At 65.5% G+C, this 112,227-nt stretch carries 121 protein-coding genes and 5 pseudogenes (1 of these 126 only partly in view); 85 read left to right on the top strand and 41 right to left on the bottom strand.

The annotated features are described in order from the left end of the window. On the bottom strand, positions 1-315 hold the 5' portion of the coding sequence (locus BST14_RS04060; RefSeq protein ID WP_083063296.1) for a nuclear transport factor 2 family protein. 195 nt of this gene lie to the left of the window's left edge; 315 of the gene's 510 nt are visible here — the first part of the coding sequence; the start codon lies at positions 313-315; the stop codon falls past the left edge of the window. Between the two features lie 152 nt (positions 316-467). On the opposite strand from BST14_RS04060, the gene BST14_RS04055 reads away from it, so the two are divergent. The 5 genes from BST14_RS04055 to BST14_RS04035 are packed head-to-tail and all read left to right on the top strand — an operon-like array spanning position 468 to position 4,486. Beyond that, positions 468-1,493, top strand: a complete 1,026-nt coding sequence (locus BST14_RS04055; RefSeq protein WP_083063295.1) for a DUF7064 domain-containing protein — start codon at positions 468-470, stop codon at positions 1,491-1,493. Positions 1,494-1,507: 14 nt separating this feature from the next. After that, positions 1,508-2,302 carry an SDR family oxidoreductase gene (locus tag BST14_RS04050; protein WP_083063294.1) on the top strand — a complete coding sequence of 265 codons (795 nt, stop codon included), beginning with the start codon at positions 1,508-1,510 and terminating at the stop codon, positions 2,300-2,302. Positions 2,303-2,313: 11 nt separating this feature from the next. Next, entirely contained in the window at positions 2,314-2,871 is a 558-nt protein-coding gene (locus BST14_RS04045; RefSeq protein ID WP_083063293.1) for a VOC family protein, read from the top strand. Then, positions 2,868-3,866: a zinc-dependent alcohol dehydrogenase family protein gene (locus BST14_RS04040; protein WP_083063292.1), complete on the top strand. Its 999-nt coding sequence runs from the start codon at positions 2,868-2,870 to the stop codon at positions 3,864-3,866. Before BST14_RS04045 ends, BST14_RS04040 begins: the two co-directional genes overlap by 4 nt. 17 nt (positions 3,867-3,883) lie before the next feature. Next, entirely contained in the window at positions 3,884-4,486 is a 603-nt protein-coding gene (locus BST14_RS04035; RefSeq protein WP_083063291.1) for a TetR/AcrR family transcriptional regulator, read from the top strand. 89 nt (positions 4,487-4,575) lie between these two features. Here BST14_RS04035 and BST14_RS04030 read toward each other — a convergent pair whose 3' ends face one another. Continuing rightward, positions 4,576-5,247, bottom strand: a complete 672-nt coding sequence (locus BST14_RS04030; protein WP_083063290.1) for a TetR/AcrR family transcriptional regulator — start codon at positions 5,245-5,247, stop codon at positions 4,576-4,578. A 170-nt stretch (positions 5,248-5,417) separates the two neighbouring features. Here BST14_RS04030 and BST14_RS04025 point away from each other — a divergent pair, with 170 nt between their 5' ends. Beyond that, on the top strand, positions 5,418-6,644 hold the full coding sequence (locus BST14_RS04025; protein WP_245845287.1) for a cytochrome P450: 1,227 nt from the start codon (positions 5,418-5,420) through the stop codon (positions 6,642-6,644). Further along, complete coding sequence (locus tag BST14_RS04020) at positions 6,641-6,844, top strand: ferredoxin (RefSeq protein WP_306460712.1); 204 nt, start codon at positions 6,641-6,643, stop codon at positions 6,842-6,844. Before BST14_RS04025 ends, BST14_RS04020 begins: the two co-directional genes overlap by 4 nt. Positions 6,845-6,879: 35 nt before the next feature. Here the strand turns inward: BST14_RS04020 and BST14_RS04015 are convergent, their stop codons facing one another. Both BST14_RS04015 and BST14_RS04010 read right to left on the bottom strand, forming a co-directional pair. After that, complete coding sequence (locus tag BST14_RS04015; protein ID WP_083063288.1) at positions 6,880-7,392, bottom strand: FAS1-like dehydratase domain-containing protein; 513 nt, start codon at positions 7,390-7,392, stop codon at positions 6,880-6,882. A 339-nt stretch (positions 7,393-7,731) separates the two neighbouring features. After that, positions 7,732-8,922, bottom strand: a complete 1,191-nt coding sequence (locus tag BST14_RS04010; RefSeq protein ID WP_083063287.1) for an amidohydrolase family protein — start codon at positions 8,920-8,922, stop codon at positions 7,732-7,734. Positions 8,923-9,015: 93 nt separating this feature from the next. On the opposite strand from BST14_RS04010, the gene BST14_RS04005 reads away from it, so the two are divergent. Both BST14_RS04005 and BST14_RS04000 read left to right on the top strand, forming a co-directional pair. Beyond that, positions 9,016-9,324: an acyl-CoA synthetase gene (locus BST14_RS04005; RefSeq protein WP_083063286.1), complete on the top strand. Its 309-nt coding sequence runs from the start codon at positions 9,016-9,018 to the stop codon at positions 9,322-9,324. 19 nt (positions 9,325-9,343) lie between these two features. Then, positions 9,344-10,690: a TetR/AcrR family transcriptional regulator gene (locus BST14_RS04000; RefSeq protein ID WP_142279250.1), complete on the top strand. Its 1,347-nt coding sequence runs from the start codon at positions 9,344-9,346 to the stop codon at positions 10,688-10,690. A 76-nt stretch (positions 10,691-10,766) separates the two neighbouring features. On the opposite strand, the gene BST14_RS03995 is transcribed toward BST14_RS04000, so the two are convergent. Then, positions 10,767-12,917: an acyl-CoA dehydrogenase family protein gene (locus BST14_RS03995; RefSeq protein ID WP_142279260.1), complete on the bottom strand. Its 2,151-nt coding sequence runs from the start codon at positions 12,915-12,917 to the stop codon at positions 10,767-10,769. Between BST14_RS03995 and BST14_RS30275 the strand changes: the two genes are divergently transcribed. Beyond that, entirely contained in the window at positions 12,891-13,052 is a 162-nt protein-coding gene (locus BST14_RS30275) for a hypothetical protein (protein WP_169926044.1), read from the top strand. The two genes, BST14_RS03995 and BST14_RS30275, sit on opposite strands and share 27 nt — an antisense overlap. On the opposite strand, the gene BST14_RS30020 is transcribed toward BST14_RS30275, so the two are convergent. Further along, positions 12,992-13,141 carry a hypothetical protein gene (locus BST14_RS30020; protein WP_158085850.1) on the bottom strand — a complete coding sequence of 50 codons (150 nt, stop codon included), beginning with the start codon at positions 13,139-13,141 and terminating at the stop codon, positions 12,992-12,994. The genes BST14_RS30275 and BST14_RS30020 overlap by 61 nt on opposite strands. Before the next feature lie 251 nt (positions 13,142-13,392). Between BST14_RS30020 and BST14_RS03990 the strand changes: the two genes are divergently transcribed. Then, positions 13,393-14,202 (top strand): SDR family NAD(P)-dependent oxidoreductase, encoded by an 810-nt coding sequence (locus BST14_RS03990; RefSeq protein WP_083063343.1) that lies wholly within the window; start codon positions 13,393-13,395, stop codon positions 14,200-14,202. Beyond that, positions 14,199-15,119: a TIGR03619 family F420-dependent LLM class oxidoreductase gene (locus tag BST14_RS03985; protein ID WP_245845286.1), complete on the top strand. Its 921-nt coding sequence runs from the start codon at positions 14,199-14,201 to the stop codon at positions 15,117-15,119. The genes BST14_RS03990 and BST14_RS03985 overlap by 4 nt, the downstream gene beginning before the upstream one ends. A gap of 18 nt (positions 15,120-15,137) precedes the next feature. Here the strand turns inward: BST14_RS03985 and BST14_RS03980 are convergent, their stop codons facing one another. The 4 genes from BST14_RS03980 to BST14_RS03965 all read right to left on the bottom strand — a co-directional run bounded on the left by BST14_RS03980 (position 15,138) and on the right by BST14_RS03965 (position 19,972). Then, positions 15,138-16,274, bottom strand: a complete 1,137-nt coding sequence (locus tag BST14_RS03980) for an acyl-CoA dehydrogenase family protein (protein ID WP_083063284.1) — start codon at positions 16,272-16,274, stop codon at positions 15,138-15,140. Then, entirely contained in the window at positions 16,271-17,764 is a 1,494-nt protein-coding gene (locus tag BST14_RS03975) for a class I adenylate-forming enzyme family protein (RefSeq protein WP_211280647.1), read from the bottom strand. Before BST14_RS03975 ends, BST14_RS03980 begins: the two co-directional genes overlap by 4 nt. Before the next feature lie 43 nt (positions 17,765-17,807). Next, positions 17,808-18,653 (bottom strand): alpha/beta fold hydrolase, encoded by an 846-nt coding sequence (locus BST14_RS03970; protein ID WP_083063282.1) that lies wholly within the window; start codon positions 18,651-18,653, stop codon positions 17,808-17,810. Positions 18,654-18,817: 164 nt separating this feature from the next. After that, positions 18,818-19,972, bottom strand: coding sequence for a thiolase family protein (locus BST14_RS03965; RefSeq protein ID WP_083063281.1), 1,155 nt, complete (start codon positions 19,970-19,972; stop codon positions 18,818-18,820). A gap of 83 nt (positions 19,973-20,055) precedes the next feature. On the opposite strand from BST14_RS03965, the gene BST14_RS03960 reads away from it, so the two are divergent. Together BST14_RS03960 and BST14_RS03955 are read left to right on the top strand one after the other, a co-directional pair. Then, on the top strand, positions 20,056-21,555 hold the full coding sequence (locus BST14_RS03960; protein ID WP_211280652.1) for a class I adenylate-forming enzyme family protein: 1,500 nt from the start codon (positions 20,056-20,058) through the stop codon (positions 21,553-21,555). Between the two features lie 27 nt (positions 21,556-21,582). Next, positions 21,583-21,885, top strand: a complete 303-nt coding sequence (locus BST14_RS03955) for a hypothetical protein (protein ID WP_083063280.1) — start codon at positions 21,583-21,585, stop codon at positions 21,883-21,885. 142 nt (positions 21,886-22,027) lie between these two features. Here the strand turns inward: BST14_RS03955 and BST14_RS03950 are convergent, their stop codons facing one another. Beyond that, positions 22,028-23,263 carry an amidohydrolase family protein gene (locus tag BST14_RS03950; RefSeq protein WP_083063279.1) on the bottom strand — a complete coding sequence of 412 codons (1,236 nt, stop codon included), beginning with the start codon at positions 23,261-23,263 and terminating at the stop codon, positions 22,028-22,030. Between the two features lie 147 nt (positions 23,264-23,410). Here BST14_RS03950 and BST14_RS03945 point away from each other — a divergent pair, with 147 nt between their 5' ends. Then, positions 23,411-24,031 (top strand): TetR/AcrR family transcriptional regulator, encoded by a 621-nt coding sequence (locus BST14_RS03945; protein ID WP_083063278.1) that lies wholly within the window; start codon positions 23,411-23,413, stop codon positions 24,029-24,031. Here the strand turns inward: BST14_RS03945 and BST14_RS03940 are convergent. Next, the gene (locus tag BST14_RS03940) at positions 24,006-24,431 is read right to left on the bottom strand and encodes a Zn-ribbon domain-containing OB-fold protein (protein WP_083063277.1); all 426 of its coding nucleotides are present in this window, start codon (positions 24,429-24,431) and stop codon (positions 24,006-24,008) included. The two genes, BST14_RS03945 and BST14_RS03940, sit on opposite strands and share 26 nt — an antisense overlap. Before the next feature lies 1 nt (position 24,432). Further along, entirely contained in the window at positions 24,433-25,623 is a 1,191-nt protein-coding gene (locus tag BST14_RS03935) for a thiolase family protein (RefSeq protein ID WP_083063276.1), read from the bottom strand. A 108-nt stretch (positions 25,624-25,731) separates the two neighbouring features. Between BST14_RS03935 and BST14_RS03930 the strand changes: the two genes are divergently transcribed. The 14 genes from BST14_RS03930 to BST14_RS03870 all read left to right on the top strand — a co-directional run bounded on the left by BST14_RS03930 (position 25,732) and on the right by BST14_RS03870 (position 39,481). Next, positions 25,732-26,193, top strand: coding sequence for a MaoC family dehydratase (locus tag BST14_RS03930; protein WP_083063275.1), 462 nt, complete (start codon positions 25,732-25,734; stop codon positions 26,191-26,193). Further along, a complete protein-coding gene (locus BST14_RS03925; RefSeq protein WP_083063274.1) occupies positions 26,190-27,383 on the top strand; it encodes a thiolase family protein in 1,194 nt (397 codons plus the stop codon). The genes BST14_RS03930 and BST14_RS03925 overlap by 4 nt, the downstream gene beginning before the upstream one ends. Positions 27,384-27,387: 4 nt before the next feature. Further along, a complete protein-coding gene (locus BST14_RS03920) occupies positions 27,388-28,956 on the top strand; it encodes a class I adenylate-forming enzyme family protein (RefSeq protein ID WP_438502124.1) in 1,569 nt (522 codons plus the stop codon). After that, on the top strand, positions 28,953-29,147 hold the full coding sequence (gene fdxE, locus BST14_RS03915; protein WP_083063273.1) for a ferredoxin FdxE: 195 nt from the start codon (positions 28,953-28,955) through the stop codon (positions 29,145-29,147). The genes BST14_RS03920 and fdxE overlap by 4 nt, the downstream gene beginning before the upstream one ends. 13 nt (positions 29,148-29,160) lie before the next feature. Further along, positions 29,161-29,328, top strand: a complete 168-nt coding sequence (locus tag BST14_RS30015; RefSeq protein WP_158085849.1) for a hypothetical protein — start codon at positions 29,161-29,163, stop codon at positions 29,326-29,328. A gap of 153 nt (positions 29,329-29,481) precedes the next feature. Continuing rightward, positions 29,482-30,477 (top strand): LLM class flavin-dependent oxidoreductase, encoded by a 996-nt coding sequence (locus BST14_RS03910; protein WP_083063272.1) that lies wholly within the window; start codon positions 29,482-29,484, stop codon positions 30,475-30,477. Between the two features lie 73 nt (positions 30,478-30,550). Beyond that, a complete protein-coding gene (locus tag BST14_RS03905) occupies positions 30,551-31,342 on the top strand; it encodes a FadR/GntR family transcriptional regulator (RefSeq protein WP_083063271.1) in 792 nt (263 codons plus the stop codon). Between the two features lie 111 nt (positions 31,343-31,453). Then, positions 31,454-32,686: a CaiB/BaiF CoA transferase family protein gene (locus BST14_RS03900; protein ID WP_083063270.1), complete on the top strand. Its 1,233-nt coding sequence runs from the start codon at positions 31,454-31,456 to the stop codon at positions 32,684-32,686. Continuing rightward, on the top strand, positions 32,683-33,408 hold the full coding sequence (locus tag BST14_RS03895) for a TetR/AcrR family transcriptional regulator (protein ID WP_245845285.1): 726 nt from the start codon (positions 32,683-32,685) through the stop codon (positions 33,406-33,408). The genes BST14_RS03900 and BST14_RS03895 overlap by 4 nt, the downstream gene beginning before the upstream one ends. Before the next feature lie 47 nt (positions 33,409-33,455). Then, positions 33,456-34,613, top strand: a complete 1,158-nt coding sequence (locus BST14_RS03890) for a cytochrome P450 (RefSeq protein WP_083063339.1) — start codon at positions 33,456-33,458, stop codon at positions 34,611-34,613. 19 nt (positions 34,614-34,632) lie between these two features. Then, on the top strand, positions 34,633-35,547 hold the full coding sequence (locus BST14_RS03885) for a spirocyclase AveC family protein (protein ID WP_142279248.1): 915 nt from the start codon (positions 34,633-34,635) through the stop codon (positions 35,545-35,547). 16 nt (positions 35,548-35,563) lie between these two features. Continuing rightward, entirely contained in the window at positions 35,564-35,740 is a 177-nt protein-coding gene (locus tag BST14_RS30270) for a DUF7156 family protein (protein ID WP_169926047.1), read from the top strand. Positions 35,741-36,032: 292 nt separating this feature from the next. Beyond that, the gene (locus BST14_RS03875) at positions 36,033-38,312 is read left to right on the top strand and encodes an acyl-CoA dehydrogenase family protein (protein ID WP_083063268.1); all 2,280 of its coding nucleotides are present in this window, start codon (positions 36,033-36,035) and stop codon (positions 38,310-38,312) included. Next, positions 38,309-39,481 carry an acyl-CoA dehydrogenase family protein gene (locus BST14_RS03870; RefSeq protein WP_083063267.1) on the top strand — a complete coding sequence of 391 codons (1,173 nt, stop codon included), beginning with the start codon at positions 38,309-38,311 and terminating at the stop codon, positions 39,479-39,481. Before BST14_RS03875 ends, BST14_RS03870 begins: the two co-directional genes overlap by 4 nt. Here the strand turns inward: BST14_RS03870 and BST14_RS03865 are convergent, their stop codons facing one another. Beyond that, the gene (locus BST14_RS03865) at positions 39,482-40,456 is read right to left on the bottom strand and encodes an acyl-CoA dehydrogenase family protein (protein ID WP_083063266.1); all 975 of its coding nucleotides are present in this window, start codon (positions 40,454-40,456) and stop codon (positions 39,482-39,484) included. An 89-nt stretch (positions 40,457-40,545) separates the two neighbouring features. On the opposite strand from BST14_RS03865, the gene BST14_RS03860 reads away from it, so the two are divergent. The 6 genes and pseudogenes from BST14_RS03860 to BST14_RS03835 all read left to right on the top strand — a co-directional run bounded on the left by BST14_RS03860 (position 40,546) and on the right by BST14_RS03835 (position 46,710). After that, on the top strand, positions 40,546-42,045 hold the full coding sequence (locus BST14_RS03860; protein WP_083063265.1) for a class I adenylate-forming enzyme family protein: 1,500 nt from the start codon (positions 40,546-40,548) through the stop codon (positions 42,043-42,045). Positions 42,046-42,062: 17 nt separating this feature from the next. Then, entirely contained in the window at positions 42,063-42,914 is an 852-nt protein-coding gene (locus tag BST14_RS03855; RefSeq protein WP_083063264.1) for a mycofactocin-coupled SDR family oxidoreductase, read from the top strand. A 7-nt stretch (positions 42,915-42,921) separates the two neighbouring features. Then, positions 42,922-44,211 (top strand): FAS1-like dehydratase domain-containing protein, encoded by a 1,290-nt coding sequence (locus tag BST14_RS03850; RefSeq protein ID WP_083063263.1) that lies wholly within the window; start codon positions 42,922-42,924, stop codon positions 44,209-44,211. A 6-nt stretch (positions 44,212-44,217) separates the two neighbouring features. Beyond that, positions 44,218-44,620: pseudogene (locus BST14_RS03845) on the top strand (acyl-CoA dehydrogenase); the annotation flags it as partial. An 89-nt stretch (positions 44,621-44,709) separates the two neighbouring features. Then, positions 44,710-45,465 (top strand): enoyl-CoA hydratase-related protein, encoded by a 756-nt coding sequence (locus tag BST14_RS03840; RefSeq protein ID WP_083063337.1) that lies wholly within the window; start codon positions 44,710-44,712, stop codon positions 45,463-45,465. 15 nt (positions 45,466-45,480) lie between these two features. Further along, entirely contained in the window at positions 45,481-46,710 is a 1,230-nt protein-coding gene (locus tag BST14_RS03835; RefSeq protein WP_083063262.1) for a CaiB/BaiF CoA transferase family protein, read from the top strand. On the opposite strand, the gene BST14_RS03830 is transcribed toward BST14_RS03835, so the two are convergent. The 5 genes from BST14_RS03830 to BST14_RS03810 all read right to left on the bottom strand — a co-directional run bounded on the left by BST14_RS03830 (position 46,703) and on the right by BST14_RS03810 (position 50,221). After that, a complete protein-coding gene (locus BST14_RS03830; protein ID WP_083063261.1) occupies positions 46,703-47,452 on the bottom strand; it encodes an alpha/beta fold hydrolase in 750 nt (249 codons plus the stop codon). The genes BST14_RS03835 and BST14_RS03830 overlap by 8 nt on opposite strands. 9 nt (positions 47,453-47,461) lie before the next feature. Continuing rightward, the gene (locus BST14_RS03825) at positions 47,462-48,265 is read right to left on the bottom strand and encodes an enoyl-CoA hydratase/isomerase family protein (protein WP_245845282.1); all 804 of its coding nucleotides are present in this window, start codon (positions 48,263-48,265) and stop codon (positions 47,462-47,464) included. Further along, entirely contained in the window at positions 48,262-49,083 is an 822-nt protein-coding gene (locus tag BST14_RS03820) for an NAD(P)-dependent oxidoreductase (protein ID WP_142279247.1), read from the bottom strand. Before BST14_RS03820 ends, BST14_RS03825 begins: the two co-directional genes overlap by 4 nt. A gap of 149 nt (positions 49,084-49,232) precedes the next feature. Further along, complete coding sequence (locus BST14_RS03815; RefSeq protein ID WP_083063258.1) at positions 49,233-49,691, bottom strand: Zn-ribbon domain-containing OB-fold protein; 459 nt, start codon at positions 49,689-49,691, stop codon at positions 49,233-49,235. 158 nt (positions 49,692-49,849) lie between these two features. Beyond that, on the bottom strand, positions 49,850-50,221 hold the full coding sequence (locus tag BST14_RS03810; protein ID WP_142279246.1) for a hypothetical protein: 372 nt from the start codon (positions 50,219-50,221) through the stop codon (positions 49,850-49,852). 106 nt (positions 50,222-50,327) lie between these two features. Here BST14_RS03810 and BST14_RS03805 point away from each other — a divergent pair, with 106 nt between their 5' ends. The 6 genes from BST14_RS03805 to BST14_RS03785 all read left to right on the top strand — a co-directional run bounded on the left by BST14_RS03805 (position 50,328) and on the right by BST14_RS03785 (position 54,624). Then, positions 50,328-50,801, top strand: coding sequence for a GtrA family protein (locus BST14_RS03805; protein WP_083063256.1), 474 nt, complete (start codon positions 50,328-50,330; stop codon positions 50,799-50,801). A gap of 83 nt (positions 50,802-50,884) precedes the next feature. Next, a complete protein-coding gene (locus BST14_RS03800) occupies positions 50,885-51,169 on the top strand; it encodes a hypothetical protein (protein ID WP_083063255.1) in 285 nt (94 codons plus the stop codon). Between the two features lie 53 nt (positions 51,170-51,222). Further along, positions 51,223-51,963 (top strand): SDR family NAD(P)-dependent oxidoreductase, encoded by a 741-nt coding sequence (locus tag BST14_RS03795; RefSeq protein WP_083063254.1) that lies wholly within the window; start codon positions 51,223-51,225, stop codon positions 51,961-51,963. Positions 51,964-52,061: 98 nt separating this feature from the next. Then, positions 52,062-53,495, top strand: a complete 1,434-nt coding sequence (locus tag BST14_RS03790; protein ID WP_083063253.1) for an FAD-binding oxidoreductase — start codon at positions 52,062-52,064, stop codon at positions 53,493-53,495. A gap of 146 nt (positions 53,496-53,641) precedes the next feature. After that, the gene (locus BST14_RS31365; protein WP_281252794.1) at positions 53,642-53,773 is read left to right on the top strand and encodes a hypothetical protein; all 132 of its coding nucleotides are present in this window, start codon (positions 53,642-53,644) and stop codon (positions 53,771-53,773) included. Positions 53,774-53,946: 173 nt separating this feature from the next. Beyond that, positions 53,947-54,624 (top strand): Crp/Fnr family transcriptional regulator, encoded by a 678-nt coding sequence (locus BST14_RS03785; RefSeq protein ID WP_083063252.1) that lies wholly within the window; start codon positions 53,947-53,949, stop codon positions 54,622-54,624. A gap of 25 nt (positions 54,625-54,649) precedes the next feature. Here BST14_RS03785 and BST14_RS03780 read toward each other — a convergent pair whose 3' ends face one another. Together BST14_RS03780 and BST14_RS03775 are read right to left on the bottom strand one after the other, a co-directional pair. Continuing rightward, the gene (locus BST14_RS03780) at positions 54,650-55,525 is read right to left on the bottom strand and encodes an alpha/beta fold hydrolase (RefSeq protein WP_083063251.1); all 876 of its coding nucleotides are present in this window, start codon (positions 55,523-55,525) and stop codon (positions 54,650-54,652) included. Positions 55,526-55,637: 112 nt separating this feature from the next. Then, positions 55,638-56,006 carry a nitroreductase/quinone reductase family protein gene (locus BST14_RS03775; RefSeq protein ID WP_083063250.1) on the bottom strand — a complete coding sequence of 123 codons (369 nt, stop codon included), beginning with the start codon at positions 56,004-56,006 and terminating at the stop codon, positions 55,638-55,640. A gap of 132 nt (positions 56,007-56,138) precedes the next feature. Between BST14_RS03775 and BST14_RS03770 the strand changes: the two genes are divergently transcribed. Further along, positions 56,139-56,492: a UBP-type zinc finger domain-containing protein gene (locus BST14_RS03770; RefSeq protein WP_083063249.1), complete on the top strand. Its 354-nt coding sequence runs from the start codon at positions 56,139-56,141 to the stop codon at positions 56,490-56,492. Between the two features lie 98 nt (positions 56,493-56,590). Here the strand turns inward: BST14_RS03770 and BST14_RS03765 are convergent, their stop codons facing one another. Further along, positions 56,591-57,442 (bottom strand): LysR family transcriptional regulator, encoded by an 852-nt coding sequence (locus BST14_RS03765; RefSeq protein WP_083063248.1) that lies wholly within the window; start codon positions 57,440-57,442, stop codon positions 56,591-56,593. Between the two features lie 171 nt (positions 57,443-57,613). On the opposite strand from BST14_RS03765, the gene BST14_RS03760 reads away from it, so the two are divergent. Both BST14_RS03760 and BST14_RS03755 read left to right on the top strand, forming a co-directional pair. Then, positions 57,614-58,537, top strand: coding sequence for a DMT family transporter (locus BST14_RS03760; protein ID WP_083063336.1), 924 nt, complete (start codon positions 57,614-57,616; stop codon positions 58,535-58,537). Positions 58,538-58,648: 111 nt separating this feature from the next. Further along, positions 58,649-59,374: an esterase gene (locus BST14_RS03755; protein WP_083063247.1), complete on the top strand. Its 726-nt coding sequence runs from the start codon at positions 58,649-58,651 to the stop codon at positions 59,372-59,374. A gap of 268 nt (positions 59,375-59,642) precedes the next feature. On the opposite strand, the gene BST14_RS30265 is transcribed toward BST14_RS03755, so the two are convergent. The 3 genes from BST14_RS30265 to BST14_RS03745 all read right to left on the bottom strand — a co-directional run bounded on the left by BST14_RS30265 (position 59,643) and on the right by BST14_RS03745 (position 61,083). Further along, positions 59,643-59,810, bottom strand: coding sequence for a hypothetical protein (locus BST14_RS30265; RefSeq protein ID WP_169926046.1), 168 nt, complete (start codon positions 59,808-59,810; stop codon positions 59,643-59,645). Positions 59,811-59,899: 89 nt separating this feature from the next. Then, entirely contained in the window at positions 59,900-60,688 is a 789-nt protein-coding gene (locus tag BST14_RS03750; protein WP_083063246.1) for a hypothetical protein, read from the bottom strand. Further along, positions 60,685-61,083 (bottom strand): hypothetical protein, encoded by a 399-nt coding sequence (locus tag BST14_RS03745; RefSeq protein ID WP_211280651.1) that lies wholly within the window; start codon positions 61,081-61,083, stop codon positions 60,685-60,687. Before BST14_RS03745 ends, BST14_RS03750 begins: the two co-directional genes overlap by 4 nt. A gap of 98 nt (positions 61,084-61,181) precedes the next feature. On the opposite strand from BST14_RS03745, the pseudogene BST14_RS31360 reads away from it, so the two are divergent. The 3 genes and pseudogenes from BST14_RS31360 to BST14_RS03735 all read left to right on the top strand — a co-directional run. Continuing rightward, positions 61,182-61,598 (top strand): annotated as a pseudogene (locus tag BST14_RS31360) (hypothetical protein); the annotation flags it as partial. After that, positions 61,598-61,696: pseudogene (locus BST14_RS32585) on the top strand (PPE domain-containing protein); the annotation flags it as partial. The pseudogenes BST14_RS31360 and BST14_RS32585, both read left to right, overlap by 1 nt. A gap of 180 nt (positions 61,697-61,876) precedes the next feature. Then, on the top strand, positions 61,877-62,830 hold the full coding sequence (locus tag BST14_RS03735; protein ID WP_245845280.1) for a PPW family C-terminal domain-containing PPE protein: 954 nt from the start codon (positions 61,877-61,879) through the stop codon (positions 62,828-62,830). Positions 62,831-62,849: 19 nt separating this feature from the next. Here the strand turns inward: BST14_RS03735 and BST14_RS03730 are convergent, their stop codons facing one another. Together BST14_RS03730 and BST14_RS03725 are read right to left on the bottom strand one after the other, a co-directional pair. Continuing rightward, positions 62,850-63,539: a class I SAM-dependent methyltransferase gene (locus tag BST14_RS03730; RefSeq protein ID WP_083063244.1), complete on the bottom strand. Its 690-nt coding sequence runs from the start codon at positions 63,537-63,539 to the stop codon at positions 62,850-62,852. A gap of 105 nt (positions 63,540-63,644) precedes the next feature. Then, positions 63,645-64,130, bottom strand: coding sequence for an SAM-dependent methyltransferase (locus tag BST14_RS03725; protein ID WP_245845279.1), 486 nt, complete (start codon positions 64,128-64,130; stop codon positions 63,645-63,647). Between the two features lie 118 nt (positions 64,131-64,248). On the opposite strand from BST14_RS03725, the gene BST14_RS03720 reads away from it, so the two are divergent. Together BST14_RS03720 and BST14_RS03715 are read left to right on the top strand one after the other, a co-directional pair. After that, positions 64,249-64,671, top strand: a complete 423-nt coding sequence (locus BST14_RS03720) for a nitroreductase family deazaflavin-dependent oxidoreductase (protein ID WP_083063243.1) — start codon at positions 64,249-64,251, stop codon at positions 64,669-64,671. Between the two features lie 322 nt (positions 64,672-64,993). Then, a complete protein-coding gene (locus tag BST14_RS03715; protein ID WP_083063242.1) occupies positions 64,994-66,502 on the top strand; it encodes a SulP family inorganic anion transporter in 1,509 nt (502 codons plus the stop codon). A gap of 10 nt (positions 66,503-66,512) precedes the next feature. Here the strand turns inward: BST14_RS03715 and BST14_RS03710 are convergent, their stop codons facing one another. Then, a complete protein-coding gene (locus tag BST14_RS03710) occupies positions 66,513-67,370 on the bottom strand; it encodes an LLM class F420-dependent oxidoreductase (protein WP_083063241.1) in 858 nt (285 codons plus the stop codon). Positions 67,371-67,534: 164 nt separating this feature from the next. Between BST14_RS03710 and BST14_RS03705 the strand changes: the two genes are divergently transcribed. Then, entirely contained in the window at positions 67,535-68,458 is a 924-nt protein-coding gene (locus tag BST14_RS03705) for a 2-hydroxyacid dehydrogenase (RefSeq protein WP_438502126.1), read from the top strand. 151 nt (positions 68,459-68,609) lie between these two features. Then, the gene (locus BST14_RS03700) at positions 68,610-69,014 is read left to right on the top strand and encodes an ATP-binding protein (RefSeq protein ID WP_142279245.1); all 405 of its coding nucleotides are present in this window, start codon (positions 68,610-68,612) and stop codon (positions 69,012-69,014) included. Here the strand turns inward: BST14_RS03700 and BST14_RS03695 are convergent. Further along, entirely contained in the window at positions 68,998-70,209 is a 1,212-nt protein-coding gene (locus BST14_RS03695) for a cytochrome P450 (RefSeq protein ID WP_083063239.1), read from the bottom strand. The genes BST14_RS03700 and BST14_RS03695 overlap by 17 nt on opposite strands. Before the next feature lie 217 nt (positions 70,210-70,426). On the opposite strand from BST14_RS03695, the gene BST14_RS03690 reads away from it, so the two are divergent. Continuing rightward, on the top strand, positions 70,427-71,248 hold the full coding sequence (locus tag BST14_RS03690; RefSeq protein ID WP_083063238.1) for a formate/nitrite transporter family protein: 822 nt from the start codon (positions 70,427-70,429) through the stop codon (positions 71,246-71,248). Positions 71,249-71,283: 35 nt separating this feature from the next. On the opposite strand, the gene BST14_RS03685 is transcribed toward BST14_RS03690, so the two are convergent. Continuing rightward, entirely contained in the window at positions 71,284-72,642 is a 1,359-nt protein-coding gene (locus BST14_RS03685) for a WS/DGAT/MGAT family O-acyltransferase (RefSeq protein ID WP_083063237.1), read from the bottom strand. 160 nt (positions 72,643-72,802) lie between these two features. Between BST14_RS03685 and BST14_RS03680 the strand changes: the two genes are divergently transcribed. Next, positions 72,803-73,783 carry a methylenetetrahydrofolate reductase gene (locus BST14_RS03680; RefSeq protein ID WP_083063236.1) on the top strand — a complete coding sequence of 327 codons (981 nt, stop codon included), beginning with the start codon at positions 72,803-72,805 and terminating at the stop codon, positions 73,781-73,783. 49 nt (positions 73,784-73,832) lie between these two features. Next, positions 73,833-74,588, top strand: coding sequence for a class I SAM-dependent methyltransferase (locus BST14_RS03675; RefSeq protein WP_169926045.1), 756 nt, complete (start codon positions 73,833-73,835; stop codon positions 74,586-74,588). 160 nt (positions 74,589-74,748) lie between these two features. On the opposite strand, the gene BST14_RS03670 is transcribed toward BST14_RS03675, so the two are convergent. After that, positions 74,749-76,083 (bottom strand): MFS transporter, encoded by a 1,335-nt coding sequence (locus tag BST14_RS03670; RefSeq protein WP_083063235.1) that lies wholly within the window; start codon positions 76,081-76,083, stop codon positions 74,749-74,751. A gap of 288 nt (positions 76,084-76,371) precedes the next feature. Further along, positions 76,372-76,947: a hemerythrin domain-containing protein gene (locus BST14_RS03665; protein ID WP_083063234.1), complete on the bottom strand. Its 576-nt coding sequence runs from the start codon at positions 76,945-76,947 to the stop codon at positions 76,372-76,374. 300 nt (positions 76,948-77,247) lie between these two features. Between BST14_RS03665 and BST14_RS03660 the strand changes: the two genes are divergently transcribed. Beyond that, positions 77,248-78,132: a cyclopropane mycolic acid synthase family methyltransferase gene (locus BST14_RS03660; protein ID WP_083063233.1), complete on the top strand. Its 885-nt coding sequence runs from the start codon at positions 77,248-77,250 to the stop codon at positions 78,130-78,132. A 15-nt stretch (positions 78,133-78,147) separates the two neighbouring features. Here BST14_RS03660 and BST14_RS03655 read toward each other — a convergent pair whose 3' ends face one another. Then, entirely contained in the window at positions 78,148-79,578 is a 1,431-nt protein-coding gene (locus tag BST14_RS03655) for an MFS transporter (protein ID WP_245845290.1), read from the bottom strand. Between the two features lie 171 nt (positions 79,579-79,749). Between BST14_RS03655 and BST14_RS03650 the strand changes: the two genes are divergently transcribed. The 5 genes from BST14_RS03650 to BST14_RS03630 all read left to right on the top strand — a co-directional run bounded on the left by BST14_RS03650 (position 79,750) and on the right by BST14_RS03630 (position 83,369). After that, a complete protein-coding gene (locus tag BST14_RS03650; protein WP_083063231.1) occupies positions 79,750-80,514 on the top strand; it encodes a GntR family transcriptional regulator in 765 nt (254 codons plus the stop codon). Continuing rightward, complete coding sequence (locus BST14_RS03645; protein ID WP_083063230.1) at positions 80,511-81,218, top strand: phosphonatase-like hydrolase; 708 nt, start codon at positions 80,511-80,513, stop codon at positions 81,216-81,218. The genes BST14_RS03650 and BST14_RS03645 overlap by 4 nt, the downstream gene beginning before the upstream one ends. 8 nt (positions 81,219-81,226) lie before the next feature. Then, a complete protein-coding gene (locus tag BST14_RS03640) occupies positions 81,227-82,297 on the top strand; it encodes a zinc-binding dehydrogenase (protein WP_083063333.1) in 1,071 nt (356 codons plus the stop codon). Between the two features lie 118 nt (positions 82,298-82,415). Next, the gene (locus BST14_RS03635; protein WP_245845278.1) at positions 82,416-82,931 is read left to right on the top strand and encodes a hypothetical protein; all 516 of its coding nucleotides are present in this window, start codon (positions 82,416-82,418) and stop codon (positions 82,929-82,931) included. Positions 82,932-83,015: 84 nt separating this feature from the next. After that, entirely contained in the window at positions 83,016-83,369 is a 354-nt protein-coding gene (locus tag BST14_RS03630; RefSeq protein ID WP_083063228.1) for a VOC family protein, read from the top strand. A 31-nt stretch (positions 83,370-83,400) separates the two neighbouring features. Here the strand turns inward: BST14_RS03630 and BST14_RS03625 are convergent, their stop codons facing one another. Together BST14_RS03625 and BST14_RS03620 are read right to left on the bottom strand one after the other, a co-directional pair. After that, a complete protein-coding gene (locus BST14_RS03625) occupies positions 83,401-83,667 on the bottom strand; it encodes a YdeI/OmpD-associated family protein (protein ID WP_083063227.1) in 267 nt (88 codons plus the stop codon). Continuing rightward, entirely contained in the window at positions 83,664-84,557 is an 894-nt protein-coding gene (locus tag BST14_RS03620; protein ID WP_083063226.1) for an SCO6745 family protein, read from the bottom strand. Before BST14_RS03620 ends, BST14_RS03625 begins: the two co-directional genes overlap by 4 nt. Positions 84,558-84,639: 82 nt before the next feature. On the opposite strand from BST14_RS03620, the gene BST14_RS03615 reads away from it, so the two are divergent. Beyond that, positions 84,640-85,359: an NUDIX hydrolase gene (locus BST14_RS03615; protein ID WP_083063225.1), complete on the top strand. Its 720-nt coding sequence runs from the start codon at positions 84,640-84,642 to the stop codon at positions 85,357-85,359. A gap of 15 nt (positions 85,360-85,374) precedes the next feature. Here BST14_RS03615 and BST14_RS03610 read toward each other — a convergent pair whose 3' ends face one another. After that, complete coding sequence (locus BST14_RS03610; protein ID WP_083063224.1) at positions 85,375-86,130, bottom strand: haloacid dehalogenase type II; 756 nt, start codon at positions 86,128-86,130, stop codon at positions 85,375-85,377. A 64-nt stretch (positions 86,131-86,194) separates the two neighbouring features. On the opposite strand from BST14_RS03610, the gene BST14_RS03605 reads away from it, so the two are divergent. Continuing rightward, a complete protein-coding gene (locus BST14_RS03605; RefSeq protein WP_245845277.1) occupies positions 86,195-87,268 on the top strand; it encodes a ketopantoate reductase family protein in 1,074 nt (357 codons plus the stop codon). A gap of 127 nt (positions 87,269-87,395) precedes the next feature. Then, positions 87,396-87,806 (top strand): annotated as a pseudogene (locus BST14_RS03600) (SAM-dependent methyltransferase); the annotation flags it as partial. Positions 87,807-88,080: 274 nt separating this feature from the next. Here BST14_RS03600 and BST14_RS03595 read toward each other — a convergent pair. Further along, complete coding sequence (locus BST14_RS03595; protein WP_083063223.1) at positions 88,081-88,689, bottom strand: PadR family transcriptional regulator; 609 nt, start codon at positions 88,687-88,689, stop codon at positions 88,081-88,083. Positions 88,690-88,810: 121 nt separating this feature from the next. Between BST14_RS03595 and BST14_RS03590 the strand changes: the two genes are divergently transcribed. Together BST14_RS03590 and BST14_RS03585 are read left to right on the top strand one after the other, a co-directional pair. Further along, entirely contained in the window at positions 88,811-89,233 is a 423-nt protein-coding gene (locus tag BST14_RS03590) for a nuclear transport factor 2 family protein (RefSeq protein ID WP_083063222.1), read from the top strand. Between the two features lie 11 nt (positions 89,234-89,244). Continuing rightward, positions 89,245-90,282 (top strand): LLM class F420-dependent oxidoreductase, encoded by a 1,038-nt coding sequence (locus tag BST14_RS03585; RefSeq protein ID WP_083063331.1) that lies wholly within the window; start codon positions 89,245-89,247, stop codon positions 90,280-90,282. 23 nt (positions 90,283-90,305) lie between these two features. Here BST14_RS03585 and BST14_RS03580 read toward each other — a convergent pair whose 3' ends face one another. After that, on the bottom strand, positions 90,306-91,532 hold the full coding sequence (locus tag BST14_RS03580; RefSeq protein WP_083063221.1) for an MFS transporter: 1,227 nt from the start codon (positions 91,530-91,532) through the stop codon (positions 90,306-90,308). 233 nt (positions 91,533-91,765) lie between these two features. Here BST14_RS03580 and BST14_RS03575 point away from each other — a divergent pair, with 233 nt between their 5' ends. From BST14_RS03575 to BST14_RS03530, 10 genes are all read left to right on the top strand, one after another. Then, on the top strand, positions 91,766-92,047 hold the full coding sequence (locus BST14_RS03575) for a hypothetical protein (RefSeq protein WP_083063220.1): 282 nt from the start codon (positions 91,766-91,768) through the stop codon (positions 92,045-92,047). A gap of 356 nt (positions 92,048-92,403) precedes the next feature. After that, positions 92,404-93,165: an ABC transporter permease gene (locus BST14_RS03570; protein WP_211280646.1), complete on the top strand. Its 762-nt coding sequence runs from the start codon at positions 92,404-92,406 to the stop codon at positions 93,163-93,165. Further along, a complete protein-coding gene (locus tag BST14_RS03565; RefSeq protein ID WP_083063219.1) occupies positions 93,162-93,989 on the top strand; it encodes an ABC transporter ATP-binding protein in 828 nt (275 codons plus the stop codon). Before BST14_RS03570 ends, BST14_RS03565 begins: the two co-directional genes overlap by 4 nt. After that, a complete protein-coding gene (locus BST14_RS03560; RefSeq protein ID WP_083063218.1) occupies positions 93,986-94,810 on the top strand; it encodes an ABC transporter permease in 825 nt (274 codons plus the stop codon). The genes BST14_RS03565 and BST14_RS03560 overlap by 4 nt, the downstream gene beginning before the upstream one ends. After that, entirely contained in the window at positions 94,807-95,595 is a 789-nt protein-coding gene (locus BST14_RS03555) for an ABC transporter ATP-binding protein (RefSeq protein WP_245845276.1), read from the top strand. The genes BST14_RS03560 and BST14_RS03555 overlap by 4 nt, the downstream gene beginning before the upstream one ends. A gap of 17 nt (positions 95,596-95,612) precedes the next feature. Next, a complete protein-coding gene (locus BST14_RS03550; RefSeq protein WP_083063216.1) occupies positions 95,613-96,728 on the top strand; it encodes an ABC transporter substrate-binding protein in 1,116 nt (371 codons plus the stop codon). A 93-nt stretch (positions 96,729-96,821) separates the two neighbouring features. Then, a complete protein-coding gene (locus BST14_RS03545; protein WP_211280648.1) occupies positions 96,822-97,607 on the top strand; it encodes an ABC transporter ATP-binding protein in 786 nt (261 codons plus the stop codon). Between the two features lie 20 nt (positions 97,608-97,627). Next, positions 97,628-98,572 carry an aliphatic sulfonate ABC transporter substrate-binding protein gene (locus tag BST14_RS03540; protein ID WP_438502125.1) on the top strand — a complete coding sequence of 315 codons (945 nt, stop codon included), beginning with the start codon at positions 97,628-97,630 and terminating at the stop codon, positions 98,570-98,572. A 71-nt stretch (positions 98,573-98,643) separates the two neighbouring features. Further along, a complete protein-coding gene (locus tag BST14_RS03535; protein WP_083063329.1) occupies positions 98,644-99,345 on the top strand; it encodes an ABC transporter permease in 702 nt (233 codons plus the stop codon). Between the two features lie 94 nt (positions 99,346-99,439). Beyond that, the gene (locus tag BST14_RS03530) at positions 99,440-100,408 is read left to right on the top strand and encodes an alpha/beta fold hydrolase (protein WP_083063213.1); all 969 of its coding nucleotides are present in this window, start codon (positions 99,440-99,442) and stop codon (positions 100,406-100,408) included. Here the strand turns inward: BST14_RS03530 and BST14_RS03525 are convergent. From BST14_RS03525 to BST14_RS03515, 3 genes are all read right to left on the bottom strand, one after another. Next, positions 100,405-101,622, bottom strand: coding sequence for a GNAT family N-acetyltransferase (locus BST14_RS03525; protein WP_083063212.1), 1,218 nt, complete (start codon positions 101,620-101,622; stop codon positions 100,405-100,407). The two genes, BST14_RS03530 and BST14_RS03525, sit on opposite strands and share 4 nt — an antisense overlap. Positions 101,623-101,734: 112 nt before the next feature. Beyond that, positions 101,735-102,946, bottom strand: a complete 1,212-nt coding sequence (locus tag BST14_RS03520; protein WP_083063211.1) for an acyl-CoA dehydrogenase family protein — start codon at positions 102,944-102,946, stop codon at positions 101,735-101,737. Beyond that, positions 102,943-103,584, bottom strand: a complete 642-nt coding sequence (locus BST14_RS03515; protein ID WP_083063210.1) for a TetR/AcrR family transcriptional regulator — start codon at positions 103,582-103,584, stop codon at positions 102,943-102,945. Before BST14_RS03515 ends, BST14_RS03520 begins: the two co-directional genes overlap by 4 nt. Positions 103,585-103,762: 178 nt before the next feature. Here BST14_RS03515 and BST14_RS03510 point away from each other — a divergent pair, with 178 nt between their 5' ends. The 10 genes and pseudogenes from BST14_RS03510 to BST14_RS03465 form a co-directional block, all read left to right on the top strand. Further along, on the top strand, positions 103,763-105,091 hold the full coding sequence (locus BST14_RS03510; protein ID WP_083063209.1) for a sensor histidine kinase: 1,329 nt from the start codon (positions 103,763-103,765) through the stop codon (positions 105,089-105,091). A 106-nt stretch (positions 105,092-105,197) separates the two neighbouring features. Beyond that, complete coding sequence (locus BST14_RS03505) at positions 105,198-105,596, top strand: VOC family protein (protein ID WP_083063208.1); 399 nt, start codon at positions 105,198-105,200, stop codon at positions 105,594-105,596. 233 nt (positions 105,597-105,829) lie between these two features. After that, positions 105,830-106,138, top strand: coding sequence for a PE domain-containing protein (locus BST14_RS03500; RefSeq protein WP_083063207.1), 309 nt, complete (start codon positions 105,830-105,832; stop codon positions 106,136-106,138). A 31-nt stretch (positions 106,139-106,169) separates the two neighbouring features. Continuing rightward, positions 106,170-107,351 (top strand): PPE family protein, encoded by a 1,182-nt coding sequence (locus BST14_RS03495; RefSeq protein ID WP_083063206.1) that lies wholly within the window; start codon positions 106,170-106,172, stop codon positions 107,349-107,351. 101 nt (positions 107,352-107,452) lie between these two features. Beyond that, positions 107,453-107,767 carry a WXG100 family type VII secretion target gene (locus BST14_RS03490; RefSeq protein ID WP_040630553.1) on the top strand — a complete coding sequence of 105 codons (315 nt, stop codon included), beginning with the start codon at positions 107,453-107,455 and terminating at the stop codon, positions 107,765-107,767. 50 nt (positions 107,768-107,817) lie between these two features. Next, positions 107,818-108,105 (top strand): WXG100 family type VII secretion target, encoded by a 288-nt coding sequence (locus BST14_RS03485; protein ID WP_083063205.1) that lies wholly within the window; start codon positions 107,818-107,820, stop codon positions 108,103-108,105. A gap of 117 nt (positions 108,106-108,222) precedes the next feature. Then, on the top strand, positions 108,223-109,053 hold the full coding sequence (locus tag BST14_RS03480; RefSeq protein WP_083063204.1) for an ESX secretion-associated protein EspG: 831 nt from the start codon (positions 108,223-108,225) through the stop codon (positions 109,051-109,053). A 127-nt stretch (positions 109,054-109,180) separates the two neighbouring features. Beyond that, positions 109,181-110,206, top strand: a complete 1,026-nt coding sequence (locus BST14_RS03475; RefSeq protein WP_142279244.1) for a MinD/ParA family ATP-binding protein — start codon at positions 109,181-109,183, stop codon at positions 110,204-110,206. Then, a complete protein-coding gene (gene eccD, locus BST14_RS03470) occupies positions 110,203-111,732 on the top strand; it encodes a type VII secretion integral membrane protein EccD (protein ID WP_083063202.1) in 1,530 nt (509 codons plus the stop codon). The genes BST14_RS03475 and eccD overlap by 4 nt, the downstream gene beginning before the upstream one ends. A 32-nt stretch (positions 111,733-111,764) precedes the next feature. Beyond that, a pseudogene (locus BST14_RS03465) lies at positions 111,765-112,227 on the top strand (type VII secretion-associated serine protease); the annotation flags it as partial.

The following is a 112,227-nucleotide window of genomic DNA, read 5'->3' as shown; positions in this document are numbered from 1 at the left end:
GGCCGGGCGCAGTGGGTCGCGGTCTTCGCTGGTCCGGGTCCAGTGCCAGGCCGTGACGTAGCACCGCGACCGCGCGGTGTCCCCGTCGATCACGGCGGTGTGGTTGCTCAGGGTATGAACGGTCGCCTCCATGGCCGCGCCGGCGCCGGTGAACATCTCACGCAAGGCCTCGCGGCCCCGGATCGCGCCAAACCCGTGCTCGTCGACTGCGTCCGCGGTGAATATCGCGTCCGGAACCTTCGAGAACTGGGCGGTGTCGACCAGATAGCAGTAGTGGACGAGTACGTCCCAGATCATCTCGGTGTCCGACTTCACGTCCTCTCCCTCGTGTGTTCGAGCTCGCCCGCCACATCGTGCGTCCGGGAGGCTCCGCCTCAATGTATCCGTACTAATTCCAATACAGATACATTGACATGTGTGACCGCCGATGGCAAGGTCGACTTCGTGCTCGGAACAAGCAATGCCGATTGGGCGGACCGATGATCACCGCCGCCGACGACGCCATGCACATCCCCGTCACCGACGACTTTTGGTGGTCAGAGACCTATTACTTCAACTTCGACGCGCCTGAAGCGGGGCTGTCCTGCATCGTGTATCCGTGGCTGCGGGCGAACCTGGGCGTGGCAACGTGCGGGGTCGCGGTGTGGGACGGCTTCGCCACGTCTCCCTTCCAGATGCGGCTCTACGACTGGCAGCAGCAGCTGCCGATGCCCGAGGGCGGCCTGCCCGACGTGAGCTTCGCCAACGGCGTGAGCATCCAGTGCATCGAGCCGCTGATGAAGTACCGCCTCCGCTACAGCTCGGCTACCTCGATCAGTCAAAAGACGTCTTTCGACGTCACCTGGGAAGGCATCGCACCGCCGCATGAGGTACTCACGCAGGATCTCCGGTTCCTCGGCAAGGGACATTACGACCAACTCGGACACGCCCGCGGCTGGCTGCAGATCGACGACGAACGCTACGTCATCGATTCCTACGTCGGCCGGGACCGATCCTGGGGCCCGCGCCACGATCTGGGCGACGGTATGGGCTATGCGACAACGACTTTGGGGGTGGCGTCGCCCGAGTTGGGGTGGCACTTGATGTGTGCGGGTTCCTCCGAAGTCGACTACAACTGCGTCGGCGGGGTGCTTTACGTCGATGGCGAGATGCGGCGTCTGCAGACGGCCACGCGCGAGGTGTTGCGGCGGCACGCCAGCGGTCGCCCCGAAGTCGTGCGCGTCAGCGGCGTGGACCAAAAAGGGCGACGCCTGCACGTCACTGGTGAGGCCGTCAACGGCGCACCGTTTCACGCGAGGCCAAACCTGTTCTCCTGGGTGACGGCCATGCGCTGGGAGGGTGGCGGCGATGACCGCGGCGTCACCTTCTATGGCCAGGATCAGGACGCCTGGTCCTTCAACCTCTACCGCGACCGGGTCCGCGAGGGACGTTTCGAGATGGGCGCGGTCGAGTCCACCACGTCGCTGCCAGCCGGCAACGCCTCGACAAAGTAACGGAGACAACAACGATGGATTTGGGAATCGCAGGCAAAGTGGCCCTCGTTTCCGGTGGCAGTCGCGGTGTCGGCCGGAAGGCGGCAGAGCTGTTCGCGGCTGACGGCTGCAAGGTCGCCGTGGTCGCGCGCGGTAAAGAAGCGCTCGACGAGGCGGTGGCCGCGATCCGCGCGAATGGCGGGGAGGCTATCGGCGTGGCGGCAGACCTGACCGTGGAGGCCGATGTCCTTCGTGCGGTCGCCGAGACCACCGAGGCATTCGGGCCGCCCGACATCGTGGTGTCGAACGTCCACGGTCCGGGTCCGGCCAGCTTCGACGACCTGACGGACGAAAACCTCGTCGACGCCTTCCGGCGCATGACGATCAGCCTGGTCTACATCGCTCGGGCATGCCTGCCCCACATGAAGGAACAGGGCTGGGGCCGACTGGTCAACGTTGGTTCGGGCGCGGCGAAGGAACCACCCGCCGGGCTGCGCCACATGCTGGCCAACTGCACACGCGCGGCGGCGGTGGCCTTGAACAAGTCAATGGCCAACGAACTCGGCAAGTTCGGTATCACGGTGAACACCGTCGCCACCGGTTGGATCGGCACCGAACGGATGCACGAATACGTGAACAAGGTTGCGGCGGAGCGCAGTATCGCACCCGAGCAGGTCCTGGGCACCGTGACCGCCGACATCCCCGCGGGTCGGGTGGGCCGGCCAGAGGAGGAAGCCAGCCTGGTGGTGTACCTGGCCTCCGATCTCGGCGGGTATATCAACGGCGAATTCATCAACGTCGACGGCGGGTCCCACCGCAGCGCCTTTTGAGGAGCCTGGAGATGTTGCAGCCCGTCGGATCGGTCATCGAGATTGCTCACGTCGTTCGCGACATCGACGAAGCGATCGCGCAGTTCGTCGAATTCTGGGGCGCCGGGCCGTTTTACACCGCGAAGATGAGTTTCCCGAGCGGTCACCTGTACCGCGGCAAAGAGACGCCGATGGCGATCGACGTCGGTTTCGGCCTGTCCGGCGGCCTGCTGATCGAGTTGATCCAGCCGCTCGACGGCGACCAGTCGGTGTTCAGCGAAGCGTTGGACACCAACGGCCCCGGCTTCCATCACATCGTGCGCCGCGAAACCTACGAAGAAGGCGCCGCCCGTTATGAAAAAGCCGGCTTCGAACGAGCGCTTGAGACCACAACGCCGTACGGCGAACGCACGATCGTCTACGACACCACCGCGCTCAACGGCGGATTCATCGAGGTGACCGATCTGAATGTGACCTTCCCGGCGCTGCTCGATGCGCTGGCGGAAGCGCACGACGGATGGAACGGCGAAGAGCCGCGACGATCGCTGCTCCCTCTGTTCAACTACGGCAAAGAGGGCGGTGAAACGTGAAGGCACAAGCAGTGACCTTCCGCGAGCACGGCGGTCCCGACGTGCTGAAGGTCGAAGCAGTCGACGTGCCCGATCCTGGTGAAGGCGAGGTCACCGTCGCGGTGGAGGCCTTCGCATTGAATCGCGCCGACACCTTTTTCCGAGAAGGCTGGCATCCGATCAAGCCGGAATTCCCGTCCCGTTTCGGCTATGAGGCGTCGGGTCGAGTAATCGCTGTCGGCGACGGCGTGTCCGACTATTCCGTCGGCGACAGGGTGTCGACTCTTCCGGTGATGGAGATGCAGCGATACGGCGCTTACGGCGAGGCCATGACGCTCCCGGCCCGGCTGCTGGTGCCGACCCCGGACAACCTCGGCTCCGCCGAGGCGGCGGCGGTATGGGCGAGTTACATGACGGCCTACGGTGCGCTGGCCGACCTGGTAACGGTCAAACCCGGAGACTGGGTGCTGTGTACGGCAGCGTCGTCGAGCGTTGCCAACGCCGCCAGCCAGATCAGTCTCGCTCTCGGCGCCAAACCCATTGGCGTGACTCGGAGCAAGGCCAAAGCGGACGCAGTGCGCGAGGCGGGCGCATGCGAGGTCATCGTCAGCGACGACGAAGACCTTGTCGCCCGAGTCATGGAAATCACCGACGGTCACGGCGCCGATTTTGTCTTCGACCCGATCGCCGGGGCGACCTTCGGCCAGCTTGCGGAGGCCGTGGCGCCCCACGGCACCGTCATCCTCTACGGCGCTACCTCGCCGGAACCGACCGAGCTACCCGTCATCACCGCGGTGGCCAAGAATTTGACGTTCCGGTGCTACGCCATGCTGCTCGAAGAGCAACCGGATCGCGATGAACGGGCGAAGAAGTTCATTCGCGATGGCATCAGTGCGGGTCGGCTGCGCCCGCGGGTCGGGCACGAATTGCCATTCAGCCAAGTGCTTGACGCCGTCAAGTTGCTCGACTCCATGAACCACAACGGCAAGATAGTCGTGCGTACCAGCACCGGCTGATAACCCCGGCGAGGACCATGGCGAACCCCAATATCGACGAAAGTGACCTGACCGCTAAGGCACGGGTGCGTGCCGCCTTGTTGGATCTGGTCGGTGAGCGGGGACTAGACGCTACGACCATCCGCCAGGTCGCCGCGCACGCCGGCGTCTCGGTCGGTGTGGTCCAGCATCACTACAAGACCAAGGCCGACCTGGCCGACGACGTGCGCGCATGGGTGTTAGCGCGCCTGGTGGAGGCCGCCGGCGGCGGACGCGTTCGGCAGGATGGGGCCAGACCCGAGCTCGCGGGCTTTGACGACCTGATGACGGGCAACCCCAAACTCGCCGCGTACATCCGGCGCATCCTCATCGAAGCGACACCGAACGCAAGGCGGTGGTTCACCGAAGCCGTGGATCAAACCGTCGATCACCTTCGCGAACAGCAACCGGAGGGGCTGCCTGACGATCCGCAGGCGCTGCGAACCGTCGCAGCGATGCTACTGGTCCTCACCTTCGGCCCGGTGCTCCTCGGTTCGGCGCTGACCGATCTGCTCGACTGTTCTGCGGAGGTCGCCCAGTACCGCTGGCGTCAGGTCGAGGACTGTATGCCGCTCACGGCCGCACTGCCCAGGCCGCTCTGACCGTCATGGCAGCTTCGGCGCACGACTCGCCGGCCGGCACGTCGAACTGGTCGATCGGCCCAGGGGGGCCAAGCATCGGCAACGACCAGCTAGCGCAATCGGGTAGTGCGATTCGGGCGGCGAGCCTGTGGTGCGATCGCGCCCGGAAGGAACGCGCGCAGCAGGCCCTCGTCGCCGCCGACGTCGTCGCCACCCGGATCCTCGATGAGGCTGAACGCGATCCGAACTACCCAGCGAGCCATTTGATACGGCGAGATGTCGGCGCGCACCTCACCGGGTGCGGCGCTGGCGAAGCGGGCGGCCAAACCGTCGACGATTCCAGTGCGCCATGCCCCGGATCTCTCCGCCGCACGATGTGTTCGGGCCAAATCATGGGGCGCTGTCATCGACAGCATGGTCGGGTTGCTACGTGCCGCGCGAAGCCCGGCCAGCACTGCGTTGATCAGCCGGTCGATGAACGGACGGTCCTCGGCGAAGTAAGGATCAGCGGCCTCGACGACCAAGTTAGTCGCCTTGACGAAGCATGCCGCGAGGATGGCGTCCATGTTCGGGAAGTAGGAATAGACGGTGGTGCGGTGGACGCCCGCCTTCGCGGCCACATGCGTCAGCTTGGTTCGACTCGGTCCACGCTCGGCGAAACACGCTTCGGCGGCTTCGATGAGCCGGTCTCGCGCTTCGTCTTCCGTGAGCGGGAGGTCAGCTCCCCACGCCGGGGCCCGATGCCTGCGGCGTGTCCCGTCCGCCGACTCGAGCGTGTTCATCTCGCTTCCAACGCTTTCGCTGTTTTGTTGACCGTAGGCTACATCACTTAGTAATGTGCGGTTTGAACTACACAAAGTCAATAACTGTAGTTGCTGCCGAACTGCGGGCCGGGTTCGCTTGTTGCGCCAACCACAGCGAGGCCGCAGTACTCACCGGGGAGGATTCACTAGTGTCGACGCCAACGGAGACTTCGGTTGCCGAGAATTTCGACCACCACTCGCCGGAATTTCGGGAATCGGCGCACGAGATGCTCGCCGCGATGCGATCGCGCTGTCCCGTGGCGCATTCGGGGCAACACGGTGGATTCTGGGCATTGCTGGACTACGGGTCGGTGTTTGACGCCGCGCGTGACGATGATCTCTTCAACTCGTATCCGTCGGTGGGCGTGCCGGCGAGCGGGGCGCCCTTTCCGATCCTCCCGATCGAGTCGGATCCGCCGCAGACGCAAAAGCTGCGTCAGGTCACGATCAAGGCGTTCTCGCCGGCCCAGGTCGAGGCGTTGCGCCCGCGCGCTCGCCGGATGGCCCGGCAGATGGTCAACGTGTTCATCGAGCGCGGACACTGCGACATCGTCGGCGAACTGACGACGCCCATGCCGGCCAAGTTGATTCTGGTGATGCTGGGCTTCGACGAATCCAAGTATTTGCAGTGGGTGCACTGGGTGCATTCGATGGTGCACGACCGCACACACGACGAGGAGAAGGCCGGCGCTGCGGTGATGGAGATGTTCGGTGAAATCTACAAGAACATGACCGAGCGTCGGGAGAGCGGCGACCTCGGCGACGACATCTTCGGCCGGATCCTGGGCGGACAGGTCGATGGCGTGCCGCTCGATGACACACAGATTCTGATGTACACAGTGCTGATGATGTTGGGCGGTATGGACACCACCAGCGGGCTGACGGGCAACGTGCTGTTCGAACTCGCCGAACGTCCGGAACTGAGACAGCAACTGATCGACCACCCAGACCTGATCAAGACCGCGACGGACGAGTTCTTGCGGCACTGCACTCCCACCTTGGGTTTGGCGCGCACGGTGTCGCGCGACGCCGAGTTCCACGGCAGCCAACTGCGGGCGGGGGACCGTGCAATCCTCATGTGGGGCGCCGCCAACCGTGACCCGGCCGTCTTCGAAGACCCCGACGCGATCCGACTGGATCGCGAAAATAGCCAGAAGCACATGGCTTTCGGTGTCGGGATACATCGCTGCCTCGGGTCTCACCTGGCGCGTGTCATGTTCCAGGAGATGCTCGGCGAAGTCGTCGAACGCCTGCCGGATTACCGCCTCGACGGCACACCTAAGCGTTTCGAAGATGCCGGTGAGGTCTGGGCCGTGCGCGAGTTGCCGATCGCGTTCACTCCCGGCCCTCGGGTTGAGGTGGTTGGCGAGCAGTGACCATCCGCATCGAATTCGACGCCGAACATTGCGTTGGTCACGCGTTGTGTGCGGCCGCAGGACCCGACGTCTACCACCTCGACGATGCCGGCTATTGCATCCCGCCCAGCCGGGAGGTGGTGGCCCCCGAGCTCGTCGATCAGGCGTACCGAGGAGCCGAGGCCTGCCCGGAGCGGGCCATCACCGTCGTCGACGACTGATCCGAAATCCGGCGGGTCGGCGCCCGGCCCCGGCGTCAGAACTTGCCGTCCGCGACTTCGGGCGCTCTGCCCCGAACCAACCGGGTGGGCGTGTATTCGAGGACTTCCTCGTCGTGCTGGTTGCGGACACTGACGGTACTTGCCACCATGCCGCGGTCCGGCGTCTTCGTCGCGCGGGATTCGGTGATGGTGACTACAGCGTGCAGCGTGTCGCCGACGTACACGGGCCGCCGCGCCGTCAAGGTCATACTCAGGAAAGCGATCCCGGTTCCAGCGAACGCCAGGGTCTGTATCACCAATCCCTCGGCAACGGCATAGGTCAGGGCAGCCGGCACGAGTCGACCGCCGTTGCGCGCCAAGACATCTGACGCGTCCATGAACAGTGGTTCGGTGAACCCGGCCCAGGTGACGAATTGGACGAAGTCGCTTTCGGTGATCGTGCGGCCGCCGGTGCGAAAGGCCATACCCACTGGAAGCTCATCCCAGGTGCGTCCGCGGTGCAGGTGGGGTGCCTGGCCGGCCGGCGAAGCGGGAATGGGATCGTTCATCGTTTCTTCTCTTGTTCAGTGGTCTCGCGGCGGACGCGCTGTCGCTCCGCGCTACCTGCCGCGATAGGCGCGTCGAGAACGCCGTGAAGCCCCGTGTTGACGAGATGCTCAGTCTCACTGATCGTTTGGGAAACATCGACTCTAGGGCGGCCGCCATCGCAAACCGCCGCCACCGCCCATTCGACCGACAGGCTCAGCAGCCCGGCGCCTTCCAGTGTCTTGAAAACCCGTTCGGGGACGCGGCATCACGAAAGGGGTTCGGCGGCTTCGCGGTGGGCGGGAAGGGTCGTCGCCGACCGAGAGCGAGCGGATCCCGCGGGCGGGCGCGCAAACCTGAACTCACAGTGCCGCTTCGCCCGCCGACACGCGAGGAAAGTTCAGCATGCGTCGCGCGTTTTCCTCGACGATCAGCGCGCATTCGTCGTCGGGCACCTCGGCGAGAACCTCGGCCGCGCGCTTGCGCGAATTCGGCCAGTTCGAATCCGAATGGGGGAAGTCGATCTCTAATGTGATGCGGTCGATACCGATCTGGTAGCGGTTGGTCAGCCCGTGCTCATCGTCAATGAAGCAGCCCCAAAAGTGTTTTCGGAACAAGTCCGACGGCCGGGTGTCGAAGTCGATCGCCTGGTAGTAGCGGTGGCGCTCCCACACGTAGTCGCAGCGTTCGAGGATGTAGGGCACCCAGCCGATCCCGCCTTCAGCCAACGAGAACTGCAGGTCGGGAAACTTCTGCAGCTTGCCGGAGAACAATAGGTCGACCGTCGTCCACATCAGGTTCGTGGAGAACAGCGCCGTCGCGACCGCGAACGGAGCGTCAGGGACCACGAGTTGTCCGGGGATCGGCTTGATCGCCGAGAACGAGAAGCCGGGTACGAATGATCCCGAACCGAAGTGCAGCGACACGGGCATACGCGTCTCGCTGCACACCTGCCACAACCGATCCCAATGGTTCGAGTGAAAGGACGGCAGTCCTAGTGGCACCGGGCTGTCCGGGAAGGAGACCGTACGGGCGCCCTTGGCCGCGACACGTTCCGCTTCGGCAACGCAGGCATCGATGTCCCACGTGGGGAGGATGGCCAGCGGCACGTACCTGTCCGGTGCCGTCGCGCACCATTCGTCGATATAAAAATCGTTCCACGCCTTGACGCACAGCAGCGCCAATTCTTTGTCCTGGCCTCGTTGGAAGGTGCCGCCGGCGAAACCGGGAAACGACGGGAAGCACAGAGCCGCCTGCACGCCGTCGAGATCCATGTCGGCGATGCGGGCCTCCGGGTCGTAACAGCCGGGAATCATGTCCTCGTAACGGACTGGATCAAGGCCCCACTGCTCGGGCGGCTTGCCCGCGACGGCATTCAAACCGATGGTCGGAAAGATCTGCCCTTCATAGCTCCACAGATGCATGCCGTCCTGTTCGACTATCCGCGGACCGGCATCACGGAACTTCTCGGGCAATCGGTCCTGCCACACCCGCGGATGCTCGACCAGATGATCGTCTACGGAAACGATTTGGTGCTCATCACGTAGCGGCACGGGTTGCCCTTTCTGACGACCTGTCTTGATTTCTGACGCTTTGTCTCACAATATATGACCGCGGCCACATTCGTAAAGCGAAGGGAGACATCGATGGCAGAACCCGCACCGTCACATTCGGCGCGCGGGAAGCTCGACGAGGACGACCACGATCTACTGACGTTCGGCGAGGCGGGTGAGCGCCTGCGTATCGAGATCGCCGCCGCCGAACGCCGGGTTGCCGAACTGACTGAGCACGGACTGGCTGGCGACCTGGACAACGCCCGGCGCCGGCTCGATGCGCTCCGCGCCGCGGCTCAACGCAATTCCGCCCACCCGATCAACGACGCCAACTTCGAACGGTTCTTCGGATATCACGGCAAGGCCAAGCGCAACCTGCCGGTCTCGGAATCCGGAGGCTAACGGCGCATTCGATGTTGCGATGGGTCATCATGTGAGCGTCATGGTCGAGCCGGATAAGGTCCGTCGCGCGGGTTACGCGCCCACGAACGTCGGGTTGGGACGCCGTGGCCTGCACACCCGACAGGCCATCCTGGGAGCCGCCGCCCGCCTTTTTTTGGACCGCGGGTTTCATGGCACGTCCATCGACGCAATCGCTAAGGCGGCGGGTGGCTCGCGGGCCACGATCTACCAGTACTTCGAAGACAGGGACGACATCTACCGGGAGCTCGCCGCGCAATGCGTTCCGGCGATGCTCGACCATGCGGCCCGCCTCGGGCCGCTGGGACCCGACGTGGAGGGAATGCGGAACCTGTTCGGTTGGCTCGACCAATGGAGCGATCTCTACGACGAGCACGCGGTGGTACTGCTGGGATTGCCCGGCTCACGACCCGCAAACGGCATGTCGGGGGATCCTGATCCGGTTTCAGATCAGTACGTGTCGGTAGTGGCCGACCGCACGCGCGCGGCGCCCTTGGAAGCCATCACGGCCGAGGATGCCGCCGCCGCGGCAATTCGGATCGCCCACATGGTCAATCTGTACCGCTATCGCGGCATGTGGGAGTTACCGGACGCGCGCACCGTGACGGCGTCCTTGGCGGTGGCATTGCAATTGCTGTTGTTTCCCGACACGCCCCGCGCGGTGCTCGATGCCGTGGCGTCGCAGGCTGATTCGACGCCGATCACGACGCCCGAGACGACGACGGCGGCGCGGTCCGCCCGCGCAGTCATCGCCCAAGCGGGGCCGCTGTCGCCCACCCGTTCGGACATTGTGGCAGCGGCCTCGGCGCTGTTCGCGGAGCGCGGGTATTACGCGGTCGCGATGGATGACATCGCTTCGGCCGCCGATGTTAGTCGGGCCACCTTGTACCGACATTTTCGGACCAAGGTCGCAATTTTGTCGGAGCTCACGGAACGGGCAGTCGTGGCGGGTGCCGGTCTCGCCGCTGATCTGCTCGATCTCGCGGACCACGGATTTACTCGAGATTCATTGCACGCCTGGCTCGCCCGATACGCAGGCTTTCACCGTGCGTACGTCAGCGTCATCCAAACCTGGTACGACGGCGGCCTGAACAGGCAGTTGACCGACGCGGTAAGTGCGGGTCTCGGGCCGTTCCAAGAGGCCGCGACTGCGCTGCTGGCCCGTGCGGGGTTGCCCGAGGGTATAGACCTTCGCGTGGGAGCGGCGATATTTCTTGCCGTGCTTGGCCGGCTGACCGAAATGACCATGGCCCGGCGGCCTGCCGGCACCGACGACGACAGCGCGGATCTGATGTTGATGGTGCTGAGCCGTGCGCTCAGCTTGTCGTCCTCCATCGACATGAGCTGATCGCACCGGGGCCACCGAGGAGGTTGCCCTGCTCGAATCGACGACTGCGTTGTCCGCCAGCGCTCAGCGCTCAGATCTACTTTGGTGCCGGCTCGCGGGGCAGGCCTAGGATACGTTCGGCAACAAGGTTTCTGATGATTTCCGACGTCCCCCCGGCGATGGTCAAGCACCGGCTGAACAGGTAATCATGTGTGACCTCGGGCGCGCCGCCGGTGAGCAGGGCAGGCCGGGCGATGCTCAGTGCCAGCTCGGCCACGCGCTGGGCGTGTTCGGCGCCAACAATTTTGACGATGTTGCCCTCAACGCCCGGGCCCGATTCGAACACTGCGCGGGCAGCCTGGCGCATGTTGAGAGCCGCGATGCCGTAGGCCTCGACGAGCAAGGCGCCGACTTCGCGGGCAAGTCCACGATCCCCTCCGCCGTGACGTCTCATCAGCTCGAGCAAGGAATCGGCCTCCATCGTGACCGAACCGCCTCCGATGGAAACCCGCTCGTTGCCGAGCGTCGCCATGGCGACCGCCCACCCGGCGTTGACAGCTCCGACGACGTCGCGGTCGGCGACAAGAACTTCGTCGAAGAACACCTCGTTGAACAGTGTCTCGCCGGTGATCTCGGTGAGTGGGCGAATCGTCACCCCGGGAGCAGCAAGGTCGATGATCATCGCCGTGATGCCTTTGTGTTTGGCGGCGTTGGGATCAGTCCGGACCGTGGCCAAACCGCGCTGACAGTTCATCGCGTCGCTGGTCCACACCTTCTGCCCGGTGACCAACCAGCCGCCGTCGACACGCTTGGCGCGTGTGGACACCGCTGCGGCGTCTGATCCCGCACCGGGCTCACTGAACAGCTGGCACCATCGCAAATCGCCTTCAAGGCTCGGCCATATCAACCGTTCAATTTGGTCGGGGGTGCCGTGCTGCAGCAAGGTCGGCACCACCCATTCGCCCAGGCCCAGGCTCGGCTTGTCCAGCCCGGCGAGCACCTCTTCGATCACCAACTGTTCGGCGGAGTCGGCAGCGCGACCGTACGGCTTCGGCCAGTGCGGCTGCAGATACCCGCTGCGCGCCCAGACCTTTTGACGTTCTTGATCGGTCGTCATGGCGAGCTCGGCTCGAAACTGTTCTGCTGACTGCCGGTATTGCGCGGCCTCGGGGGGCAGGTCGACGGAATTGCGTCGACGTAACCCACGTTGTTGCATGTCGTACACCGCGTCACGAAGCGTGTATAGGTCCCCAAAGAACGTATGCAGCACCGTCGCTCGTCGAACGTACAAGTGGGCATCGTGCTCCCAGGTGTAGCCGATGCCACCAAGTATCTGAACGGTCTTCAATGACACCCGTTGGTATGCCGGCAACGCATGCCCCGCGGCCATGGCCGCCGCCAGCTCGGCCTCCAGGCCGGTGGCACGCGCCGCGTCCCAGACGACGCCGGTTGCCAGTTCGGTGTCGAAGAGCATGTTCGCGCAGTGGTGCTTAACAGCCTGGAATGACCCGATCGGCCGCCCGAACTGCTCGCGGATAGCGGCGTAGTCCGTGGCCATTTCGGTGCACGCCGCGAGGCCGCCGGTGGCCTCCGCGGCCGCGAGCAAACGCAACACCTTCATAGCCGGCGACGCTGCTCCGACGAGCCTATCGGCGATCGGTGCAGCCGACATAGCCAGCGCGGCAATCGGTCTCATCAGCTGGTCGACGCTGTCGGTGCGCCGCGCCTCGACGGCGTCACCCGCGGGGACGATCAGCACATCATTTCCGGCCCACACCAGATACAGGTCGGCTCCAAGTTCCGCGAGCGCCGGGACGGCGTCGACCGATATGCGTGACCCGGTCACGACTGCATCGCTCGCAAAGGTGACGCCGGCAACGACGTCGCCGGACACCAATGTCGGCAACCATCGTTCGCGCTGTTCCTCGCTGCCGAACTGAGCAATCACCGATGACGCAGCGACCGTCGGCAGGAAAGGGCCGCCGAGCGCGGCACGGCCAAGCTGTTCGACCACGATGGTGAGCTCGGGCAGGCCATAGCCCTGGCCACCGTACTCCTCCTCGAGGTGAATCCCGAGCCACCCATTCGTCACGATCTCTTTCCAGAGGGGATCGGTCGACCACCAACGATCGGGGACATTCGGGTCGAGCAAAATCCGGCGCGCGGCCGCGATACCTCCGCGGACGGACACCATGGCACCAGCCACCTCAGCGAGGTCGCGATGGTCTTCTGTTATCGCCAGCGGCACAAGCAACGCTCCATTCTGGTAATCGACGCCGACGGGTTGGCGCTCACCTTCCTCAACCCCGCGCTAAGTCAGGCCTACGGCTGGACGTCGACTTGGCCGCTCCACTCGATGATCTTCGGACTCGTCGCCAAATGACTCTGGGGGCGAAGGTGACTCCGCACCTTCGGATGCTCGATCAGGTGATCGTCTGCGGAGATCAGCTGCATCCATGGCTGCAACGGCACGGCGACTCCTCGGTGGATAAACAGAAAAATATTTAGTTATTTTACGGGGCAGTGTAGTGGCCTGCCAGAGGGCGCGGCAAGCGGTTTTGGCCAGCGTGTTCCCCTACCGAGGGCCGGGCCCGACGCGAGGCGGGCGCACAACGCAGAAAGAGTTAAATAGTCAGTGGATTACACTATGGTTCACTCATCACCGGACGTGGCAGTGACGTCGTCGTTTCGCCACGGCCAAAACTGTGATCGGAGGCGTCGTCGTGAACTTCGACCTGGAGGGCAAGCGGGCCCTCGTCACTGGCAGCAGCTCGGGGATCGGCGCGGGCATCGCAACGGCGCTCGCCGCCGAGGGGGCGTCCGTGGTCATCCATGGCCGTAATGCAGAGCGAGTGAAATTGACTGCCAATGAAATTCGAGAAGCCGGCGGACAGGCTGCCACGGTGGTCGGCGACCTGATCACCGAGGACGGCGCCGCGAACGTTGCGAAATCGGCGGCCGCGGCTTTCGGCGGAATCGATATTCTAGTCAACAACGCCGGAGGCGCGTCGGAAACGGGAGTGCAGTCGTGGTTCGCCCTGCCCGTCTCGGAGTGGGGAGTCACTTATCAGCGCAACGTGTTGTCGGCCGGCTATTTGGTTCACGCGCTGGCGCCGGCGATGAAGGAGAACGGCTGGGGCAGGATCATCCAAATCGCGTCCGCGGCAGGCATCATCCCCACATCCGGTCAGCCGGATTACGGGCCGTCCAAAGCGGCGATGATCAACATGTCCATGGGGCTGTCAAAAGCTTTGGCGGGCACCGGCGTAACCGTCAACACGGTAATGCCGGGCATGATCATGACCAGCGGCCTGCGGGACTTTCTGCGCAATTTCGCCGAACGTCGCGGCTGGGGTGACGATCTGGAGCGCGCTGCGGACTATGTGCTGAAAGGTACGGGACAGACCGTCCATCGAATCGGCCAAGTCAGCGACGTCGCCTATGCGGTCACGATGCTGGCCAGCCCGAAAGCCGGATTCTTCAACGGGATGAACCTCCATATCGACGGCGGAGCGACGGGATCGATCTATTGACCGTCAAATTCACCCTCGAATATCCGAGCGACGTTCCGACCGCTAGTCCTGAGTTCCGTGAGCCCACGGTCATGCGCGCGATCGCCGGTCAGGCGCAAGCGCTCGGCTTCGACGCCATTGCGCTGGCCGACCATCCGGCACCGTCGGCGAAATGGCGACGGGCCGGGGGCCATAACACCTTCGAGCCCGTAATCGCATTGGCCTTTTTCGCGGCCGTCACCGCCACGATACGGTTGATGACGCACCTATATGTCTTGCCGTATCGCAACCCGTACCTGGCTGCGAAAAGCCTCACGTCATTGGACATCGTGTCCGGTGGACGGTTGATCGCCGGCGTGGGAGCCGGTTATCTTCGCTCCGAGTTTGCCGCGTTGGGGGTCGACTTCGACGCCCGCGTCAGGCTTTTCGACGAAGCACTTACTGCCCTGCGGCGAATCTGGACCCATCCTGAAGAGCCGATTTCGGGGTCCAATTTCGCCGCTACCGGAGAAGTAAATCTCGATGTTCCCATCCAAAAACCCCATCCACCGCTGTGGATCGGTGGCAACAGCGTCGCGACGCTGCGACGCGTCGTGGAGCACGGCAGCGGCTGGAGCGCGGTAATCGCCCCGGCCTCCATGGCGTCGTCGGTCCGCACGGCCGCGATCGAAGGGGTGGCAGATTTTTCGCGAGCGGTCGACAGACTGCGAGAGATGCTCGCCGCATCCGGTCGCGACCCGAACAGCGTGGACATTCAGGTCGCCGCGCCCTCGGTCGATTTCGACGATGTGACCGCGGTGTCAGGACTCGACGAATACGTGTCCGCCATGACCCGCGCCGGCGCGACGCACATTCTCGCCCACGTCGACGCCTCCTCGACAACGGCGGCCGAAACGTACCTCATCCGCTTCGCCGAGCACTTCGGCGTGATCGCGTAGGCAGGCACCCTCTCGGCCTCACAAAATCTTCGCTTCGACGGCCAGTCGGTCCCAGTGGTCGGCGGGCCGACCGAACAGCACCTCATCGGTGCAGGCTCGGCGGACATACAGGTGTGCGGAATCCTCCCAGGTGAAGCCGATGCCGCCATGAATCTGCACGTTGGCGTTCGCCACACGGCGCAGCGCCTCCGAACACACCGCTTTCGCCATGCTCGCACGCCAACCCAGCTCACCCGGCACGTCACCGTCCGCGGCTTGCAACGCCGCTTGAGAAGCCGAGCGGGCCCACTCGAGGTCGATGAGCATGTCCGCGCATTTATGTTTGATTGCCTGGAAACTGCCGATCGGCCGGTTGAATTGCTCACGCGTCCGCGCGTATTCCGTCGAGATCTCGAGCACGCGCTCGCACGCACCTACCTGCTCGGCGCTCAGCACCGCGATGGCGAGATCGACCGCGCGTCTGAGCACATCGTCGACGGATTCACTGCCGGACAGTCGCACCGCCGGTGCGCCGGCGAACGCCAGCGTTGCCATCGGACGAGTGCCGTCGAGCACATGCTCACCTTCGGCGCTGACTCCAGCGGCGGCAGCGTCGACGACGAACAACGCTGCTTGCCCGTCAGCGATCGCCGCGACCACCAAATCATCTGCGGCGTGGCCGTTCAGCACGTGCCGCGCCACGCCGCGGATGCTCCAGCCGTCGGCGGCGGACTCGGCATGGAGAGTGACAGCGCCACGCCGCCACAACCCGCCGTCGCCGGTGAGGACAGCTGCAGCGGTGCGGTTACCCTGAACCAGCTCCGCCAGGCGATCCTCTGAGCTCGGATCCTCGTCTCGTAGTTCGATCAACAGTCCGGTGGCAAGCACCGCCGACGCAAGGAACGGCACTGGCGCCAGCGTCCGGCCCAACTCATGGGCGACCACTCCCAACGCCGTAGCGCCGAAGCCGGCCCCGCCGAGGTGATCTGGCAACGCGATCGCGGTGACACCCACCTGATTGCACAGCACCTTCCATAATTCGGTGTCGATGCCGCGCTCGTTGCTTGCACCGTCGTATGCCACCGCGCGTACCCGGGCTTCGGGTGCCAGTCGCTCACAGGCGGCGCGAACGGAATACGCGAGCTGTTGACGTTCGTCGACGTCTAACGCCGTCATCGACTTCCTCCTGCAATCTGTTGAGCCAGCTCGGATTTCGCGATCTTGCCCAGGCCGGTGAGTGGAAACTCGTCGACGATGACCAGGCGCTCGGGCCACTTCTGTTTCATCAGGCCGCGTTGGTCTAGGAAGGCACACAGCTCGTCGAGGGTGAGGTCGCGCCGGCCGGGCGAGCGCCGGACGACCGCGCAGACCGCTTCCCCGCGCAAGTCGTCGGGCTCACCCACCACCGCGACCGCGTCAATCAGCGGGTGTGCGAGCAATTCGTTCTCGATCTCGTCGGGGGAGATGTTCTCGCCCTTGCGGATGATCAGTTCCTTGATCCGGCCGGTGATCACGATGCGCCCGTCGGTGCGCAGGTGGCCGCGGTCGCCGGTGCGAAACCAGCCGTCCGGCGTGACCGCGCGTGACCACTGTTCGGCGTCCACATAGCCCGGTGTGACGATGGCGCCGCACAGCTCGATCTCACCGGTCGCGCCGATCCGGGTTTCAACCCCCGGAATCGGCCGACCGCAAGTGTTGGACCGCTGCTCCTCGGTGTCGGCAACCTCACTGACGCATATCATCGGCGCTTCGGTCATGCCGTAGGCATGCAAGATCGGTACCCCCATGTGCCGGCGCACCTTGCGGTGCAGTTCGGGCGGACAGGGCGCCCCGCCGCCGATCAACATCCGCAGCGAGGGAATCAGCGGCTCGTCGCTGCCGGATGCGAGCTGTGCCGACAGCAGAGTTTGGTAGAAGGCGGGGCTGGAGCCCGACACTGTGACGCCGTGGGCCGCCAGCAGACCGGGGAGCCGGGCGGTGTCGACCTTGGGCACCATCAGCGCCGGGAACGCCCCGATCAAACCACTTGTCAGATAAAGGATGCCGCCGATGTGGGCTATCGGAAACGCGATCGCCCCGATTTCATTTTCGTGGTCGCCGAGGCCGAGGTGTGCGGCAAAGCCGCGGGCTGCCGCCAATAGCGTGGCGTCCGTGTGCTTGACGCCCTTCGGACGGCCGGCCGAGCCGGACGTGAAGTAGATCCACTTCGCATCGTCGGCCGAGCGCTCACCGGCAAGCCGGGAATCGAGACCCTCGGGCAGGTCGCGCAGCACATCGAAGAAGTCGTGCGGCAGCGTGATCACGGGCACATCGGGTGGGGCGTGCGCCGCGGTGGATTCGTCGACGATCAAGATGTCGGCACCGGCGACGCCCACCGCGGCGCGAACCTCGCGCTCCCGATACAGATGGAGGACGGGCGCCTGGGTCACCTGCGTTCGGGCGAGGGCCAACATCAGCACCGCCGCGCGGCTGTGCGACGGCAATTGCCACGCTACGGTCATGCCGGGGCGAACGCCGGCGTCGGCCAGCCAGTGTGGGCAGGCGGCCGACAGTCGCGCGACGTCGGAAACCGTAAGGGTGTCGCCCGCCGTGTCGAGCAGCATCGGCTGGGTCGGACGCGCGGTTGCCGAGTCATCGAGCAACCGGGCGATGGTGCCAACCATCACGGCGAGAAGCCTCCTCCGCTCTTGAAGTTCAAAACCTGATCGATCAGAGGGCTCGGTTGTCGATGAACGCCCGGATCGCCTCCGCGGTCGGTCCCGGTCGGTCGAGCATCACGTACGTGGAACTGCCCTCGATCTCGCGCAGCGTCGCGTTGGTGAACCCATCCGCCAGGCGCCGGGCGTGCGCTATAGGGAAGAGCTTGTCCTTCGTCCCCCAGGCGATGAGGACCGGGTTCGCCCAGCTCGAGATCGCCTCCGTCGCGGCCACGGTGTAGCGCGGATGCAGACCCGCGGTGAACCGCGCGGCCTCGCGGCGCACAACCGCGGAGTCGAGGAAACCACCGAAGATCGCCCGCTGTCGGGATGCGTCGATACCGTCGCGGGTGACTGAGTGGGCGAAGAGCGCCCGCCCCGGCGGGGTCGTCAAGATCCATAGTGCCGCCGCACCCACCGCGCGGCTCAGCCGGCACAATCGCACCAGTGGCGCGAAACCTTTCGGTGGGAAGTGCTCGTAGCTGTCACAGTTGGTGAGCACCAGCCGTGACACACGACCCCAGTCAAGCGTCGTGTCCCCGAGTGCGGCGATCACGATGCCTCCGCCCGTGTCGTTGGCCACCAGCGTGACGTCGTGCAGATCGAGTTCTGCGAGCAGATTGGCGATGCGTCTACCCGCCGCGACCACACCGAGATCGACGTCTTCGCCGACAGGTCGGCGCTGAGCCCCAAAGGGGAAGGTCGGTGCGACACACCGATGAGCGTCCGCCAACCTGGCGATGACATCGGCCCACAGCGCATGGGTGACGTAGGCGCCATGGACGAACACGATCGGTGACCCCGAGCCGACGTCGATGTAGTCGACCGGGGCGTCCTCGACGCTTACCACCTTTGTCATGAAATGCCCGGCCCTTCGAGGAAGGGGGGTGAAGCGCATCGGCAGCTCGCGCTTGGCGGGCCACTTATAACCCCATCTGCAGCGGCCTCGTGAGTCTTGAGGAGTGGTGGTTGAAATCCCGCACGAGAGGACGAGTCTGCCTGAGCCACAGTATTCCTTGGCAATTATCTCGACAGGATGGCAACCGCCGCAGTGCCCGGCGATCCGTAGAGCTGCGCGAGCGCGACGCGCGGATCGTTGGGCACTTGACGATCACCGGCAGTTCCGCGCAACTGATGGACGAGTTCGTAAACCTGCCGCAGCCCCGATGCCCCTACCGGCTCACCGTTGGCCAGTAGGCCGCCGTCGGTGTTGATCGGCAAGCGGCCGCCGATCTCCGTGGCACCGTCGTGCAGGAGCGCCTCCTGCTCGCCGTCCTTACAGAGCCCGGATTCGGCCATGTGGATGATCTCGGAGCCCGAGTCGGTGTCCTGCAGTTGCGCGATGTCGATGTCCTCCGGGCCGATGCCGGCCTCTTCGTAGGCCGCCTTTGCCGCTTCCGCGGTGGTGCCCGGCACGAGAGGAAGTTCAATCGAGGTACGCAGCAGTTCGTAGGCGCCTTCGCGACGGCTCCGAAGCGCCGTGGAGCGTAGATAAACGGGAGTGTCGGTGTAACGCTTGGCGACGTCGGCGCGACAGACCACAACGGCCGCCGCGCCCTCATTGGGATTGCAGTACATGTATTGGCGCAGAGGAGCGTTGACGACCGGCGACGCCAGGATCGCTTCGACGCCCATGGCTTTCCGGCGCCAGGCATGAGGCGCAAGCGCGCCGTTCGCCAAGTTCTTTGCGGAGACGCGTGCCAGAGTTTGTTCACTGATGCCGTGGTCATGCATGTAGCGCATGATCTTCGTGCCGAAGTAGTGGGTGGTCAGGAACATGCCTTGATCGCCGTACCACTGCGGCAGCCCGGCGACGGCGGGGTCGGCGCCGAAGGCGCCACGCGGATGTTTGTCGAGACCGACACCGACGGCGATCTCGGCTTCGCCCAGTTGGACGTCGCGCGCGGCGAGCGTGAGCAGGGAGTTGCCCGTGGCGCAGCCGCTGAGGGTCGCGCGCGCAGGCACCCCGGTCATCCCGACCAGTCCGGTGACCGCCTCGGGATTGGCGACTTCTAAGCTGCCCGCGTACAGGCTGCCGACATCCGACCATTCGACACCCGCATCGCGAAGCGCGCGGCCGATCGCAACAGCGCCCATCTCCAGCGCTGACCTGTCCTCGTAGCGACCGAATGGATGGAGCCCGACGCCGATGATCGCGATCTCTGGCGCGCTGTCCATGGTGCTCCTTCGAGGGGTCGCTGGTTGGATTCTGCGGTCACTAAGTCTATAACTATATATCTGATTCAAGAAGGGCCGAGGTGTTGAGTATTACACTGCTGCTGGAGATGGCCGTCTCCGGCGATCCGGATCGTGTAGTCGTGGTCGACCGTGGCACACGGCTGACCACGTTGGAATTGAGCCAGCTCTCGAGCGGTGGAGCCGGCGTCGTCTGGGCCGCCGGCGTTCAACACGTGGCCTATGTCGGCACCGGTGGAGTCCTGCTGCCGCTGCTGATCTTCTCGTCGGCGCGGGCCGCAATTCCGTTCACGCCGTTGAATTACCGTCTGAGCGCGGAGGGTTTGCAGCAGTTGATCGCGCGGCTGCCGGCACCGCTGGTGGTCGCGGACCCTGAGTACGCGGAACTGGTTGCCGGCGCCGGTAAGTGCGTGATGACGTCGGAGGAGTTCACCAAAGCTGCTCGCGTCGGCGAACGGGTCGACGAGTCCGCCGATCCTGATGATGTGGCGATCGTCTTGTTCACGTCAGGTACCACTTCGCAGCCGAAGGCCGTGGAGCTGACGCACCACAATTTGACCGGATACGTCACGGGCACGGTCGAATTCGGTTCCGCGGGCGCCAATGATGCGGCGCTGGTGTGCGTGCCGCCGTATCACATCGCCGGCATCGGCGCGGCGCTGTCGAACCTCTATGCAGGCCGACGGATCGTCTACCTGTGCAAGTTCGATCCGCGGGAGTGGGCGCAGTTGGTGCGCGACGAGCGGGTGACCACCGCGACGGTGGTGCCCACGATGCTCGACCGCATCATCGCCGAGTTGGAGGCCAGCCCTACGGATCTCCCGACACTGCGCACGCTCGCCTACGGCGGCTCGAAAGTGGGCCTGCCGCTTGTCCGCAGGACCATGGCGTTGCTTCCTCATGTGGGACTCGTCAACGCGTACGGACTCACCGAAACGAGTTCTACCATTGCCGTTCTCACGCCGGAGGACCATCGCACGGCGCACTGCGCAACCGAGGAAGCCGTGGCGCGCCGGCTGGGCTCAGTCGGCAGGCCGGTGCCCGGGATCGAGGTCCAGGTCCGTGATGTAGACGGCGCAGTACTTCCGCCCGGTCAGATGGGGGAACTATTCGTGCGCGGAGCGCAGGTATCGGGCCGATACACCGGACTCGGTTCCGTGCTCGATGCACAAGGTTGGTTTCCCACGAGGGACACCGCGATGCTCGACGACGACGGCTATCTGTTCATCGGTGGCCGATCCGACGACACGATCATTCGCGGCGGCGAAAACATCGCTCCGGCGGAGGTGGAGGACGTCCTCGTCGAGCATCCCGACGTCCACGAGGTGGTGGTGGTCGGCGTCGACGACCCGCAGTGGGGACAGATCATCGTCGCGATCGTGGTACCCGAACCGGGCGCCGAACCGGACGCCGAAGAACTGCGCGAATTCGTTCGCAAAACACTACGGGGGTCGCGCACCCCCGACCGCGTAATGTTCCTCGATCATTTGCCAACGACCGCGACCGGCAAGGTGCTCCGCCGCGAAATCGTTGAAACTCTGCGGACTACAGCCGGAATGCCTTAGCAAGCAACTAAAATCAAGGAGCCGAACATGATCAAAAACGGAGTCCGGCTGCAGAGCCAGGTGTGCGACACGCAAGTCATCGTCGTACGGTCCGCCGACAGTCTGGATGATTTGCGGTGCGGGGGCGAGCCGATGGTGCCACTCGACGCTGAGAAGTCACCCCACGCCGACCTGGACCCGGCTTTCGCCGGTGGCAGCACAATGGGCAAGCGCTACGTCGATGGCGCGGGCGCCGAAGTGCTGGTGACCAAGGCTGGAGTCGGGTCATTGAGTGTCGGTAACGCTCCGCTGGTACTCAAAGAGGCAAAACCGCTGCCGGCCAGCGATTAACCAATTGCGTTCGTGTTTCCCGATGTTGCCGGCTCCTCGCGACCGCGGTGCTCATCGGCCGCGTGCCGGTCGTGAATGCGTCGGTGTCGCACGTCGTTTCACGCGCGAATGAATTGCCCCGGCGCACGACGCGGCGTTGTGGTTAAGCGCCCGCGGTCTCCAACACCGGCGGCTTAACGGCGTCGGGATCGGGGTTAGCAATCGGAAGCCCCATGAACCGGCGGGCGTTGTCGCCCATGAAGTCGTACGTGCGTCGCTGGTCCATGCCCTCGGCGTACTTGAAATAGCCGCGCGGCGTCTCCAGGCCTTCGGGGTGCGGCCAGTCCGAACCGAACAACACCTTGTCCCACCCCACTGTCTGAACCACGTCCGCGACCGAGCCCTCCCAGAACGGGCTGACCCAGATGTTGCGGCGGAACACGTCGTGGGGGTGTTCGGGGAAGTTTTGCGGCATCTTGCTATAGGTGGACTGCAAATCATCGAAAAGCGGCTTGATCCACGAACTTCCGTTCTCGACGCTAGCGATGCGCAGCTTCGGGAAGCGCGAAAGCGTGCCGTGGCAGATCAAGCTGGTCAGCATGTCGGCGATCTCACGATGGCCGAGCGCGGTCCACTTGAACGCGGACATCTCGAACGCGTTACTGGTGTCGGCCGGCTCCCACTTTTCGATGTACTCCTGCAAGGGCGGCTGGCTTGCATGCAGGACTATGGGAAGGCCTGCGGACTCGACATCGCGCCAGAACGGATCGAACTCCGGCAGCGCAGGGGAGCGCCAACCCTTGTAACCCTTGACCGGTGCCGGTTTGATCAGAGCGACTTTCGCGCCTTTGTTCAGAATGAATTCGAGCTCACGTCGCCCTTCGTCGACGAGGCCGAGGTTGATCACCGGCGTGGAGTAGATGCGGCCGGCATGGGTGAAGCCCCAGTGTTCGAACATCCACTGGTTCAAGGCGTGGATGATGGCCACGGTCAAGTCGGGATCTTCAGCTGAGGAATGCTCGACCAGGTTGGCCAGTGTGGGGTAATTCAGGCACGCGTCGACGCCTTGGCGGTCGAGTTCGGCGATCCGGTCCTCCGGGTTGCGTGCAGCGGGCGGGCAGTCGATGCCTCGCCCCGACATCTCCCGCATCGTCAGGCCCTCGGGATTCTGGCCGGAGTAAAACTTTTCGTGTGCCCCGGGAGCGGCGACCCGCTCAAACGTCGGGTTGGGCATGTAGTCCGTGATCTTGTTCAGGATCGCGATCCGCGTGTGCCTGCCGATCTGGACGAACTGCACCTTCGACTTGTACTTCTCCGGCAGGTACCTGAGCAGTGCGTCGGGCGTCTCGTACATGTGCTGATCGGCATCGAAGATCGGTGCATCGGTGAACTGCGTCATCAGGCCGCGCCTCCATTTCTCGTAGGGCTCGCACTGAGCCTGCCACTGAGCTGACAGTAGCGTCAAGTTGATAGCGGCACGTCGCTCGTCGTAGCAGCTCAAAAGACTGGACTGGTGTTCGACATATCTGTCATGTAAGTTGCGGGCATGGCCTTGCCTCAAGCTGCCCAGGCCGCGGACTTACTCGACATGAGCCGTGGCGAACGCACACGTTCGGCGATCCTCGACGCCAGCAGACGGTTGTTCCTCGAGCGTGGATTCCGGGGCACGCCGATCAACGCGATCACCGAAGCGTGTGGCATCTCGCGCGCGGGTTTCTACACCTATTTCAAAGACAAGCGCGAGATATTCAACGTGCTTGGCAAGACGGCCTATCATGACGTGCTCGCGGTCATCGCACACTGTGCCGCGGCGATGCGGTCAACGGATCCTGATGCCGTGTGCCGTTGGGTCGGTAAGTATTTCGATTACATGGACCGTCACGGCGCATTCGTCACTGCCGCGGCACACACCGCTCCCGACGACGAGGAGTTCCGCCGTTCGCGTAACCACATGATGACTCGGGCAGCGTGGAAACTGGGGCAAGCGATCTGCGCTGAGGGAAAGCATTCCCCAGAAGTCATCGGCATCGCAGCGATGGGCCTGCTCGACCGCTCGTGGTATGCCGTGCAGACTCAGTCCGTCCCGGTCGACCGCGCCGAGATGATCGACATGGTTGCCGAGACTATCGCGGCCATGGCCGCTACGCCGGGCGAAACGCGTACGTGAGCAACGATTCGCCCGCTTCCGTCTCCACGAAAGTCGTCGAGATCACCATCTGCTGACCGATGCGCAGTTCCGACGCATCCGCACCGGTGATCAGCGACTCGACCAGCACGCGGTCGCCGAGCTGGACGAACCCGACGATGTACGGCCGGAAGGCTCCGGGCAATCGGTGGCCCTTGTACGGCAGCGGTGGGGCGAACTCTTGCGTTGTGAAGGTGAAAAGCGTTCCGTCCGTGGGCAATTCAACCGGCTCGATGTCCGCCTGAAGGTCGGGATTGGCGTCGAAGAGCTCTGGCCGCTCCGCCGGAAATTTCACCACGCCGGTCGACCGCCGTCGCGACGCCTGCAGCACGGCACGTTCGCCGTCGACCCGGAAAAGGTTGTCTGCGATGAGTTGAGTCATGTCATGCCACCTCGATAACCATTGCTGCTCCCATTCCGCCGCCCGCGCACATCGACAGCACGCCGACGCCGCCACCGCGGCGGCGTAGCTCGTAGATGGCCGACGTCACCATGCGCGCGCCGGTCGCGGCGATCGGATGGCCCAGGCTGATACCGGATCCGTAGACGTTGACGATTTCCTCGTTGAGGCTCAGTTCGCGCGCGCACGCCACCGCCTGAGCGGCGAACGCCTCATTGATCTCGAACAGCGCCACGTCCTCGATGGTGCGGCCCGCTAACTCCAGCGCTTTCGGGATGGCCGAGATCGGTCCGCTCCCAGTCTGGTTCGGCGGCACGCCAACCGAACTCCACGACAGCACGTGGGCCAATACGTCCTTGCCGGCGTCCGGCCTGGTCAGTGCGATCGCCGCCGCGGCGTCGTTGATCCCCGACGAATTTCCTGCAGTCACCGTGAACCCCTCGATCTCGGGATGCAGCACCTTCAATCCGGCCAGCGTTTGGAGGGTGGTGTCGCGGCGCGGGTGTTCGTCCTCGTCAAAGGTGATCGCCGACCCGTCGGCCTGCGGAACCTGCAACGGCACGATCTCGTCGACAAACGAACCGGCGTCGATGGCTTTCACCGCGCGTTGGTGGCTGCGCATCGCCCACTCGTCTTGGTCCTGTCGCGAGAGGCCGTACTGGACGGCGCAGTTGTGCGCCACCGTGATCGACATGTCGAGGGCCGGCGCGTCGGCTGTCGGCGGGTGTGACAGCGGGAACCAGGGGTCCTCGTAGTCCTCCGGCGACTTACCTGTGGTGAACGGCTTGCGCTTGCGCAGCAGCGGTGTTGTCGAACACGACTCCGTCCCGCCGGCCAGGATCGCTCGACTCATTCCCGCCGCAACTTGGCCCGCGGCCACCGCGACCGCCGAAAGGCTTGAGGCACATTGCCGGTTGACCGCCATCCCGGGGATGCCGGTCAGACCCAGGTCGACGGCGATGTAGCGGGCGCTGTCCCCGCCGCCCTGCAGGCTCTCGGCCAGTACGAGGTCGTCGAACTCGGCTGGATCAAAACCTGATCGTTGGATGGCCGCGGCGACGACCGGTTTGGCCAACTCAGTGGCGTTCATGTTGGCCAGCGTTCCTTTGCGAGCGGTGCCGATGGGGGTGCGCGCGGCGGCCACGATGGCGGCGCGCGACGTCGTTGACGTCATGAGTCTCCCGAAAGGTTGTCGGAAAGGCACCCTGAGTGGGCGTCCTGGTTCGCGCCCAGAGTATACCGTTAAATAGATATCTGTATTGGCGGTCTGACGGGAGCGAGAATGAAGACGATCGGATCGGCAGAACAGGCGATCGCGGCAATCGGCGCCGAACTCGGGGTCAGCCGGTGGTTCGAGGTGGATCAGTCGCGTATCGACCAGTTCGCCGACGTGACCGTGGACCACCAGTGGATCCACGTCGATGTGGAGCGCGCGAAAACCGAAAGTCCCTACGGCACGACCATTGCTCATGGTTTTTTGACCCTGTCGCTCATTCCAGGCCTGAGCAAGGACAACTACCGCGTGCAGAACGCCAAGATGGGCATCAACTATGGACTCAACAAGGTCCGATTCCTGGCCCCGGTGACGGCGGGTAGTCGGGTGCGGGTGCGCTCGGAACTCGCCGACGCGGTGAGAGACGGTGACGACACCGTCAACCTCACCGTCCGGCACACCGTCGAGGTCGACGGGTCGCAGAAGCCCGCCGCCGTGGCCGAGTTGATCGCCAGGTACGTGTTTCGATGAGCGGCGGCCCATTCGACGGCAAGGCGGTCCTGACCGGTGCGGGCAAGTCGCAGGTCGGCCGCAGGTTGGGCCGGACCGGGCTGGACCTGACGCTGGAGGCGGTGCTGCGTGCGATCGCCGATGCCGGGCTGGACGTTGACGACATCGACGGTATCGCCAGCTATCCCGGCCCCGGCGTGCCCGATCCGGGGTTTTCGGGTGCCGGTATTCAAGATGTGCGCAATGCGCTTGGGCTGCGGTCTCGTTGGTACATGTCCAGTTTCGAGACCGCCGGACAGATCGGCCCGGCGATCGAGGCATGCATGGCGGTCACCCTCGGGTTGGCGAACCACGTCGTGGTGTTCAGGTCGGTGTGGGAATCCACCGCGGCCCAACAGGGGGGTGGTGGCAGGGCGTCGGTGTTGTTCGGGGGCGGCAAGCTGCCTCCCCACCTCGAGTGGGTCGCACCGTTCGGCGCGTTGTCCGCAGCGAACTGGCTCGCCATGCCCACGCAGCGGTACATGCACGACTACGGGATGACCCGAGAACAACTGGGGGCGATCGCGATCAACGCCCGCCGCAACGCCGGACTGAACCCCGACGCCATCTACCGCGAGCCGATGACGATGGACGACTACCTCGGCGCACGAATGATCTCCGAACCACTGTGCCTCTACGACTGCGATATTCCCTGCGACGGAGCCACGGCCGTCATCGTCTCGCGCCGGGACGCCGCGAACGGACTGCCCCGCCATCCGTTGACGGTGGAGTCCGTCGGGCCCGGCATGTTCGAGCGTGCGACCTGGGATCAGCGTTCGGACCTCACCACAATGGCTGCCCACGATTCGTGCGAAACGCTCTGGAAGAACACAACGTTGACGCCTGGCGACGTTGACATGGCCCAGGTCTATGACGGCTTCTCGTTCCTGACCGTCATGTGGCTGGAAGCTCTAGGCCTCTGCGAGAAGGGCAAGGCGGGCAATTTCATCGAAGGCGGCGAGCGCATCGCGCTCGAGGGAGAACTACCCATCAACACCAGCGGTGGGCAGTTGTCGGGTGGCAGACTGCACGGCATGGGATTTCTACACGAGGCCTGCGTGCAGATGTGGGGCGAGGCCGGCCAACGGCAGGCACCCAGGACACCCGAAGTGGTCGCCGTGGGGGTGGGCGGCGGACCCGTCGCCGGTTCGATGCTGCTCAGCAGCCGGTAACGCCGTGTCCGAACTTGGCGAGGCGTCGATGACGTTGGGTGACATCGTCACCGACAATGCCCGACGCTTCCCCGATGTGATCGCATACCGCATAAATGATCGCGAGATCACCCATGCGGGACTCCGGCAGCGCGCGGCGCAACTGATCTCCGCGATGGCGTCTGCCGGTGTGCGACGTCAGGACCGCATCGCGATAATGAGCCGCAACAGCATCGAGTTCGGCGAGGTGATGGCGGCCTGCCAGCTCAGCGGAATCATCATGGCGACGATCAACTTTCGGCTCGTGCGCGACGAGGTGCACGCTGCGTTGGCGCGGGTGCGGCCATCGGTGGTGTTCGTTGCGGACGAGTTCGCGCCCATGGTTTCTGACATCGCGCACGAACTGCCGTTTCGGCCACTTCCGGTGTGCATCGGCGGACCCGGCGACGGCGGAATGGTGAGTTTCGAAGACTTTGCCGCGAGCGGCGCCCGCGGTGAACCGGTGCTGCGCGCACACCCCGACGACATCGCCTACCTGATCTTCACCAGCGGCACCACCGGTGCAGCCAAATGTTGCATCCTCGGCCAACGAGAGCAGCGACGCGTCGCGTTCACCATGAACGCCGAGATGTGCACGGGCTCGGACGATCGCGGATTGATCAACATGCCGATGTTCCACGTCGGCGCCATGGCGATCATCGCCGGATTGCATGCCCGTGGGGGCACGGTGGTGTTGCAGCAGAAGTTCGATCCGATCGACGCGGTTCGTCTCGTGTGCGAGGAGCGCATCACCCTCCTGCACCTGGCGCCGGTGATGCTGGGAGCGCTGCTGAGCGCGGTGACCGACGCCGGGCAGGTCGCGTCGCTGAAGACGATCGTCTACTCCGCCGCGCCGATGCCCCTGGGCGTCCTCGAGCGGGCGTTGGCGACGATTCCATCCGCCGGGTTTTTGAACCTGTACGGGCAGACCGAGGCGATCGTCTCCGGACTGCCCCGCGAACTGCACAGGGTCGACTCCTCGGACGTCTTGCGGTCCGTCGGGTTCCCGTTTCCGGGCTTTCGGGTCCGAATCGTCGGGGAGGACGGCGCTGACCTGCCGGTCGGTGAGCCGGGCGAGATTGCCGTGCAATCGAACTCGTGTTTCCGTGGCTACTGGGCCGATCACGCGGCGACGCTGGCGACGTTGCGTGACGGTTGGTTCCACACCGGCGACATCGGCAGGTTCGACGAGCGTGGGCTGCTCTATCTGGTTGATCGGAAGAAGGACGTGATCGTCACCGGCGGCGAAAACGTTTACTCGCCCGAGGTCGAGGATGCGGTAGGTCGGGTCGAGGGCGTCGCAGCTTGCGCGGTCATCGGAACGCCCCATGTCACGTGGGGCGAAACCGTATGTGCCGTCATCACTGTGCAGCCCGGCGCATCCGTCACGCTGGAAACGGTGCAAAACTGCGTCCGCGCACGGCTGGCCGGATACAAGATCCCACGACGGCTGGTGATCGTGGACGAATTGCCGACCCTGGCGAGCGGAAAGATCGACAAGAAGCGGCTCAGGATCGACGTCGCACATCGCCACGGAAGTGAGGAACCAGCATGAAGATCCGTCTCGAGCAGTCCAGGTGTGTTGGGCATGCGCAGTGCTATGCCGTCGATTCCCACCTGTTTCCGATCGACGATTCCGGTTACAGCATTGTGGAGGAGCACCAGGTCAAGCCCGAAGACGAGCGCAAGACGCGCGACGGTGTCGCGGCCTGTCCCGAAATGGCACTCGTGCTCGAAGAGGAATAACGGCCTTCCGCTGATGTCCGCGGGAGCCCTGGGCGACAACATGAGCGGGCTCACCATCGCGGGTGCGGATGGCGGCGGCACTAGTTTCCTCCTCGTGGTGGCAGTGTGCGTGATGCAGTTCGACGTCAACCTGGCCACGCTGCAGCCCTGCCTGCCGCCGAAGGTGCGCGGTCAAGCGTGATCGCCAATCTTCCATTTCACGTACCAAGTTAACCTGGTTATTCATGTTGGGGTAGTCTTGCTTGCCTGGGTCGCCTTCGCAGGTACCGCACGGCCGTGGTGCCTAAGTCGCCCAGATGACTAGGTCACTTTTGTCTTGGAGGGCTCTCGACGCATGCAGTGGGGATTGCCATGGCCAGGCGAGGAGACGGCGGCGAAGGCGGAGGCCGCTGGAGCAGTCGCTTTCTGCGCCGGCGAGTTCGCCGACCTGAGCGCCTACGTAACCGCCGCAGAAATGGCGCGCTCGACGTCGACCGCGATGGTCGGGCCCGGCATCGCCTACGCATTCGCCCGGTCGCCATTCATCCACGCTGCGTCCGTCCGCCATTTGGCAAAGCGGGCGGGGGACCGCGTTTTTCTGGGACTGGGCGCGGGGACCGCCCGGATGAACCGAGATTGGTTTGGTGTCACCGCGGACCACCCGGCACCCCGCATGGCCGAACTGATCGACGTCGTCGGGAAATTCCTGCGGGCTGAGAACGGCGAGTCGATCGAGTATCACGGCGACTTCTATAGCATTGATGCCGACATTCGCGCACCGGTACTTGGCGCACTTGACGTGCCGATCGTTGTCGGGGCATTCAACAGGGTGATGATTCGCACCGCGGGACAGGTCGCTGACGGCATTTTGGGGCATGGGCTGTTCACCGACCGCTGGTGGGAGGAGGCGGTCGAGCCCGAACTGGCCGCGGGTGCGAACACCGGAGGACGCCCGGTGGGCACTCTTAAAAAATGGGGGTGGCTCATCACCGCGGTCGATGACACCGACCCGCAACGAGCGATCAACGATGCCCGTCTGCAAATAGCTTTCTATTTGACCGTGCGGACCTACGACTCACTCGTACAAATGCACGGCTGGGAAGACCAGGTGAGCGCAATCCGGGCTGCATTCCTCAGAGGTCAGCCGGCAGCGATGGCAGAACACGTCACCGACGACATGCTCTGGGCGGTAGCGGTGTGCGGCGACACCGCCCAGGCGCGCGACATGTTGTCGAGTCGGAAACGGCTGCCGGAGACTAGTTTCCTGGCTGCGCCGAGTTTTCTGGTCAGCGCCCACAGACGGTCCAGGTACGACGACGCAGCCATACGGCTGATGTGCGAGCGGGATTGAACACAGAATCGGCACTGGAAAACGGGACCTACATGGTTTACTGAGTGAAATACCTGACGCAGCGAGGAGTCCCTTGTCCCGGCCCGAGTCCCTTGCACCGATGATCTCAGCAGAAGCCGCGCCTGGCGCAGTACGCGCGCCCAAGACAGCTGAGTTGGTAGCACGCACCTTGCGGCGAATGGTCGTGGACGGACAGCTCAAAGACGGCGACTTCCTGCCCCGGGAAGTGGACTTGATCGCACACTTTCAGATCAGCAGGCCGACTTTGCGGGAGGCAGTGCGAGTTTTGGAATCCGAGCGCCTCGTTGAGGTGCGCCGCGGTTCGCGCACTGGCGCCCGGGTCCGGGTACCTGGACCAGAGATCGTCGCCAGACCGGCAGGGCTGCTATTGGCGTTATCGGGCGCGACGCTTGCGGACGTCATGACGGCGCGCACCGCCATCGAGCCACCGGCCGCCAAGTTGCTGGCCGACGACGGCACCAGGAAGGCCCATCAAGAACTCCGACGATTGATAGACGACGTGCCCCGCGCGTGGGAGACGGGAACTTTGGCCCAGGCCTCGGCGCAGCTGCATCGGCGCATGGTCGAACTTTCGGGGAACGCGACCCTCGGAATCATTGCGGGCATGCTTCACGAAATCGGTGAACGCCACACGGCCACAGCGATATCGGGCGCGAGCCCCACCAACTCCGTACCGGCGGCAGAGTACAGCAAGTTGCTCAAGTCCTACACGCGTCTCGCGGACCTGGTCGAAGCGCGCAAGGGCGACGCAGCCGAAGCGCATTGGCGCCGGCACATGCAGGCGGCGGGCGCCGCGATGTTGAAGGGCTACGAGAAGACCAAAGTCCGCGACATCATCGATTAAAGCCTCAAATTCGTGACCAAGGCCTCCCCATAAGCCCGCCTGAGTGATACGGTCGCCTGGTATTGGCTCAATTTTGAGACGCACGACGATCATGGTCGCAGGAGGTTCGGTGTGACGCCGGGTCCGCTCGATGGGGTTCGCGTACTGGAGGTCGCCCAATTCACCTTTGTTCCGTCCGCGGGTGCTGTGCTGGCCGACTGGGGCGCCGATGTGATCAAGGTCGAGCATCCGGTCACCGGGGACGCTCAACGTGGACTGGTGCGCGTGCTCGGCGCCGCGGCGACAGTTCCGGGATCATCGTTCGCGCCGATCATGGAAGCACCTAATCGAGGCAAGCGCAGCGTTGGTTTGGCACTTGACAATCCCGACGCACGCCCGTTGCTCGAGGAGCTGATCCGGCGTAGCGACGTGTTCCTCACCAACTACATGCCTTCTGTACGGAACAAACTGGGCATCGATATTCCCGACGTGCGCAACGTCAACCCCGACATCATCTACGTCACGGGTAGCGGGTTCGGCGCGGAGGGCCCCGACCGGAATACGGGCGGTTATGACGCGACGGCATTTTGGGCACGCGGTGGTAGTGCCGATGGCGTCATGGCTTCCGATGCCGAGCAACCACCATTTATGCCCGCCGGAGCCTACGGCGACAACGTCGGCGGCATGTCGATCGCCGGAGGAGTCGCTGTGGCCCTATACCGCCGACAGGTTACGGGTAGCCCGTCGGTGCTCGACGTGTCGTTGCTTGCCGTGGGCGCTTGGGCCACCCAATTCAGCGTCAACATGGCGATGCTGTCCGGCGGTCCACTGCCGAAAGCCGAACGCAGAACCCAGGCGCCGGGGAACCCGCTCACGGGTTGCTACCGGACGTCCGACGGCAGGTTCGTCCAGCTGTCGATGCTTCAGCCGACGAAGTACTGGCCCGAGTTTTGCGGCCTCATGGGCCTCGACGACTACGCGCACGATCCGCGCTTCGCCACGCTGGAATCCATGTTGGACAACCATGAAGCGGCCTACGAGCTCGTCCGTGATGCGATCGCCGGCGAGACTTTCGCCGATTGCCGACAACGCCTCAGCCGCGGTGCGGGGCAGTGGGCACCGGTGCAGGATGCGTGGGAGCTCGCCAATGACGAGTCGTTGCTAGCCAATGGACTTATCGCCGAATTCGTTGATGCAGAGGGTAATCCACAGAAACTAGTCGCAAGCCCAGTGAAGTTCGGCGACATCCCGACGGTGCTGACGCGGGCGCCTCAGTTCGCGGAACACACCGATGAGGTCGTTCGGGAACTCGGCATCGACGACGACCGCCTGATCGAGCTGAAGATCGCCGGAGCCATCACATGATGGCGGTGGAGGTTGTGCCGTCGGATGACGGCACCGTCCGCGATCGTTTGATTCGGGCAGCTGACGCCGAGATCGCAGAGCGCGGAATCAACGCCGTGCAAATGGAAGTCGTTGCCACGCGAGCGGGCGTGTCCAGGGCTACAGCGTTTCGCCAACTCGGCAGCGTCTCAGAGATGTTGGTGCAGGTTGCATTGCTTCGGGCCCGTCGCCACGTAGCGGCCGTGGAAGCGTTGATGGCGAAAAAAGTCGGTGTCCTGGCAAAGGTCGAAGCCGCCCTGGTGTACACCACACGTGAGCTGCCAACGGATCCGGCGATCTCGGCGCTCATCGCCCAGGGTTCCGCTTCCGTCCACCACCCACACGTGCACCAGGTGGCCGTCGATGCAGTGGCTCCGACCCTACTCGAGGGCCAGCGCAATGGTGAGGTACGCACCGACCTGGAGATCGACGAGCTCATCGATTTCCTGGTCGAGCAGACCTATCTCGCCGCTCAAGAACTCGACCGCTCGGATGCGGCTGTCCGCAGGCGGTTTCGCGTCTTTATCGTTCCTGCGATCGCGCCGGCCAGCGGCGAGCGACTCGGGTTGACCCGGGAGGCCCAGCAGTCCGTGGCAGTGGCGATTGAGGCGCTCACCGATCTCGCCGCGCATCTGACGCGTGGCATTCCATCGACCATCGACCCAGCACCACGCATCCGTACAGTTCACGAGAGGAAGCCATGACCGACAACGACACAGTCACTTCATGCCCTGTCAGGAACGTGGAGCTGATGGCAGGACGATCGGCGCCGGCGCTCTCCCACTTCCAGCTTCTCGACGCGATTCAGGACGACGTCAGACCCGCCCTGCGCAGCACCGAAGCCGACGGCTACTGGATGTTCACCGACTACGCGACAATCCTGGACGGTCTGCAGCACCCCGAACTGTGGTCGAGTAGCGTCATCGTTCCCACCGAGCCGGATCCGCCCTACAAGTGGATCCCGGTGATGATTGATCCTCCCGACCACGCGAAGTGGCGCAAGGTGCTGGCCGACTACTTCTCGCCCGGCCGCGTCAAAGGCATGAAGGACGACCAGCACCGACTGGTCGGCGAGCTGATCGACACGCTGAAGCCCGCGGGCGGTTGTGAATTCGTCACCGAGCTGGCGCGCGTCTTCCCGTCCATCGTGTTTCTCAACCTCATGGGGATGCCGATCGACCATCTCGATGACTTCCTCACTTGGGAAGACATGATCCTGCACCAAGAAGGGGTGGGCGAGGAGGTCAACGCGCGTCGACTCGAGGGAATGACACATGTCATGGGCTTCTTCCAGGGGCTCATCGAACGACGACGCGCCGAGCGCCGCCCCGACGCCCAGGACATTGTCAGCACTGCGATCGACTGGGAGATCGATGGGGAGCCGATCAATGATCTGGAGTTGTTGAACTGCCTATTGCTGCTGTTCATGGCCGGGCTCGACACCGTGGCCAGCCAAACGTCCTACGCGATGCTCCATTTGGCCACGCATCCCGGTGACCGCGAGCGGATTATCAACGAGCCCAGCATCATTCCGCACGCGGTCGAAGAGTTGCTGCGCGCCTACCCGATTGTGCAGACCGCCCGGAAAGCGACTCAGGACATGGATTTCCATGGCTGTCCGGTGAAGGCCGGTGACATGGCGGCCTTCCCGATGGCGCTGGCGAATCGCGATGACCGCATGTTCCCCGGCGGACGTCGCGTCGACCTGGACCGCGGGATCAGCCGGCACATCGCTTTCGGAGGCGGCCCGCACCGATGCCTCGGATCTCACCTTGCTCGACAGGAGATGGCGGTTCTGCTTCAGGAGTGGCACCGCCGAATCCCCGAATACACACTCGCGGCCGAACCCGTCGAGCATGGCGGTCAGGTGTTCGGGCTGAACTCACTCGAACTGCGCTGGCAGGCTTGAGCCACCAAGAGACGTTCCAATGATCTGCGCAATCGGACACTTCTGCCCACCGGTAACTGTAAACCCGACCGGGGTCTGGTTTTTCAATTGGGTAATTCCGATCGCCGGGACCGGGTTTATCGTGCTAGCGGTGGCCGATGTCGTTCGACGACGCCGCCTCACCTGGGGATTCCTCTTCCTGTTCAACAGCATGGCCGTGTACTGGATGGAAACGGTGGGGGACTGGGGTCAGATGTTGTTCTACAGCCCGGCGTTCGCTCAGCACCACCTGCTGGACTGGCTTCCGCTGAAAACCCCCCATGACCCATTGTTCATGCCTTTCGCCTATGCGGTCTATTGGGGCGTGCACGCGCTGCTTGTGCTCTGGCTGAGCCAGTGGCTTTCGTCTCGGCTTGGCTGGAGCATGCTGAAATCCATGCTCGTGCTTGCTGTTCCGGTCAACTATGTCTGGGACTTCATCGTCGAAGGTCTGGCCACGGCAATGGGTTGGTGGACCTACGATCCCGGGATAGGCCCCGTTCTGGTGTGGAACAGCGGCGGACGGATCACACTGTTGTGGACCATCGGGCTGATGTGCACTTGGCCGAACCTGATCGCCTATTGGGCCGGTAAACCGCCTATCCGCGGCTTGAATCATTTGGAACGACTCTGCGGCCTGGACCGTTACACGACGGCCAAAGACCCGTCGCGCGAACCGGTTCCGGCGCCGGTGTCCGGCGCCTTGGGGCTGGCGACGAGGCCGCAAAGGATAGCAAAGACAGCGGAATTCGACGGGTTCCTCGACTATCAGGTCACGATTCGGAGATGGCGGTTCGAGCTAATGCGTTTGGGCGCTTGGTTCGTCGGATTCCAAGCGTCGTTCTTCCTGTTTCTTGTCGGACCTCTGTTGGTTCTACGCGTCATTCTCGGTGCGCAGAGCCCATATGTTCCCTAGCCAAGGAAGGCGCAAGTTGGTTGAGCCCAAGCGTCGCGACATGAAGGATATGCCCGCGGAGTTCTTCTTGCCTCCTGCCACCAAGGCGGGAATGTGGCGGGAAACAATTGCGTTGGTCGCCGGTTGCTACCTGTTCATTCTCACTATCGCGGTTGCCGTCATGCTGACTCAGGGAATAGTGATCCGCATTTGATTGCGAGTCATGGCTCGGCTCGAAGCATCGGTGAAGTACATTCAGCGCTCCGGTTTCCGTGACTTCGGAGGCGCTGCGAGGGCCAGCCTGTCTTGTTGGTATTTCCGCTCGCCGAGGTCGGCCGTTCGTCCACGATGACCAACCTTTGACTCGCAGAATCAAGCGCGCGGATAGACGGCTTTCCGGTCCAATACGACAATCAGGTTCGTCGCGGGCTGTCGCGAGATTTCACTTGTGCTCGCAGATGAATCGACGGGTTGACGGACATAACTAACCAAGTTAGCTTTGTAGTGTGACCACGGTTGGTGGTTGGCGTGCGCGCCTTCAGGAGCTACTGGATGATTATCGGCGCGAACAGGCGGCTGGTTCCGGCCCACAACTTGATCGCATCGATGCCGCCCGGGCCTGGCAATCCCGTCTGGTCGATGAAATGCTGGCCGCTCCAGGGTGGCCGAAGTCGGTCGGCGGAATGGGGTTATCCCTCGAAGAGCAACTCGAGTACTACCGGATCACCGCTGCCGCCGGAGCTCCGGCACATCCCTGCCCGCTGTCGTTCATCGTCGCCCCAACGCTGATCGCTCATGGCACCGAGGAACAGAAGGCCAGGTTCCTCGAACCACTCCTGCGCGCCGATGAGTTTTGGTGCCAGGGGTTTTCCGAGCCCGGGGCGGGCAGTGATCTGGCTTCGGTGTCGACACGGGCGGTGCGGGATCATGGCGTGTACCGGGTCAGCGGCCAGAAGGTGTGGACGTCGATGGCCGACCGGGCCGACTGGATGTTCGCGTTGGTCAGGACGGGCCCGGCCGGACGGGGCACCGACGGCATCACCTATCTGCTGATCCCGATGGACAGCCCGGGCGTCGAGGTGCGGCCTCTACGCGACATCAGCGGCGCGGCGCACTTCGCTGAGGTGTTCCTCGACGATGTCGAGGTCGCGATCAACCTCCGGGTCGGCGACGAGGGGTGCGGGTGGACCATCATGCGGACGTCGCTCGGCCATGAGCGCGCCACCGCGTTTCTGGCCGACGAGTTCAAATACCGCACGACAACCGACAGGGTCATCGCGCTGGTGCGCGCGCAACAGTTGGATGCCGACCCGATCGTTCGCCAGGCTGTCGCGCGGTTGGAGCTCGGTGTCCGCACGATCGTCGCGAACAGCGCCCGCGCTTTGGACGCGGTGCTGCGCGGCGAGGACCCCGGCGGCGTGGCGTCGGTAAACCGGTTGGTCAAGTCCGAGTTCGAGCAGGATCTGCACGCGCTGGCGTTGCGGGCGACCGGGCCGCACGGCGCATTGGGCAGTCGCGCGTCCGGAGCGATTGACAAGGGTCGCTGGACTTTTGGCTACCTGATGAGCCGAGCGACAACCATCGGTGCGGGAACCGCCGAAATACAGCGCAATACGATCGCCGAGTCGGTTCTCGGCCTGCCATCGCATCGCGGTGAAGGCCGTAGACCGGCTGCGGTCGACCCGGGCTCGCCGCTCGCGGTGTCGGATCCTAACGAACGGCAGCTGCGCGACGCTCTCGCAGAATCCCTGCGCGCCCACGCGGATGTCGCCCCGATTTTGGACCAGACACGCCTAATCGACGCCACCGACCACCAGCTGTGGTCGGCGCTGGTCGATTTCGGGTTACCCGGCTTAGCTATCGACGAGGCATTGGGTGGCGCGGGCACGAGCAGGCGACTGTTGTACGCCGCCATCGAGGAGGTGGGCAAGGCGATTGCGCCCGTTCCTCTGGTTCCCACCGTTACCGCGCTCGATGTCGCCGTCGCCGCCAGGGCCAAAGCAGCCGCAAAGCGCATCGTGGGTGGGGCGACGGCAGCGTTTGCGGTGCCGCTGCACGACACCGGCTGGCTGACGACCGGGCCCTCGCTTCCCGAATGGGACGGGCAGCGGTTGAGCGGGATGATTCCTGTCGTTGCGGGCGCGCCGGCGGCCGAAGTGCTGCTGGTGCTTGCCCGTACGCAACATCGGGAAGTCCTCGTCGTGGTCGATCCGAAGGAGGACGGGATCGACATCGACGCCCAACAGGCGCTCGACCTCAGCGCGACGATCGGTGCGCTCACCCTATCCGGGGCCCGCGGCGAAATCGTGGGCGAAGGACCGGATCTGCAGCGTGCCCTCGCGATCGCCCGACGCCACAGTCTGCTCGCGGTGGCGGCCGACTCCGTCGGGGTGGCGGCGCGGGCTCTGGCGATGTCGGTGCACTGGGCGTGTGAGCGTGAGCAGTTCGGCCGTCCAATCGGCAGCTTTCAAGCCGTTTCTCACCGATGCGCGGACATGCTCGTAGCGTTGGAAAGTGCCCGGGGGCTCGTGCTGTCCGCCGCCAACCTCGAGGTCGGCGAAAAGGATTGTTCCGCAGAGCTTGCCGCGGCTGCCGCATTCGATGCCGCGGTGGCGATCACCGAGGGCGCGGTGCAGGTCCACGGCGGAATCGGCTTCACCTGGGAACATCCCGCCCATCTGCTGTTGCGTCGAGCCAGGGCCAACGCGGTGCTAGTCGGACGCTCCGACGCTCTGCGCGACCGCGCTGCCCAAACCCTGCTCAGCCAACAGGAGGTCGGATCATGATTCCGGGGTTGGACGCCTTCCGCATCGAAGTGAGAGCTTTCATCGCCGAACACGCCCCGTCGATTCCCTATCGCGCGGGCGTGCGGAGCGCCGAGGATGAGGCCGAGTTTGCAGCCTTGCGGCGGTGGACCGCGCGGTTGTACGAAGCCGGCTACCTTGGCATGGATTGGCCCACCGAGTTCGGGGGGCGTGATGACCGTTCAGCCGAACATGCGATCGTCGTGGCCGAGGAACTGGCTCGCGCGCAGGCGCCCGGGGCGCAGAGCGGCAGCGTGTTGGCGTCGCGCGCACTGATTGAGTTCGGCAACGACCATCAGCGTCGCCGCTATCTGCCGCAAATACGTGCAGCTGAAGAGTTTTGGTGTCAGCTATTCAGCGAGCCGGGCGCGGGAAGCGACCTGGCCTCGTTGCGCACGCGCGCCGTGCGCCACGGCGACACCTACGTCGTCGACGGCCAGAAGGTGTGGACCACCGACGGACATTGGGCCGAATTCGGATACCTGCTCGCCCGAACGGATCCCGAGGTACCCAAACACAAGGGCATCAGCGCTTTCATCCTGAACATGTCCGCGCCCGGCGTCACCGTGCGGCCACTTCGGGAGCTGACTGGCACTTCGGACTTCAACGAGGTGTTCTTCGACTCCGTCGAGATACCCGCCGAAGCCATGATCGGTGAGCCGGGCCAAGGCTGGAAAATCGCCAACTCCAGCCTGGCCCACGAACGGGCCAATGTCGGTGCGGTCGTAGTGAAGTTGAAGCGCGCCGTCGACGACCTGGTCGACCTCGCGCGTCGTGTCGAGATCGGCGGCCGGCCAGCCTTGGAGAGCGATCGGGTGCGCGATCGGATCGGCCACTTCAAAGCCGAAGTGGCGGCGCTCTCGGCGCTTACGGACGCCAATCTCACTCGCTGGTTGCTAGGCAAGGAACGCTCGCACGACGCCGCGATGAGCAAGCTGATGTTCAGCGAGATCAACCTCGAAATCGCGTGTTTCGCAGTCGAACTCGGCGGTGAAGCCGGCGTGCTGGTGCACGGTGACGCCGCGGCCCTTGATGGCGGCCGCTGGCAGGACGAGTGGCTCTACGCCCGTGCGTTCACCATCGCCGGGGGAAGTTCGGAGATCATGCGCACCCTGATCGCGGAACGGGGACTGGGCCTGCCGCGCGGCTAGTCACGCGGGGACCAGCGCAGCCCGATGCTCGGCCACGGTTCCGTCGAACGCCTCATCGACCTTGATGCGGCGCAGGAACAGGTGCAGATCGTGCTCCCAGGTGAAGCCGATGCCGCCGTGAACCTGCAAAGCGGTGCTAGCAACCCGGCTGGTCGCCGATTTCACGTACGCAGCCGCCGCCGAAACTGCGGGCTTCCAGACGTCCTTGGTCGCGTTGTCCAAGGCGAACGCCGCGGCCCAGAGCGTCGAGCGTCCGGCTTCGACGCCGACGGCCATGTCCGAGCAGTGGTGTTTAACCGCCTGGAAGGACCCGATCAGCGCCCCGAACTGTTCGCGCTGTCCGGCGTATGCGACGGTCATCTCGAGCAGTCGCGCCGCGCCGCCCAGCGCGTCCAACGCCCGGTGCAAAGCCAGCGCCGCACGGACCCGGTCCACACAGCCGGCCGGGGCGGGCGCCCACTGAAGTGCGGTCTGGCCGAGATCGAGCCTGGTCCACGACCGCGTCAGATCCAATGTCGTCATCGACACCAAAGGTGGATTGGCCACCAGTGCGACGAAATCGCCGTCGTCGGCTTCGCGGACGGCAACCAAGCTGTCCATGTCGGCGGCCATCGGAACGGGGTGGGTGGTCTGGCCGGCCACGCGGGCCACGCCGACAATTGCGCCCTCCGGCGCGTCGATCTCGGCCCGCTCGAGCACCCATCGACCGATCGCAAGGTCCGCTATGGGAAGCGAACTGGCCGCATAGCCGTGCGCCTCGCTGCACACCGCCAGGTCCATATGTGTGCCTCCGACACCAGCCGTCAACAGCCCGAGCAAACCGGAGTCGGCGGCGTGGGCCGCGGCTTGTCGGTCGAGCCGAATCACCGTCTTGTCCAATGACTCTCGTACCTTCGCGATGGGATCGTGGCGCTCGAGCCAGGCTCTTTCGGCGTCAGCCAATTGCTCTTGTTCCCCTGAAAGGCAGAAGTCCATAACTACCTCCTTCAGTAGATTGACCTAGTAAACCATGTCGACTACGTTGGTTGAAACGGTGCGCGCGTTGAAGAGACCGGAAGGTGGGAATGACGAGCATCCACGAGGCGCTGGGGCAGCTGTGGAATGCGGCCGACGATGCGCGCATGCTGCAGCAGGAGGGACAGTGGTTCACCTGGGGTCAGGTGCGGGGGCTGGCCGAGGACATCGACCGTGAACTGACCGCTGCCGGCGGCGGCGCCGGCGCCCGCGTCGCCGTCGTGCTCGAAAACCGGATGGAATCAATTGCCGCCGTGATCGCGCTGTTTCGTTCAGATCGCACCTTGGTGACCCTCAACCCGCTGCAACCGGCCGACCGCCTGGCCGCCGATCTCGCGACCGTCAGTGCCGACTACGTCATCGCGCCGCTGCAGCTTCTGGACCACCCCGAAATCTCCGGTGCCGCGGCGGCTACGGGCGCGGCGGTGTTCGCCGTCGACGGATATGACGTCACCTTGCACGCGACAGCTTTCCGCGGCGCAGCCGCCGGCGATCCGGGTGTCGCCATAGAGATGCTGACGTCGGGCACGACGGGACCGGCGAAGCGCATACCCCTGCGGCGCGGGCAGCTAGAAGCTGCCCTGTCGGCGGCACTCAAGCACAACAACCGCCCCGCGACCCGGAACAAGCCGCCGCTGACGGGCGCGGTCGGGATGGTGACCCTTCCCATCGTGCACATCGGCGGCTTGTGGTCTCTGCTTCAAGCTTTGGTGGCCGGGCGGCCCATCGTGATGCTCAAGCGGTTCACGCTGTCCGGCTGGCACGCCGTGATCGCCAAACATAAGCCTGCGGTCGCCGGGCTACCGCCGCCAGCGATCCGGTCCGTGCTCAACTCCGACATCCCCCGCGAGGACCTGGCCAGCCTGCGCGCATTGATTGCGGGAACCGCTCCGGTGGACGCCGAGCTCGTCGACGCTTTCCTAGCCCGGTACGGCATCCCCATCCTGATTACCTACGGCGCGACCGAGTTCGCCGGCGCCGTGGCGGGTTGGACGCTCAAGGATTTCCGCGCGTCGTGGGTCACCAAGAGGGGCAGCGTCGGACGCGCGTTTCCCGGTGTGCGGCTCCAGGTGATCGACGACGACGGGTGTGTGTTGCCCCCGGGACGCACCGGTCGGTTGCAAGTGGCGTCGGCCCAGGTAGGCGCGTCCGGCGAAAGCTGGGTCACTACGAACGATCTTGCCCACATCGATGCGGACGGCTACCTCTACATCGACGGCCGTGCCGATGACGTCATCGTCCGGGGCGGCTTCAAGGTCGCGCCGGACACGGTCGTGCGGGCCTTGCGCGCACATGACGCGGTTGCCGACGCCGCGGTCGCCGGTCTGCGAGATGAGCGGCTAGGTCAGATCCCGGTCGCGGCAGTCGAGTTGCGAGCGGATATGGACGCCAGCGGTGAGGCGCTCCGTGAGCACTGCCGGACCACACTGACCCCCTACGAGGTGCCGACGCAGGTGTTCGTCGTGGACGAACTGCCCCGTGGTGCGGCGTTCAAAGTCGACCGGCGGCGCCTGGTGGCGCTGCTCGAGGAGCTCCACCAAGCGAACTAGGAAGGCAGGTACTCAAGATGGGACGCGTGCAGGACAAAGTCGTTCTGGTGACGGGCGCAGCGCGCGGTCAGGGCCGTAGCCACGCCGTCAAACTGGCCAAAGAAGGGGCCGACATCATCCTGTTCGACATCTGCCATGACATCGATACCAACGGGTATCCGCTCGCCACACCGCGCGACCTCGAAGAGGCTGGACTCGAGGTCGAGAAAACGGGCCAACGGGCTTACACGGCCGAGGTTGATGTCCGCGATCGGGCGGCGGTCGTGCGCGAGATGTCCAGCGCGGTAGCCGAGTTCGGCAGGCTCGACGTTGTCGTCGCCAACGCCGGAATCTGCCCGCTCGGCGCCCAACTCGGCATCCAGGCGTTCGTCGACGCATTCGACGTCGACTTCATCGGAGTCGTCAACACGGTGCACGCGGCGCTGCCTCACTTGCGGACAGGCGCCTCGATCATCACCACCGGATCGATTGCCGGCCTTCTCGCTGCCAGGGTGCCTGCCGGGATGGCGGGACCCATGGGCCCGGGCGGCGCGGGCTACAACTACGCCAAACAGCTGGTGGACTCCTACACTCTGCAGCTGGCCACGCAGCTTGCCCCACAATCGATCCGCGCCAACGCGATTCATCCTACCAACGTGAACACAGCGATGCTGAACAGCGATCCGATGTACCGGCAGTTCCGACCGGATCTCGATCAGCCGACCCGCGATGACGCGCTGCTGGCGTTTCCCGCGCTGCAGGCAATGCCCATTCCGTACATCGAGCCGGGCGATGTGTCGAACGTCGTCTGTTTCCTGGCATCCGACGAATCCCGCTACGTCACCGGCCTGCAGTTCAAGGTGGATGCGGGCGCCATGTTGAAGGTCTAGAAGTGACATGACAACCACAGAAACCACCGAAACCGCCGCCGTCGAAGGCCGCATCACCGACGAGGACATCGAGCGCGCCAAGGCCCAGATCGGCATCGCCGTCAACCAGCGTGATGAGGCGTGGAACAAGCTGCCGAACGCGGATGCGATCAGCCACTTCGCGTTCGGGTGTGGCGACGACAATCCGCTGTTTTACGACCCCTCGTATGGAGCGAACACTCGCTGGCACGGTCAGATCGCCTCGCCCACGTTTCCGATCAGCACGGGCCTGGACCAGACCCCGAAGTTCGCCGACCCCGAACGCAAGAAGCTGTTCCGCGGCCTGTTCCGCGGCACCGGAAAGTACTACGCGGGTGTGAAATGGACGTGGTATCGGCCCATCTACGCCGGGCGGCCTGTGCTGATGGAGACGTTCACCCTCGACGTCGAGGTGAAGGAGAGCGAGTTCTCCGGCGGGCGGTCGGTCAAGGAGACGTTCCGCTACCTCTACGTCGACGCCGACGGCAATCCGATCGCCACCCGCGATGAGTCGTACATCAATGCCGAGCGGCAGGGTTCGAAGAAGTCGGGTAAGTACTCACACATCGAGCGGCAGCGCTGGAGCGCGGAGGAATTCGCTCAGGTCGAATCGGCCTACGAAGCCGAGGCCCGGCGGGGTGCGGAGCCACAGTGGTGGGAGGACGTCAGCGTCGGCGACGCGCTGCCGCAGGTGATGAAGGGGCCGCTGACCGTCGTCGACATCATCAGCATGCACATGGGATGGGGCTGGGGCGGTTACGGTGTTGGCCCCCTGAAGTTCGCCCATCAGCTGCGCAAGCGCATGCCGGCGTTCTACACCTCCGACGAGTACGGGGTGCCCGACGTCGTTCAGCGGTTGCATTGGGATCCCGAACGCGCGAAGGCGCTGGGCATCCCCGCTCCGTACGATTACGGTCAGATGCGGGCCGCGTGGGTCAGCCATCTGCTGACCAACTGGATCGGTGACGACGGCTGGCTGGCCGAAATGGACCTACAGTTGCGCGGATTCAACTATCACGGCGACATCCACCGATGCACGGGCAGCGTCACGGCCAAGGGCGAAGGCCCCGGTGAGTTCGTGTCGATCGACGTCGCTGCCACCAACCAGCGCGACGAAACCACGACGAAGGGTGGCGCGAAAGTGCTGCTCCCATCAAAGCAGTCGGGAGCTGTGGTCCTGCCGGTGCCCGACGACGAGCTACGAAGACGTGGGGCTCAGGTCGTCTCGCGGATGGCGGGAAAAGTCGGGCAAGAAATGCGCCGAATCCACGGTGAGTGAGCTGACATGAAACGCCTGATCTATGAGGCCGAGCACGAGCAGCTTCGGGAGACCACCAAGCAGTACCTCGAGCGCGAGGTCGCGCCGAACGCCGAGAAGTGGGAGCGTGACCGCATCGTCGATCAACGAGGAACTGTCGAAATGGGGCACGACGGTACCCGCCCTGACACTGCAGAACGACGTTGTCGGCCCCTACTTCAAACACCTTGCCAACGCCAGCAGAAGAAGCGCTGGCTGCCCACCATCAACACCGGCGAGACCATCGTCGCGATCGCGATGACCGAGCCGGGAGCGGTACCTCCGGTGTGCGTGATCGGGACGGCTGGATCGCAACGGTTCCAAGACCTTCATCTCGTCGGGCTTCAACTGCGACCTCGTCGTGGTCGTCACGCGGACTGATCCGGCGGCCGACGTCAGGATCGAGACGATCTGCGGAGGAACCACCGAGATCATGAAGGACCTCATCGGCCGCGATCTCGGATTGTGACGGCGGTGGCGATCAACGGTGTCTCGGTGAACCGCAACGGTGCGGTTCTCCGGCTGGTGCTGGACCGGCCGGAGAAGCTGAACGCCGTCGACACGCCGATGCTCAACGAGTTGCTCGACAGGCTGCTCGAGGCGGCCGACGACGATTCCGTGCGCGCCGTGCAACTGTGTGGTGCGGGACGAGCCTTCTGTTCGGGCGGCGATCTCAGCGGCGGCAACACCAAGGGGGCCGTGTTTGCGGCCAGCAAGGTCGTGCAAGCGCTCACCACGATGCCCCAACCAGTGATCGCGGGGGTGCACGGCCCAGCGGTCGGCATCGGCTGCCCGCTCGCCCTGGCGTGTGACCTGGTGGTCGCCGCCCGATCGGCGTACTTCCAGCTTGCCTTCACCAGGGTCGGTCTGATGCTCGACGGCGGCGCATCCGCGCTGTTGCCCGCGGCGATCGGCCGGGCACGGACAGCCAGGATGGCCATGACGGCCGAGAAGATCTCGGCGGCAGACGCTTTCGATTGGGGAATGATCTCGCACGTCGTCGGCGACGATGCCTACGACGCGGAGCTGACCGCGTTGACCAATATCCTCGCCTGTGGGCCGACACAGTCGTACCGGTGGATCAAGCGTGCACTGGCGGCGGCCACGCTCACCGACCTCGAAGCCGTACAAGCGTTCGAGGCCGAAGGGCAGCGGGTCCTCGTAAAGTCGAATGACTTCCACAGAGCCACAACGGCTTTGCGGAAAGGCCGGCAGCCGAAGTTCCAAGGCGATTGAGGAGGCAATGGTGGAATGAAGAAGCCAATGAAAGGGGTGCGCGTCCTCGAGGTCGCACAGTTCACGTTCGTTCCCTCGGCTGGCGCCGTGCTCGCGGACTGGGGGGCCGACGTCATCAAAATCGAGAACCCCGTCACCGGGGACGCACAACGCGGTCTGGTGACCGTGTTGGGTCGTTCGGCGACCAAACACGGCGTGCCGTTCGCGCCGATCATCGAGGCGCCGAACCGCGGCAAGCGCAGCGTCGGTCTTTCGCTGGCGCTGACGCAGTCACGGCCGGCACTCGAAGAGCTGGTCCGGCGCAGCGACGTGTTTTTGACTAGTTATCTGCCGCAGACCCGCGCAAAACTTCGCATCGACATCGAGGATATCCGGCGGATCAACCCCCACATCATCTACGTCGGGGGAAGCGGATTCGGCAGTCGCGGACCCGATTCCGACACCGGCGCGTACGACGGAACCGCCTTCTGGGCCCGTGGCGGCAGCGCTGACGGCGTCACACAACCCGACGCCGACGCCCCTTCGATGATGCCCGCGGGAGCCTACGGCGACAACATCGGCGGGCTCACCATCGCCGGTGCGGTCGCGGCGGCACTGTTCGGTAGGCAGAGGACCGGCGAGCCGTCAATCATCGACGTGTCCCTGCTCGCGGTGGGAGCGTGGGCGATGCAGTTCGATGTCAACCTGGCCATGCTGTACGGCTGCCCGCCGCCGAAGGTGCGCGGTCATAGCCAGGCACCCGGCAATCCGCTGACCGGCGCGTACCGCTGCGCCGACGGCCGGTTCATCCAGTTGTCGATGCTGCAGCCGACGCGCTACTGGCCGGACTTCTGCCACTTGTTCGGCATGATCGCGGCAGCGACCGACGATCGGTTCACATCTCTGGAGTCGTTGGCGGCGAACGCCGACGAAGCGGCCGAGTTGGTGGCCGATGCGATCGGCCAGCGGACGTTCGACGAGTGCAAACGGCTGCTCGACCAGTCCGGCGGCCAATGGGCGCCGCTGCAGGACGCTTGGGATGTCGCTAACGACGAAGCATTGATCGCCAACGGTCGCGTCGCCGACATCGTCGACGCCCAAGGCTACCGGCAGAAGCTGGTGGCCAATCCAGTGCAATTCGATGGTGCGCCGGCGGATCTCACCCGGGCACCGATGTTCGCCGAACACACCGACGAGGTGCTTCGGGAGCTGGGTATCGACGACACCGGCCTGCTCGATCTGAAGTACGACGGCGCGATCACCTGACCGATTTCTCGTACTGGCGGCACCGGTCGATAAGAATCCGCGCTGTGCGATTCGGGTGGCTGATCATCAGGTCATGGCAAGTGTCGACCTCGATGACGGTCTGTACCCCGCCGAGCGCGTCGATACTGCGCTGTTGGGACGCGACGGACAGCGCGCGGTCGCGCGTGGTGAGAATCCATGTACGGGGTACGTCCGCCGGCAGGTCACGGCGGTCCACCGGTTCAATCCCGATCGCCACCGCCTCGGGGTATAGCCGCGACATCGCGAACTGGCGCTGCTCCCTTGTCATGCCATTGCAGAACGCGTAGCGCGCAGCGAAAGCCGGGACTTTCAGCGGCTTCCCCCTCTCGGCGCCGCGCCGAGCGAACCATGCCAGTGGACCGTCGAGAGTGTCCACGATCGCCTCACCCTGACGAGGCACGAACGCCGCCGCCAAAACCATCTCACGAACGCGCGACGAACCGAGCCGGGCCACTACCCCAGGAACCGTCACTCCCGCCATCGAGTGGCCGACGATCACCAGCTCGCCAAAACCCGCATCATCGATATCGCCGACCACGGAGTCCACCCAGGCGCCGATGGTGGCCGCCGCCAGCTCACCCGGTTTGGAGCTGCGACCGGGAAGGTCCACCGCGAGGATGCGCAGTTCTGGCTCCTGGCGGCGCAACTCCGCGACTGTCAGGTCCCAGCAGTCGCCCGCATGCTCGCCGCCATGGACGAGAACGAGATCGGGGAGCGGCATCCGCAGTTCTCAGCGGAACCGCGGGAAGCGCTTGTTGGCGCGGGAGTCGGATGGGTTGGCGTAGTCGTTGCCGATGTGGGTGTAGGCCATTCCGTGTCGCTGACGCAGGCTCGGAGAGAGATCCCTGGCCTCCCACATGGCGCGCACGGTGCCCTGCACGGCAAGCGGTCTGCGAGCCGCGATTTCGCCGGCTAGGCCGGCGGCCCGCTCGCGAAGATTGTCGTCGGGCACGACCTCGGTCACCAGGCCGAGTCGTAGCGCTGTCGACGCGGTGATGCGTTCCTCGCTACCCAACAACGCCCAACGCATCACGTCGCCATAGGGAACGCCCAATGACAGCATGCCCATCGGTTCGAGAGCCGAGACAACGCCGCCGTTGGCGTGCGGGTCGAAGAAGGTGGTGTTCTCGGCGCAGATCGCGAAGTCGCATTCGTTGACGAAGTACATGGCACCGCCAGCCACCATGCCGTGCAGCGCGGCAATCACCGGCTTCCACACCTGATGAGCCTTGGGCCCCAAGAAGGTTCCGGGGTCTTCTTGGTTGAACACCGGCTGGTCGGCCCACCACCGACCCGCCGATACGTCGATTCCGGTGCAGAAGGCTCGTTCTCCGTTAGCTCGCACGACGGTGACCCGGATGCCCTCGTCATCGCGCACCCGCTTCCAGGCCGCGGTGAGCTCGGTCGCCATCGTCTGGTTAAAGCTGTTCATCTGGCCGGGGCGGTTCAACGTCACTGTCGCGACGTGATCGCTGACCTCGAACTCGATGGTCTCCCAGTCGGTCGTCGACTCATCGCCCGTCGTCTGTGTCACTTCGCTCCAATGGCTTCGAGCGGCAGAGGGCCCGTGGTGACGACATCGCCGAGCAGACCGAGATCGGCGCCTGCCTGCGCAGCGGCCTCCAGGCATGCAGCGAAGTCCTTGCGAAGGAAAGGACCGGCGATCTCCGTGAACGGCCCTATGCCGCCGATCTGCTCGATGTGTGTGGCGACGCGACTTCCGGCGCTACATACCTGGAGTGCGGGCAGCAGAACATCGGGGGCGATACCCATCGACGTGCCCAATTCTGTTGCGGCGGCGACCAGCTGGGCGTTCGCGGCGAAGAGCACGTTGTTGATGAGTTTCAGTGCCAAGGCGCTCCCTAGTTCCCCGGTGGGGACGATCGGGTCGGCGTACGCCGCTAGTACCGGCGTCACCACTTGCACCGCATCGGCATGGCCGCCGATCAGCACGGTGAGGGTGCCGGCAGCGATGTCGTCGGCGGTGCCGCTGACCGGCGCGTCGAGGACTGTGGGCGCGGATGGATGGTCACTCAGGCGCTCGAGCGTTGTCAGCGTACCGGTGGTGTGGGACACGAAGATGCCGCCGCGCTTGGCGTTTGCGATAAAGCCTTCGGGGCCCGAGCCGAGTTCCATGAGTTGTGCGTCGGAGAACAAGCAAGAGATCAGAATGTCGCTGCCGGCGGCGAGTTCAGCCACCGAAGCGGCAAGCCGGGCGCCGCGTGCTGCCACTCGATCGCGTACCTCGGGCCGCCTCGTGTACGTCGTGACGGGCACCCCGGCTTCAAGCAGGCGCAGCACCATGGGCTCACCCAACTGACCCGCTCCGATGAAGCCGACGGCTTTGGTCACTGTGCCCTCCTCGAGCACTCGGGTATAACTAAGTAAACTAGGTGTTCCATGGGCCAACGCTAAGCGCGCCGACATGCCGAGTCAAGAAACTAGCGGCGGCATGGGTGACCGCGCACCGTAATGGATCAAATGAACGGCCGATAACGTCACTATCGCAACTGCTGCGGCCGAAATAGTGGTAGCCAAACACGGCTGTCCGGATCGCCCGAAGGTTCGGTCCAATCCTCGAAAAAGACTTCGACCGGCAGGCCGACGCGGATCTCGTCGGTCGACACGTCGACCACATTGGTGATGAGGCGCACGTCGGGCTCCTCCTCGAGTTCTACCATGGCGACGATGTAAGGGGGGTCCAAGCCGGGGATCCAGGCTTGGCGGTTCACCGTGTACGCGGCCACCGTGGCTCGTCCGGAAACCGGTCGTGGGCTGACGTCGGTGCAGCGGCAGCGCCAGCACGCCGGTCCCGGTGGGTGAAAAAAGTGCCCGCACGCATGGCAACGGCAAATCATCAGCTGACCGCGTGCGCCGCCGAGCCAGAAGGCCTGTGACTCAACCGAAGGACTGGGAGCCAGCCGGAAATCGGGTCTTCGGTAGGCGAAATCGATCGACACCCCTAAACAGTAAACTATATATTGGTTTCGCGCACTGACGGTGACCGCCGGGCATGCCACATGCAACGGCACGGCTCCAGCGCCGGTGACGCTTCCCGGTAACAGAGCTTGCGCGACGATCGTCAGAGACAAACTCCTCCGCGACGAAGATCGAAAACTCAGAACGCCATGTCGTAGCACACCCAGAGCAGGGGGCCGGCCAGGACCAAAGCCAGCAGGGTCACGCCACCGATAATCCGCCACGCGATGGACGAGCGAAAAATGACCGCCGCCACCGCCGAGGCGGTCGACAGGACAATCAACACGGCTGCGAAGAGGACCTCGGTGCGCGCAGACTGCACCGCGGATTCGGACAACGGCGGGAAGAACCCGGCTTCCAATTTGAACGCCAAAGCCCGGTTGTTGGCGACCGTCAGCAGCAGCAGAAGCGCGAGCACCATTGTCGCCAAACCGATCAGGGACAGGCATGCCCCAAAGACATTGCGGTTCGTAGGATCTATCGGGCCCGTGTAATGGGGCATCTCGTCCACAACCCGAATCGTAGGGCTTGACCCACACCGAAAGGAACGATCCGCGATCGGCCGAAGTTGGCCAACTGATCACCTAGTGGATACCTGGCCATGTCAGCGTGCTCATGTGCGTGCGGAATCCTCGGCCGACCGGCCACGGCTGGCCGGCCGGTTCCATAACTGGTGCGAGGCGGTCGTCAGCCGGCTGCCGTTGGGCCTGAAGGGAGTCGTCGCGCCAACGTTCGTCGGCTTCTGCGTGATCAACGGCTTCACCTTCGGCCTCGACGTGACCATCCTGACGGCCTTGCGCGGCGGGCTCGCCCTTCCGGTGCCCATCGCCGTGACGGTTGCGTACGGATGCGCCTTCACGCTCAGCTACATCCTCAATCGCATATTCAACTTTCGGTCTCACGCCCAGGTCGGGCCGCAGGTGGTGACCTACGCCGTGGTGGTCGTCGTCAACTATTTAGCCTTCATCCTCGGGGTGACCACGGCGCTCACGGCCGTGGGGGTGCACTATCAGCTGTCGCGCCTGGCGGCGGGCAGCTGTGAGGCGGTGTACATGTACAGCGCGATGAGGTGGGTGGTCTTCCGCCGCTGAGCAGCGCACCGATGCCGCGCTTGGTGGCCGAGGTGTAGCCCGCGCGTGACCTCCCCGCGACGGCGACGAAGGACGCTCGACACGTGACGGTAATCGCGGTCATCGCCGCGCTCGCGATAGCAGCATGCTTCGGCTACTACCTCGGTCAACGCGCGACCTCAGCGCCGCCGAGCTGGAAGAAACGGACGAGCCGCATCGCACTGAGCAAGCAGGCCATCAACCTGCTCGCGATGATCACCGTGCGCCGCATCCAGCAACGCTTGCGCGCCGAGCGTGTCGTCCCCGAGACGGCCCTCAGATACGGCTGGAGAATAGTTGCGCCACTGCACCTTCGGCGTGGCGGCGCGGTGCGGTTGCGGTCCTTATAGAGCGCACCAAGTAGTCTGCCGAATCGACTGTCGCCAAGGAGGACGGGATCGGCATGGCTGCATTACAAGACAAGGTGGCGTTGGTGACCGGGGCGTCGTCGGGCCTGGGCGCACAGACCGCAAAGTTATTCTCCCGCCAGGGCGCAACGGTTTTCGGCATCGGCCGCGATGCCGGACGCTTGGCCGACGTATTCACCGATGTCGAACACGGCGGATTCGCGGCGGTGGACATTGGATCGGTGCAGGCTTGCCGCGACGCGGTCGAGCAGTGCGTGCGTGATTTCTGTGGCCTCGACGTCCTCGTCAACGTGGCCGGGCGACACCAGATGCGCCGCACGGAGTCGATGACGGACGGCGACTGGGAACAGGACCTTGCGGTCAACCTCAACGGGCCGTTCTACCTGTGCAGGGCTGCGCTGCCCCAGCTGCTGGAGCGCGGTGGCAACATCGTCAACGTCAGCTCCATCGCCGGAGTCGAGGGCCAGGCCTACTCGGCCGGCTACTGCGCCGCCAAGCATGGCCTGATCGGTCTCACCCGCGCTTTGGCCGTGGAATACACCGCGGATCGCATGCGTGTCAACGCGGTATGTCCCGGGGGAATGCTCACGCCCCAGATCGAACAGTTCAGCGCGCCAGACAACCCCAACTACGACCTGATCATGCGCACGGCGTCACCGCGGGGCATGATGCAACCTCTGGACGTCGCCAACGTGATCGCATTCCTCGCCAGCGACGCCGCGGCCGCCATCCACGGCGCGGTCTATCGGGTCGACAACGGCAAAGGCGCCGGGTAACGGTTCGAGCACGGTTGGGTCACCCCCCGACACGTCGTGCGGCACGACGCTTCTCGTGGTTGACAATTCGAGCATGAGGCAATCGCGGGAGCCCGACGATGGCGCGTGAAATCTCGCGGCAGATGTTTTTGCGGGGCGCCGTCGGTGCGTTGGCCGCCGGCACGGTCCTGGGCGCACCCCGGGTGGCCGCCGACCCGAGACCTACCGGCTGGGAGGGCCTATCCACGGCCCTCGGCGGGAAGGTGGTGCTGCCGGACAGCCCCCAATTCGCCGGAGCCAAGCAAGTTTTCAACACGAACTACAACGGATTGACCCCGGCGGCGGTCGTCACCCCGACCTCGGCGGCCGACGTACAAAAGGCGATGGCCTTCGCGGCCGCCCACAACCTGAAAGTGGCCCCGCGCAGCGGCGGACACTCCTACATCGGCGCGTCGACCGCGAACGGAACCATGGTGCTCGACCTGCGCCAACTGCCCGGGGACGCCAATTACGACGCCGCGACGGGACAGGTCACGGTGACGCCGGCCACGAGCCTGTACACGATGCACCGGACGCTTGCCGCGGCCGGCCGCGGCATCCCGACCGGTACCTGCCCGTCGGTCGGTGCCGCCGGGCACGCGCTCGGTGGCGGCATGGGGGCCCAATCCCGGCATGCCGGCCTGCTCTGTGACCAGTTGACGTCGGCGTCGGTGGTGCTGCCCAGCGGCCAAGCGGTCACCGCGTCCGCCGCCAGCAACCCCGACCTGTTCTGGGCGCTGCGCGGCGGCGGCGGTGGCAACTTCGGCGTGACCACCTCGCTTACCTTCGCCACGTTCCCCACCAAAGACGTCGACGTGGTCAACCTGAACTTCCCGCCGCAATCGTTCGCGCAGGTCCTCGTCGGTTGGCAGAACTGGCTGCGCACCGCCGACCAGAACAGCTGGGCGTTGGCGGACGCCACCGTCGACGCGATGGGTGTGCATTGCCGGATCCTGGCGACCTGCCCCGCCGGGTCGGGCAACAGCGCCGCGGCCGCGATCACGCAGGCGGTGGGACTGCAGCCGTCGGGCATCGAGAACCACACCTTCAACTACCTGGACCTGGTGAATTACCTGGCCGTCGGCAATCTGAACCCGTCACCGCTCGGCTATGTCGGCGGATCCGACGTCTTCGCCACCGTCAATGCCGGCGTGGCACAGGGGATCGCCGCGGCGGTCAATGCCTTTCCCCGCGGGGCCGGGCGCATGCTGGCCATCATGCACGCGCTCGACGGTGCTCTCGCCACGGTGGCGCCCGGGGCCACCGCCTTTCCCTGGCGCCGCCAGTCGGCGCTGGTGCAGTGGTATGTGGAAACGGGCGATCCGGCGGCCGCAACCAATTGGCTCAACACAGCACATCAAGCCGTGCAACAGTATTCGGTCGGCGGCTACGTGAATTACATCGAGGCCAACCAGCCGCCCTCTCGATATTTCGGCCCGAACCTATCGCGGCTGAGCGCCGTGCGGCAGAAATACGATCCCGGCCGGGTGATGTTCTCGGGGCTGAACTACTAGGGCCAAACCGACCCGCGCCCGCGTCGGTGGGCGGTTGACACTCGATGGTTAGACCGGCTTGACACGGGGTACTTCCAGTGTGTCTTTGGCGAGTGAGGGGTTGACGAATGGCAATCGAGCGCGGTCGTGCACGATGCCCGCGGTGCATGGCGTGGGCGCAGTACCGGTTCCTCGAACGCGATGACCACAAGCTCGAGTATCAGGTCGATTGTGATGCGTGCGGAAACCTGTACTCCGAGGTGACCATCACATCGACCGTCACCACACCGGCGGCATGAGCGGTCCGCTCGGCTTCCTAACCGGCGAGTCGTTTCGCCCCCGGCCGCGGGCCTACCTGCCGCGTTACGAATCTGGGGCCTGGTGTAATGTCTGGACAGCGAGCCAAGACGCCCCCACTTCTGGAGCAGCGCCTAGCGCGCAACGCCGTGCAAAACGCGTTGAAAGGGGCGGCGTGACTGAAGTATTGGCGCGAGCCGGCATCTTCCAGGGAATCGCTCCCGATGCGGTCGACGCGTTGGCTCGCCACCTGGAGCACGTGTCGTTTCCGCGCAGGCGCACCATCTTCGTCGAGGGCGAGCTGGGTGATGACCTCTACGTCATCTTGTCGGGCGCGGTGAAAATCCGTCATCAGACCGCAGACGGTCGCGAAACCGTCTTCGCGGTGCTGGGCCCCGGGGATGTGTTCGGTGAGCTGGCGCTCTTCGATCCCGGGCCGCGGACCTCCACGGTGATCACCCTGACCGAGGTGGAAGCGGTCAGGATGGACCGCCGCGCGTTGCGGACATGGATCGTCGAACGCCCCGAAATCGCCGAGCAGCTGCTGCGGGTGCTGGCGCGCCGACTCCGGCATACCAACAACACGTTGTGCGACCTGATCTTCACCGATGTCCCCGCCCGGGTGGCCAAGCAAATCCTCGACCTGGCAATGCGTTTCGGCACCAGCAGCGGAGGCTCGGTTCTCGTCGAGCACCACCTCACGCAAAAGGAACTCGCTCAGCTCGTGGGGTCGTCGCGCGAAACGGTCAACAAAGCCCTATCCGACTTCACCCAGCGCGGATGGATCCGGCAGCAGGGCAAGGCTCTCATCATCGACCAACCCGCGAAACTGGCCCGCCGCGCCAGGGCCTGACGTTGCCGCCTAACCCGTTCGGACGCTAGGTGATCGACCAGAATTCGAGCAGGGTCCGCAAGGTGGCGACGAGCGGAAGTGGTTGGTCCAGCATCGGGTGGTGGCCGGCCAGGGCCAATTCCACGAATGGCCCACGTAGCTGAAGCAAAGAGCGGATCCGTTCGGCCATCGCGGGAGGCACCAGCCCGGCCTCACACCGCAAATAGCCTACCCGGCAACGCATCGCGGACAGCATGGTCTCCAGCGACTCCTCGTCGGCCGGTGTCGGTTCGAGATATTCACCGCCGAAGATCGCCGGGTCGAACTTCCAAATCCATCCACCGTCGGATTTGCGCACCGACTCGGCCGCTATGTGTTGTCGGACGTAGGGCAGGAGCAACTCTTGCGCGGGCACCGCCGTGAAGCGAGCCAGGATCTCATCCTTCGTCCGGTATCGGGTGTGCTTGTGCCTGCGCAGCCGCCCTTCCTCCGGGGCGCGCTCCCACAGCGGAGAATCGATCACCAGCATGCTGTTGATCTGGGGGCTGTAGTGCATCGCCGCGGTGGCTACGACCCAGCCGCCCATGCTGTGGCCGATGATGGTCGGTCGTCCGGCGGGTCCCGCGGCCGCCGCGGCCGCCATCACTTCGCTTGCCCACGTTTGCAAGTCGTAGCTGCCACGCGCCTCGCTGTCGCCGTGCCCGGACAGATCCGGTGCAATCACCCGATGCGTGTGTAGAAAGAACGGCGCGACGTGATCCCACCAACCCGAGTGCGCTCCGCCGCCGTGGACGAGGACCACCGGAGGTTGGTCAGCATCGCCCCAGACGCGCAGATGTATGCGGCAACCGTCGACGTCGACGTCGATGTGCTCCGGCCGGTGATCCAGTGCTGTGGTGAACCAGGATGGCGTGATCGGCATCTGGCGCGAACGGGCAAACAGGTTCAACCTCCGAGGATTCAAACGGCTTGTCTTGGCGCAGTTTCCGCTCTATGCCGGCGACGGCGGTTCGCCCGGCTGGCAAATGTAAAATTCACGACTGCGTTTCTGCGAGCCGCACCGTGACGGTTACGCGTCCTTTTTCGTCCTGCTTGGCGACGGCGTGTCCGGCGCGATCGGCCCCGTCGAGGTGCAAGCTCAGGGGGCCGCCGGTGTTCAGGAAGTTTCGCCACCACGTCTTCGCCTCGGGCATGCCGACGCCGATGACGATGTCGTTCCCGCAACGTCGGTAGGACACGGGGATGCTGAAGGTGCGCCCAGAGCGCCTACCCGTGTAGGTCAGCATGGTGATGTTGCGGTTGATCAGTTTGCCGAAGTGGCGGGAGTTGGCCAGCGCGGCTATCGGCGCGTTGAATACGGGCGCGGCTCGCATCAGCAGCCGGCCAAGTTGGTCGGAACTCATATGGAGAGTATCGCAGCAAACTATCGCGAATAGTTGACCGCGGCGATCAACGTGACGCCGGCCGCAGGACAAGCGGGTAGCATCCTGCGCGCAGACGCTCTAACAGCTGCCACGGACGAGGGAGGGGCGCTGATGACTGCTCCCGTCGACCCTGCGGTGCCGCCCAGCGGGATGGGCTGCGTCGAGTGTGACGAGACCGGTGGTTGGTGGGTGCACTTGCGGCGTTGTGCGGCTTGCGGGCACATCGGTTGCTGCGACGACTCGTTTTCTCGCCATGCGACCAAGCACTGGCAGCAGACCGGGCATCCGATCATCCGGTCGTTCGAGCCCGGTGAGGGTTGGTTCTGGAACTACGAGACCGACGACTACTACGAGGGTCCCGAGCTTGCGCCGCCCGAGTGTCGCCCCGAGGACCAGTCGGTTCCCGGGCCGCGCGGGCGGGTTCCGCACAACTGGTTCGAGCTGCTGCGCCATCGAGACGGCTGACGAATCTGCTCCTCGCCCTGCGATACGCTGGTCCTCCCCGCCGTGCAGACGCCGGACCCCGGGCGCGACGCAAAGAAGCGGAGAATCCGCTAGCCGAATCAGGTTGCGGCGGCCAGCAAGTCGCGCACCGCATCGTCGACCGTTCCCAGCAAGCCGGGGTCGATGCCGGTACGGCCGCGCACCAGTATCGAGGCGCTGTTGGCCGACGGCAGCCCCTCGGCCGGGCCTAGTCCGTCCGGGAACTTGCCGATCATCGGCAGCAGTGCCACACCGAGCCCCGACCGCACCGCTGCGTAGAGGCCGGACAGATCGCCGCATTCCGCGGCGATCTCATACTCGATGCGGTGGCTGTCCAGGATTGCAAAGGCCGGCTCGCGCAAGGTGCACGGTTCGGCGAAAACCACCAGCGGCAGCGGCTCTCGGGGTGAGAGCGTCAGTGCGCGCGCTGAAACCCATTGCAACCGAACGACGCCCGACGCATTAGCGCGATCCAGACCCGACCCGTCGAGCATGATGGCCAGATCGACCAAACCGCGATCGATCGAGTCGGCCAGCGACACGTTGCGGTCGAGCCGGAAGCGCACCCGTAGGTCGGGGAGTCGCGCACGCAACACCCGGGACAGGCCGGCCAGCATCACATCGGCACCGTGCTCGGTGGCACCGATGGTCACGACCTTGTGTTCGGTGGCACCCAAGTCGTCGAGCGCGTTGTCGTGCGCCGCCAAGATCGTGCGAGCATGCCGCAGTGCCTTCTGACCGACCTCGGTGAAGACGACCCCGCGCCCCGAGCGTTGCACTATCGGTTCACCGACGACGGCTTCGATTCGCCGCAGATGCTGGCTGACCGCGGACTGGCTCAGGTGCAGGGCGGCGGCGGCACGGTGGAAGCCGCCGCAGTCGGCGACGGCGACGAGGCTGCGCAGCGGCGCGATATCGAGCACCTGAGCCATAGCCGAACTGTAATCCGATCAATTCGGCTGATCAATCAGCGGCTTCCGGGCGCGGATGATCTGATGTACAACACAGATGGCGATCAGTTATTGCGATCAATCGTGATCGTCAATAATCGTTGGACTGCGTTGGTCGAGCACGCGAACATGGGTGACATGTCTGCGCCGCGCATGCCAGCGACCACCGCCGCGGCGGTGACGTTCTTCTACGCTCTCGGGTATCCCATCGGCACCCTGGCCGTAACGGCCATGACCCCAATGGCAGCCCTGGTTCTGCGGTTCAGTTTGGCCGCAACGATTCTGGCGATCTGGTCGATGGTGGTCAGGGCCGGCTGGCCACGGAAAGCCCAATTCGGCCACGTCCTGGTGACGGGCCTGCTGATCCAGGGCGTGCAGTTCTGCTGCCTGTACGAGGCCGTCCAGCTCGGGGCTCCGGCGGTGCTGTGCGCGGTGGTGATTGCGATGAATCCGGTGGCCACCGCGATCCTGGCGGCGACGTTCTTGCGGGAACCGCTCGGCGCCCTGCGCGCGGTTGCGCTGGTGATCGGGGTCGTTGCGGTGCTCGCCGCCTGTTCCCGAAGGCTGATGAGCACCCACGGCGCCGACCCGGTCATCGTGTTGCTTGTCGTTGGAGTGCTGGGGCTTTCGGCGGGCGGCGTCTATCAACAGCGGTTCTGCTCCGGGGTTGACTTCCGGGTGATGAGCGCCATGCAGAATGCCGTCGGGTTGTTACCCGCGGCGGCCTTTGCGATCGTCACGCCATTCACCGTGCACGACGGCGTCAAGGCGGTGATCGCGGTCAGCGGCATGGTGCTGTTGAACGCCACGCTCGCGGTGAGCCTCTACGTGCGGGCCATCAATACCCACGGCGCAACGGCGGTGGCGATGCTGTTTGCCGTCATTCCCGCCGTGGCCGGAGTGTTGTCGTGGATGATCCTAGACCAGCGTCCGGACGCGGGCATCGCGGTCGGCCTGGTGCTGGGAGGGGTCGCATGCTGGATCAACACGCGCGCATCCGTGCGGCGCCGGCCAGCGAGGGCGAGCTCACCCTCCGCTGCGCTGCCGCACGCCGAGCTGCAGGACGCACCGCGCTGAGACCGCGAGCCGCCTTTTGTGCAGAGGTGTTGCCAATAGCCGTCGACCATTCGTTCATCCGGCGCACCCATCTGTGAGAATGCACCCTGCGGATATGCAACGGAGGCATGGGTGAACTTTGGCAGCGGGCGTCGCACTCGATCACGGTGGGTCGCGGCGGCGGTGGCAATCCCTGCATCGGCGGCCGCGTTCGCCTGCCCGACAGTGGCCCACGCGGACAAGCAACTGTGCGATCCCGGGAGCGTCGACGCGAATCAAATGTGCCACTTCAACGCCTCGGGTCCGCTGTCGGACATCAGCATGGTGTTTCCGGCCGACTATCCCGACGAGCAGACGATGATCGGCTACCTGACCAAGGTCACCGACGACTTCGGCGACGCACGGGGACAAGTGCACTCGCTGAAATCGCCTACTGCACTGAAGGTTACCGGCACCCGATACAGTTCGGGCCCACTAGCGGCGGGTACCCAGTCGGTTGTCACCGAGATCTATCAGAATCTCGGCGCCGCCCATCCATTAATCCGGTACAAATCCTTCAACTTCAACGTGGCCAATCAACTGCCGATCACCTTCGATGGGTTGTTCCGGCCGGGAACTCAACCGCTGCAGACAGTATTGCCGATCGTGCAGAAAACCCTGGCCGACCGGTATCGAGCGGCGGTGTCGATTCCGCCGGCCACCGGGCTCCAGCCGGAGAATTACCAGAGTTTCGCCATCACCAATGACGCGATCGTTTTCTTCTTCGATCAAAATGCGCTGCAGCCGGCGATGGAAGCGACGCAAGTATCGGTGCCGCGCAACGCAATCGCATCCATGCTCAACTCCGAGATCGCATAGCCGGATCACACACTCAAGAGGCATCATGACAAGCGGCGACCAGCTCGTCGCCCCGCAGAACACCGCACGCCGGTGGATCACCGAAAGGCTCGTGGCTGATTTGCTTTTCCTGACCTGCACCGCCCGACTAACGTTGGGTGGTTATGGGGGTTGGCAGGCGGATGTGGCGCTGGCCCACGACTACCGGCGGCCGACGCCGGCGTTCCGACCACCGAATTGCTCTGCCTGCAACGGGCTTTCGTGGACCGATGGGCGACGGTTGATGCCATCACCGGGTGCTCTCGTCGGGTAGGTCGTGCCGGGACTGGTGCAATCCGGGCCCGTCCGGATCCTCGTTCTGGTGCTCGAGCTGCTCCTGGAGCTTGCGCTGTTCCGCGGTTGCCTTGCGGGCGTCCTCGGGCGCCGCGGGCGGGTCGAAGTTGACTTGCTGATCCACCGAGATCTCCTCTGAACGTCTGCAATGTCTTTCGTAGGTTCGCCCGAATGACGGCCGTTGAAACCCGCGCGCGCGATCGACCCCGGGAATCAGTATTGCTTGACCACCGCGCGCGGTGCCGTTCGCCACGTCCTGCTTTCGTTGCCCCGCGGTCGGGGCGGCTCGAGAAGCAGTACGGCCAGCCCGTCGAGCAACACCGGCCGGACCCAGTCACCCAGGTCGATCACCTCGCCGGACCGCGGCTGGCGGTGAGCGTCGTCGCGCGCCAGGTCGATGGGGGTCAGGTCGAATACGGTGTCGATGGTGGCCCGGTCGGGCAGCTTGCGGATTCCGGGCAAGGTGATGAACAGTCCGTCGTTGCCCGACAGGTGCAGGCCGACTGCCGCGAGCGCGCCGGTCGTTCCCTCCCGTGTGCCGCCGTGGCCGGACAGGTGGATGCCGAGGGTCGCGGCGAGTTCGCGGGCCTCGTTGGGACACAGTACTTCCCGTTTGGCGCGGCGACCGAACTCGATCAGTCGCGGCGTACCGCCGGCGAGTTCGCCCGGAACGGCGACGGCGAGCCCGGGGTCGGCGTCGGGCGGGCACACCCTTTCCAAGAACTGGCCGGCGAATTCGATGATTCCGGTGCGCACCGCGTGCGGATCACCCCCCGGGCTTCGCCAGGCCAGGCATGCGCTCGAGTTATGGGACGTGTACGGGATCCGATCATCGACGAGCAGCTGGTGTCTCGTGGCGCCCGCGGGCGAGCCGAGGTCCGCCGCCTGTAGCTCACGAAGCAGCGCGCGGGCCCGCCGGCCGGTGCCGGGGGTGTAGGGGTTGTCGGTGTCGTCGATGCCGATGAGCAGGTCCACGCCGGCCAGCGCGGTATCGCCGATCATGGATTGACAACCAGCTCGGAGACGTCGCGAACCCACTGATCGCGGCCGAGCTTTGCGCCGGTGAGCTTGAGTGTGTGGCGATTGGTGAAGCCGAGGATGGTCTGATCGCCGAGCTCACCGACCGTCAGGGTCTGGGCCGGGTCGCGCCCTTCCACCCGCACGCTGATGACGCCGGTGGCGCCCGCGGTGTCGAGGACCGAACGCACGCTGGGTCCCTGCTGCACCCGCGCGCCGTGCGATTGCGGGGTCGCGACCTGAACCTGGGGCAGCCGCTGAAGCCGCGAAAAGGTGAATCGGTCGAGCACTCGGTGGTTCTCCTGCACGACGAGTTGGACCTCGGTCTCCGACGCGCCGCACGCGACGAGTCCCGCACTCAGCGCGAAAACCGCAACCACCCGAATCAAGAGGGTATTGCTGCGCATGTACGGGTCCTATCCTGTGAATAATCCGTAAATGAGGATCAGTCTAGGCGTCGGCGACTTATGATCTGCCGATGACGGTGATGCAGCGGCCGGCGGCCGGATTCACCGCCGCCCGCGAGGTGGCGTTTCCCCTACTTGCGGTCGCCGCCATCGCCGCCTCGGCGGACATCCGGATTCCCCTCGGGCTGCCCGGTCACCGCGGGCTGATTTGGCTGACCCTGTTGGTGGCGGTCGCGCTGGTGACGGCGCGACGCGAGACGGTGGTGGCGGTCGGTGCGGCGGCGTCGATCGCGGCGCTGCCGATGCATGGGTTGAGCGATCCACTGTGGAGCATTCGCTATGCGGCCGCGGCGGCATTGCTGTTTGTGGTGGGCTCCGCTGCGGTGGTGCGGCTCCACCGGTGGTTACTGGTCGTGGCCGCTGCGCCCATTCACCTTGTCGCGCTTGCCAGTTCGGTTTCGTCGTGGCACACCGGAGCCGCCATGTCGATTTCTTTGGCGTCAACACCATTCCGATCGCGCTCAACGAGGCCGACTACGCGCGGATGTGGACTCAGGCGGCCGCCACCATGACCACCTACCAGGCGACGACCGAAGCGGTGCAAATGAGCGGCGCCGCCGGCTCGGGCACCGGTGGCAAGGCGGGCAGCGGCTCGGGAACGGGCACCGGGACCGGAGCGGGAAGCGGTGCCGGCGGCGGGACGGGCGGCGGTGGCGGCGGCGGCACGGGCTCCTTCCAGCTGCCCACGCCCTAAGATATCTGGGAGATGCTCTTCGGGCCCGACGGTGAGCAGATCCCCGGGCAGGGCCAACCCAACTGGAGTCCATCGGAGTATCTGCAGAACCTGGGCAACTTCTTCAACGGCAACGCCCAGGCGGTGGCCTGGCTACAGCAGAACCTCTCCGGCCTGCTCAACCCGTCCCAATTCCCGGCGCTGATCAACTACTTCATCGCGTGGCAGACCTACCGGATCATCAACTGGACGATCCGGACACTGCGCTTCATTCTCCAGGAGCTGCCGCTGCTGCTGCAGGTCGGTTTGAGCCTGTCGGTCACCGGCCTGGGAGGCCTGGCGGGTTTGGCGGGCCTGGCCGGGTTGGCCGCGCCGGCAAGTGCTGCCGCTCCCGCCGCCATGCCGCAGCCCGCAGCGGTGGGCGTGCAACCCCCTGCCGTCATGGCCGCTCCGACCACGGCGCCCATGGCCCCGGCCAGCCCGGCGGCAGCGGCGACGTCGATGACGTCGACCCCGGCGCCCACGGCTTCCACGGTGGCGCCGCCCGCGGCTCCCCCGACACCACCCGCGCCGGTGACCGGAACCGAAGGCTTCGGTTACATGGTGGGTAACATCGGGCTCGGCTTGGAATCGAAGGCGCAGACCCCGGCCAAAAGCGCGCTGCCCGCAGCGCAGACCGCAGCGTCAACCGCCGGCGTCGCGGCCACGAAGCAGCAGCAAGGCCGCTCACGCCGCCGCCCGCGTTCGGTCGTCGACCCCGGATACCGCTACGAATTCATCGATGCCGATGACGACTCCGCCACCGTGGCGACACCAGCGTTGTCCGACCGGCACCTGCCGTCGGCATCCGGTGCCGCGACACAGGGCTTCGCCGGGACGCTACCCAGGCCTGACCTGCGCGCGACGGGCCTGACCAGGTTGGGCGACAACGAGTCCGGCGACGGAGCGCGGACTCCGATGCTGCCGGAGGCCTGGGACGGCCCGTAAGCCGTGCGCCCCGTCCGTGTCAGCCGAGGTGTGCGGAGAGTAACCAAGCACCCACAGACTTGCGGCCGTTTTCCTCATCGCGAATGTCGGCGCCGGCGAAGGCCTGGAAGCCGGCCAAAAAGTTCTCGGGCACGTTAGCGTGGATGCGGGCCGGCCGAATCTCGTCGACCACCCAGTACTTCGAGACGACTTCGCGCAGCTCATCTTCGGTGACCGCGTTGACCGGCCCGTCGGCCGGCATCGCGGCGCGGTCGAAGACGAGCACAAAGTACGACGCGCCTGGCGCTGCGGCCCGCACGATCGACTGCTGATAGCCCTCACGCAGTTCTACGGGCATCGAGTGGAAAAGTGTGCTGTCGACGATGGTTCCGAAGCGCCCGTCGTAGCCGGAGAAGGCGCTGATATCCGCGACGGCGAAGGTGGCGCTGGTGAGGCCTCGCCGGGCGGCCTTCTCGGTCGCCAACGCGATGGCGGTGGGGGATTGGTCCAGGCCCACCGTGGTGAAGCCCCGCTCGGCAAGGTACAGCGATACGGCCGCCTCGCCGCAACCGGCGTCGAGCACGTCGCCGTGGAATTTGCCTTCGTTAATGAGGGCCGCAATCTCTGGCTGGGGCTCGCCGATGCTCCAGGGCGGCCGGTTCCCCTCGCCCATTTTGGGAGCCTCGCCGCGGTAGGCGGATTCGAACATTTCTTGCGTCGGTTGGGTCATGTCATCGTTTATATCAATGCAACTGATACATGTCAACGAGCCTGATATAGGTCGCGCGCGCCGATGGCCTCGGCCGCACAGCGACTGAGGCCATCGGGGGCTTAACTACTTGCGGGTGGCCGTCAGGTAGCCGCAAGCGTCGCCGAATGAGGCCAATTCGTCCTTGGGCACTGCGAAGCCGCGTGCGGCAAATGCGTGCTCGGTCGTCCTTATAGCGGTGTCCCAGCCACGCGCGGCGAGGTATTCGGCGGCGGTGTTGCGGTCGCCGGTGTGGAACAACTCGGCCAGATTGATACTGGAGCCGATGCGCCGGGACCGCTCGGTCAATTTCTGCGCCCAGTCCGAGGGAATGTTGCGCAAATCCAGGTTTTCGGTGGCGATCCGGCTGCCCGACGCCGAAGCGGCCGCGATGTTGTCGAATAGGCGGTCCTGCGCGTCGGGCGGTAGGTAGACAAGCAGTCCCTCGGCGCTCCAAGCGGTCGGCTGCGTGGGATCGAATCCGGCGGCGGTGGGTGCGGGCGGCCAGTCTTCGCGCAGGTCGATCGACACTGTGCGGCGCTCAGCGCTGGGGGTGGCGCCGAGGCGGGCCACGCCGATCTCCTCTCCGCCGCTGCGGCGCGATTAGTTAGCACATTTAAGTTGACGACTCGACTGTACGCCCTGTCGACCCGGGGAATGGAGTCGCGCACCCGGGACGTTCGCTGTAGGTATGGCCGACGAAATCGAGTTGAGCCCCAGAGGCTGGGTGCGCGACCAGACCGAACAGATCTTGAGCCGAGGCACCACCGACGGAGTCGAGGTTTTCGACCGACCGATCGTGCTGCTGACCGTCACCGGGGCGAAGTCGGGCAAACAGCGCTACGTACCGCTGATGCGGGTCGAGAAGGACGGCCGGTACGGCATTGTCGCGTCGCACGGCGGCGCCCCCGAACACCCGCTGTGGTACTTCAACCTGAAGGCGAACCCGGCCGTGACGCTCCAGGATGGTGACAAGGTGGTCAGCTTGACGGCGCGCGAGCTCGACGGCGCCGAGCGTGAGGAGTGGTGGCAGCGAGCCGTTGCGGCCTTTCCGCCGTACGCGGAATACGAAGCGAAGACCGCACGCCAGATCCCCGTTTTCGTGCTGGAGTAGCCACTCCATCGGAAAGCTCTACTGCCTGCAATGTCGACCGATAAATTTGCATTCGGTATGCGCCCCGCCCGTCCGGTTGACCGGTTGGTGCCCGCCCACCTACCTTCGAACGCATAGGCCAGGCATCCCCAGCCGAACAATGACGTTCGTGGTATCTGTGATCGCCTGCGCCGCACGGCATTACATACTTCCAAACCTGCCGTGACCGGGCGGATATCTAACAGCCCACCGCTAAAGACCAATTCGGGGAGGGCCGGTGCACGACGTGGAACAGCCAGGGCTAGGGGGGATAGAGGACGCGGCCTTATCACGGCTCGACCGGATGCGAGAGACGCTCCGGTACGACCTGCCGGCGTCGTTGGTGGTCTTTCTGGTGGCGCTTCCGCTGTCACTTGGCATCGCGATCGCTTCGGACGCAACGGTTCTCGCGGGGCTGATTGCGGCGGTGGTCGGAGGAGTGGTCGCCGGATGGATCGGCGGCTCTCCGCTGCAGGTGAGCGGTCCGGCCGCGGGGCTTACCGTGGTTGTTGCCGATCTGGTTTCCGAGTTCGGCTGGGCGATAACGTGTTTCATCACCGTGATCGCGGGGATACTGCAGGTCCTGTTAGGGTTCAGCAAGATCGCGCGGGCCGCGCTGGCGATCTCGCCCGTCGTGGTGCACGCCATGCTGGCCGGCATCGGAATTACCATTGCTTTGCAACAAGTACATGTATTGCTGGGCGGCGCCTCAGAAAGCTCGGCCTGGAGCAATGTCACCGGATTGCCCGCCCAGATCCTCGGCGCGCACCGCCCGGGAGTTGTCCTGGGCCTGCTGGTGATCGCGATTTTGGTTGCCTGGCGCTGGGTTCCGGCCCGGGTGGCCAGGGTCCCGGGCCCGCTGGTGGCCATCGTGGCGGTGACCGCCATCTCGATGATCTTCCCGTTCCGCGTATCCCGGATCGTTTTGGAGGGCTCTGTCGTCGAAGCACTGCGGTTGCCGTCGCTGCCGCACGGCAATTGGGGAGCCGTGGTCGTAGCCGTCATCACCGTCGCCTTGATTACCAGCGTGCAGAGTCTGTTGACCGCGGTGTCGATCGACCGGATGCACACCGGAGCGCGAACCGACTTCAACCGCGAGCTGATTGGGCAGGGCGCAGCCAACATCGCGTCGGGCGCCGTCGGCGGCCTTCCCGTCGCGGGTGTCATCGTGCGCAGCGCGGCCAACGTGAATGCCGGTGCGAAGACCCGCGCATCGACCATTCTGCATGGCATTTGGCTATTGCTCTTCGCGGTTCCCTTCGCGGGGCTCGTCGAAAAGATTCCAACGGCGGCGCTTGCCGGCCTACTCATCGTCATCGGCATCGAGCTGCTAAAGCCGGCGCATATCGAAACCGCCTTGCGCAACGGCGATCTCGCCGTCTACTTGGCGACGGTGGTCAGCGTCGTCTTCCTCAATCTGCTGCACGGTGTGATGATCGGACTCGCGCTCGCCGTCGTCGTCACCGGCTGGCGGGTGGTGCGAGCCAGGATCGAGGCCAAGCCCGATGGTGACGGATGGCACGTCGTCGTCGAAGGCGCGTGCACATTCCTGGCGCTGCCCCGGTTGACCGGCGTCTTGGCTTCCGTTCCCGAACGGACGTCGGTCACCATCCACCTGCTGACAAGCTATCTCGATCACGCAGCGCACCAAGCGATCAGCGACTGGCAGCGACGGCACTGCGCTACGGGCGGGCAGGTCCACGTCCGCGACACCGTCGAAGCGAGTGGGCCCGTGCCGAAGCCATCGAGGGCCAACCGCCGCAACGCACACCTGAGCCTGGTCGAAGAGTTGTCCGCGGCCGGGAGTCGGTAACGCCGCGGTGCTATTTGAGGTCGTTGGCGACCTGCTCCAGGGCGACCAGGTGTTCGTCGACAGTCGCGAAGCCGGCCTTCATGGTGTTCACCGACAGGTGGCTGGCCCCGGCGGCCTCCCAGGCGGCGATGCTGGCGGCGAGTTTGTCGCGGTCATCGGTCCAGCTGACCCGCCCCTCCATACCGAGGTTCGTCGGGTCACGGCCCGCGGACTCGGCCGCGCGGTTCACCTGCTCGAGCGCGTACTCCAATCCGGGGCCGGGCTCGACCATGGGGAACCAACCGTCGCCGATGCGACCGGCACGTTCGTATGCACGATCCGATGCGGCACCGAACCACACCGGTATCGGCCGCTGGATGGGCAATGGGGCCAGGCCGGCCGCGGTCACGGTGTGGTACCTGCCGTTGAACGTGACCGACCGCTCGGTCCACAGCTTGCGCATGACCTCGACCTGTTCCTCTGAGCGTTTGCCGCGATTGGTGAACGACTCGCCCAGCGCTTCGTATTCTACTGCGTTCCAGCCCAATCCGACGCCGAGCCGGAAACGGCCCCCGGTGAGCACATCTACCTCGGCGGCCTGCTTGGCCACCAGAACCGATTGGCGTTGCGGCAAAATGATGACACCGGAGACGAGTTCCAATGAGGTGACTGCGGCCAGGTAGCCGAACATGACAAACGGCTCGTGAAACGTCGAGTCGATGTCGTAAGGGCCCCGAAAGCCGTGATGCACCGCGGGGTCCGCACCGACGACGTGGTCGTAGGCGAGGATGTGGGTGAACCCCAGTTCCTCGACGCGCTGACCGTACAAGCGCAGGACGGCGGGATCCGAGCCAAGCTCGGTTTGCGGAAAGACGACTCCGATACGCATTCGCTGTGCAACCGCGGGATAGCGTGATTACTTCCCAGCGACAAAGCTCCAGCGCGACCCGGGAGGCCGCCGTTGCACTGCCGGTTGGCCGACCCGATGCCGCCATCGAGGATGATGAAGCCGTGACGGCGAAGAAGATCAGCGGGGTGCTCAGGGTCGGCGAGATGGAGCCGACGTTTTCAGAAGAGTTGTCCGCCCGGTATGAGATTCCGCAGCTTCCCGACGGTTCCGCGCGCACGCAGTTTCTGGCCGAGCATGGCGCCGATGTGCGCGTGCTGGTGACATCGGGGTCACCCGGCGTCGATGCGCACACCATGGCGGCGTTGCCCAATCTGGAGGTCATCGTCAACAACGGGGCTGGGGTGGATCTGATCGATCTGGCGGCGGCCAGGCGTCGCGGCATCGGTGTGAGCAACACCCCTGACGTGTTGTCGGACACAGTTGCCGACACCGCGGTGGGCCTGATGCTGATGACAGTGCGCCGCTTCGGCGAAGCCGATCGCTACGTGCGCGCCGGCCGCTGGGCGCGCGAGGGCTCGTTTCCCTATGCCAGGGATGTCAGCGGGCTACAGGTCGGCATCTTGGGGTTGGGCCGAATCGGTTCGGCGATCGCGACCAGGCTGCTCGGATTCGACTGTGCCATCGCCTATCACAACCGCCGCCGCATCGAGGGATCACCGTTCCGCTACGCCGAGTCGCCCGTCGAGCTCGCCGAGTCGGTGGACGTTTTGGTCATCGCCACCACGGGCGACCGCAACACACGCAAGTTGGTTGACCGCGCCGTGCTGCGGGCCCTGGGCCCCCAGGGCTACCTCATCAACATCGCGCGGGGCAGCGTGGTCGACGAGGACGCGCTGGTGGAATCGCTGGCCGCGGGAGAACTGGCAGGAGCGGGCCTGGACGTCTTCGCCGAAGAGCCGCAGGTACCGGCCGAATTGTTCGGCCTGGACAACGTTGTGCTTCTTCCCCATATCGGCAGCGCCACCGCGCGGACCCGGCGGGCCATGGCCCTGCTGGCGATCCGCAATCTCGACGGCTACCTCAGCACGGGCCAACTGGTCACACCCGTCCTGTCGCCGCGCCGTTAGCACCTGGCGCAGCGCCTTCGGCGCGGTGGCCTGGTCATACTGGACGGCAATCGATCTGTGGCCCAAGCGATACTCGCAGCAGGTTATCCCTCCAACCGCATCTGGGTATGCGGCTTTCATGGGTCCACGACCGCCGGAGACCGCCACGCCGGTGCGGCTGACGCTCGCCGGCACAGCCCGCCCCGATACGGTGGCGGAATGGCGTCGTGCGCTGCGACGGTGGCTGCAGCAAGAGGTGCACGCGCCCGAAGAAATGCGCGAGGACGTCGTCCTTGGGGTCAACGAAGCGCTGGCGAATTGCGTTGAGCACGCTTATCGCTCGCATCACCAGGTTGGTGCCATGAAACTCCAGGCCAGCTACGATCCTGAGACCGAGTCAATCAGAGTCTGCGTCAGTGACCGCGGCAGCTGGCGCAACCCCTCATCGAGGCAACCGAACGATCCGCACGCCTCGCGCGGCATCATGCTGATGCATCGGCTGTCCGATCACTGCACCATCCATGCCCGGCCTGACGGCACCAGCGTCTACCTGGATTACGCTACCGACGCGCCGTAGGCGTGAATTCGACCGGCATCTTTTCCAGACCGCTGACAAAGTTGGCCGGCCGCAGCGGAAGTGGTTCCTGCGACGCCAGCCGCATATCGGGAAGGCGTTTCAGCAATCGCTCGAGCATCGTCGACAGTTCCAGGCGTGCCAGCTGATTGCCCAGACAGAAGTGGGTCCCGAACCCGAACGCCAGATGGTTGTTGGGGTATCGGTCGATCCGGAAGTTCTCCGGATCGCCGAACACCGCCTCGTCGAAGTTCGCCGATTCGAACAGCAGGACGATCTTCTCGCCCTGTCTAAGCCGGGTACCGTGGAAGTCGGCATCCGACGTCATGGTGCGGGCCATGTTCTTCACCGGGGCGGTCCAGCGCAGCATTTCCTCGATCGCGTTGGGTAGCAGGGCCACGCCGTCGACCAGTTGCCGGTGCTGTTGCGGGTGACGCAGGATCTGCGCGGTGCCGCCGGACAGCGTGTGCCGGGTGGTCTCGTCCCCGCCGATGAGCAGCAACAACACCTCGGTGACGATCTCATGGTCGGCCAGCTTCTCGCCGTCCACCTCCGCATGTACCAACACGCTGACCAGGTCGTCGGTGGGCTCCGCCTTGCGCGCCGCAATCATGCCGGCCATGTATTCGCTGTAAGCGGCGAATGCGTCCACCGAGACCTGAAAATCCTCTTGTGCGGTCGTGCTGCTGAGCAAGGTCACCATGTCATCGGACCAGCGCAGGAACATCTGGCGTTCCTCCGGAAGCACCCCGAGCATGTCGCCGATCACCGCCATGGGAAGCGGAGCCGCCAGGTCCCAAACGAAATCGCACTCGCCCCGTTCACAGACGTTGTCGATCAGCGCGTCACACAGTGCGCCGATCGAGTGCTCCCTGTCCTTGACGCGTTTGCGGGTGAAGCCGGCGTTGACCAGCTTGCGCCGCAGCAGGTGGGCGGGATCGTCCATCGCGATCATCATCGGCGGTGCCTCCTGGTCCGGCCGGATACCGCCGGCGTTCGAGAACAATTCCGGCGCCCGCTCGGCGTCGATCACCGCCTGGTAGGTCGCCGCGGCGGCTAGACCGTTGCGGTCCCGGAAGACCGGCTCGTTCTCGCGCATCCACCGATAGACCGGCCGCGGGTCGCCCGCGTAGAAGGCGCCGTCGGTCAGATCGACGTCGGGGCGCAGCGGACTGCGCGTATCAGTAGTGCTTGGCACGGTCCAACCTTTCTCACCGTCTGCGCTGACGTACCGTGGACCTTACAGTAGGCGATGTGGTATTCCCCACAAAAGACAGCGGCGGCGGTCTGCCCGAATGGCGCCCGCTTCTGGCCGCCTTCCGCATGTGGCCTAGCTAACGCGTCTCGGCGACGGGACGGTTGGGGAAATGGGGTATAGCACCGTTCTTAGGCCGTTCAACCGCGAGGACTTCAACATGGGCCAGACCATTCGACGACAGCTCGGCAAAACCGACAGTCCAATAGAAGACGAGCTGGAGGACGCTTTCAGCAGAATGCTGAGCGAGGGTACCCAGCGGCTGCACCGTAGCTGGCGCGGTGTGCTGGTCACCGGGTTCTTCGGGGGCACCGAGGTGGCGCTCGGCGTGCTCGCTTATCTATCGGTTCTGGACGCCACCCACCGCCCCCTGCTGGCCGGATCGGCGTTTTCCATCGGCTTTTTAGCCTTGCTGCTGGGTCGCAGCGAGCTTTTTACCGAGGGCTTCATCATTCCCGTCGTCACCGTCGCGGCCAAGCGCGCGGGCCCGGCGCAACTGCTCAAACTCTGGGCGGGCACATTGTTCGCCAACCTCGTCGGCGGCTGGGTGATTATGTGGCTGATCATGACCGGCTTTCCCGAGTTGCATTCGCAGACGGTCGAATCCGCGACCCACTTCGCCGCCGCGCCGCTGTCGGCCCAGAGTGTCTGTCTGGCGGTGCTCGGCGGCATGGTGATCACGTTGATGACCCGGATGCAACACGGCACCGACTCGGTGCCCGGCAAGATCGCCGCCGCCGTGGCGGCGGCCTTCCTGCTCGCCGGGTTGCGCTTGTTCCATTCGATTCTGGATTCGCTCCTCATCTTCGGCGCGCTCATCACCGGGCAGGCGCCGTTCGGCTACCTGGACTGGCTGGGCTGGTTCGGCTACACCGTCGCAGGCAATCTGGTGGGCGGTCTATTGTTCGTGACGCTGCTGCGATTGCTGCGCAGCAAGGACCGGTTGGAGGAAGAGCGCGCCGACGCCGCTACTGCAGCGTAGGCGACGGGGCCGTTGAGCACGCGGCACAGGTTATCTCAGACGCCCGCCACGCGCTCCAGATCCTTCAAGGACGCCTCGAGGTGGCCGAGCATGCGTTGCAGGTGCGGGACGCTGCGGCGGCATCCGACCAGACCGAAGTCGAGGTTGTCCGCGTTGTTGGTCACGGTGATGTTGACGGCCTGCCCGTCGAGCGGGATCGACAGCGGATAGTTTCCGTCCAATCGCGCCCCGCGCCAATACAATTGGTCTGAGTTACCGGTCGAGACGTTCGAGATGACAATGTTGAACGGCGGGGAGGCCGCGGACAGGTAGCCCGGGATCAGACCGAAGAACAGCCCCCCGATGTTGAAGGCGGACAGGGCCAACTGCTGAACCGGGGGCAGCTGCCAGAACACCTCTTTGGTCTGGCGGATGGACGCGCTGATGATCTCCAGCCGCTTGGCCGGGTCGTCGAGATCGGTTGCGAGATTGCACAAGAAGGTCCCGACGTTGTTCCCGCCGCCGTCGTCGTCCTCCTTGCGCAGGTTCACCGGAACCATGGCGGTCAGGGGCGCGTCCGGCAGGGCGTTTTGATCGATGAGGTAGGCGCGCAGGGCCCCGGCGCACATGGCGAGCACGACGTCGTTGACCGTCACACCGGTGGCCGCCTTGACCACCTTGATGCGCTCCAGCGAATATGACTGTGCCGCTACCCGTCTGGCGCCACCGATCCGGACGTTGAACATCGAGCGGGGCGCCCGGAACGGCAGCATCAGCTGTTGTTCGAGTAGCGCTGCGCGCGCGAGCTTGAGTGTGGACGGTGCCAAGGCGAGCGCTGACCCCGCCGTGCGGCCCACGCGGTCGAAGAGGGACGGCTGTCGGCCCCGCCCACCGCGCTTGCGCGGACCAAGGTTCCACGGGACCCGCACCTCGTCGTCCTCGGGATCGGACGTGAAGGCGCGCTGCATCAGGCGGACCGCGGAGACCCCGTCCATGAGGGAGTGGTGGTACTTCGTGTAGACCGCGTAGCGGCCGTCCTGCAGGCCTTCGACGAGGTGCGCCTCCCACAGCGGACGGTGCCGGTCGAGCAGGCTGCCGTGCAGCCGGGACGCCAACTCGAGCAAGTCGCGCACTCGTCCGGGCTCGGGAAGGGCGGACCGGCGAAGGTGGTAATCGAGCTCGACGTCCCTGTCGATGGACCACGCGACGTTGGTGATGCCGCCGAAGAAGGCCGGATGCTTACGGAACGACGGCTGCACGTCCGTGCGCTCGAGCATCGCCTGATACGCGTCGCGCACGAAGTGGGGACCGGCATCATCCGGGGGTTCGAAGAGCTGCAGCGAGCCCACGTGCATCGGGTGTTCGCGTGACTCGCCGATGAGGAACAACGCGTCCATCGGTGATATCGGTTCCATTGACGTTCCCATTCCGTCCGCTGTGCCGCACATTCAGCACACGCCCTCTTCGTATTAGCCGCAGCGCACGATTGCTAATCGCGAATGACCCTCCGAAATCGTGCGGTACCGGGCGCTTGTGTGCACGATCGTTTGGGTATTGACGATCCAGGGGGTGCGAATGCCGGCGGATTCGGATTGTCCGAAGCGGATGGAGTTCGGGCCGTGCGGCGGTGTGCGCCCGGACGGACAGTGCGAGATGCGCCCGGGTCCGTGCGCTTTCGGCGACGTGGTGCCATGGTCGGGTCACCGCCCTTCACCCCGTCCCGCGCGTGCTCCGCGGGTACTCACCGACTTCAGCGCCACCCCGTTCGATCCTGACAGCATTGCGGCGACCGCGACGGCCCTGGCGCCCGGGTGCGACGCCGTCCTCGTGGGAGAACATCAGAACAAGCCCGACTTTCCGCCTACACTGATGGCGTCGCTGTTGCTCGATGCCGGTGTGACGCCATGGATCACGTTGTCGTGCCGGGACCGCAACCGCGTGGTGCTCGAGCAGGAGTTGAGGGGATTGCGCAGCATCGACGTTGAAACGGTGTTGTGTGTAACCGGAGACGGGCGCGGATACGATGTGCGCCCGGACGTTACGCAGTCTTTCGACCTCGACGGGCCTCGTCTCGTTTCGCTGGCCGCCTCGGTCGGCATGGTCGCCGCGGTAACGGAAACGCCCACCGCGCCGCCCGTACACCGTCGGCCCGCGCGTTTGGTCGAGAAGCAGCGAGCCGGAGCGAGTCTGGCTGTCCTCAATCACGTGCCCTTTCCCGACATGGTCGCCGACTTCATGAAGACAGCGCACTCGGCCGGCTTGACGATCCCGGTGATCGCGGCGGTGGCGGTATTCACCGACAGCGTCTCGGCATCGGTGCTGGAAGGCTTGCCGGGACTCGAGCTCGATCCCGCTGTGACGCAACGGGTTCTGAGCGCACCGGACCCGGTGGACGCCGGGATCGCGGCGGCGGTGGACGAGGCTCGATCGCTGCTGTCGATCGAGGGCGTCGAGGGTGTGAACGTCTCGGGGCTGGCATCCGCATCGGGCCCTCGCTTCGGCGCGGAGATCAAGGCGGAGGTGGGCCGACGCATCCGGGCGGAGGTGCCGCTATGACGCGCGCCGCCGAGGATGCAAAGCGCCGGCGATCGGCGGGAGGAGCGACATGACGGAAGCCATGGAGGCCGAGTTCGACACCATCGCCGAATGGACCGCGCAAGTCGCGGCCGAGCTCGGGCCGGAATACCACCTCCCGGCCGGCTGCCGGGGAAGCGGAAGCCCGGCCGCCCTCGACTGGCTAATCGAGCACATGAAACTGGCGCCCGATGCCACGCTGTTGGACTCCGGCGCCGGCGTCGGGGGCCCCGCGGCGTACGCCGCTCGATCGAGCGCGGTTCGGCCCGTTCTCGTCGAGCCGGAGACCGGCGCGTGCCGCGCGGCACGGAAACTTTTCGGCTTTCCGGTGGTGTGCGCGATGGGATCGGCGCTGCCGATGATGGACGCGAGTTTCGACGCCGCCTGGGCGTTGGGCGTGCTGTGCACCACCCCCGATCAACTCGCGCTGCTCACGGAGCTGCGTCGCGTAGTACGGCCGGGCGGGCGCGTCGGATTGCTCGTCTTCGTCGCGCACCGAGACATACCGCCAAATACGCTGGAGGGCAACCATTTTCCGACACCGGAGGGTTTGCGAGAGCTGCTGGTCGGGGTCGCGCTCAACGTCGAGCAGCAACTCGGCACGGGCGCCCTTCCGCCGATCGAGGACGCATGGACTGAACATGTGGACACGGTGGAGCGTGTGCTCGCCGACCGACATGGGGACACGGAGGCCTTCCAGTTGGCCGAACGTCAGAGTTCGACGATCGGTCGGTTGCTCGAAGACAAGACATTGACCGGCGAGTTGCTGGTGCTGCGTCAAGCTTGACCGATTCGGCGATGCCACCATCGCCACGATGTCGCTTTCGGCGCTGCCAATCATTGGCTCCCCCAGGGGTGCGCTAACCGATCAGCACATTGTCACCGCGTCGAAGGCCACGGGCTAGCGGCCCAGCAGGTGGCGTCCACGACGGTGCGCGGCGTGTCCGCTACCTGATGACGTCCTTGGCCAGCTCGCGGGCCTCCCGCTCGGTTTCGACGGCAGGCCCGGAGCCGAGCAACGGCTTGCCGGCGACTTCCGGGGTGAACAGCAACGTGATGGCGCCCACCACGCCGCCGAAGATCAGCATGTATGCCGGCACCATCACGTTGCCCGTGCCGGAGACCAGCGCTTGGGCGATCAGCGGGGTGACGCCGCCGACCAGGGAGATCGAGATGTTGTAGGAGATGGCCAGCGCCCCATAGCGCACGTTGGTGGGAAACAGCGCGGGCAGCATGGCCGGGCCGGTGCTGTCGAAGCACAGCTCCATCAGGCCGATCAGCAGGACGCCGATGAAGATCACCGGATACACGCCGCCGAAGCGAATGAGCAGGAATGCCGGGATGGAGGCCACGATCAGCAGCCCGCAGCCGGTCCACATGATGGGTTTGACGCCGATGCGGTCAGACAGGCCGGCCACGAGCACCACGGTGAGCATCAGGATGGCCAGTGTCGACACGATCATGACCAGCCCGGCGCTGCGCCCGACGCGCACGAACAGCCTCAGATAGGTCGGCAGATACCCGGTCAGCATGAAGTCGGCCACCTGCGAGGTCAGCACCAGCGCTGCGCAGATCAGCATCGGGCGCCACTGGGCCAGGATCGTCCGCCGAACCGGCTGCTGGCCTTGGTCGCCCGCCGCGGGTGCACCGTCGTGCGCGCTCTGGTAGGCCGAGGACTCCTTGAGCCGAAGCCGCAAGAACAGGGCGACCAGGCCGAAGGGCAGGCCCAGCAGCAGCGGAATCCGCCAGCCGTACGTCAGCATGGCGTCGTCCGGCAGCCAGGTCTGCAGGCCCGTCACCAGCAACCCGGCGAGGACGAACCCGACCAGATTGCCCATCGGCAAAAACCCGACCATCATGCCGCGTTTCTGGTCGGGGGCCTGCTCGACCAGATACGTCATCGCGCCGACGTACTCACCGCCGGTGGACAGGCCCTGAAATATTCGGGCGACGACGAGCAGGATCGGCGCCCAGATCCCGATGGTGCTGTAGGTCGGGAGCAGGCCGGTCATGGTCGTGCTGATCGTCATCATCAGGATGGTGACCACCAGCACCCGGTGTCGGCCGATGCGGTCGCCCAGCGGACCGAAGATGAACCCGCCGAGCGGACGCACCACGAAAGCAGCCGCCAGCGTGCCGAAGGTCGCGATCAGGTGGACGCCGCTGACGCTCTTGCCGGGATAGAACACCTGCGCGATCGTGGTGGCGATATAGCCGTAGACACCGAAGTCGTACCACTCCATGAAGTTGCCGATCGCGGTGCCCATGATGGTTTGCCGCATCGCCGGATCGGCGACCCTGATGTCCTTACGTGCCCATTTCCTCCGGCGGCGTCGAGTACCCATCGAATGATGGCTTACCCCAAACATTCCGGCGACCAACCAGCGGGGTCGGATAACCGCGTGTGTCGGCGTGCCGCCGCGACGGTCCGGCCGGGTGCTGGCCGCACGCGATCGCGTCCGACAAATGCCAGCTAGACGTCACTCGCGAGCGGCGACGGCGATGATGCCGCGGCGGCGCTATCGCCGGATTGGTTACTCGCGTCACGGCCCGTCAGTCGCGGCGACGGTTCATTGGCCTTTGAGGCTTCCGATGTGCAGTGAGAAGTCGGTGGGTTTGGCCGTGGACGGCTCCTCGAACTGCTCGACGTAGCGGCGGGGGTCGCGAGCCGCGATCGGCAGCCCTTCGGTGGTGGGGTGCTCGGCCATGAACTCGCTGTATTGGCGCCCGAGCGCGTCGCGAAGCCCGATGGGCGCGTTGCGGCGAAAATCCGACAGCCCCTCTCGCTCCTCTTCGCCCATGTGATCGTCGTTGGCCACCCGGGTCCGCCCGACCGCGGCCCACCACCGCTCACTGCCGATCGTGGCGGCCTTTGCGTCGCGCACGCCGTCGCGGATGTCGTTGTGATCACCGATCGCGTCGAGCGTCTCGCCCTCGGCGTCGTCACCCCCGCGCTTGAGCAACTGCGGATAGAAGATCTTTTCTTCGATGTAGGCGTGCACGTCCAGCTTGTCGGCGAGCGGACCCCATACCCGCGCCAGGGCCGCCCGGTCGTCGGGCCGGTGCGCCTGCAGGTCGTCCAACAGCGCAAACTGTTCGCGGAACCACTCGTGATCGGCAAGGATCAACATGGTGATGTCAGCCATCGCCAGAGTCCTGCCTCTCTGCGCACCGGTCGGCCGGGGCTTACCCGGTTCACCAGCTGAGGTAACAACTCGATGCGGGATCCGTCAACCGCTTCCATCCGGCTGGCTCGCGAGCTTTGGTCGAATTCTTCTGCACCGCGGGCCGTTTACCAATTTGACGCCCGCGTTCGCGGGTACAGCCGCCCTGAACAGTAACTCACTGGGCGGGCACCGCTATCCCGGCGGATACACTGGGGCCGTCAGTGCGGCGATCAGCTTCGATCGCGCCCGTTGGAAAAATAATCAGTCAGAGGTTGTGCCTTGTCCGAAAAACCCGGCGATGCCGTCAGCTTGGAACCGCATTTCGAGGACGTACAAGCGCACTACGACCTGTCCGACGAATTCTTCGCGCTCTTCCTGGACCCGACGCGGACCTATAGCTGCGCCTATTTCGAGCGCGAGGACATGTCGCTGGAAGAGGCGCAATACGCCAAGGTCGACCTCTCACTCAGCAAGCTGGGCCTGCAACCGGGCATGACGCTGCTCGACATCGGGTGCGGGTGGGGCACCACGATCGTCCGTGCGCTCGAGCGCTACGACGTCAACGTCGTCGGCCTGACGCTGAGCCGTAACCAGCAGGCCCACGTGCAGCGCCGCCTTGACAGCCATCCCTCGACGCGGTCCAAGCGGGTGCTGCTGCAGGGTTGGGAGCAGTTCGCCGAAAAGGTCGACCGCATCGTGTCGATCGGCGCATTCGAACACTTCGGACGCGACCGGTACGACGAGTTCTTCAAGAAGGCCTACGAAGCACAACCCGCCGACGGCGTCATGATGCTGCACACCATCATCAAGCCCAGCGACGAGGAGTTCGCTGACCGCGGGCTGCCCATCACCATGACAAAGCTGCGCTTCATGAAATTCATCATGGACGAGATCTTCCCGGGCGGTGACCTCCCACAAGCCAAGGGCGTCGTCGAGCACGCCGAGCGCGCCGGTTTCGGTGTCAAACTGATCCAGCCGCTGCGCCTGCACTACGCCCGCACCCTCGATACCTGGTCGGCCGCCCTACAGGCGCGCCGCGACGACGCGATCGCGATCCAGTCCGAAGAGGTCTACGACCGGTACATGAAGTACCTGACCGGATGCGCGGACCTGTTCCGGGAGGGCTACACCGACGTCGCGCAGTTCACCCTGACCAAGGGCTGACCGCGCGTTCTGACATCAAAGCGAAAGCCCTGTGGGCGAAAAGGTTTCGGCCTTCACGCCGGTTGGCGCGCGTTCGAGGTGCAGGTCGTCACTGACGTCGTCGAGCGCCAGCCCCGCCGGTTCGCGTACAAAGGCGGTCGTGGCGATCCCCGCTGCGTAGCAGCAGAATCCCAGCAGGGTCACCGCTCGCAGCCCGGCTGTGCTGAGCAGGAGCGGCACGAAAAGCGCACCCAGGAAAGCCCCGACTTTGGCGACTGCGGAGGAAAGGCCGTGGAGTGTGCTGCGAACGCTTGTGGGATAGGACTCCGCCGCGAGAAGCATGGTGGTGTAGTTGGGTCCGAAGGCGACGCCGAACAAAGACATGCCGAACACGATCGCGAACGGCACCACCGAGGCGCTGATGATCGGGAAGGCCGTTATCAACAACATCGCCAACGCGCATATACCAAACCCGAGCGCTTGCAACCTGCGTCGTGGTATCCGATCGAGCACCAGCAGGCCGGCGATCGCTCCGCCGAGACCGAAGCAGATGACCAGCACGGCGTTCAGGGCGATGTTGGACACCACGTTGCCGTGGGGCGTGATGTGTTTGATGAGCAATGGTTGGCTGACATAGGTGCCATATACGGCGACATTGAAGAAGAACCAGCTGCCCGCAGTGCCCACCAGCATGGTGAGGACTTTCCGGTGAGACAGTCCGGCCGGGATCTTGGCGGCAGGCGTCGGGACAACGGCAGGCGAGGTGAACGTCGCGCGCGAGTGGGCAAAGGTCGCAAAGTCTTTCAGTGCCTGCTGTTCGTCGCCGCGCTCGGCGGTCCAGCGCGGTGACTCTGGCATGTGGCGCCGCTGATACAGCACCAACAGGGACGGTATGACGCCCATTGCGAGTATCAGTCGCCAGGCGATGTGGTCGGGAACGCCGACGGCCAGCACGAGCAGGCTGACAAGATATGCCGCGACTTGGCCGAAGACATAGAAGATGAAGGTCAGGCCAACCAATTGGCCGCGGTTTCGCCGATTGGCGTATTCGGCCATGATGACGCCGCTGGCGGGATAGTCGCCGCCGATCCCGATTCCGAGTATCAGGCGCGCGATGAGCAGGATCGTGAAATTGGGCGCGATCGCGGAGAGCAGCGCTCCAATGATCATCAAGACCGCTTCGAACCCGTAGACTCGGCGGCGGCCCAGCATGTCGCCGAGGCGCCCGAAGGCAATGGCGCCCAACGCGACTGCCAGCAGCGTCGAACTCGTCAGCATCGAAATCTGCCCGCCGGTGAGGTGGAACTGCGGAGTGGCCAGCAGGGTTACCGTGCCGATCACGTTGAGATCGTATGAGTCCGTGAAGAAACCGGCGCCGGCGGTCGCCGCGGCCTTGAAGTGGAAGATGTCGAGCTTTGCGTCGTCGATCGACTGGGCGACTCTCGCATGCGCCGTTCCGGCGGGCATGGCGTCACGCCGGAATCCAAGACTTGTCATGATAAGTACCGTCCACCACACGGTAGATACAAGTCAACGACGTACCGCCATTTATGGCTAAGTTCAATCATTGGTAACTTCAGGGACATTCATCGCCTTCAGTCCCGATATCCAGGGGCGCCAACATGTATAGTCAAGTTTATGGCAATGGCGCTGCACGAGATGATCGCCGACAGCCTGCGGGAGCAGATCCGGGTCGGAGAGCTGCCCGTGGGTGCCGAGCTTCCGTCGGAATCCCAACTCTGTAACCGGTGGAAGGCGTCTCGCGGTCCTGTCCGTCAGGCGCTGGCCACGCTGCGGGCCGAGGGTGTCATCGCCGGCGGCCGCGGGAAGCGGCCGATCGTCCGTACGGCGTCGGTCGGCCAGCCGATCGACACGTTGCTGTCTTATTCCGCGTGGGCCCATTCGATCGGGCGCACGCCCGGACAGCGCACCCTCGAATTGGCCTGGCGCAGAGCCGACGAACACGCGGCGGCGGTGCTGCACACCGACGAGGGGGCCCCGGTCGTGCAAATGTTGCGGTTGCGCTATCTCGACGGCGAGCCCGCGATGCTGGAGCGGGCGACCTTCGTCGAGCACGTCGGTCGCCGGCTGTTCGACTTCGATTGCGACTCGGGATCGTTATGGGCCTACCTGCTGTCGCAGGGCGTGCGGTTCTCGACCGCCTCGCACGTTATCGACGCTGTCGCAGCCGACCCGGTCGATGCCGCGTATCTCTCTGTGGCGCAAGGTGATCCGCTGCTGAGGCAGCAGCGTAGTACTCGAGGGGCCGATGGCGAGGTCATCGAGTACCACGACGACCGGTATCTGCCGGCCATGGTCAGCTTCACGCTCGAGAACACCTTGGACGCGCGCTGCGCCCTGAGCCGAAACGCCAGGCCCGGATCGGAGGCCGACGGCAGATGACTACCCGGCTCGAACTGGCCGTCCTGGACATGGCCGGCACCACCGTCGACGAGGGTCAGCAGGTCTACCGGGTTCTCGCCGAAACGGCGATCGCCTACGGTGCGTCGCCGTCCGAGGCCGACATCGCCCGCTGGCACGGCGCGGCAAAGCACGAGGCGCTGCGTGCGCTGCTCACTCCCTCAGGTGGTGCCCCGCCGAACGCGGACCTGCTGGACGCCGTCGTCGCTGATTTCCGCAGCCGGCTGACGGCCGCCTACGCGACCTCCCCGCCGCGCCCGCTGCCCGGCGTCACCGACGCGATGGCCACATTGCGGTCCGACGGTATCCGGATCGCCCTCACCACCGGGTTCGACCGTGACATCGTGAATTCGCTGCTAGCCGCTCTGGGCTGGGAGGGTGATTCGACGGTGGACGAGGTCGTATGCGGCAGCGACGTAGCGGCCGGACGCCCGGCGCCCTTCATGATCTTTCGGGCCATGGAGAACCTCGGTGTCACCGACGTGTCCCGTGTGCTCGTTGCAGGGGACACTCCGCGCGACCTACAAGCCGGAACCAACTCGGGTGCGGCGTTCGTCGTCGGGGTTCTGTCCGGGGCCGGCAACGCAGTCGAGCTCGGCAGGTATCGACACACCCATCTGCTCGCGTCCGTGGCTGACCTACCCGCGCTCCTCGAGGTGAGCAACACCGCGCCCAGCGCCTCGTGATGCGGCCGATGCCGAAGCCCTCGCACGCTGACGACCGGATCACGCACACCCTGGCGGCCGTCTGGCGTGGCGGCGCCGGCATCTCGGTGGAATCGGTGCCTGTTCCCCCGTTAAGTCCGGGCGATGTCTTGGTGCGAGTCCGGCTCGCCACGGTGTGCGGTAGCGACAGGCACACGGTGTGTGGACGGCGCCGGCAGCCATGTCCTTCGATCCTGGGCCACGAGGCCGTCGGTGAAATCGTGGCGTTGGGCGCCGGCCGGCCTCGGGCCGTAGACAGCCGGATTTTGTCCGTCGGGCAGCGTGTCATCTGGTGCGTGACGTTGCCTTGCGGCGCCTGCGACCGGTGTCTTGCGGGCGTCACGGCGAAGTGCCGCGTCGTGCGCAAGGCAGGCCACGAGGCATTGGACTCCGAATGGGGGCTGTCCGGGGGCTACGCCCAGCATGTAGTGCTGCCCCGCGGTTTGCCCATCGCGGTGGTCGACGACGACCTCATTGACGCGGTCGCCGCACCTGCGGCGTGTGCGACGGCCACCGTCATGGCCGTCATCGAACGCGCGGGAGGCCTGGACGGCCGACGAGTCCTCGTGCTCGGCGCCGGCATGCTCGGCCTTTCTGCGGTCGCTGCCGCTGTGTCCGGTGGCGCCGCGGAGGTGACGGCGGTCGATCCGGACGTTGCCAGAAGGCAGCTGGCGCGCAGATTCGGTGCCGGCGCTGCGCGAGATTCGGCGTCCGGAACCGGCGCGTGCGACGTATTGCTGGATCTGGCCGGCGCGCCGGCAACGTTGGAACGCGGGCTGGCCGCCCTCGACGTCCAAGGGGTAGCCGTCCTCGCGGGTTCTGTCACGCCGAACGCGGCCGTGGCGGTCGACGCCGAATCGGTGGTGCGCCGCCAACTGTCCATCCTGGGCGTGCACAACTACGAACCGCGGCACCTGACGGCGGCGCTGAGCTTTTTGCGGCGCACGCGCGAGCGATTCCCCTGGCCCGAGTTGGTCGCCGGCCCGGGGTCACTTGCCGACGTCGGCGCCCTACTGACTGCACCCGCCGGACCTGCGCCTCGGTACTCGATAGCGCCGTGATACAGCCGGTGGCAGCGCAGCTGGGTTTACCCCGCCAAAGCCGCGGGTAATTTACCGCAACAAGCTGTTTCGGTGGGCGCCGATGTCCTTTGGTGCAACGCCGCTGGAAGGACTGACCGTGAGCGCCAAACACCGCATGCCGGAGCCACCGGAGGAAAAGCCCTCGCCGACCGATCGTGCTCGGTGGCGTGGCCTCTCGGGTGCCGCCGCGATGTGCGACGTCGTCTCCGCTTCGCTGTTGGGCGCCGCGTGCCTGATGGCGCTGGTGCTCAACGGCGGCCAACCCGAGAAGCGCGCTGTTGCTGCCGAACTTGAACCGCCGGCCATCTCGCAGCCGGTGAGTCAGGAAGGCATCGTGGTCGCCGTGTCGGCGGACTCGGTGACCATGCGCAGCGCCGACGGGCATGTGCAGACGTATGGCTTCACCCCGAACACCACCGTCGTCAACCACTGCAACGGCCAACCCGTCACCGCCGCACCGCGTTTCACGGTGAACGACAAAGTCGTTGTGGTGGGCACGATCGAGGGCGGCAAGGCGCTGGCTACCGCCGTGGCCTACCGCGGTGCGGGGCATGGCGGCGCGCCGCCGATGGATTACCTTGACGGCCAATCGCTTCCGTCCGGCGCCGCCTGATCCAGCTGCGGTCAATCGGGCATGGCTCGCCGCGCGAACCGACGGTGGCCTAGTCTGGTAGCGACCCCGGACATAGGAGGCGCCGTGAGCGAGCACGAAGCGAAGATGATCATCTTGTCGACCGACGACCTGGACGAGTCGATCCGGTTCTACAGCGAAACCCTGGGCATGACGCTGAAGTTTCGCGATGGCGCGCACTTCGCGGCCCTCGACGCCGGGCCGGTCACGCTGGCGCTGGCGACCGCGGTGGACCATCCCATCCCCGGGCAGGTCGTGGTCGGGATCAAGACCGCCGACGTCGACGCCGCGGCGAAGGCCGTCGAGGCCAGCGGTGGGGGCATCGTGAAGGGCCCCTACGACGATGCCCACGAACGACGAGCCGTGGTCTACGACAACAAGGGCAACGGCCTGGTCTTCTACAAACCGCTGGTCAAGTAGTTGCGCCCGTGCCCAGAGTGCCGATGCGGCACTACTTCCCGGTGCGCTCGCGGTGCTTGCAGCCCGGCCAGCAGCACGGCCGGCGCTTACCCTCTTGCAGCTCCTCCTGGGTCCGGCGGATGCGGCGCTGCCGGGTCACCGGCTGCTTGGCATCCTCGACCCAACAGATGAACTCGTTTCGGGCCAACGGCGTGATGTCCTTCCAGGCGGCAAGCGCGGTGGCGTTGCCGATCAACGCGTCGCGCAGATCCGCGGGCAATTCGTGCACCACGCCGCCGGGCAGCCGCTGGCCGCTCATTTGCCCGCCAAATGCGCGCTGTCGTCGTGCAATTCGTCGCGGCGCAACGTCATCGGGGTGAGGGCGGGGACGTCGCCCGCTGCGACCACGGCGCGGGTGATCGGGGTGAGTGCTGAGAACAACGTCTCCACCTCGTCGTCGCTGAGGGGATCGAGCGCGGACAGGGCCAGCGTGTCGGTCATCAGTTCGATGTGGTCCTTCAGTTGGCGTCCGGCCAGGGTCAGCGCTCCCTCTCCGTCGAGCAGCCCCCGCTCAGCGAGTCGTTGCTCGTGGTGACGCCAGGACGCCTCGTCGTAGTCACGGGTGCGGGCGATGTAGTCGCGAGAGACGTTGCCGGCCGCGGCATGTAAGACGTTCGATTCCCGGCCGGAGATACCGGCCGCGGCGAGCACGGCCACGTGCGCGTCGCCCCGCTGTTCGCGCAGCAGCGTCGTGGCGTGCCACAGCGCGGACAATGGGTCGTCCGGCCAGGGCAACGCCAGATTCGCCGCGAACAGCGGACGCGCATCCAGCGGCGCGTGGCGGGCGGCCTTGCCGGCCAGTTCCGCTGCGACGCGGACGTTCTCGTCTGGCCCGAGCCCGTAGCGGCGTAGCGCCGCCACCGCGGATTCCTGCCGGGCTTGCAACGCGGCCTGCGGGCCCGCGACTTCCCATGCCGCCGGCAGCGCCTTGGCGACCCGTTCGGGTGCGAAGTTGTAGAAGATCGCCGTGACCAACTCCCGGGGTGCCGTGCCCAACGGCGCAGAGCGGGCCGCGAAATAGCCCATCCAAAAACCCCGATAACCCAGCGCGTCCAACGCCGCCCGTGATTCGGGCGCAAAGTACGTCACCGCGTGCACCGGTTCGTAGCGATCGAAGAAGCGTCGGGCCAGCACCGGTTGTCGTCGCATGCACGCAGTTAACCACTGGCGTCCGGCCGCGACCAAGCACGGACCGGCACGGCGGGAAAACGCCTCAGCTTAGGCTCGATGCGTGACCATCCCCTATGACCAGGCCCTGCGCGAGCGGATACGGAACCATCTGGCCGGCCACAGCCGCCGCGAGGCGACCGACCCGACGAAGCGGCACGCGGCCGTGGCGGTGGTGCTCGTCGACTCCGAAGTGGGGGAGGACCGGGTGGATCCGGTGGCAGTGGACGACTGGAATGCCGGCCGCCCGCCGCCCGCGGCCCACCTGGACGGCCGCATGGTCGATGTCTCCGGGGGCGCCGCGTTCCTGCTGTGCCGCAGGGCATCTCGCCTCAGCACGCACGCGGCACAGTGGGCTCTGCCCGGCGGCCGACTCGACCCGGGCGAAACAGCGGTCGATGCGGCGCTGCGCGAGCTACGCGAGGAGGTCGGCGTTGAGCTGCCCGATTCGACCGTCCTGGGCCTGCTCGATGACTACCCGACCCGATCCGGTTACGTGATCACGCCGGTGGTGCTCTGGGGCGACGGACGGCTCGAGCTACATCCCGCGCCCGACGAGGTGGTGGCCGTTTATCGAGTCGGGTTACACCAACTCCAGCGCGACGATTCGCCACGGTTCATCACCATCCCGGAAAGCCCACGACCGGTCGTGCAGATCCCGCTGGGCAACGACCTCATCCACGCACCGACCGGCGCCGTGCTGCTGCAGCTGCGGTGGCTGGGCCTGGAAGGGCGGGGCGATCCGGTCGACGGGCTGGAACAACCGGTGTTCGCGTGGAAGTAGCTCGAGCGCAACCTTTCACCGCGGACCGGCTGCACCGAACAGCAAGCCGGCCAATTCGCGCAGCGATGTGCCCGAGACGTCCCAGGCGCCGGTGGACTCGACCTGCGGTTGCCGGCCCGGGCCGTATTCGTCCGGCCGCGCGACGTAACCGGTAGCCAGCCCGCTGTTCTGGGCGGCCTCGAGGTCGGAGGGGTGGGCCGCGATGAGCATCACTTCAGCCGGTTCCAGACCGAGGAAACGTGCGGGAGCGTGGTACGCACGCGGATCGGGCTTGTACGCCTTTTCGATATCGGAACCGAGCACCACGTCCCATGGCAAGCCGGCGTACTTTGCCATATCCACCAGCAGTCCGGTGTTGCCGTTGGACAGCGGCCCGACAATGACATGTCGCTTCATGGCCGCGATGCTGTCAACGCTGTCCGGCCACGGCGGCAGCCAGCGCCACGACCGGGCGAGTGCCTCCACCTCGCCGCCGGGCAGCGCTTCGGCAGCGGCGCCGAACTTCTCCAGTGATGCGAGGAGGTTCTCTCGATGCAGAACATCCAGAGACACGAAATCCCGTCGCCCCGAACGGATCTCGGACATCGAGGGCAGATATCGACTTCGCCATTCGATTGCGAACGCGTCCGGATCGAGGCCGATGTGGTGGCGTTGCGCGAACCGTCCCACCGACGCGGCGATTCCAGACCGCCAATCGACGACGGTTCCGAAGGTATCAAACAGGACGGCACGCACGGCCCGGCTGGTCGACGGCGATCGGTATTCGGTCATTCCTCAGGTTAACGCCGCGGCCGGCGGCGCAGCCGGGCACAGACACGTAATCTCGCCGTTGGGCATGGCAACTTCAGGGGAGGGCGTGGCGATGGTGGAGCGGGACGATCGCCGATACGTGATCATTGGTGCCGGAGCCATCGGCGGCACGCTGGGCGGATTGCTGGCGAGGGCTGGGACGTCCACCGTCTTGGTTGCGCGCGGGCGGCATGCCGAGGTGCTGGCGGCCGATGGGTTGACGCTGAGGACCCCGGACGGCAAGTGGCGCACACCGGTCACGGTCGCGTCACGGCCCGAGCAGGTGCAACTGACCGAGCGCGACGTGCTGGTCTTCGCGACCAAAACCCAGCAAATCGACGCGGCCTTGCATGAGTGGGTCGACCGCCCGGTAGGCGGAACGCGGGGCACCGCAGGTGAAATGCTGCCGGCGATGACCGCGCTCAATGGTGTTGCCGCCGAGGAGAAAGCGCTTCGCTACTTCGCTCGGGTTTTCGGCATCTGTGTGTGGTTGCCGGCCGTGCACGTCGAACCCGGGGAAGTGATCGTGCGGTCCTGGCCCGTGGCCGGCCAGTTCCACATCGCACGGTGGCCCGCGGGAGCGGGCGAGGCGACCGACGCCGACCTGCTGACCGGCCTCGCCGAAGCCTGGACCGACGCGGGCATCCGGACGCGAATCACATCCGACGTGGCCCCGTGGAAGTACAACAAGTTGTTGAGCAACCTGGGGAACGGTGTGGGGGCGCTGACCGCCGGAGCGACCGATGCCGGCGAAATCCTCGCCGCCCTACGCGCCGAAGGTGAGGACGTGTTGCGCCATGCGGGAATCGAATTCGTGCCCGTCGAGACCTCGAACGCGGTGCGGACGGATGGTCCGACCATCCGCCCGGTTCCGGGCTGGGACAACGGCCCCAGCAACTCCACGTGGCAATCGTTGCGCCGCAACACCGGCAACGTGGAGACGGATTTCTTCAACGGCGAGATCGCCCGGATCGCACACCGGCACGGCACCACGGCTCCGCTGAATGCCGCGGTTGCGCGCGCCGTGCGCGTCGCGGTGCGCGATGGCGCGGGTCCGGGGGGCTATTCCGCGTCACAGTTGAGCGAACTGCTCGGCATCGCCGCGGGCGCCTCGTCGTAAGACCGATCGTGGCGCCCCAACCGGTTGACGTACGATATCGTTAGCCGTGCGAACTATGTCGTGACGCGCCTGGTTGATGACTTGATGGGAGGCTGTTGTGGCCCGAAGTGCCGGCGATACCTGAGACATCGTGACGAGTGTCGGTTTCACCGCGTTGGCTGTGTGTGCCGCGCGTGCCCTCGACGCCGGACTGCAGCCGCCGTTGGCCGACGACGACTTCGCCGCCGGCTTCGTGGCCGCCGCCGGTGAGCCGAATTTGATTGCGGCGGTGGGCAAGAAGGACATGAATAGCGCCGCGGCCTTCAACGCAGAGTGGGTGGGGGTCCGCACCCGTTTCTTCGACGAGTTCTTCGCCGATGCCGCTCGGTCCGGCACCGGCCAGGCGGTCATTCTGGCGGCCGGGTTGGATTCTCGCGCCTACCGGCTGCAGTGGCCCGCCGGCCATACGGTGTTCGAAGTCGATCAACCCCGGGTGCTCGAGTTCAAGCAGCGGGTCCTCGATCAGCGCGGCGCCGCGCCGTCGACGCGGCGGGTCACGGCGCCTTGAGGAAAGGGCCGCCATGACAGAACACTTGCGCGCTTACAACAGTCTTTGGCAGGTCCGCAGCGATTCCTGGTGCCGGCTGGAGGAGGCCGCCGACCGGCTGACCCGCCCGACCACCACCGGGGCACACAAGCACAAGTGGGCGAGCGCCTGCCTGGAGTTGGAGGTCGGCCACGACGAATCGCTGGGTCGACAACATCCCGGCGACGCGCTCACCACGCCCGCCCCGCCCGGCGGAAGCGCTGTCGCCCAGGTGGGGCGTCCGAGCTCACCGGCGAGTAACAGTCCGTCCACGCCGGGGACGCACGGTGTGCGCAGCGTCGGTCGACAGGCGACGTTCGACGATGGTCAGCGCGCGTTCGGCCCATCGAATGTTCTCCTCTTCGAACAAGATTCCGCGCATCAGCGTCAGGTAGGGGCCAACCCGCTCGGTCTGTGCCAGGTACTCGGCTTCGCTGAGCCCGTCCAGCATCCGGCTTCGCAACCGCTCATAACGTTGCTCTTTGGCGCTCGCCCAGCGCAGCCGGTCGCGGATGAACTCGCGAACGGCCTCCATGTCGCCGGCGTCGGCGGCTTGAACCTTGACCAGTAGCTCATCGCGGATCACCGAAGGCTTCGGCGCCCTGGTCGTGAACTGCCGGATCGCGTCGCGGCCGGCCTCGGTCAGCGAGAACATCCGCTTGTTGGGCCGGCGTTCCTGTTGCACGACCCGGGCCCGGATGAGGCCCTGCTCGGCGAGCCGGTCGAGTTCGCGATACAGCTGCTGTGGGGTGGCCGGCCAGAAGTTGGCGACCGACGCGTCGAAGCCTTTGGCCAGGTCGTATCCGGACGATTCGCCCTCGAGGAGGGCGGCCAATACCGCGTCACGCAGCGACATCGGTCGATGCTACAACGAGGCGATTATTCAACAAAGTGACCAACCGCACCCTGGACATCCCGCAACGGGCGCCCTAGCGTCGAACCCACCTACTCAATTAATTGACTATGCGAGGTCGCTCATGCACCCCTTCCGCAAGGCCGTCGAAGAGCGCGACAAGGAGGCCATCGCGGCGATGCTCGCCGACACCGTGGTCTTCACCAGCCCGGTGGCGTTCAAGCCCTACGTCGGCAAGCCGATCACCGCCGCCATCCTGCGCGGTGTATTGCGGATCTTCGAGGACTTCCGCTATATCCGCGAGATTCACGACACCGGCGGTCGCGATCACGCTTTCGTGTTCGAAACCGGGATAGTCGGAGCACCGGGGGTGCAGATCACCGGATGCGACTTCCTGCACTTCGACGATGACGGGCTCATCGACGACTTCATGGTGATGGTGCGGCCGCTGTCGGGCGCGACGGCCCTGTCCGAGGCGATGGGCGCCCAATTCGGTCGAATCCAGCAGGAGGCGCTCGAATTGGCCAATCAATCCGGCACCGCGTAAAAGTAATGACCATGCGGATTGGACTGAGCATCAACTATGCGGGCGGCTTCAAGGACGTCGCCGGTGAGGTGGCCGACCTGGAGCGCGCCGGACTGGACATTGTCTTTGTGCCCGAGGCATATTCGTTCGACGCGGTGAGCGCGCTGGGTTACCTGGCCGCCAGCACCGAGCGGGTTGGGCTGGCCTCGGGCATCCTTCAGCTCTACACCCGAACACCCACCCTGACCGCGATGACCGCCGCCGGCCTGGACTACGTCTCCGACGGGCGGTTCACCCTCGGCCTGGGCGCCTCGGGTCCGCAGGTCATCGAGGGGTTTCACGGCGTTCCCTACGACGCCCCGATCGGCCGGACTCGCGAAGTCATTGAGATCTGCCGCCAGGTGTGGCGACGCGAGACCGTGCAACACCAGGGCAAGCATTACACGATTCCGCTGCCCGCTGACCAGGGCACCGGGCTCGGCAAACCGCTCAAGCTCATCAATTCCCCTGTCCGAGAGCGTATCCCGATTCTGCTGGCCGCGTTGGGGCCCAAGAATGTCGAACTGGCCGCCGAGATCGCGGAGGGGTGGCAACCGATCTTTTACCTGCCGGAAAAGGCGCAGGACGTGTGGGGGGATGCCCTGGCCGCCGGCCGAGCCAAGCGCGACCCCGACCTGGGTGAGCTCGACATCTATGCCGGTCCGGTCCTGGCCATCGGCGAAAACGTCGAGCCGTTAAGGGAATCCGTCAAATCGCACCTGGCTCTCTACATCGGCGGGATGGGCGCCAAGGGCAAGAACTTCTATCATGCCCTGGCCACCAAATACGGCTACGGCCCGCAGGCCGACCGGATTCAGGAGTTGTATCTGGCCGGTGACAAGGACGGCGCCGCCAAGGTCGTGCCCGACGATCTGGTGCGCGACGTCAACCTGATCGGTACCCGCGGATTCGTCAAGGAGCGCCTGGCGGCGTTCCGGGAGGCGGGGGTCACCACGCTCAACGTGGCGCCCATCGCGTCGACGACGGCCGAGCGCATCAGGCTGATTGAGACATTGCGCGACCTGGTTTGATCCTCACCGCCGGCCGGGCGGAATTAGCCTTGGCGGTGGCTGTCTCGTCGTAACCGCACCGCGCGGGCGACCGCCGTTGCCGCGGCCAGTATGGCCATCGCGGACAGGATCACCACCGAAACCGCCGAGCCGACGGTGGCCAGGATGAGCGGCAGGGCGAAGCCGACGTATGTGACGACGTAGAACACCCCGGTCAACGCGCCGCGCAGGTGCGACGGTGCGGCGGCCTCGACGTCGATCAAGCCTTCACGCAGGCACAGGCCCGAGGCGCAGCCGAGGACGAGAAATAGCGGCAGGCCCAGCGCCGGGGTCAGGGCCGCAGGCGCCAGTGCCGCTACCGCGTAGCCGAGCGCCGCCAGCACCGCGCCGACGGTGCCGGACTGCGGACCCCAGCGCAGTACGCGGGCCAGGAGCTGCACGAGGCCGCTGACACCGTTGACGATCAGGGTGGCCGTGCCGGCCGCCAGGGGAGCCGCCAGAGCAGTGTGTAACCGGGTGGGGATGGTGACGAATCCCAATGTCGCCGAGGCGTATACCCACGGCGCGAGCGGCATGGCCCAACTCAGGGCCCGGCCGAAGCCTGCCGCGGCCGGGGCAGCCGGCGCCGTCCGCCCGGAGTCGTACCCGGCGGCCGGGCGAGCAACCTCGGTGCGCCGGGCCGCGCCGATGACGGCGCACGTCGCCAGCACGACGATGGCGGCGGCGACCGCGAATGACACCCGGATGCCCGATGGTCCGGCCCACGCGATGAATCCCCCGACGAATGGTCCGAGGGCGAAACCGGCAGTGAGCACCGCCCCGGCGGTCGCGGCGCCAGCGGGGCCTCTCAGGTCCGAGGCCCACGCGGTGCACGAACTGATGGCAAGGCCCACGCCGATCCCGACGATCAGGCGACCCAGCAGCAGCGCGTCGGCATGCTGGGACAGCAGCATGACCGCCGTCCCCGTCAGGGCGGCCAGCGATCCCGTCAGCGCCACCGACCGGCGCCCGAGCCCGTCCGACGCGCGCCCGCCGACGAGCAGCCCGGGAAGCAGTCCCAGCGCGTAGATGCCGAAGATCCCGTCGAGCGTGGTCGTGCTGAGGCGGGCCCGGTCGCTGATCACCGGCATCAGCCCGACGAAGTGGTTGGCGACCCATCCCGTTGCGAGGAGCAGGGCCAGCACGCCGACAAAAAGCGCCCGGGTTTCCGCCGGCTCGTGTTCGGCTTTGGTGATGCCGGCGTGGCCGGTGCGCACATTCGACGAGGTCACTGAGCGTCTTCCCCTCCTGACCCGACGTGCATTCGCGGCCGACCGACGATGGTAGAACGTGAGGTCACCCGGGCGGTTATTCCCAGTGGGCGCGATCGCATCGCGGCGCGCCGCGATGTGGCCGCTTCCGCGCAGCCCTGCAAACTCGGCGGTCATCAGTTCGGATTGCCCTGCCGGGTTTGAAATCAGGCGGTTTGGTGTACTGATACCACTACTCGCACCCAGGAAGGCAAATGATGAAGTATTTTGCGGCAGCCGCGCTCGCGACATCCGTCTTGCTGTCCAGCGCGTGTTCGGCCTCACAGGTCATCAACACCGGCGGGGACACCAAGTGCAAGGACTTCACCACGCAGGACGAGAAGAAGCAGAACGACGAAGTGAGCAAGATGCTCAAAGACAAGAGCGGTACCGACCCGTCCAATGTGGAGATCTCCGCGACGCGCCTGTCGGTGACGACGTACTGCCAGACACTCGGCAAGCCGGACACCAAGATCTCCGAGGCACCGCACGGCTGACGGCGGCTGACAACGGCTGACAAGGGCACACAGCCGGTTCCCGCTCGGGAGCCGGCTGTTCGCGTCCTGGGAGCATTGGGCACCGACCCCGCGGCGAAGCAGTTCGGGTCAAGGCGATCCATATTCTTGCACCGTGACATCGGTGCGGGAATGCTGACACCGATTTGTCCCAGCATGCCCCTGCGGCCTGATCGAGTCGCCCGCTAACGAGTCCGCCGCGGGGCCTCTGTCCTCCTAGAAAGGTAGCTCGTGAGCGCCCTTTCTACCGAGCCGATTTCCCTGACCGCCCCGCGCAGCACCGTGGCCGCGCCACCCCCACACGCCGGCGGATCCTGTCGCCGAGGTTGCCGCTGGCCTTGATCGGCTTCGCACTGTTCCTCGGCGGCTGGTATCTGAGCGTCGACGTGCTGGCGCTACCGCGATTTCGCGGCCTTCCCGGTCCGACCGAGGTGATCCGGGAATGGCTGAGCCCCAACCCGGCGTACGGAACATCGGTATTCACGGCGTCGTATTACGCGCACATCTGGGCAAGTGTTCGGCGCGTCGCCCTCGCCTTCGCGGCGGCGCTCATCACCGGAATCCCGATCGGCCTGATGCTAGGGTGGTCATCGCGATTTCGGCAGTACACCTTTCCCGTCTTCGAATTGATCCGACCCATCCCCATTCTCGCGTGGGTTCCCTTGGCAATGTTGATGTTTCACAGCCGGGAGGGCTCGGTCATCTTTCTGACGTACCTGGCGGCGTTCTACGCGGTTACGTTGAACACGTTGCTCGGAGTCCATTCGATCGACCCCAACCTGATACGGGCGGCGCGGTGTCTGGGCGCCGGCCCGCACCAGGTACTGCGCACCGTGGTGATTCCGGGATCGCTGCCATACATCTTCACGGGCCTGCAGATCGGTATGGGCGTCGCATGGTTCTCACTGGTTGCGGGGGAGATGATCGCCGGCCAGTTCGGCCTCGGTTACCTCATCAACGCCTCATACACGACGACCCGCTACCCGACGATCGTGATCGCGATGATCACCCTCGGTGTGATCGGTTTCGCCAGTAGCGCTTTGATCCGACTGCTCGGTGACCGGCTGATGGCGTACCGGGCTCGGAGCATCGGATCATGAGCGGCGGGAACCTCGTCCTGAGCGGTGTCGGCAAGGAGTACCGGACGACGGGCGCCCCGGTGGTGGCGGTAGCGGATTTCAGCCTGGCGATCCCCGCGGGTGAACTGCACGTCATCGTCGGACCGTCGGGATGCGGAAAGAGCACGCTGCTCGGGGCCGTTGCCGGATTCACCGACATCACCTCGGGCCGGATCGAACTGGACGGTCGATTGCTCTGCGGCCCAGGCCGGCCCATCGCCACGATCGGCCCCGACCGGGTGGCGGTCTTCCAGGACAGCACCTTGTTCCCATGGTTCACCGTCGCCGAGAACGTCAGTTACGGATTGGTGGCCCAGCGGCGACTGAGCCGCCGGGATGCGGCCGAGCTCGCCGTCGAGCGCCTGCATGACGTCGGCCTGGGCGATGTAGCGCGCAGCTACCCCGGTGAACTGTCCAGCGGCGTGCACCGCCGCGTGGAGATTCTGCGTGCGCTCGTCGTGGAGCCGACCGTGCTGCTGCTCGACGAGCCGTTTCGGGGAATGGACGCGATCTCGCGCTCGGCGATGCACGATGCGCTGCTGCAGATTTACGACAATTCTTCCGTCACAGTGCTTTTCATCACCCACGACATCGAGGAGGCGGTTTATCTGGGCGATCGTGTCACGGTCATGACCACCCGGCCGGGCAGAGCCAAGACCACGATTGACGTCGACCTCGACCGCCCGCGAGATGGCGACTTGATCATCGCGCCCTACTTTCGTGAACTCGTCGGCGAGGTCTCCGAGGCGGTGCGCGACGAAGCCAAGCGCGCGTTCGACGCGGGCGAGCGGGAGATGGCGCAGTGACAACGTTTGTATGGCGACTCGACCATGCGGACGCATCGGGGCTTCGACGCGGCGCGATCGGCCTCGTCGTCTTCGCCGCGATCTGGGAGCTGGCTACCCGGCTAGGCAACTGGACCGGAGTCAGCGTGCCCGTGGTGGGACAGCTGCCGGCACCCTCCGCGGTGATCGTCGACTTCGCGAAACTCCTTGCCAAGCCGGGCTATTGGAACAGCTGGTCGCTGTCCTTCCAGCGCGTCCTGGCCGGCTTCGCCGTGGCGCTGCTGGTGGGTGGCGCGTTAGGCCTGCTCATGGCGACCCGTCCCCGGTTCAAACGCGTGGTGTTCGGAGTATTCGAATCGCTGAGGCCGATACCGCCGTTGGCCTGGGTGCCGATCGCCATCATTTTCTGGCCGACTCAGGAGCTGTCCATCACCTTTGTGACTTTCCTGGGTGCACTCTTTCCGATCGTGCTCAACACGGTTGGCGGTGCCGAGCAAATCGACCGCAGGCACGTGCTGGCCGCACGGTCGATGGGGGCAAGCCGCTCATACGTCTTTCGGCGGGTGCTGCTGCCCGCGCTACTGCCGTCGGTGGTGACCGGGGCGGCCGTCGGCATGGGCATCACCTGGGAGGTCGTGGTGGCGGCCGAGCTCATTTCCGGCGGCGGCCAGCAGTCGGGCGACGGCGGCCTGGGCTTTCTGGTCTGGAACGCCTACGAAGGCAACAACTTACCGCGGGTTGTCGTGGCGATGATCAGCCTGGGCATCGCGGGCTACCTGTCGAGCGGTCTGGTGCGGGCGCTGGGAGACCGACTCATGCCGTGGCGGCGCGTGGCGGCATGACCGGAAACCGAACCGGCGCGGTCCTTTTCGAGCGCGTGTCCTTTCGCATCCGTAAGGGCCGCGAGGACGTCCGGATCATCGATGACTGTTCGTTTAGCGTGGCACCCGGTGAGATCGTCGCGATGATCGGGCCATCGGGCAGCGGCAAGACGACCATCGGATACCTGCTGGCCGGCTATCACCGACCCAGCAGCGGCCTGATCACCGTCGACGGCAAAGAAACCCGCGGTCCCTCGGCCGAACGCCTGCTGCTATTTCAAGAAAACGCGCTGATGCCGTGGCTGACGACCGCCGAAAACGTCATGTTCGGACCGCGTGCGCGCGGCGAGGACCGCGATGCTGCGCGGCAGCGCGCGGACGCCGTTTTGGCCCGGGTGGGGCTCGCCGAGTTCGCCAACCGCTATCCCGCAGAGCTTTCCGGCGGCATGCGGCGCCGCGCCGAGTTGGCTCGCGCGTTGATCAACGAGCCCGCGGTGCTGATCCTCGACGAGCCGTTCCGGGGACTGGACGCGATGACCCGTGAGCTGATGCAGGAGTACACGGCCGAACTCCTCGCGGAACAACGGCGGACGGTCCTGTTCATCACTACGGATCTCGACGAGGCGCTGCTGCTTGCGGACCGCCTGCTGGTGATGACGGGACGTCCCGCCCGGGTGCGCGAGGAGTTCACCATCGAGCGGACCCGCCCCCGGCACCGGATCGATCTGCTGCACGACGACCGCCTGCAAGACATCAAACACCGCGCCTTAAACCTGCTCCGAGCCCCGATAGCTCAGCACCGCTGAACGACAGAAAGACGCCGATGCGACTGAAAAACGCCCTCGCCGTTGCGCTGACCACCTTGCTGACCGTCGTCGGCTGCGCGGCCGTCGGGAACATCGGCGGGAAGGACATCGTCTCCAGCGGCGGAGCGGTGCACCTCACTGTCGGCTACCAGCCGTACTACACCGAGGCGTGGTCGGGCGTGGTCATGCGGGGCAAGGAATTCTGGAAGAAATACCTGCCGAAAGGTTCGACGGTGGACTTCCAGGTCGGCCTGCAGGGCTCGATCGTGGTGAGCCAGCTGTTGGCCGGCAAGCAGCAGATCGGCTATGTGGGCGACATGCCGTCCATCGTCGGGGTGAGCAAGCGCAGCACCCGCGACTTGCGAATCGTTGCGACACTGGGGCTTTCAGAGGACCAATGCGGCGTGTTTCTGGTGCGCCCGGACGCACCCGACTTCGCCAACCAACGCGACGCCGTGGCCTGGTTCAACGGCAAGACCGTCGCCACGCCGCAGGGCAGTTGCACCGACCGTATCGCCCAGGCCACCTTCGACGCACTGGGCGTCAAGCCGGCCGCCTACCTCAACCAAAGCATCGAGGTGATCACCTCGAGCTTTCAGAACCACACCATCGATGCCGCCATCGTCTGGGAGCCGGTGCCATCGAAACTGATCAACGCCGGGCTCGCCAAACGCGTTGCGAGCGGGGCACTTACCGGCCAGCACGACGGCGGGTTCCTGGTGATGGACAAGGAGTTCACCGACAAACATCCCGACATCGCCAAGAGCTGGCTCAAGGCGGAACTCGACGCACAGCGTTACCTCGCCGATCCGGCCAATGCCGACGACGTCGTGCGCCTTGCCCAGAGCCAAACGGAGGGCTATTCGGCGGCCGACCTGCGTGACTCGCTCTACCGTAAATGGCCCGCCGACCAAGGCGGCAGCGCGCAGGGAATCCGGCTACGTCTTCCGTTCGCGCCCACCGGCGAGAGCGCCGAGCTGATCAAGACGGCTACCGAATTCCTCTACCGCATCAAGGCGATACCGGCCGCCACGTTGCCCGAGGGAGCGGTCCAATCGGATGCCGCGACCGCGGTGCTGCGCGACGCCGGGGCCAACCCGGCCGTCGGCGCGGGATTCGTTCGGGCGCAATAGGGCATTCGAATCATGATCAACGCAAACCTGGCGGCGGGCCGGGGACGTTCCTAGGCTGCCGGGGTGACGACGACCAATCCCGCGCCGGCGCGCGTGTCACTTCGCGGTGTCAACCGCAGGTTCGGTACGCACACCGTGCTGCACGACGTCGACGTCGAGATCGAGCCCGGCGAGGTCGTCGCCTTGCTGGGGGCGTCCGGCAGCGGCAAATCGACGCTGCTGCGACTGATCGCCGGTTTGGACCTTCCCACCGCTGGACGGATCGAGATCGACGGCGAGTCCGTCCGAGGGATCGACCCGCGCTGCGCCGTGGTGTTCCAGGAACCCCGCCTACTGCCCTGGCGGTCATTATCGGCCAACGTCGAATTCGGCCTGACACCGGGCACGGCGCGGTCGAAAGGTTCTGCCGCAGTGCAGCACTGGCTGGACGTTGTCGGTCTGACCAAATTCCGCGATCACTATCCGCGACAAGTGTCCGGCGGTATGGCGCAACGCGCCGGCCTGGCCCGGGCCCTGGCCCGGCGCCCCAGCGTCCTGCTGCTCGACGAGCCGCTGGCCGCTCTCGATGCCTTGACCCGCCTGCGCATGCAGGACCTGCTCGACACGGTGCAACAAGAGGCAGGCACCACCACGGTGCTGGTCACGCACGACGTGGACGAGGCGGTGATTCTCGCCGACCGGGTCCTGATCCTGCGCGCCGACGCGGCCGGCGGCGCCGGGATCGTCGCGGAATTCGACGTCTGCATTGCCAAACCACGCGACCGCGGCGACCCGCGCATCACCGCGCTGCGTGATCGGCTACTGGACGAACTCGGCGTGCCCCGACGCAGTGGTGCGACCGTGTCATTCGTGATCGATGAGGAGGCGAAGACGTCGTGAAGCGGCGATATCTGATGACGATGGCGGTGACCGCCGCAGTGGTTGCCGCGGCGTCTGCCTGCGGTTCGAGCAACGGCACGGCGACGTCGAAGGACCTCCACCTGGACTACGCCTATTACAACCCGTTGAGCCTGGTCATCCGCGATCAGCACCTGCTGGAAAAGCAGGGTTATAACGTCACTTGGGTGCTGTCGCAGGGCAGCAACAAGGCCAACGAGGGACTACGGTCAAAGGCCCTGGACTTCGGCTCCACCGGAGGTTCTCCCGCCTTGTTGGCCCGGGCCAACGGCACGCCGATCAAGACCGTCGACGTCTACGCCAAGGGGGAGTGGACGGCGCTCGTTGTCGCCAAGAACTCACCTATCAACTCCGTAGCGGACCTGAAGGGCAAGAAGGTCGCGGTCACGAAGGGAACCGACCCCTACTTCTTCCTGCTGCAATCGCTTGCAACAGCGGGGCTTTCGTCCGCCGACATCGAGATCGTCAACTTGCAACACGCCGACGGCAAGACCGCGCTGGAGCGCGGCGACGTCGACGCGTGGTCCGGATTGGATCCGTTCATGGCCGAAACGATTCAGCAGCAGGGTTCCCGCATCATCTACCGCAACCCCGATTTCAACTCCGGCGGTGTCCTGAACGTGCGCGAGGACTTCATCGCCGCGCATCCCGATTCGGTGCAGTTGGTGGTCAATACCTACGAGGAGGCCCGGAAGTGGGCAACGAAGCACCCGGCGGAGCTGGCGGCATTGCTGGCCTCGCAGGCGAAGGTAGCGCCGAGCGTGGCGCAAGAGGAGCTGGGTCGAACGGCATTGGACATCTCGCCGGTGCCGGACGATTCGCTGCGCGCGGTGCTGACCAGGGTGGTGCCGCTGGCCGTGGCGGACGGCGATATCAAATCCGAGGACGCCGGCCGCAGCGCACTGAACACGCTGTTCGAGCCGAAGTTCGCGCAGCAAGCGCGCTGACGCCAAAGGTTGGGCGGCTGACGAAGGTGCCGTCGGCGTTGATCGGCCTGATCGTTCCGGCTTTGCTGCTGGTGATTTGGCAGCTCGCCACGGCGGTGACCGGCTTTTTTGCCCCCAGCCAGCTGCCGCCCCCCGGCGACGTGGTGTCCGCGCTCGGCGGGCTGCTTCGGCACGGTGAACTCTGGACTCATCTGAAGGCCAGCGGTTCGCGCGTGCTGGTCGGCTACTTGGCCGGGGCGGGCGTCGCGCTCACACTGGGTTCACTGGTGGGGTTGTCGGTCACCGTGCGCAGGCTGCTGGCGCCCACCCTGGCCGCCTTCCGGACCGTGCCGTCCTTGGCGTGGGTGCCGTTGCTGCTCTTGTGGTTTGGCATCGACGAGACACCGAAGATCCTGATGGTGGCCATCGGCGCATTCTTCCCGGTTTATACGACGACGGCGTCGGCGCTGGCCCACATCGACCCCCACCTGCTGGAGGTCGGGCGAGCCTACGGGCGTCATGGTGTGTCGCTATTGACGACGGTGATGCTGCCCGCCGCCGCACCGGAGCTGGTGAACGGATTGCGGCTGGGGTTGGCGAACGCGTGGCTCTTCGTGGTCGCAGCCGAACTGATCGCGTCCTCGAAGGGGCTCGGCTTCCTGCTCATCGATAGCCAAAACACCGGCCGCACCGACGTGATGCTCCTGGCCATCGTGCTGTTGGCCGGCCTGGGCAAGTTGACCGACGGCGCCTTGGGCGCTGTGGAGACCCGGATCGCGCGGCGCCGCGGGTAGAGCAGGCGACCCGCAGCGACCGGGCTGCCACGACAGACCCGGATCGCAACGACTTTGCTTCCACCTGGGGCCGACATACCCGCACAATAGCGCGATGCGTGCAATGCGAGAGATCCGAAGAACCGCTGCGGGTATTCACCGCTTCCTGTCCACCCTCGCGTTGTTGCTCGTGCTGGCGGGCTGCGGCGATCCGGCGCACCGCAGTGCGCCGGCCTCTGGCGGTGACTTCGCCGGGCCGATCGAGATCGGCAACGGGCGGCACCTATACCTCAAGTGCCACGGAAAGGGCGGCCCGACAATAATATTGGAGTCCGGCTATCACAACTCGTCGGATCCGTGGAGTCAGTCCGACGCCACCGCACCGGCCGCGGGTCCGGCCGTACTGACGGTCCTGGGCGGCGACCACCGCGTTTGCGCGTATGACCGGCCCGGCACGCTGCGCTATCCCGATCCGCCCAGCATCACCGACCGCAGCTCACCGGTTCCGATGCCGCGCACCGCGCAGGACGTAGTCCAAGATCTGCATGCGTTACTGGCCGCCGCTCACCTTCCGGGCCCGTACATTTTGGTCGGACATTCGCTCGGCGGGCTGTTCATCCGGTTATATGCCCAAACGTATCCGAATCAGGTGCGGGCGCTGGCGTTCGTCGATGCCTTCCCGGTCGAGATACCGAGGCTGTTAGGACCGGATTGGGCCACCTATCGGCAGGCGCTGGACCAGCCGTTGCCGCAGTTCGCGAATGCGCCGTCGTTCGAGGAGATCGACATCGAGAAGAGCGTCGAACAAGTCGGCGCGGCCCCGGCTTTCCCGCCAGTTCCCACCGTCGTGTTGACCAGGACCGAGCCGTTCGCGGTCCCGGGCACCGTCTCGCCGGAGCAGGGCGCGAAGCTGGAACAGGCGTGGCGAGACGCCTCGGCGGATCTGATCGCGCTGCGGCCCCAGACACCGCACCTGATCGCCACCGGCAGTGACCACTTCATCCAGTTGCACCAGCCCGACTTGGTCGTGGCCGGTGTACGCCTGGTGATGCAGCGCGCGGAGCCGGACCGCCGACCCGGTTAGAAGAACGTGCCGGCGTGCGGTGGGTCGGGGACCGCGAACAGCCGATCAGCCACATCCAGCGCCGCGGGATCGTCGGCGCGGGCCATTCCGGCGGCGGCGAGGCTGCGCCAGGTTGTGCCGCCGAGCAGCGCGGCGCCCAGTCCTTCGATCCCGACGTGGACGTCGGCGCGGCGCGTCGTCGGTTCGGCGCCGTCACCGGTGATGGTGAACGTCGACGAATTACTCGGCAGCAGGGGGTCGTTCACCGCGATCGTCACGGTTCCTTCGCCGGCATAGGATCGCGCCGCCAGCGCGCGCTCCGCGTCGATGACGCGCAACCATGTTTCGTCGTGCACCGCGGTGACCTTCGCCGCCCGGCGATCGAGGAACAGCCAGGGCAGCGTGTCGTCGAGGGGTAGCATCCAAAACAGCACGCGGTGAACGAGATCCAAGCCGAGCAGGAAACGCAGCAACCCGAGATACGCGTCCGCGGTGGGCGCGAAGAAATCTTCGACCACGATGGTGCGCTGATCGCTGACGAACCAATTCTCGGTATCGATCGGCCGGTAGCGCACGAAGCCGGATTCGGCACCCGGCTCGCCGTGCACCGCGACATACCAAGCCCCCGAGAATGATTCGGTGCGAAGCCGGGCGCTTTCCCACCACACGCCGGGACGGTCGATGGTGCCCGGACGCGACGGTCGATTGGCGTCATAGACCCGGGGCAGGATCTCCCAGATCTCGGAGCCGCCCAGCAGACGCACCGGACCGCCCAACCCGACGTCGGGGCGAAACGCGGCCCGCGCGGTCGTGATTTCCACGCTCTGGAAAAAACTCGCCACCCCGTAGCCGTACCGGCCGTAAATGGTGGCCTCCGAGGCCCGCAACGATGCGACCACCTCACCGCGCGCGGCGATGTCGTGAAGCTGGTGGCCGACCAACTGGGTGGCGATGCCTCGCCGGGTGAAAGACGGCAGCACGCCGATGTGGGTCACGGCGGCGTGGTTCACCGTGGCTCCCCCGGGAAGGGTCAGCGTGCTCGTCACGGCGTCCGCGGTACCGACGAGTTGTCCGTTGACGAATGCGCCGATGGTGCGACCGGGGTCGAGCAGTTTGGTGATCTGGCCGGCCGGCAGGTTCGACATGGGTGGCAATCCCACCATCGCGGTGCGAAAAAGTTTGGCCGCGGCGATGAGGTCGTCCTCGCTGTCGAGAACCCGGATCTCGGTGGTCATTCGGTCATCATGTCGCGCCCAGTGCTCGCGGTCATCCGGCGGGGGTGATCCCCGCGTTGGAGATCGTGAATCCGCGGCCGTAGGGTCCAGATGCTCGTGTCTTGGACACCCGCTAACGGATGGGCAGGCCGGTCACCGCCCGCGAGATCACCAACCGCTGGATCTCGCTGGTGCCCTCGAAGATGGTGAAGATCTTCGCGTCACGGTGCATCCGCTCCACGGGGTAGTCGCGGGTGTAGCCGTTGCCGCCCAAGATCTGTATGGCCTCGTCGGTGACGTAGACCGCGGCCTCGCTCGCGACCAGCTTGGCCATCGAACCCTCGGCCGAGTCGAAGTTCTGGTTGTTGCGCGCCATCCAGCCAGCCCGCCACACCAGCAGGCGGGCCGCGTCGATGCGGCACTTCATATCCGCGAGCTTGAAGGCGACCGCCTGGAACTCACCAATCTTGCGGCCGAATTGCTCACGCTGGCAGGCGTATTCGAGCGCGTACTCGTAGGCGGCCCGCGCGACGCCGACGGCCATGGCCCCGACCGTGGGCCGGGTGCGCTCGAAGGTCTTCAGCGCGGCCTGGCCACCCGTGGAGGCGCCGGACTTGACCCGGGCGATCCGGGCCTCAAATTTCTCCCGGCCGCCGAGGATGGCGTCCTCGGGCAGGCGGACATTGTCGAGGACAACCTCGGCGGTGTGCGACGCGCGGATCCCGTGTTTCTTGAACTTCTGGCCCTGCGCCAGACCCTTGGTGTCCGGCCCGATGACAAAGCTGGCCTGGCCGCGGGTACCGAGCTCGGGATAGACCGAGGCCACCACGATGTGCACGTTGGCGATGCCGCCGTTGGTGGCCCAGGTCTTGGTGCCGTTGAGTACCCACTCACCGGCCGCCTCGTCGTAGCGGGCCCGGGTGCGGATGCCGCCGACGTCAGAACCCGCATCGGGCTCCGATGAGCAGAAGGCGCCCAGCTTGGGTTCGTCTGCGGTGCCGAACATTTCGGGCAGCCAACGGCCCAGCTGTTCGGGAGTTCCGTTGCCGGCCAGCGCCGCCGCGGCCAGGCCGGTGCCCATGATGGACAGCGCGATTCCGGCGTCACCCCAGAACATCTCCTCGAACGCGGTCAACATCCCCAGCCCGGTCTCTTCGGCGGCCTGCTGCGCGAAAAAGTCGGGGGAGTACAGCCCCACCTTCGCGGCCTCCTGGATCACCGGCCACGGGGTTTCCTCCCGTTCGTCCCATTCGGCCGCGGCCGGTCGAATGATGTCGGCCGCGAACTGGTGCACCCAATCGCGGACTTCGATCACGTCGTCGGACAGTTGCAGTGAGAAGGTCACAGCTGTACTCCTGAATCATTGATGTTCAAAGGTTTTCGAGGGTTCGTGTACTGGTTGAGGACGCTGACCGTTTGGTTGACCCACGCCTCGAAATACCGTTCTTCGTCGGTGTTGCCCGGCAGGCGACCGGTCAGCGCTTGGAGCGTCGCCGCGTAGGACAGCGACCCGATCGCGACGGCCGCGGCCGCCTCGGGGTCGGGAATGCTGGTGCGGCCGGACCGATTCGAAGCGGTCAGCTCGTCGGCGAAGCGTTGGTAGGCGTTGTCGGTGATCACCTGCCACGTCTTCTCATCGAGATCGCCGAGCTCGTCGGGTTCGCGCAGCATGACCTTGAGCAGGTCTTCGCTCTGCTTGAGGTTGCTCCAGATCAGCTGGCCGGCGATGCGCACCGCCCGCTCGACGCTCCCCGGTTGCCCCGCGTCGTATTGCTCGCGCGCCGCCACGATGCTGTCGATTCGGTGCGCGACGGCCGCCTCGAGGAGTTCGCGCTTGGAGCCGAAGTGCTTGTAGAGCGCACCGGACCCCGGCGCCAGCCCCGATTCCCGCTGGATGTCGGCCACCGACGTCGCCGCGTAGCCCTTGGCGGCAAAGAGCCGCAGGGCTGCGGACAACAGCCGGTCCCGTCCGGAGGCGAGCATGGTGAGAGAGTACTCACTCACCCAGGTCAGGGCCAAATCGCTTCGGTTTTGGCACGTGACGGGGCACGTGACGGGGAAGGAAGCGATGCGGTTAGCGTTAAATTCTTGCGAAGCGCCACTGGCCGGTGACCCACCGAAGGAGCCTGACATTCGCGTCCTACCGCGTGTACAGCTGCCGATGCGGGTGCTTTCGCTGCGCACCATCGTCATCGTCGCCGCCATATCGGTGATGACGCTCGTCGTTCTGCTGGGCACCTGGGTGTGGGTGGGCGTTACCAACGATCAGTACAACCAGCTCGACCGCCGCCTCGATTCGGTCAGCAGTCTGGGTGACATCAGTAGCCTGCTCAACAATGCGGAGCACGCGAGTCCGGACCGGCCGGCGCCGGACGGCAACCTGGTGCGCACCGCGCGCATCGGAGGGGTGACGGTATCGGTGCCCAGCAGCATCGTCTTGCCCCGGCTTCCCGACGGCTACGCCAACACCACGATCAACGGGGTGCAGTACCGGGTCCGCACCTTCACCGCGGGTCCCGCCTCGATAGCGCTGGCCGCGCCGCTGGCCGAAGCCCAGCATCGGATCAACGAACTGCACCTGCGGGTGCTGCTGATCTGCGCCAGCGTCATCGGCGGCACCGTCGTGGTGGGCTGGGTGATCTCGTTGATCATGGTCAACCCGTTCCTGCTGCTGGCCCAGCAGGCCCGCGCGATCAATGCCCAGTCCAGCCCCGACGAGGTTCAGGTGCGCGGCGTGCGCGAGGCCGTGGAGATCGCCGAGGCGGTCGAGGGAATGCTGGCCCGCATCGGCAAGGAGCAGCAGCGCACCAAGGCCGCGCTGGAATCGGCCCGCGACTTCGCCGCGGTCGCCTCCCACGAGCTGCGCACGCCGTTGACCGCCATGCGCACCAACCTGGAGGTGCTGTCCACCCTGGATCTGCCGCCCGAGCAGCGTCACGAGGTGATCGGCGACGTCATCCGCACGCAGAGCCGCATCGAGGCGACGCTGACCGCGCTGGAGCGGCTGGCCCAAGGTGAGCTGACGACGGTTGACGATTTCGTCCCGTTCGACATCACCGAGCTGCTGGATCGCGCCGCTCACGACGCGCTGCGCGTCTACCCCGATGTGGAGGTCTCGCTGGTGCCGTCGCCGACGGTGCTGATGATCGGGCTGCCCACCGGGCTGCGGTTGGTGATCGACAACGCCATCGCCAACGCCGTCAAGCACGGCAACGCCGGCAAAATCCAGCTGACCGTCGGCAGTTCCGGTGAGGGGGTCCAGATCGCGATCGACGACGACGGCACCGGGGTTCCAGAATCCGAACGCGCCACGGTCTTCGAACGGTTCGCCCGGGGATCGACGGCCGCACGGTCGGGCTCGGGGCTGGGCCTGGCCCTGGTCGCCCAGCAGGCCGAATTGCATGGTGGCACAGCATCTTTGCAGACGAGCCCGCTCGGCGGCACCCGGCTGCTGCTGAGGCTGGCCGGCGACGGGCGTGGGCCGGCCTAGGCATGTGGGTCAGCGCCAAGGGCGACCGGGCATACGTCTACGACCTGACCGTGCCCGGAGCCGCCACCGTCGCGTACACCGCGCCGTTGGACGAAAGGTAGACGCCGTGCTCGGTCACCTGGGAATCAACGTGCCTGATTTGTCAGCCGCAAAACGGTATTACGACGCCCTGATGCCCCTGGTCGGGTTTCAGCCGTTTTTCCACGCCGACGACGAGTTTTCCTATCGGCCCGCCGAAAACAAACCGGGCACTTTCCTGTTCTTTTATCCGGCTCTCGAGCCACATGAGTATTCAGCGCGGCAAGGCGGGCTGCAACACCTGGCATTCGCTGTGCGACACCGGTCGTCGGTTCGGGCCGTGCACGATCACGTCGTTCGCATCGGCGGTACGGTCATTCGTCCGCCGGACTATTTCCCGCAATATCCCGGCCATTATTACGCAACATTCTGGTATGACCCATTCGGTATCAAGCTCGAGGCCGTCTGCCATCACGACCGTGATTAAACAGAGCGGCCACCCGTTGCACAGCAGGCGGCCTAGGTGCTTTTGTGGCTCCCGGGTCTTGAGTGGCGACTGAGGCTTATCAACGACTCCGTCCGAGAATCCAGTACTTTCACGCTAGGGGCTGAATTTGGGCTTTGAGGCCTGTCAAAACCGCAGTGAATACAAGATCACGGGAACCGCACTACACTAAGGCCCCAAACACCTGGATTCGGGTTGAGCGTTCGGAGGGAATCATGGCAATCACGTCGGTGCAAACCGAGGCGGTTCTGGCGTCATCGGGCGCTGAGTCGGCAATCAGCGCGGAGACCGAGGCGGCGGCTTCGGCGGCGGCACCCGTTCTGTTGGGGGCGTTGCCCATGGGCGGTGACCCCGATTCGGCCATGTTCGCAGCGGCGCTCAACGCCTGCGGCGGTAGCTACTTGGGCGTAGTGTCCGAGCACGCGGCCCAGCGCGGTTTGTTCGCCGGCGCACAGAGCATCGCCTCGAGCACATACGTCGTCACGGAGCTGATGCGCAGCCTGACGATGGCAATCGGTGCCTAGGGCCTAGCGACTTACAAAGGGGGAAGTACGCATGGCCGATCCGGGGTGGGCTGCGCGTACGCCCGAGGACAACGACATGCTGCTCAAGGCGGGGGCCGGCGTCATCACCCACCTGGCGAACCAGGCCGCCTGGACCGCGTTGGCGGCAACCCATCACGGCTCCAGCATCGCGTCAACCATCAACACCGTCGCGACGTCGGCGAGCTGGACGGGCTCGGGTTCGTTGGCCTCGGCGGCAAACGCAACCGCACTGAACGCGTCACTGCACGGGCTGGCCGGCTGGGTCGACGTCAAGCCGGCGGTGGTGTCGACCGCGGTCTCGGCGTACCAGATGGCGTACGGATCGATGCGCCCGGCGCCCGAGTGCATCGCAAACCGCACCGAGACGGCCACCGACTACGGCATCAACCCGCTGGTTCTCGGCGCTCTGACCCCGCGCATCACGTCGCTGGAGCTCGAGTATTTCGGGTCCATGTGGCCGAATAACTCCGCCGTCGGCGCCAGCTACGGAACGATTTTGACGGCCTTGTCGGAAAGCCTGACCATTCCGCCGCCGGTCGCCACGATGGGCGCATCGCCGGCCGCGCCCGCGCAGGCCGCCGCGGCGATCGGCGAGTCCGCGGCGGAGCACGGGGCCGGCGACGGCATGCGCGCCGCCATGCAGGGCGCGCAGACCGGAACGCAGGGAGCCGGTCAGGCCGCCTCGGGTGGTCAGGACTTCATGAATCAGGCCACCTCGTTGATGCAGCCGGCGCAACAGCTAGTGGGAGCGGTCCCGCAGGCGATGCAGGCCCCCGCGCAGATGATGCAGGCGCCGATGCAGATGATGCAGCCGCTGATGGGCATGTTCGCCAATCCGGGCGCCCTGGGCATGGGCGGGGCGACGCCGGCCGTCTCGGCGGTGTCGGCCACCACCGGACTTTCCGCGGCGGAGGCCGGTGCCGGCGGGGGCGCATCCCTGGGCGGTGCGGGTGTGCCCGCAACGAGTTTCACCCGTCCGGTCAGCGCCTTCGAGCCCGCGGCCAGTGGCCGGCCGGTGGGGCTGCGACCGGCAGGGGCCTTAGGCGCCGAGGCCATGCGACCGCAGACCACGACGATGAGTGGTGCTCCGGTGGGCGGTATGCCCGTGGGGCACGGGGCGGGAGGCGACCGCGGCTCCCGTGACAAGGCCGACCAGCCCGCGACCGTGCGGGTCGTCGACGCTCGAGTGTGAAGCCGACCCCTGGTGAAAGGTGAATCGACAGGTAGAAATTGCCGCCATACACTTCGCTTCATGCCCTCACGGGGGGCGGCCCACCGGAGAAGGAGAATTCCGTGACAATCAAAGTGACACCGCAAATGCTTCGCGATGCTTCCAACGCTATCCAGGCGAACATGGAGCACGCGATCGGAATTGGCCAAGGATACGTCGCGAATCAAGAAAACGTGATGAACCCGTCCACCTGGTCTGGTTCCGCTGTGACGGCGTCGCACGCCACGGCCATCGAGGTCCAAAACGATTTGAACAAAGTCTTGACCGGCGGCACGCGTCTGGCCGAGGGGCTGACGAAGGCGGCGGCGCTGATGGAAGGCCACGAGGCGGATTCGTCGCACGCCTTTAGCGCGCTATTCGGCGGCCACGGCTCCTGATCACCCACTCATTCGTCATTTCATTAATGGTCTTTTGAAAGGAAATCCACATGTCCGACCCGATCACTTATAACCCTGGAGCCGTAGCCGACTTCGCCACCGATGTCGCCTCCCGCGCCGGCCAGTTGCAGTCGATTTTCGACGACACCTCCAACCGCACAAACGCCCTGCAGGAATTCTTCGCCGGCCACGGCGCATCGGGTTTCTTCGAGGCGCAGGCCCAGATGCTGTCCGGGCTGCAGGGCCTCATCGACACCATTCGCCAGCATGGGGTGACGACCTCCCATGTGCTGGACAACGCGATCAGCACCGACCAGCACATCGCCGGCCTGTTCTGAGTCCGCTCAACCACACCGAGACAAGCGGGGGTGGGGCAGATGCGCCGGGCGTATGTGCCCCACCTTTCGGTCTCTTGTCCACCGGCCGGGCGACCCACTGAGTGAGGGTAAGGCGACATGCTGACCACGACGGTCGACGGCTTATGGGTCTTGCAGGCGATCACCGGGGTGGAGCAAACCTGCCCTGAGCTGGGGCTGCGACCCATGCTGCCGCGCCTGGACACCCCGGAGCGCGCGCGGAGCCACCCCGCGGCCGCCGAGCTGGTGGCCGCCGGCGCGCTCGATGAGGCCGGCGACGTCGACCCGATGATCCGCGAATGGCTGACGGTTCTGTTGCGGCGCGACCTGGGGCTGCTGGTGCTGATCGGGGTTCCGGGTCGCGAGCCGACGCGGGCATCGATCTGCCGTTTCGCGACATGGTGGGTGGTCCTGGAACGCCATGCCGACATGGTGCGGTTGTATCCCGCCGGCACGGCCAACAACGAGGCATCGGCCCGAGACCTGGTGGTCGGTCAGATCGAGCGGCTGTGCGGCGTCGCCGAGGCGGCGCCGTTGCGGCCGGTCACCCTGGACACCGAGCAGTTACTGGGCACGGTGCGCGACACCGCCAGCCTGCGAAAGTTCCTGCTGGAACAACGCCTCGACGCCGACCAGCTGCAGATGGTGCTGACGGCCGCCGATCCGGCGCGGTCCGCGCACGCCAACATCGTGGGGCTGCAGGCCGGTGTGGGGCCGGACGAATTGGCGCGGATCGCCGTCGGGGATGCGACGGTGTCCATCGTCGACACCCCCGCGGGCCGGATCTGCATCGAGAGCGTGACCTCGGGGCAGCGGCAGTACCAGATTCTTTCGCCCGGGTCGCGCACGGACATCGGCGGCGCGATCCAACGGCTCATCCGCCGGTTGCCCGCGGGCGACGAGTGGCACTCGTATCGGCGAGTGGTGTGACGGTGCGCCGGAAGCGAACTGACAAAAGTAACTTAGATACCAAAGTCTTGGAATAACAACGTCTGTCGTGCTTCAAGAGTTTCTGATCGAGTAAACGCCGTATCGCCAACCGTGTTAGCATCTCGTCGTGACGAGCCCTTGGAATGACCCGAATATGTCGGACGAAGGAGCGCTCAGACGGGGGGATCCGTCAGCGGCCAGCAACTTCCCGGATTCGGTATCAGACACCATGCGCATTACCGATCTGGCCGCGCCGCGGAAAATTCCACCCGGATCGGGCTGGCGGAAATTCATTTACACCATCTCGTTTCATAAAATAAATCCCGGCGAGTCGGCTAGGGAACGGCACTACCGGGATTTGCAAAATCGCATCCGGCGGCATATTCGACGGCAATACGTCATCACGGTCGTCTCCGGCAAGGGCGGCGTGGGCGTCACGACCGTCGTCGCCTGCCTCGGGGGTGTGTTCCGAGAATGCCGTCCGCAGAACGTGATTGCGATCGACGCCGTCCCGGGTTTCGGCACGCTGGCCGACCGCATCGACGAATCTCCGCCCGGCGATTACACCGCAATCATCAACGACACCGACGTCCAGGGCTACGCGGATATTCGAGAACATCTGGGACAGAACGTCATTGGGCTTGACGTCCTGGCCGGCAACCGGACTTCCGACCAGCCCAGACCATTGGTGCCCGCGATGTTTTCCGGGGTGCTGTCGCGCCTGCGGCGGACCCACACGGTGATGATCGTCGACACCTCTCCCGACCTCGAACACGAGGTGATGAAGCCGGTATTGGAGAACACCGACACGCTCGTGTTCGTCTCCGGCATCACCGCGGACCGGTCGCGCCCGGTGCTGCGGGCGGTGGACTATCTGCGGTCGCAGGGTTACCACGAGTTGGTTTCGCGGAGCACCGTAATTGTCAACCACACCGACCAGATCACCGACAAGGACGCGTTGGCGTACTTGACCGAGCGTTTCACCAAGGTCGGCGCAACGGTCGAAGTGCTGCCGTTTGATCCACACCTTGCCAAAGGCGGGATCATCGATACGGTTCATGAGCTGAAGAAGAAATCGCGATTGCGCCTCTTCGAAATTACCGCCGGGCTGGCGGACAAATACATTCCTGACGCCGAGCGGTCCGTGCCGTGACCGCGCCGCATAAGGTCGCTTTCCCGGCGCGTTGTGCGGTCAACATTTCTTACGAAAAGCATCTGTGTTCCCAGGTGTTCCCCGCCGGAATTCCGATGGAGGGATTCTTCGAGGGAATGGTCGAGCTGTTCGACGCCGACCTGAAGCGCAAAGGCTTTGACGGCATCGCGTTGCCCCCGGGCAGCTACGAACTGCACAAGATCAACGGGGTTCGGCTCGACATCAACAAAAGCCTCGACGAGCTGGGCGTCCAGGATGGCGACACCCTGGTGCTGGTACCCAGGGTGGACGGCGAGTCGTTCGAGCCGCAGTACGAGTCGCTGTCAACGGGGTTGGCGGCCATGGGCAAGTGGCTGGGCCGCGACGGTGGCGATCGGATGTTTGCACCGGTGACGCCGCTGACCGCCGCCCACACCGCGGTCGCGGTGATCGCGATGGCGGTGGGGGTCGTGGTGGCCCTGACCCTGCGGGCACGGACGTTCACCGACGGCCTCATCCCCGCCGCCGTCGCGGGCGCCGTCGGCGCGCTGCTGTTGGTGGCGACGCTGGTGGTGCGGAGCGGATGGCGGGAGCGGCGAGACCTGTTCAGCGGCTTCGCGTGGCTGGCGGTCCTGTCGCTGGCCACCGCCGGCGGCTGCGCGCCGCCGGGGAGGCTCGGCGCGGCGCATGGGCTGATCGGCGCCGTCATCGTGATCCTGGGCGCCATCGCCATCGGGGTGACGGCGCGGAACCGTTGGCAGACCGCGGTGGTCACCGCGGTGGTGACGGTCTGCGGGGTCTTGACCGCCGTTGCCGCCGTCCGGATGTTCCGGCCGGCCTCGGCGCAGGTGCTGGCGGTCTGCGTCTTGGTCGGACTGCTCGTCCTGGTCCGGATGACTCCCCTGATCGCGTTGTGGGTCGCACGGGTCCGGCCACCGCATTTCGGATCGATCACCGGCCGGGACCTGTTCGCGCGGCGCGAAGGGATGCCCGTCGACACGGTGTCCCCGGTCAGCGAGGACGAATCCGAGGACGAGGACAACGAATTGACCGACATCACCGCGCGCGGCGCCGCGATCGCCGCCTCGGCGCGGTTGGTCAATGCGGTTCAGGTGGGACTGTGTGTCGGGGTGTCGATAGTGCTGCCCGCCGCGGTGTGGGGCGTGCTGGCGCCGGGACGCCCGTGGGCATGGTTGGCGTTGGTGGTGGCCGGGCTGGTGGCCGGCATCTTCCTCACCCAGGGCCGCGGGTTCGCCGCCAAGTATCAGGCCATCGCCCTGGTGTGCGGGGCGTCGGCCGCGGTGTGCGCGGGCGTGGTCAAATACGCCGTCGCCGCGCCACGGGATGCGATGACCGGGTTGATGTGGCCCGCGGTGGCGGTGGCGACCTTCGCCGCATTAGGTTTGGCCGCAGCGCTTTTGGTGCCGACCATGCGTTTTCGGCCGTTCATCCGGTTGACCGTGGAGTGGGTGGAAGTGCTCGCGTTCATCGTCTTGCTACCAGCGGCGGCGGCCTTGGGAGGGCTCTTCACGTGGATTCGCCACTGATAAGGGCCGCGGCGGTGACCGTCGCTGTCACCATGGTCGCGTTATCAGCCAATATCCCTGTCGCACTGGCCATTACACCACCCGTGGTGGATCCGGCAATGGTGCCGCCGGACGGGCCGCCACGATCCGAAGAGCCGATGCGCCGCGCCAACAGCTGCTCGACCCCGATCACCGTGCGCAACCCCGATGTTGCGCAGCTGGCCCCCGGCTTCAACCTGCTCAATATCACCAAGGCATGGCAGTACAGCACCGGCAACGGTGTGCCCGTGGCCGTCATCGACACCGGCGTTACCCCGAACCCGCGGCTGCCGGTGGTACCGGGTGGCGACTACATCATGGGTGAGGACGGCCTATCGGATTGCGACGCCCACGGCACGATCGTCAGCTCGATCATCGGCGCTGCGCCCCAAGGGATCTTGCCGATGCCGCGGCCGATGCCCGCCACCGCCGCGTTCCCCCCGCCGGCCGGTCCGCCGCCGGTCGTCGGTGCGCCAC

This window comes from Mycobacterium arosiense ATCC BAA-1401 = DSM 45069, from assembly GCF_002086125.1.
Classification (GTDB): Bacteria; Actinomycetota; Actinomycetes; order Mycobacteriales; family Mycobacteriaceae; genus Mycobacterium; species Mycobacterium arosiense.
The sequence above is the reverse complement of the archived record's forward strand: the minus strand, read 5'-3'. Positions and strand labels throughout refer to the sequence as shown.

Bases quoted from the DNA above. Each gene is read 5' to 3' on its own strand.
- BST14_RS04050 (WP_083063294.1), top strand. From the start codon at position 1,508: ATGGATTTGGGAATCGCAGGCAAAGTGGCCCTCGTTTCCGGTGGCAGT.
- BST14_RS04045 (WP_083063293.1), top strand. From the start codon at position 2,314: ATGTTGCAGCCCGTCGGATCGGTCATCGAGATTGCTCACGTCGTTCGC.
- BST14_RS04035 (WP_083063291.1), top strand. From the start codon at position 3,884: ATGGCGAACCCCAATATCGACGAAAGTGACCTGACCGCTAAGGCACGG.
- BST14_RS04030 (WP_083063290.1), bottom strand. From the start codon at position 5,247: ATGAACACGCTCGAGTCGGCGGACGGGACACGCCGCAGGCATCGGGCC.
- BST14_RS04015 (WP_083063288.1), bottom strand. From the start codon at position 7,392: ATGAACGATCCCATTCCCGCTTCGCCGGCCGGCCAGGCACCCCACCTG.
- BST14_RS04005 (WP_083063286.1), top strand. From the start codon at position 9,016: ATGGCAGAACCCGCACCGTCACATTCGGCGCGCGGGAAGCTCGACGAG.
- BST14_RS04000 (WP_142279250.1), top strand. From the start codon at position 9,344: ATGGGTCATCATGTGAGCGTCATGGTCGAGCCGGATAAGGTCCGTCGC.
- BST14_RS30275 (WP_169926044.1), top strand. From the start codon at position 12,891: ATGGTCTTCTGTTATCGCCAGCGGCACAAGCAACGCTCCATTCTGGTA.
- BST14_RS03980 (WP_083063284.1), bottom strand. From the start codon at position 16,274: ATGACGGCGTTAGACGTCGACGAACGTCAACAGCTCGCGTATTCCGTT.
- BST14_RS03970 (WP_083063282.1), bottom strand. From the start codon at position 18,653: ATGACAAAGGTGGTAAGCGTCGAGGACGCCCCGGTCGACTACATCGAC.
- BST14_RS03965 (WP_083063281.1), bottom strand. From the start codon at position 19,972: ATGGACAGCGCGCCAGAGATCGCGATCATCGGCGTCGGGCTCCATCCA.
- BST14_RS03955 (WP_083063280.1), top strand. From the start codon at position 21,583: ATGATCAAAAACGGAGTCCGGCTGCAGAGCCAGGTGTGCGACACGCAA.
- BST14_RS03950 (WP_083063279.1), bottom strand. From the start codon at position 23,263: ATGACGCAGTTCACCGATGCACCGATCTTCGATGCCGATCAGCACATG.
- BST14_RS03945 (WP_083063278.1), top strand. From the start codon at position 23,411: ATGGCCTTGCCTCAAGCTGCCCAGGCCGCGGACTTACTCGACATGAGC.
- BST14_RS03940 (WP_083063277.1), bottom strand. From the start codon at position 24,431: ATGACTCAACTCATCGCAGACAACCTTTTCCGGGTCGACGGCGAACGT.
- BST14_RS03935 (WP_083063276.1), bottom strand. From the start codon at position 25,623: ATGACGTCAACGACGTCGCGCGCCGCCATCGTGGCCGCCGCGCGCACC.
- BST14_RS03930 (WP_083063275.1), top strand. From the start codon at position 25,732: ATGAAGACGATCGGATCGGCAGAACAGGCGATCGCGGCAATCGGCGCC.
- BST14_RS03925 (WP_083063274.1), top strand. From the start codon at position 26,190: ATGAGCGGCGGCCCATTCGACGGCAAGGCGGTCCTGACCGGTGCGGGC.
- fdxE (WP_083063273.1), top strand. From the start codon at position 28,953: ATGAAGATCCGTCTCGAGCAGTCCAGGTGTGTTGGGCATGCGCAGTGC.
- BST14_RS30015 (WP_158085849.1), top strand. From the start codon at position 29,161: ATGTCCGCGGGAGCCCTGGGCGACAACATGAGCGGGCTCACCATCGCG.
- BST14_RS03910 (WP_083063272.1), top strand. From the start codon at position 29,482: ATGCAGTGGGGATTGCCATGGCCAGGCGAGGAGACGGCGGCGAAGGCG.
- BST14_RS03895 (WP_245845285.1), top strand. From the start codon at position 32,683: ATGATGGCGGTGGAGGTTGTGCCGTCGGATGACGGCACCGTCCGCGAT.
- BST14_RS03890 (WP_083063339.1), top strand. From the start codon at position 33,456: ATGGCAGGACGATCGGCGCCGGCGCTCTCCCACTTCCAGCTTCTCGAC.
- BST14_RS03885 (WP_142279248.1), top strand. From the start codon at position 34,633: ATGATCTGCGCAATCGGACACTTCTGCCCACCGGTAACTGTAAACCCG.
- BST14_RS03870 (WP_083063267.1), top strand. From the start codon at position 38,309: ATGATTCCGGGGTTGGACGCCTTCCGCATCGAAGTGAGAGCTTTCATC.
- BST14_RS03865 (WP_083063266.1), bottom strand. From the start codon at position 40,456: ATGGACTTCTGCCTTTCAGGGGAACAAGAGCAATTGGCTGACGCCGAA.
- BST14_RS03860 (WP_083063265.1), top strand. From the start codon at position 40,546: ATGACGAGCATCCACGAGGCGCTGGGGCAGCTGTGGAATGCGGCCGAC.
- BST14_RS03855 (WP_083063264.1), top strand. From the start codon at position 42,063: ATGGGACGCGTGCAGGACAAAGTCGTTCTGGTGACGGGCGCAGCGCGC.
- BST14_RS03850 (WP_083063263.1), top strand. From the start codon at position 42,922: ATGACAACCACAGAAACCACCGAAACCGCCGCCGTCGAAGGCCGCATC.
- BST14_RS03835 (WP_083063262.1), top strand. From the start codon at position 45,481: ATGAAGAAGCCAATGAAAGGGGTGCGCGTCCTCGAGGTCGCACAGTTC.
- BST14_RS03830 (WP_083063261.1), bottom strand. From the start codon at position 47,452: ATGCCGCTCCCCGATCTCGTTCTCGTCCATGGCGGCGAGCATGCGGGC.
- BST14_RS03795 (WP_083063254.1), top strand. From the start codon at position 51,223: ATGGCTGCATTACAAGACAAGGTGGCGTTGGTGACCGGGGCGTCGTCG.
- BST14_RS03790 (WP_083063253.1), top strand. From the start codon at position 52,062: ATGGCGCGTGAAATCTCGCGGCAGATGTTTTTGCGGGGCGCCGTCGGT.
- BST14_RS31365 (WP_281252794.1), top strand. From the start codon at position 53,642: ATGGCGTGGGCGCAGTACCGGTTCCTCGAACGCGATGACCACAAGCTC.
- BST14_RS03780 (WP_083063251.1), bottom strand. From the start codon at position 55,525: ATGCCGATCACGCCATCCTGGTTCACCACAGCACTGGATCACCGGCCG.
- BST14_RS03775 (WP_083063250.1), bottom strand. From the start codon at position 56,006: ATGAGTTCCGACCAACTTGGCCGGCTGCTGATGCGAGCCGCGCCCGTA.
- BST14_RS03770 (WP_083063249.1), top strand. From the start codon at position 56,139: ATGACTGCTCCCGTCGACCCTGCGGTGCCGCCCAGCGGGATGGGCTGC.
- BST14_RS03765 (WP_083063248.1), bottom strand. From the start codon at position 57,442: ATGGCTCAGGTGCTCGATATCGCGCCGCTGCGCAGCCTCGTCGCCGTC.
- BST14_RS03760 (WP_083063336.1), top strand. From the start codon at position 57,614: ATGCCAGCGACCACCGCCGCGGCGGTGACGTTCTTCTACGCTCTCGGG.
- BST14_RS03750 (WP_083063246.1), bottom strand. From the start codon at position 60,688: ATGATCGGCGATACCGCGCTGGCCGGCGTGGACCTGCTCATCGGCATC.
- BST14_RS03735 (WP_245845280.1), top strand. From the start codon at position 61,877: ATGCTCTTCGGGCCCGACGGTGAGCAGATCCCCGGGCAGGGCCAACCC.
- BST14_RS03730 (WP_083063244.1), bottom strand. From the start codon at position 63,539: ATGACCCAACCGACGCAAGAAATGTTCGAATCCGCCTACCGCGGCGAG.
- BST14_RS03720 (WP_083063243.1), top strand. From the start codon at position 64,249: ATGGCCGACGAAATCGAGTTGAGCCCCAGAGGCTGGGTGCGCGACCAG.
- BST14_RS03715 (WP_083063242.1), top strand. From the start codon at position 64,994: ATGCGAGAGACGCTCCGGTACGACCTGCCGGCGTCGTTGGTGGTCTTT.
- BST14_RS03710 (WP_083063241.1), bottom strand. From the start codon at position 67,370: ATGCGTATCGGAGTCGTCTTTCCGCAAACCGAGCTTGGCTCGGATCCC.
- BST14_RS03705 (WP_438502126.1), top strand. From the start codon at position 67,535: ATGGAGCCGACGTTTTCAGAAGAGTTGTCCGCCCGGTATGAGATTCCG.
- BST14_RS03690 (WP_083063238.1), top strand. From the start codon at position 70,427: ATGGGCCAGACCATTCGACGACAGCTCGGCAAAACCGACAGTCCAATA.
- BST14_RS03685 (WP_083063237.1), bottom strand. From the start codon at position 72,642: ATGGAACCGATATCACCGATGGACGCGTTGTTCCTCATCGGCGAGTCA.
- BST14_RS03680 (WP_083063236.1), top strand. From the start codon at position 72,803: ATGCCGGCGGATTCGGATTGTCCGAAGCGGATGGAGTTCGGGCCGTGC.
- BST14_RS03675 (WP_169926045.1), top strand. From the start codon at position 73,833: ATGACGGAAGCCATGGAGGCCGAGTTCGACACCATCGCCGAATGGACC.
- BST14_RS03670 (WP_083063235.1), bottom strand. From the start codon at position 76,083: ATGCGGCAAACCATCATGGGCACCGCGATCGGCAACTTCATGGAGTGG.
- BST14_RS03665 (WP_083063234.1), bottom strand. From the start codon at position 76,947: ATGGCTGACATCACCATGTTGATCCTTGCCGATCACGAGTGGTTCCGC.
- BST14_RS03655 (WP_245845290.1), bottom strand. From the start codon at position 79,578: ATGCCCGCCGGAACGGCGCATGCGAGAGTCGCCCAGTCGATCGACGAC.
- BST14_RS03650 (WP_083063231.1), top strand. From the start codon at position 79,750: ATGGCAATGGCGCTGCACGAGATGATCGCCGACAGCCTGCGGGAGCAG.
- BST14_RS03645 (WP_083063230.1), top strand. From the start codon at position 80,511: ATGACTACCCGGCTCGAACTGGCCGTCCTGGACATGGCCGGCACCACC.
- BST14_RS03640 (WP_083063333.1), top strand. From the start codon at position 81,227: ATGCCGAAGCCCTCGCACGCTGACGACCGGATCACGCACACCCTGGCG.
- BST14_RS03625 (WP_083063227.1), bottom strand. From the start codon at position 83,667: ATGAGCGGCCAGCGGCTGCCCGGCGGCGTGGTGCACGAATTGCCCGCG.
- BST14_RS03620 (WP_083063226.1), bottom strand. From the start codon at position 84,557: ATGCGACGACAACCGGTGCTGGCCCGACGCTTCTTCGATCGCTACGAA.
- BST14_RS03610 (WP_083063224.1), bottom strand. From the start codon at position 86,130: ATGACCGAATACCGATCGCCGTCGACCAGCCGGGCCGTGCGTGCCGTC.
- BST14_RS03605 (WP_245845277.1), top strand. From the start codon at position 86,195: ATGGCAACTTCAGGGGAGGGCGTGGCGATGGTGGAGCGGGACGATCGC.
- BST14_RS03595 (WP_083063223.1), bottom strand. From the start codon at position 88,689: ATGTCGCTGCGTGACGCGGTATTGGCCGCCCTCCTCGAGGGCGAATCG.
- BST14_RS03590 (WP_083063222.1), top strand. From the start codon at position 88,811: ATGCACCCCTTCCGCAAGGCCGTCGAAGAGCGCGACAAGGAGGCCATC.
- BST14_RS03585 (WP_083063331.1), top strand. From the start codon at position 89,245: ATGCGGATTGGACTGAGCATCAACTATGCGGGCGGCTTCAAGGACGTC.
- BST14_RS03575 (WP_083063220.1), top strand. From the start codon at position 91,766: ATGATGAAGTATTTTGCGGCAGCCGCGCTCGCGACATCCGTCTTGCTG.
- BST14_RS03565 (WP_083063219.1), top strand. From the start codon at position 93,162: ATGAGCGGCGGGAACCTCGTCCTGAGCGGTGTCGGCAAGGAGTACCGG.
- BST14_RS03555 (WP_245845276.1), top strand. From the start codon at position 94,807: ATGACCGGAAACCGAACCGGCGCGGTCCTTTTCGAGCGCGTGTCCTTT.
- BST14_RS03550 (WP_083063216.1), top strand. From the start codon at position 95,613: ATGCGACTGAAAAACGCCCTCGCCGTTGCGCTGACCACCTTGCTGACC.
- BST14_RS03540 (WP_438502125.1), top strand. From the start codon at position 97,628: ATGGCGGTGACCGCCGCAGTGGTTGCCGCGGCGTCTGCCTGCGGTTCG.
- BST14_RS03530 (WP_083063213.1), top strand. From the start codon at position 99,440: ATGCGTGCAATGCGAGAGATCCGAAGAACCGCTGCGGGTATTCACCGC.
- BST14_RS03525 (WP_083063212.1), bottom strand. From the start codon at position 101,622: ATGACCACCGAGATCCGGGTTCTCGACAGCGAGGACGACCTCATCGCC.
- BST14_RS03515 (WP_083063210.1), bottom strand. From the start codon at position 103,584: ATGCTCGCCTCCGGACGGGACCGGCTGTTGTCCGCAGCCCTGCGGCTC.
- BST14_RS03510 (WP_083063209.1), top strand. From the start codon at position 103,763: ATGCGGGTGCTTTCGCTGCGCACCATCGTCATCGTCGCCGCCATATCG.
- BST14_RS03500 (WP_083063207.1), top strand. From the start codon at position 105,830: ATGGCAATCACGTCGGTGCAAACCGAGGCGGTTCTGGCGTCATCGGGC.
- BST14_RS03495 (WP_083063206.1), top strand. From the start codon at position 106,170: ATGGCCGATCCGGGGTGGGCTGCGCGTACGCCCGAGGACAACGACATG.
- BST14_RS03485 (WP_083063205.1), top strand. From the start codon at position 107,818: ATGTCCGACCCGATCACTTATAACCCTGGAGCCGTAGCCGACTTCGCC.
- BST14_RS03480 (WP_083063204.1), top strand. From the start codon at position 108,223: ATGCTGACCACGACGGTCGACGGCTTATGGGTCTTGCAGGCGATCACC.